This is a genomic window from Chthoniobacterales bacterium, from assembly GCA_018883245.1.
Lineage (GTDB): Bacteria > Verrucomicrobiota > Verrucomicrobiia > Chthoniobacterales > JACTMZ01 > JACTMZ01.
In genome coordinates, this window is the sequence record VEQL01000003.1 from 56,973 (window position 1) to 156,568 (window position 99,596).

90 protein-coding genes and 1 tRNA gene (1 of these 91 only partly in view) are annotated in these 99,596 nt (G+C 63.1%); 61 read left to right on the plus strand and 30 right to left on the minus strand.

Annotated elements, in window-relative coordinates:
- The 13 genes in view from FGM15_01715 to clpB are tightly spaced (at most 35 nt apart) and all read left to right on the plus strand, a layout consistent with a single transcriptional unit that may run on beyond the window.
- Positions 1 to 258, plus strand: partial view of a UDP-N-acetylmuramoyl-L-alanyl-D-glutamate--2,6-diaminopimelate ligase gene (locus tag FGM15_01715; GenBank protein MBU3664583.1) — the 3' portion only. The gene continues 1,242 nt to the left of window position 1, outside the view; 258 of the gene's 1,500 nt are visible here — the last part of the coding sequence; the start codon falls outside the window, past its left edge; it ends in the stop codon at positions 256 to 258.
- Complete coding sequence (gene murF, locus FGM15_01720; GenBank protein ID MBU3664584.1) at positions 258 to 1,613, plus strand: UDP-N-acetylmuramoyl-tripeptide--D-alanyl-D-alanine ligase; 1,356 nt, start codon at positions 258 to 260, stop codon at positions 1,611 to 1,613. The genes FGM15_01715 and murF overlap by 1 nt, the downstream gene beginning before the upstream one ends.
- The gene (locus FGM15_01725) at positions 1,613 to 2,761 is read left to right on the plus strand and encodes a phospho-N-acetylmuramoyl-pentapeptide-transferase (protein ID MBU3664585.1); all 1,149 of its coding nucleotides are present in this window, start codon (positions 1,613 to 1,615) and stop codon (positions 2,759 to 2,761) included. The genes murF and FGM15_01725 overlap by 1 nt, the downstream gene beginning before the upstream one ends.
- Positions 2,674 to 4,116, plus strand: a complete 1,443-nt coding sequence (gene murD / locus FGM15_01730; protein ID MBU3664586.1) for a UDP-N-acetylmuramoyl-L-alanine--D-glutamate ligase — start codon at positions 2,674 to 2,676, stop codon at positions 4,114 to 4,116. The genes FGM15_01725 and murD overlap by 88 nt, the downstream gene beginning before the upstream one ends.
- Positions 4,113 to 4,850 carry a LysM peptidoglycan-binding domain-containing protein gene (locus FGM15_01735; protein ID MBU3664587.1) on the plus strand — a complete coding sequence of 246 codons (738 nt, stop codon included), beginning with the start codon at positions 4,113 to 4,115 and terminating at the stop codon, positions 4,848 to 4,850. Before murD ends, FGM15_01735 begins: the two co-directional genes overlap by 4 nt.
- A 6-nt stretch (positions 4,851 to 4,856) precedes the next feature.
- Positions 4,857 to 5,999, plus strand: a complete 1,143-nt coding sequence (gene ftsW / locus FGM15_01740; protein ID MBU3664588.1) for a putative lipid II flippase FtsW — start codon at positions 4,857 to 4,859, stop codon at positions 5,997 to 5,999.
- A gap of 3 nt (positions 6,000 to 6,002) precedes the next feature.
- Positions 6,003 to 7,091, plus strand: coding sequence for an undecaprenyldiphospho-muramoylpentapeptide beta-N-acetylglucosaminyltransferase (gene murG / locus FGM15_01745; protein ID MBU3664589.1), 1,089 nt, complete (start codon positions 6,003 to 6,005; stop codon positions 7,089 to 7,091).
- Positions 7,088 to 9,370 (plus strand): UDP-N-acetylmuramate--L-alanine ligase, encoded by a 2,283-nt coding sequence (gene murC, locus FGM15_01750; protein MBU3664590.1) that lies wholly within the window; start codon positions 7,088 to 7,090, stop codon positions 9,368 to 9,370. Before murG ends, murC begins: the two co-directional genes overlap by 4 nt.
- A 35-nt stretch (positions 9,371 to 9,405) precedes the next feature.
- Entirely contained in the window at positions 9,406 to 10,281 is an 876-nt protein-coding gene (locus FGM15_01755) for a D-alanine--D-alanine ligase (protein MBU3664591.1), read from the plus strand.
- A complete protein-coding gene (locus tag FGM15_01760) occupies positions 10,278 to 11,222 on the plus strand; it encodes an FtsQ-type POTRA domain-containing protein (protein MBU3664592.1) in 945 nt (314 codons plus the stop codon). The genes FGM15_01755 and FGM15_01760 overlap by 4 nt, the downstream gene beginning before the upstream one ends.
- Positions 11,223 to 11,224: 2 nt before the next feature.
- Positions 11,225 to 12,439: a cell division protein FtsA gene (gene ftsA / locus FGM15_01765; GenBank protein ID MBU3664593.1), complete on the plus strand. Its 1,215-nt coding sequence runs from the start codon at positions 11,225 to 11,227 to the stop codon at positions 12,437 to 12,439.
- Entirely contained in the window at positions 12,436 to 13,674 is a 1,239-nt protein-coding gene (locus tag FGM15_01770) for a hypothetical protein (protein MBU3664594.1), read from the plus strand. Before ftsA ends, FGM15_01770 begins: the two co-directional genes overlap by 4 nt.
- Before the next feature lie 18 nt (positions 13,675 to 13,692).
- The gene (gene clpB / locus FGM15_01775) at positions 13,693 to 16,266 is read left to right on the plus strand and encodes an ATP-dependent chaperone ClpB (GenBank protein MBU3664595.1); all 2,574 of its coding nucleotides are present in this window, start codon (positions 13,693 to 13,695) and stop codon (positions 16,264 to 16,266) included.
- Between the two features lie 21 nt (positions 16,267 to 16,287).
- On the opposite strand, the gene FGM15_01780 is transcribed toward clpB, so the two are convergent.
- The 8 genes from FGM15_01780 to FGM15_01815 form a co-directional block, all read right to left on the minus strand.
- Positions 16,288 to 17,565: a competence/damage-inducible protein A gene (locus FGM15_01780; protein MBU3664596.1), complete on the minus strand. Its 1,278-nt coding sequence runs from the start codon at positions 17,563 to 17,565 to the stop codon at positions 16,288 to 16,290.
- Entirely contained in the window at positions 17,565 to 18,389 is an 825-nt protein-coding gene (locus FGM15_01785; protein ID MBU3664597.1) for a hypothetical protein, read from the minus strand. The genes FGM15_01780 and FGM15_01785 overlap by 1 nt, the downstream gene beginning before the upstream one ends.
- Before the next feature lie 80 nt (positions 18,390 to 18,469).
- Positions 18,470 to 19,315, minus strand: a complete 846-nt coding sequence (nadC, locus tag FGM15_01790) for a carboxylating nicotinate-nucleotide diphosphorylase (GenBank protein MBU3664598.1) — start codon at positions 19,313 to 19,315, stop codon at positions 18,470 to 18,472.
- A complete protein-coding gene (locus FGM15_01795; protein ID MBU3664599.1) occupies positions 19,296 to 20,567 on the minus strand; it encodes a ribonuclease D in 1,272 nt (423 codons plus the stop codon). Before FGM15_01795 ends, nadC begins: the two co-directional genes overlap by 20 nt.
- The gene (locus FGM15_01800; protein MBU3664600.1) at positions 20,354 to 20,962 is read right to left on the minus strand and encodes an NADH-quinone oxidoreductase subunit C; all 609 of its coding nucleotides are present in this window, start codon (positions 20,960 to 20,962) and stop codon (positions 20,354 to 20,356) included. Before FGM15_01800 ends, FGM15_01795 begins: the two co-directional genes overlap by 214 nt.
- Positions 20,963 to 20,964: 2 nt before the next feature.
- On the minus strand, positions 20,965 to 21,486 hold the full coding sequence (locus FGM15_01805) for an NADH-quinone oxidoreductase subunit B (protein ID MBU3664601.1): 522 nt from the start codon (positions 21,484 to 21,486) through the stop codon (positions 20,965 to 20,967).
- A gap of 44 nt (positions 21,487 to 21,530) precedes the next feature.
- Positions 21,531 to 22,580: a M23 family metallopeptidase gene (locus FGM15_01810; GenBank protein MBU3664602.1), complete on the minus strand. Its 1,050-nt coding sequence runs from the start codon at positions 22,578 to 22,580 to the stop codon at positions 21,531 to 21,533.
- Positions 22,577 to 23,050, minus strand: a complete 474-nt coding sequence (locus FGM15_01815; protein ID MBU3664603.1) for a hypothetical protein — start codon at positions 23,048 to 23,050, stop codon at positions 22,577 to 22,579. Before FGM15_01815 ends, FGM15_01810 begins: the two co-directional genes overlap by 4 nt.
- A 65-nt stretch (positions 23,051 to 23,115) precedes the next feature.
- Between FGM15_01815 and FGM15_01820 the strand changes: the two genes are divergently transcribed.
- Complete coding sequence (locus FGM15_01820; protein MBU3664604.1) at positions 23,116 to 23,574, plus strand: hypothetical protein; 459 nt, start codon at positions 23,116 to 23,118, stop codon at positions 23,572 to 23,574.
- 63 nt (positions 23,575 to 23,637) lie between these two features.
- The gene (locus FGM15_01825; protein ID MBU3664605.1) at positions 23,638 to 24,249 is read left to right on the plus strand and encodes a hypothetical protein; all 612 of its coding nucleotides are present in this window, start codon (positions 23,638 to 23,640) and stop codon (positions 24,247 to 24,249) included.
- Between the two features lies 1 nt (position 24,250).
- On the opposite strand, the gene FGM15_01830 is transcribed toward FGM15_01825, so the two are convergent.
- The 3 genes from FGM15_01830 to FGM15_01840 form a co-directional block, all read right to left on the minus strand.
- Positions 24,251 to 25,144 (minus strand): tyrosine recombinase XerC, encoded by an 894-nt coding sequence (locus FGM15_01830; GenBank protein ID MBU3664606.1) that lies wholly within the window; start codon positions 25,142 to 25,144, stop codon positions 24,251 to 24,253.
- A 42-nt stretch (positions 25,145 to 25,186) separates the two neighbouring features.
- A complete protein-coding gene (locus tag FGM15_01835; protein ID MBU3664607.1) occupies positions 25,187 to 26,488 on the minus strand; it encodes a DUF4912 domain-containing protein in 1,302 nt (433 codons plus the stop codon).
- 70 nt (positions 26,489 to 26,558) lie between these two features.
- Positions 26,559 to 27,242, minus strand: a complete 684-nt coding sequence (locus FGM15_01840) for a hypothetical protein (protein MBU3664608.1) — start codon at positions 27,240 to 27,242, stop codon at positions 26,559 to 26,561.
- 98 nt (positions 27,243 to 27,340) lie between these two features.
- On the opposite strand from FGM15_01840, the gene FGM15_01845 reads away from it, so the two are divergent.
- The 9 genes from FGM15_01845 to FGM15_01885 all read left to right on the plus strand — a co-directional run bounded on the left by FGM15_01845 (position 27,341) and on the right by FGM15_01885 (position 36,285).
- On the plus strand, positions 27,341 to 28,225 hold the full coding sequence (locus FGM15_01845) for a ParB/RepB/Spo0J family partition protein (GenBank protein ID MBU3664609.1): 885 nt from the start codon (positions 27,341 to 27,343) through the stop codon (positions 28,223 to 28,225).
- 4 nt (positions 28,226 to 28,229) lie between these two features.
- Entirely contained in the window at positions 28,230 to 29,192 is a 963-nt protein-coding gene (locus tag FGM15_01850; protein ID MBU3664610.1) for an acyl-CoA desaturase, read from the plus strand.
- A gap of 46 nt (positions 29,193 to 29,238) precedes the next feature.
- Entirely contained in the window at positions 29,239 to 30,513 is a 1,275-nt protein-coding gene (locus FGM15_01855; GenBank protein ID MBU3664611.1) for an FAD-dependent oxidoreductase, read from the plus strand.
- Complete coding sequence (locus tag FGM15_01860) at positions 30,510 to 31,310, plus strand: DUF1365 domain-containing protein (GenBank protein ID MBU3664612.1); 801 nt, start codon at positions 30,510 to 30,512, stop codon at positions 31,308 to 31,310. Before FGM15_01855 ends, FGM15_01860 begins: the two co-directional genes overlap by 4 nt.
- Before the next feature lie 102 nt (positions 31,311 to 31,412).
- Positions 31,413 to 32,591: a class I SAM-dependent methyltransferase gene (locus FGM15_01865; GenBank protein MBU3664613.1), complete on the plus strand. Its 1,179-nt coding sequence runs from the start codon at positions 31,413 to 31,415 to the stop codon at positions 32,589 to 32,591.
- A complete protein-coding gene (locus FGM15_01870; protein ID MBU3664614.1) occupies positions 32,591 to 33,394 on the plus strand; it encodes a DUF1295 domain-containing protein in 804 nt (267 codons plus the stop codon). The genes FGM15_01865 and FGM15_01870 overlap by 1 nt, the downstream gene beginning before the upstream one ends.
- Entirely contained in the window at positions 33,391 to 34,422 is a 1,032-nt protein-coding gene (locus tag FGM15_01875) for a class I SAM-dependent methyltransferase (GenBank protein MBU3664615.1), read from the plus strand. The genes FGM15_01870 and FGM15_01875 overlap by 4 nt, the downstream gene beginning before the upstream one ends.
- Positions 34,353 to 35,168, plus strand: coding sequence for a tetratricopeptide repeat protein (locus tag FGM15_01880; protein MBU3664616.1), 816 nt, complete (start codon positions 34,353 to 34,355; stop codon positions 35,166 to 35,168). Before FGM15_01875 ends, FGM15_01880 begins: the two co-directional genes overlap by 70 nt.
- Entirely contained in the window at positions 35,119 to 36,285 is a 1,167-nt protein-coding gene (locus FGM15_01885) for a hypothetical protein (protein ID MBU3664617.1), read from the plus strand. Before FGM15_01880 ends, FGM15_01885 begins: the two co-directional genes overlap by 50 nt.
- Here the strand turns inward: FGM15_01885 and FGM15_01890 are convergent.
- Both FGM15_01890 and FGM15_01895 read right to left on the minus strand, forming a co-directional pair.
- Positions 36,270 to 37,172, minus strand: a complete 903-nt coding sequence (locus FGM15_01890) for a D-alanyl-D-alanine carboxypeptidase (protein MBU3664618.1) — start codon at positions 37,170 to 37,172, stop codon at positions 36,270 to 36,272. The two genes, FGM15_01885 and FGM15_01890, sit on opposite strands and share 16 nt — an antisense overlap.
- Positions 37,169 to 37,969 carry a GTP cyclohydrolase I FolE2 gene (locus tag FGM15_01895; GenBank protein ID MBU3664619.1) on the minus strand — a complete coding sequence of 267 codons (801 nt, stop codon included), beginning with the start codon at positions 37,967 to 37,969 and terminating at the stop codon, positions 37,169 to 37,171. Before FGM15_01895 ends, FGM15_01890 begins: the two co-directional genes overlap by 4 nt.
- 87 nt (positions 37,970 to 38,056) lie before the next feature.
- On the opposite strand from FGM15_01895, the gene FGM15_01900 reads away from it, so the two are divergent.
- Both FGM15_01900 and queD read left to right on the plus strand, forming a co-directional pair.
- Positions 38,057 to 38,704 carry a radical SAM protein gene (locus FGM15_01900; GenBank protein ID MBU3664620.1) on the plus strand — a complete coding sequence of 216 codons (648 nt, stop codon included), beginning with the start codon at positions 38,057 to 38,059 and terminating at the stop codon, positions 38,702 to 38,704.
- Between the two features lie 41 nt (positions 38,705 to 38,745).
- On the plus strand, positions 38,746 to 39,105 hold the full coding sequence (gene queD, locus FGM15_01905) for a 6-carboxytetrahydropterin synthase QueD (protein ID MBU3664621.1): 360 nt from the start codon (positions 38,746 to 38,748) through the stop codon (positions 39,103 to 39,105).
- Here the strand turns inward: queD and FGM15_01910 are convergent.
- Positions 39,102 to 39,971, minus strand: a complete 870-nt coding sequence (locus tag FGM15_01910; protein ID MBU3664622.1) for a carbohydrate ABC transporter permease — start codon at positions 39,969 to 39,971, stop codon at positions 39,102 to 39,104. The two genes, queD and FGM15_01910, sit on opposite strands and share 4 nt — an antisense overlap.
- Here FGM15_01910 and FGM15_01915 point away from each other — a divergent pair.
- Together FGM15_01915 and FGM15_01920 are read left to right on the plus strand one after the other, a co-directional pair.
- Positions 39,847 to 42,609: a hypothetical protein gene (locus FGM15_01915; protein MBU3664623.1), complete on the plus strand. Its 2,763-nt coding sequence runs from the start codon at positions 39,847 to 39,849 to the stop codon at positions 42,607 to 42,609. The two genes, FGM15_01910 and FGM15_01915, sit on opposite strands and share 125 nt — an antisense overlap.
- A complete protein-coding gene (locus FGM15_01920) occupies positions 42,377 to 45,136 on the plus strand; it encodes a hypothetical protein (protein ID MBU3664624.1) in 2,760 nt (919 codons plus the stop codon). The genes FGM15_01915 and FGM15_01920 overlap by 233 nt, the downstream gene beginning before the upstream one ends.
- Positions 45,137 to 45,145: 9 nt before the next feature.
- Here the strand turns inward: FGM15_01920 and FGM15_01925 are convergent, their stop codons facing one another.
- Together FGM15_01925 and FGM15_01930 are read right to left on the minus strand one after the other, a co-directional pair.
- Entirely contained in the window at positions 45,146 to 45,496 is a 351-nt protein-coding gene (locus tag FGM15_01925) for a hypothetical protein (GenBank protein ID MBU3664625.1), read from the minus strand.
- Positions 45,497 to 45,499: 3 nt separating this feature from the next.
- Positions 45,500 to 46,309: a hypothetical protein gene (locus tag FGM15_01930; protein MBU3664626.1), complete on the minus strand. Its 810-nt coding sequence runs from the start codon at positions 46,307 to 46,309 to the stop codon at positions 45,500 to 45,502.
- Here FGM15_01930 and FGM15_01935 point away from each other — a divergent pair.
- Positions 46,308 to 46,670, plus strand: coding sequence for an STAS/SEC14 domain-containing protein (locus FGM15_01935; protein MBU3664627.1), 363 nt, complete (start codon positions 46,308 to 46,310; stop codon positions 46,668 to 46,670). The genes FGM15_01930 and FGM15_01935 overlap by 2 nt on opposite strands.
- Positions 46,671 to 46,771: 101 nt before the next feature.
- Here the strand turns inward: FGM15_01935 and FGM15_01940 are convergent, their stop codons facing one another.
- Positions 46,772 to 49,021 carry a hypothetical protein gene (locus FGM15_01940; protein MBU3664628.1) on the minus strand — a complete coding sequence of 750 codons (2,250 nt, stop codon included), beginning with the start codon at positions 49,019 to 49,021 and terminating at the stop codon, positions 46,772 to 46,774.
- A gap of 73 nt (positions 49,022 to 49,094) precedes the next feature.
- On the opposite strand from FGM15_01940, the gene FGM15_01945 reads away from it, so the two are divergent.
- The 11 genes from FGM15_01945 to FGM15_01995 all read left to right on the plus strand — a co-directional run bounded on the left by FGM15_01945 (position 49,095) and on the right by FGM15_01995 (position 65,675).
- Positions 49,095 to 51,029 carry a hypothetical protein gene (locus FGM15_01945; protein ID MBU3664629.1) on the plus strand — a complete coding sequence of 645 codons (1,935 nt, stop codon included), beginning with the start codon at positions 49,095 to 49,097 and terminating at the stop codon, positions 51,027 to 51,029.
- Complete coding sequence (locus tag FGM15_01950; GenBank protein MBU3664630.1) at positions 51,026 to 51,760, plus strand: response regulator transcription factor; 735 nt, start codon at positions 51,026 to 51,028, stop codon at positions 51,758 to 51,760. Before FGM15_01945 ends, FGM15_01950 begins: the two co-directional genes overlap by 4 nt.
- Before the next feature lie 86 nt (positions 51,761 to 51,846).
- A complete protein-coding gene (locus FGM15_01955; protein ID MBU3664631.1) occupies positions 51,847 to 52,554 on the plus strand; it encodes a PEP-CTERM sorting domain-containing protein in 708 nt (235 codons plus the stop codon).
- Between the two features lie 3 nt (positions 52,555 to 52,557).
- Positions 52,558 to 54,846, plus strand: a complete 2,289-nt coding sequence (locus FGM15_01960; GenBank protein MBU3664632.1) for a hypothetical protein — start codon at positions 52,558 to 52,560, stop codon at positions 54,844 to 54,846.
- Positions 54,847 to 54,951: 105 nt separating this feature from the next.
- Positions 54,952 to 56,763 carry a hypothetical protein gene (locus FGM15_01965; protein ID MBU3664633.1) on the plus strand — a complete coding sequence of 604 codons (1,812 nt, stop codon included), beginning with the start codon at positions 54,952 to 54,954 and terminating at the stop codon, positions 56,761 to 56,763.
- A 182-nt stretch (positions 56,764 to 56,945) separates the two neighbouring features.
- Positions 56,946 to 57,266 carry a hypothetical protein gene (locus tag FGM15_01970; protein MBU3664634.1) on the plus strand — a complete coding sequence of 107 codons (321 nt, stop codon included), beginning with the start codon at positions 56,946 to 56,948 and terminating at the stop codon, positions 57,264 to 57,266.
- 65 nt (positions 57,267 to 57,331) lie between these two features.
- The gene (locus tag FGM15_01975; protein ID MBU3664635.1) at positions 57,332 to 58,696 is read left to right on the plus strand and encodes a TolC family protein; all 1,365 of its coding nucleotides are present in this window, start codon (positions 57,332 to 57,334) and stop codon (positions 58,694 to 58,696) included.
- Complete coding sequence (locus FGM15_01980) at positions 58,693 to 61,101, plus strand: hypothetical protein (GenBank protein MBU3664636.1); 2,409 nt, start codon at positions 58,693 to 58,695, stop codon at positions 61,099 to 61,101. Before FGM15_01975 ends, FGM15_01980 begins: the two co-directional genes overlap by 4 nt.
- Positions 61,098 to 62,102, plus strand: a complete 1,005-nt coding sequence (locus FGM15_01985) for an HlyD family efflux transporter periplasmic adaptor subunit (protein MBU3664637.1) — start codon at positions 61,098 to 61,100, stop codon at positions 62,100 to 62,102. Before FGM15_01980 ends, FGM15_01985 begins: the two co-directional genes overlap by 4 nt.
- Positions 62,103 to 62,106: 4 nt before the next feature.
- Positions 62,107 to 65,253, plus strand: coding sequence for an efflux RND transporter permease subunit (locus FGM15_01990; GenBank protein MBU3664638.1), 3,147 nt, complete (start codon positions 62,107 to 62,109; stop codon positions 65,251 to 65,253).
- Positions 65,250 to 65,675, plus strand: a complete 426-nt coding sequence (locus FGM15_01995; protein MBU3664639.1) for a hypothetical protein — start codon at positions 65,250 to 65,252, stop codon at positions 65,673 to 65,675. The genes FGM15_01990 and FGM15_01995 overlap by 4 nt, the downstream gene beginning before the upstream one ends.
- 21 nt (positions 65,676 to 65,696) lie before the next feature.
- Here FGM15_01995 and FGM15_02000 read toward each other — a convergent pair whose 3' ends face one another.
- Genes FGM15_02000 through rpmE form a run of 6 tightly spaced genes read right to left on the minus strand, consistent with a single transcriptional unit; the run spans position 65,697 to position 71,583 of the window.
- The gene (locus FGM15_02000) at positions 65,697 to 66,866 is read right to left on the minus strand and encodes a class I SAM-dependent rRNA methyltransferase (protein ID MBU3664640.1); all 1,170 of its coding nucleotides are present in this window, start codon (positions 66,864 to 66,866) and stop codon (positions 65,697 to 65,699) included.
- A gap of 5 nt (positions 66,867 to 66,871) precedes the next feature.
- Entirely contained in the window at positions 66,872 to 68,047 is a 1,176-nt protein-coding gene (locus FGM15_02005) for a KamA family radical SAM protein (GenBank protein MBU3664641.1), read from the minus strand.
- Between the two features lie 19 nt (positions 68,048 to 68,066).
- Positions 68,067 to 69,326, minus strand: coding sequence for a UDP-N-acetylglucosamine 1-carboxyvinyltransferase (gene murA, locus FGM15_02010; protein ID MBU3664642.1), 1,260 nt, complete (start codon positions 69,324 to 69,326; stop codon positions 68,067 to 68,069).
- Complete coding sequence (gene prmC / locus FGM15_02015) at positions 69,319 to 70,170, minus strand: peptide chain release factor N(5)-glutamine methyltransferase (GenBank protein ID MBU3664643.1); 852 nt, start codon at positions 70,168 to 70,170, stop codon at positions 69,319 to 69,321. Before prmC ends, murA begins: the two co-directional genes overlap by 8 nt.
- 51 nt (positions 70,171 to 70,221) lie before the next feature.
- Positions 70,222 to 71,298 carry a peptide chain release factor 1 gene (gene prfA, locus FGM15_02020; GenBank protein MBU3664644.1) on the minus strand — a complete coding sequence of 359 codons (1,077 nt, stop codon included), beginning with the start codon at positions 71,296 to 71,298 and terminating at the stop codon, positions 70,222 to 70,224.
- Between the two features lie 60 nt (positions 71,299 to 71,358).
- Complete coding sequence (gene rpmE, locus FGM15_02025) at positions 71,359 to 71,583, minus strand: 50S ribosomal protein L31 (GenBank protein MBU3664645.1); 225 nt, start codon at positions 71,581 to 71,583, stop codon at positions 71,359 to 71,361.
- Positions 71,584 to 71,685: 102 nt separating this feature from the next.
- Between rpmE and FGM15_02030 the strand changes: the two genes are divergently transcribed.
- Positions 71,686 to 73,866, plus strand: a complete 2,181-nt coding sequence (locus FGM15_02030; protein MBU3664646.1) for an ATP-dependent RecD-like DNA helicase — start codon at positions 71,686 to 71,688, stop codon at positions 73,864 to 73,866.
- On the opposite strand, the gene FGM15_02035 is transcribed toward FGM15_02030, so the two are convergent.
- From FGM15_02035 to FGM15_02045, 3 genes are all read right to left on the minus strand, one after another.
- Positions 73,850 to 74,752, minus strand: a complete 903-nt coding sequence (locus tag FGM15_02035) for a mannose-6-phosphate isomerase (protein MBU3664647.1) — start codon at positions 74,750 to 74,752, stop codon at positions 73,850 to 73,852. The genes FGM15_02030 and FGM15_02035 overlap by 17 nt on opposite strands.
- A 26-nt stretch (positions 74,753 to 74,778) precedes the next feature.
- Positions 74,779 to 75,450, minus strand: a complete 672-nt coding sequence (locus FGM15_02040; protein ID MBU3664648.1) for a ubiquinone/menaquinone biosynthesis methyltransferase — start codon at positions 75,448 to 75,450, stop codon at positions 74,779 to 74,781.
- A 9-nt stretch (positions 75,451 to 75,459) separates the two neighbouring features.
- Positions 75,460 to 75,541 (minus strand) — tRNA-Leu (locus FGM15_02045).
- Positions 75,542 to 75,640: 99 nt separating this feature from the next.
- Here FGM15_02045 and sppA point away from each other — a divergent pair.
- From sppA to bioB, 5 genes are read left to right on the plus strand one after another with little or no spacing between them, the layout of a single operon-like run.
- Positions 75,641 to 76,642: a signal peptide peptidase SppA gene (gene sppA / locus FGM15_02050; GenBank protein MBU3664649.1), complete on the plus strand. Its 1,002-nt coding sequence runs from the start codon at positions 75,641 to 75,643 to the stop codon at positions 76,640 to 76,642.
- Positions 76,639 to 77,430, plus strand: coding sequence for a CPBP family intramembrane metalloprotease (locus tag FGM15_02055; protein ID MBU3664650.1), 792 nt, complete (start codon positions 76,639 to 76,641; stop codon positions 77,428 to 77,430). Before sppA ends, FGM15_02055 begins: the two co-directional genes overlap by 4 nt.
- Complete coding sequence (gene thiL / locus FGM15_02060) at positions 77,427 to 78,329, plus strand: thiamine-phosphate kinase (GenBank protein MBU3664651.1); 903 nt, start codon at positions 77,427 to 77,429, stop codon at positions 78,327 to 78,329. Before FGM15_02055 ends, thiL begins: the two co-directional genes overlap by 4 nt.
- Positions 78,326 to 78,928, plus strand: a complete 603-nt coding sequence (locus FGM15_02065) for an HAD family phosphatase (protein ID MBU3664652.1) — start codon at positions 78,326 to 78,328, stop codon at positions 78,926 to 78,928. The genes thiL and FGM15_02065 overlap by 4 nt, the downstream gene beginning before the upstream one ends.
- Positions 78,929 to 78,966: 38 nt before the next feature.
- Complete coding sequence (gene bioB / locus FGM15_02070) at positions 78,967 to 79,929, plus strand: biotin synthase BioB (GenBank protein MBU3664653.1); 963 nt, start codon at positions 78,967 to 78,969, stop codon at positions 79,927 to 79,929.
- 3 nt (positions 79,930 to 79,932) lie between these two features.
- Here bioB and FGM15_02075 read toward each other — a convergent pair whose 3' ends face one another.
- A complete protein-coding gene (locus FGM15_02075; GenBank protein ID MBU3664654.1) occupies positions 79,933 to 81,078 on the minus strand; it encodes a glycosyltransferase family 4 protein in 1,146 nt (381 codons plus the stop codon).
- Between the two features lie 3 nt (positions 81,079 to 81,081).
- Positions 81,082 to 82,470, minus strand: a complete 1,389-nt coding sequence (gene miaB / locus FGM15_02080; GenBank protein ID MBU3664655.1) for a tRNA (N6-isopentenyl adenosine(37)-C2)-methylthiotransferase MiaB — start codon at positions 82,468 to 82,470, stop codon at positions 81,082 to 81,084.
- A gap of 111 nt (positions 82,471 to 82,581) precedes the next feature.
- On the opposite strand from miaB, the gene FGM15_02085 reads away from it, so the two are divergent.
- The 5 genes from FGM15_02085 (at position 82,582) to FGM15_02105 (ending at position 89,110) form a co-directional block, all read left to right on the plus strand.
- A complete protein-coding gene (locus FGM15_02085; GenBank protein ID MBU3664656.1) occupies positions 82,582 to 83,592 on the plus strand; it encodes an agmatine deiminase family protein in 1,011 nt (336 codons plus the stop codon).
- A gap of 56 nt (positions 83,593 to 83,648) precedes the next feature.
- Positions 83,649 to 84,098, plus strand: a complete 450-nt coding sequence (gene accB, locus FGM15_02090; protein MBU3664657.1) for an acetyl-CoA carboxylase biotin carboxyl carrier protein — start codon at positions 83,649 to 83,651, stop codon at positions 84,096 to 84,098.
- A 28-nt stretch (positions 84,099 to 84,126) separates the two neighbouring features.
- Entirely contained in the window at positions 84,127 to 85,488 is a 1,362-nt protein-coding gene (gene accC, locus FGM15_02095; GenBank protein MBU3664658.1) for an acetyl-CoA carboxylase biotin carboxylase subunit, read from the plus strand.
- Positions 85,485 to 86,108, plus strand: coding sequence for a thiamine phosphate synthase (gene thiE / locus FGM15_02100; protein ID MBU3664659.1), 624 nt, complete (start codon positions 85,485 to 85,487; stop codon positions 86,106 to 86,108). Before accC ends, thiE begins: the two co-directional genes overlap by 4 nt.
- A gap of 68 nt (positions 86,109 to 86,176) precedes the next feature.
- The gene (locus FGM15_02105; protein ID MBU3664660.1) at positions 86,177 to 89,110 is read left to right on the plus strand and encodes a hypothetical protein; all 2,934 of its coding nucleotides are present in this window, start codon (positions 86,177 to 86,179) and stop codon (positions 89,108 to 89,110) included.
- Here FGM15_02105 and FGM15_02110 read toward each other — a convergent pair.
- Both FGM15_02110 and FGM15_02115 read right to left on the minus strand, forming a co-directional pair.
- Entirely contained in the window at positions 89,065 to 89,955 is an 891-nt protein-coding gene (locus tag FGM15_02110; protein ID MBU3664661.1) for an ABC transporter permease, read from the minus strand. The two genes, FGM15_02105 and FGM15_02110, sit on opposite strands and share 46 nt — an antisense overlap.
- Positions 89,948 to 90,868 (minus strand): ABC transporter permease, encoded by a 921-nt coding sequence (locus tag FGM15_02115; GenBank protein ID MBU3664662.1) that lies wholly within the window; start codon positions 90,866 to 90,868, stop codon positions 89,948 to 89,950. The genes FGM15_02110 and FGM15_02115 overlap by 8 nt, the downstream gene beginning before the upstream one ends.
- Before the next feature lie 111 nt (positions 90,869 to 90,979).
- Between FGM15_02115 and FGM15_02120 the strand changes: the two genes are divergently transcribed.
- From FGM15_02120 to atpC, 10 genes are all read left to right on the plus strand, one after another.
- On the plus strand, positions 90,980 to 92,206 hold the full coding sequence (locus tag FGM15_02120) for a DEAD/DEAH box helicase (protein MBU3664663.1): 1,227 nt from the start codon (positions 90,980 to 90,982) through the stop codon (positions 92,204 to 92,206).
- Positions 92,207 to 92,252: 46 nt separating this feature from the next.
- A complete protein-coding gene (locus FGM15_02125) occupies positions 92,253 to 93,350 on the plus strand; it encodes a glycoside hydrolase family 3 protein (GenBank protein MBU3664664.1) in 1,098 nt (365 codons plus the stop codon).
- 125 nt (positions 93,351 to 93,475) lie between these two features.
- Positions 93,476 to 94,378, plus strand: coding sequence for a F0F1 ATP synthase subunit A (atpB, locus tag FGM15_02130; protein ID MBU3664665.1), 903 nt, complete (start codon positions 93,476 to 93,478; stop codon positions 94,376 to 94,378).
- 69 nt (positions 94,379 to 94,447) lie between these two features.
- Positions 94,448 to 94,690: an ATP synthase F0 subunit C gene (locus FGM15_02135; GenBank protein ID MBU3664666.1), complete on the plus strand. Its 243-nt coding sequence runs from the start codon at positions 94,448 to 94,450 to the stop codon at positions 94,688 to 94,690.
- 52 nt (positions 94,691 to 94,742) lie between these two features.
- Positions 94,743 to 95,252, plus strand: a complete 510-nt coding sequence (atpF, locus tag FGM15_02140) for a F0F1 ATP synthase subunit B (protein ID MBU3664667.1) — start codon at positions 94,743 to 94,745, stop codon at positions 95,250 to 95,252.
- Complete coding sequence (locus tag FGM15_02145; protein MBU3664668.1) at positions 95,249 to 95,635, plus strand: F0F1 ATP synthase subunit delta; 387 nt, start codon at positions 95,249 to 95,251, stop codon at positions 95,633 to 95,635. Before atpF ends, FGM15_02145 begins: the two co-directional genes overlap by 4 nt.
- Before the next feature lie 22 nt (positions 95,636 to 95,657).
- Entirely contained in the window at positions 95,658 to 97,190 is a 1,533-nt protein-coding gene (locus FGM15_02150; GenBank protein MBU3664669.1) for a F0F1 ATP synthase subunit alpha, read from the plus strand.
- A gap of 3 nt (positions 97,191 to 97,193) precedes the next feature.
- The gene (gene atpG / locus FGM15_02155; GenBank protein MBU3664670.1) at positions 97,194 to 98,066 is read left to right on the plus strand and encodes an ATP synthase F1 subunit gamma; all 873 of its coding nucleotides are present in this window, start codon (positions 97,194 to 97,196) and stop codon (positions 98,064 to 98,066) included.
- A 13-nt stretch (positions 98,067 to 98,079) separates the two neighbouring features.
- Positions 98,080 to 99,486 (plus strand): F0F1 ATP synthase subunit beta, encoded by a 1,407-nt coding sequence (gene atpD, locus FGM15_02160; protein ID MBU3664671.1) that lies wholly within the window; start codon positions 98,080 to 98,082, stop codon positions 99,484 to 99,486.
- Positions 99,487 to 99,596 (plus strand): F0F1 ATP synthase subunit epsilon (gene atpC, locus FGM15_02165; GenBank protein ID MBU3664672.1); only part of this gene is annotated, 110 nt, incomplete at its 3' end.

Consider the following 99,596-nt stretch of genomic DNA (forward strand, 5'->3'; position numbering starts at 1 on the left):
GTCACCTCCGACAACCCGCGCAGCGAGGATCCCGAGGCCATTTGCCGCGAAATCACCGCGGCCCTGCGCGGAAACAACCACGAGGTGGTGACCGACCGCCGCGCAGCCATCCGCCGGGCTGTGGCCATGGCGGGCCCGGGTGACATTGTGCTCATCGCGGGCAAAGGGCACGAGGACTACCAGGAATTTGCCGACCGCAAGGTCCCGTTTGACGACGTTGCCGAATCAGCAGCGGCTATCAGGGGGAAGGCTGCGTGATGGATCCGACACCGATTCAACTCATTGCAGGGGCCTGCGGCGGCAAACTTTTGCGCGGGGATGGGAACCGTGCGGTGGACTGCATATCGAAAGATTCGCGCACCATCGCCCCCGGGAGCCTTTATTGGGCTTTGCAGGGCGAAAACCACGACGGCCACGACTTCGCGTCAGCCGCGGCGGCGGCCGGGGCGGCGGCTGCCGTGGTCGGGCGCGAGCCTGCCGGATGGCCGGCGCACCTGCCCCTCGTTCTTGTGGATGACACCCAGGATGCGCTGACCCGCCTTGCCGCGTGGCATCGCGACCGTCTGCACGCACGTGTCATCTGCATCACCGGAAGCAACGGAAAAACCAGCACGAAAGATTTCACGGCTTCCGTTGCTGCCACGCGTTTCGCCGTCAACAAGACCGAGGGCAACTTGAACAACCACCTCGGCCTGCCGCTGACGATCCTGACCGCCAAAACAACCGACGAGGTTGCGGTGTGGGAGATCGGCATGAATCACGAAGGGGAGATCGCCGCGCTGGCGCGGTTGGCGCGCCCGGACATCGGCATCATCACCAACGTGGGCGTGGCACACATCGAATTTCTCGGGTCGCGCGAAGCGATCGCGCGGGAAAAAGGCGCACTGGCCGAGGCCTTGGGTCCGGACGCCGTGCTCGCGATGCCTTGCGATGACGACTTCACGGCAACGATCTGCGCCCGGACGAAAGCGCGGGTCGTTCTCGCGGGGGCGGACGGGCGCCTGAGCGCGGAGAGTCTCCGTCCCGCGGCGAACGGCCTCGATTTCGAACTTGTTTCCGGAAAAGAGCGCGTCGCGGCGCATCTTCCGGTTTTCGGCGAGCACATGGTGCGCAACGCGTTGTTGGCCGTGGCGGCCGGACTCGAGCTGGGGCTGAGTCTCCGCGAATGTGCGTCCGGCCTTGCCTCGACCAAGCTGTCCGCGCGTCGTCTGGCTTGCCTCGATGTGCGGGGTGTCACCGTTCTCGACGACAGTTACAATGCCAACCCGGATTCGATGGAGGCCGCGTTGCACGCGCTGCGCGGTTTGCCCGGCGGAGGCAAACGCTTTGCCGTGCTTGGGCGGATGGGCGAACTCGGTTCCTACGCGGAGGAAGGTTACCGGCGCGTGGGCCGGACGGCCGCGGGCACGATCGACATTCTCATCGCCGTTGGGCCGGAAACGGGAGTCATGGCCGAGGAGGCCGAGTCGGCCGGGGCGCGCGAAGTGCGCCGCGCTTCCGACACTTCGGAGGCCGCGCGCTTGCTGCGCGATCTCGCGCGTCCGGGCGACGCGGTTGTCATCAAGGGTAGCCGCGCGGCGCGCATGGAACGGGTTTTGGAGGAGTTTTCCTGATGCTTTACTACCTCCATATCCTGCACGACTACGGCATCGGGCTCGACTCGGAGTTCCTGAAGGCCTTCAACGTTTTCCAATACATCACGTTCCGGGCGGTGGCGGCCGGGGTGACGGCGTTCCTGCTGAGTCTTTTCTTCGGGAACTGGGTGATCCGCCATCTGGTGTCGCTCAAGCTCGGTCAACCGATCCGCTCGCAGGACGAGGTTCACCGCCTGCACGAGCTGCACGGCGCCAAGGCCGGAACGCCCACCATGGGCGGCGTTCTGCTGCTCGGCGCGATCCTCATTTCGACGCTGCTCTGGGCGCGTCCGACCAACACGCTCGTCTGGCTCGCGCTGTTCTCGGTCATCTACCTCGGCACCGTCGGTTTCATCGATGACTACCTCAAGGTGACGAAAAAGTCTTCGGACGGCATCAGCAGCCGACTCAAGTTCGCGCTCCAGTGCGTGCTCGCCGTTTTCATCACCGGCTATTTCCTCTTCGCGCTTTGGCTCAACGACATGCCTTGGGATCTTTACGTCCCGTTCTCCAAGGAGCCTGTTGTCCATCTGCGCGTGGCTTTCCCTTTCATCTTCACCTTCATTGTGGCCCTCGTCTTTTACCTGCTTGTCATTGTCGGTTCGTCGAACGCGGTGAACCTCACCGACGGTCTCGACGGTCTCGCCGCCGGTTGCACGGCGACGGTGGCTTTCGGGTTTGCCGTCCTCACCTACGCCGCCGGACATCACAAGATCGCCCAGTATCTGCAGATTCCCTACGTGCCGTTTTCGGGGGAACTCGCGGTCGTTTGTCTCGCGCTGGTTGGTGCGGCGCTTGGTTTCCTTTGGTGGAATTGCCACCCGGCGCGCGTGTTCATGGGCGACACGGGATCACTCGCCATCGGGGGTTTGCTCGGTGTGGTGGCCATCGCGGCCAAGCAAGAGTTGCTCCTCGCGCTCATCGGCGGCGTGTTCGTGCTCGAGGCCGGCTCGGTGATTCTCCAAGTCGCGAGCTTCAAATTGACAGGCAAGCGCATCTTCAAGATGTCGCCCTTGCATCATCACTTCGAACTGAGCGGGTGGAAAGAGAGCACGGTGATCGTGCGGTTCTGGATCCTCTCGGTGATTTTCGCCCTTCTCGGGCTGGCAACTCTCAAACTCCGGTGAACGACGAGGACTACAACGGAAAACGCGCGCTGGTGCTCGGCTTGGGGCGCAGCGGGGAGGCGGCCGCCAGCCTTCTGCTCGAACGCGGTGCGACGGTGACCGTGCTCGACTCCGGAGACCCGGCCCCGCGCGGGGCGTCGGCCGGAAAACTTTCCTCGCGCGGCGCGCGTGTCGTTTTGGGGGACGACGCGTTGCGCTGCGCGATGGACTTTGACTTCGCGGTTCTCAGCCCGGGGATCGATCCCGCGGTGCCGCTCGCGCGGAGACCTGTCGAGGCCGGTGTTCCGTTGATCGGGGAGATCGAGTTGGCCTTCCGCAGCTGCCGCTGCCCCGTGGTGGCCATCACGGGGACCAACGGGAAGACCACGACAACCGGGCTCACCGCGGCTCTCCTCGCGGCGGCCGGGCTGCAGGTCGAGGCTTGCGGCAACATCGGCCTTCCTTTCAGCGAGGTGGCCGCGCGCAGCACCGCTCTCGACGCGGCGGTGGTGGAGATCAGCTCCTTCCAACTTGAAACCACGGACACTTTTCGTCCCCGGGTGGCGGTCTGGACAAACTTCAGCGCAAACCATCTGGACCGCTACCCGGATGTCGATTCCTACCGCGCGGCGAAACTGCGCATTTTCGAGCGCCAAACGGGGGATGATTTCGCGGTGACCAACGCACGCGAAGAGTTGCCCGCCCTGCGTGCGCGGCGTGTCACGTTCACCGCCGCGCCGGACGTCGGGGCCGACTTCACGTTGTCGGGAGGCGGGGAAATTTTGCACCGCGGCAAACCGGTCATCGCTTTGAGCGAGACAAAACTTCGCGGCCCGCACAATGCGGAGAATCTCATGGCGGCACTCGCCGCGGGCGCCTGCCTCGGGGTGGATCTCGGCGCCATGCTTCCGGGTGCTCGCGCTTACGATCCGCCGCCGCACCGCTGCGAATTCGTGCGCGACATTGACGGTGTCACATGGGTGAACGACTCCAAATCGACCAACCTCGATGCGCTCTCCCGCGCCCTGCAGGGGCAAACCGGTGGTGTCGTCCTCATCGCGGGGGGCAAAAACAAAGGTTTCGACTTCGCACCCTTGGCAACGGTGGTGAAACAGCGTGTTCACGATGCCGTTCTGATCGGCGAAATGCGCGAGTCCATCGCGCGCGACTGGGCTGCCGCCTGCGCCTGCCACTGCGAGCCGACCCTGGTAGCTGCTGTCGCCAAGGCTCGCAGCCTCGCCCGCGCCGGCGACACCGTCCTTTTTTCGCCCGGCACTTCATCGTTCGACATGTTCCGCAGCTACGAGGAACGCGGCGATCTTTTCAAACAATTCACCCGCCTGATCCAAACCAACACAACCACACCACAATCATGAGAATACCATTGTTCAGCAAACTGACGGCCAAGTCCCGCGGCCGCAAAGTGGTGCGCGCCACGGCGGCGCGTGCCATGCGCGGAGCGGACGAGGAATACTACGAAGCCGAACCCAACATGAAGCTGTCCCACGCCTTCATGGTCGTGCTGATTCTGCACGTCGTCGCGGTCGGGGGTATTTACGCCTTCAACAAGATCAAAGTGCAGAAGAGTGGCGACCTTCTGGTGAATATTACCGATAAGATCTCGAAAGTGTCCGGAGGCGCGGCATCCGCGAAATCCCAGCCTGCGACTGCACCGTCCGCATCCGCCGTTGCCGCCGCGCCCTCAGCGGAAATGGTGCCCAGCGCACGCCTCACGAGCGATGATGCGGACGAACCGCTGCCGGCCGTAGTTTCGAATGTGCCGACGGGCGGACCCGCCATCGCCGCCGCGTCCACCGTCGCGCCTGCCGCCGAACAAACAACGCCGGTCGTTTCCGCATCTGCCGTCGCGGCCCCGGCCAAGACAGCGGTGAAGTCCGCCGAAGCCTTGCAGTCCAAGACCGCGCCCAAGGTCGAGACCAAGGCGGCCGCGGCATCCGGGACTTACAAGGTGGCGAAGGGGGACAACCCTTACACCATCGCGAAGAAACTCGGCGTGCGCTACCAGGACTTGCTCAAGGCCAACGGTATCGACGACCCGACAAAATTGCAGATCGGCCAAGTGCTCAAAGCTCCGCCCAAAGCGAACTGACGACCCATGCCCCGGCGCACGGCCTACGTTCTGATCCTGTCGATGCTGAGCCTCACGGCGATCGGTATCGTCATGCTTTTCAGCACGGGGGCCTACGCGCAGGACAGCCGGGGCGACATGTATTACTTCGTCAAGCGACAAGCCATGTGGCTCGCGATCGGCGGCGTGGCCTTGGTGGGTGCCGCAGTGGTCGATTATCGCATGTGGGCGCGTGCCTGGCCGTGGCTCTATGGGATTGCCGCTGTCATGCTGGTGCTGTGCTTCGTCCCGGGTGTGGGGATGAAGATCAACGGCGCCCATCGGTGGGTGAATCTCGGTTTCGCCACCTTCCAGCCGAGCGAACTGGGCAAAGTCGCGGTGCTGCTTTTTCTCGCGTGGTGGTATCATCGCAACGAGGAGCGTTCGGCGGAGTTCTGGCGCGGGTTCGTCATCCCTCTGGCCGTGGCCGGGGCGATCATGGCTCTGATCGTCATCGAGGTGGATCTCGGCGCCACCGCGTTGATCGGCGCGACAACGCTCGCCGTGATGTTCGTTGCCGGCACCGGCCTGCGCTGGCTCCTGCCTTTGCTCGGGGCCGGCTTGTGCGGACTGGTTTATGCGGTGTTGAACATCGAGGAGCGCATGGGGCGCCTGCTGGCGTTTCTCGATCCAGAGAAATACCGACTCACCGAGGGCCTGCAGCAATGGCAGGCGATGCTCGCGTTCGGTGCGGGCGGGGTCGAGGGGCTCGGACTCGGGAACGGGAGGCAGAAAATGCTCTACCTTCCTTATGCCCACACGGATTTCATTTTTCCCATGATCGGCGAGGAACTGGGGCTGCGGTTCACGTTGCTCACCGTGTTTTGTTTCCTGCTCATGCTCCTGGCCGGGGCGCTCATCGCGATGAACGCGCGCGACCGTTTCGGCATGCTCCTGGGTTTCGGTATCACGATCATCATCAGTCTGCAGGCGGCGATAAACATCGGTGTGACCACGTCGCTTTTGCCGAACAAGGGCATGCCGCTGCCGTTCATCAGCTACGGCGGGAGCAACCTCGCCGTCTCCATGCTGCTCGTCGGCATGCTGCTGAATATCCACCGCCAAGGCCGGCGTGTGCCGAAAACCCGCGCGCGTGCCGTCCCGGCCACCAGCCTCGCGGTCCGTTTCTGATCCATGAAATTCGTCATCGCTTGCGGCGGAACGGGCGGTCATTTGTTTCCCGGGTTGGCGGTGGCGGAGGTCCTGCGCGCGGGCGGGCACGACGTCCTGCTGCTTGTCTCCGAAAAACAGGTCGATCAGCGCGCCCTGCGAAACCATCCCGATCTGCCGAGCGAAAAACTGCCGTCCATCGGGCTGCCTTCGTTGTTTTCGCCCGCGCTCGTCGCCTTCCTGAGCCGTCTGCGCGCGAGCTTCAAAAAGTGCGGGGCGATCTTTGGTGCGGATCCGCCGGACGCGGTTTTGGGGATGGGTGGATTCACCAGCATCGCGCCGCTCATTGCGGCGCGGCGGCGGGGCATACCGGCTTTCCTGCACGAGTCGAACGCGATTCCCGGCAAGGCCAACCGTCTTGCCGCGCGATTTTGCCGCGCGGTGCTGCTCGGATTCGATGATTGTGCGCGGCACTTTCCGGCCGGCAAAACACGCGTCACGGGGACGCCTATCCGCCGCGAGCTGGGCGAAAATGTCCCGACGCGCGAAGAGGCCAGACAGCGGCTGGGGTTGGACGCCGGAAAGCCGACGCTGCTTGTGATGGGCGGCAGCCAGGGAGCCTCCGGCATCAACGCGCTGGTGACACGCGCCGCCCCGAACATGACAGACAAAAAACTGCAGGTCATTCACCTCGCCGGGGAGCGCGAGGCGCCCGCCGTGGAGGACGCTTACCGCCAAGCCGGTATTCCCGCCGTCGTGTTGCCGTTTTGCGACCGTATGCAGGATGTTTATGCCGCGGCGGACCTTGTCATATCCCGCTCCGGCGCCGCGAGCCTCGGCGAATTGTCGTGGTTCGGATTGCCGTCGGTTCTCATTCCCTATCCGCATGCCGCCGAGGACCACCAGCGTTTGAACGCCGGGATCTTCGTGCGGGCCGGTGCGGCGCGCGTGACCGAGGAAACGGGCACAACGCCGGAGGAGTTTGCCGCGCTGATTCTGTCTTTGCTGGAGTCGCCCTCGATTTTGTCCAACATGGCAACGGCAGCCAAGGGTCTGGCCCCGCGCGATGCGGCGGCCCGGGTGGCCGGGGTGCTGACTGGAGTGCGGGAATGACAACGCAGGAACTGGCCGAGCAATTGCACGGGTCGCCGCGGCGCATCCACCTCATCGGCGTCGCCGGATCGGGGATGAGCGGGATCGCGGCGCTTTTGCTCGCCTTGGGACACAAAGTCAGCGGATCCGACAAGGTGGACTCGGTCGAGGTGAAGCGCTTGCAGACCCTCGGGTTGGATTTTCGGACGCCGCAGCGGGCAGAGGACGTCGCCGATGCGCAGTTGGTCATTTATTCCTCGGCGATCCGGCCCGGCAATCCGGCCTATGACGCGGCGTCGCGTCTGGGCAAACCGATGGTCCGTCGCGCGGAAGCACTGGCCGCTCTCATGCTCGGCAAAAAGGGAATTCTTGTCTGCGGCATGCACGGCAAGACGACCGTCTCGGCCATGGCCGCGCATGTTCTCCGGGCGGCCGGGGCGCACCCTTCGCATTATGTCGGTGCAGAGATCCCGATCCTCGGCACGAATGCGCGATGGGACGCGGGCGGCGAGTATTTCGTGGCCGAGGGAGACGAGAGCGACGGCACCATCACCGGCTACCATCCCGAGCACGCCATCGTCCTGAATATCGAACCGGAGCATCTCGACCATTACGCCGACATCGCGGCGATCGACGCGGCTTTCTCCAAGCTCCTCGACCAGACGACGGGAAAAATCTTCTTCTGCGCCGACGACGCCGGCGCCTCGCGGGTTTGTTCCGGTCGCCCGCGCACGGTGTCCTACGGCCGCACGGGCGCTTATGCCTATGCGGGCTTCGAGGGTGCCGTCTTCGGTTCGAAGTTCAGTTTCTGTCGCGAAGGAAAAGAGTTGGCGCGCGTCACTCTCAATGTCCCCGGCGAGCACAACGCGCTCAACGCCACGGCCGTGCTCGCCCTTGCGACCGAACTCGGTCTGGATCTCGGAAAATGCGTCGCGGCGCTGGAGGGGTTCCGCGGTGCGCGCCGGCGCTTCGAAGTGGTGTATTCTTCCGATGACTACCTGATCGTCGATGATTACGGTCATCATCCGACGGAGATCGCGGCGGTCATCCGGACCGCACGCGGGGCAGGGCGCAAGCGCGTCATTTTGCTCTTCCAGCCGCACCGCTACACGCGCACCCTGGCGCTCAAAGACGAGTTCGGTCGTGCGCTGGCCGAAGCCGATGCCGTGGTGGTGACCGAAATTTATCCTGCCAGCGAGCCCCCGATTCCCGGTGTCGACGGAGGGTTGGTGGCCGAGGCGGCGCGATCGGCGGGTTGCGCGCATACGTCGTATTTTGCCTCGCGCCAGCGGGCCGGCATCGAAGCCGGCCACTTGCTGCATGCGGGGGACCTGCTCGTCACGCTCGGAGCCGGCAACATCCACGAGCAGGCTGCGGCCCTTGCCAGAGACTTGGCGATGCTGGAAAAGTTGCGAGCGGCCATGGGGCCCGGCATTGCCCGGTTGTATGAACCGATGGCCAAGCACACGACCATGAGGGTCGGTGGTCCCGCGCAGTTCTGGCTTGAACCGGAGACGGAGGAGGGGTTCTGCGAATTGGCCCGCACCGCGCACGAACAAGGTCTGCCTTTCATGGTGATCGGACGCGGTTCGAATCTCGTCGTCCGGGACGGTGGCTTGCGCGGTGTGGTGGTGCGGCTGCGCCGCGGCGTGTTCGGGGAATTCTCGACCGAGGGTCACACAATCCGTGCAGGCGTGGGCGTGAGACTCAAAGCCCTGAGCGGCGCGGCTGTCGCCGCGGGTCTCGCCGGCTTCGAGTGGATGGAAGGGATCCCGGGGGACGTGGGTGGATGCCTGCGCATGAATGCCGGGGCGATGGGGGTCGAGGCGTTCGACCAGGTGACTCTGCTGCGCTATGCCGACCAGGAGGGGAATATTTTCGAGCGATCGCCGCGCGATTTCGAAGTTCATTACCGCAGCGTGCCGCTTCTGCGCACAAACTATGCGCTTTCCGCTGTTTTCCGCGGCACGCCTGCTCCTTCCCCCGAAGTCGAAGCCCGAACGCGCGATTACGCGGCCAAGCGCAAGTCGTCGCAGCCCGCCGGCGCGAGCGCGGGTTGCGTGTTCCGCAATCCCGAAGGCGGCAAAGCGGGGCAGCTTATCGATTCGGCGGGTCTCAAAAATCTCCGCGTCGGCGCGGCGCGCGTATCCGATGTCCACGCCAACTTCATCCTGAACGAGGGCGGCGCGACCGCTTCCGAAGTCCTTGCGCTTGTTGAGCAGGTGAGAGCCGAGGTGCTCAAACATCACGGCGTAAGACTTGAGACCGAGGTGCAGATCATCGGGGAGGAGCCTTCGTGAGAACGGAGCTCGCGGATCTTCATCTCGTCGTGCTCATGGGCGGACCGGGTTCGGAGCGCGAGGTTTCTTTGCGCTCGGGCAATGCCGTGTCGGATGCCCTGCGGCGGGGCGGCTACCGTGTCACGCCGCTGGAAATCGCCGGGACCGACTTTGTGTTGCCGCCGGACACCGGCCTTTGCGTGAACATGGTCCACGGCACGTTCGGCGAGGACGGGCAGTTGCAGTCCTTGCTCGATGCCAAAGGAATTCCCTACACGGGCGAGGGTGCCGCGGGCAGCCGCGTCGCTTTCGACAAAAAAGAAAGCAAGAAGATCTTCGAGCGAGCAGGCGTTCCGACCGCGCGCTGGGAAATAATCCCCGCAGGTGCGCGTCCGACGCTGCCCGTGCCGCTGGTGGTCAAAGCGCCGCGCGAGGGTTCAAGCGTCGGCGTGCATATCGTCCGTGACGAAGGCCAACTCGCCCCGGCGCTGGCGGATTGCGCCACGCTCGACAAAGAAATCCTCGTCGAGGAATTCGTCGAGGGCCGCGAACTCACGGTGGGCGTGGTGGGTGACCGGTCCATGGCGGTTGTCGAGATCCGGCCGCTTGAAGGCTTCTACGACTATGCCCACAAATACACCAAGGGCGCGTCCGAGTATTTTTGCCCGGCCCCGCTCGACGCCATGACGACGCGTAGGGTGCAGGAGGCGGCCCTTGCCGCGCACCGCGCGCTCGGCCTCGAGGTCTATTCGCGCGTGGATATCCTGCTTCGCGCCGATGGCTCGCCCTGCGTTCTCGAGGCCAATACAATTCCGGGCATGACCGAGACCAGTCTTCTGCCCAAAGCAGCCGCCGCTGCCGGTCTCGGCTTCCTCGAACTTTGCGAGGAGATTGCCTGCCTGTCGCTGAAACGTTTTCCGCTTCGTCCATGAGCATCCTCCGCCGTCGAACTGCCCGCTCGCGCCGCCCCGTCCGCAAGAAAAGACGGCAGCACCTGCTCGAAGTGACGGCCACGGCCGAGACCGAGCGCCGGCGCAGGAACCAGAAGATCGTCCTTTACGCTGGCGAGGCCGTGGTGGTCGCCGGTCTGCTTGCTTTTGCATGGCTCGGCGTGCGTGCGCTCATCCAGTGGCAATTTCACGGCAACGACCGCTACAACGTGCGGGTTGTCGAGGTTGACACCGATGGCGTTATGACACGCGAGGAGGCGCTGGCAATGACGGGTATACGCGAGGGCGTGAATGTCTTCTCGCTCGATCTCGAGGCCGCCCAGAGGACGCTGGCCGCGGTGCCGAAAATCAAGGACGCCCGTGTCGAGCGGATGCTGCCGGACAAGGTGGTCATCGATATCGACGCCCGCAAGCCGGTGGCGTGGATCGCGCCCAAGGACACGGGTGAAGATCCATCTGCCATGGAGACTTCGCGCCTGATCGACCGGGACGGCGTCATGATGAAACCGGAAGGTTTCGAGCCCGCGCAGGCGGGTCTTCCGGTGATCTACGGCATTCCGACGGAACAATGGAAACCGGGCGACCGTGTCGAGCTTCGCGAACTGCGCGCGGCCGTCGAGCTTTTCGACCGTGTGGCCGAGCGCGCCGATCCCCAGGTGAGCCTGCGCGCCGCCGACGTGGGCAAGGGATGGTGCATTCTTGCGTGGGACGATCCCCAGACGCGTTACACCTTCGGTCTGGACGACTTGTCCGCGCAGCTCGACCGGCTCCGGTTCATCCTCATGCACGTCGGCCAGTCATCCCGTAAGATCGCGACCGCCAACCTCATTCCGTCGCGCAACACGCCGGTGACATTCCGCGATGATCCGCCGCCCGCGCCGGAACCGGCTCCCGCCCCGGCGCCAAAGAAAAAGAAGTCCTGACCATGGCACGCACAAATCTCCATGTCGGATTGGAAATCGGAACGACGAAGGTCGCGGCGGTCATCGCCGAGACGCGCAGTGACGGTCTGCTTCGCATCATCGGCAGCGGTGAAGCGCCCTCCCGCGGGGTGCGCAAAGGCGAGATTGTCGATATCGGCAAGATCACTCTTTGCCTGAGCGATGCGGTGTCCGAGGCGGAGGAGAAGGCCGACCGTGAAATCACCAACGTGGTGGCGGCGGTGACCGGGTCCCACGTGGACAGCCTGAACAACCGCGGAGGGATCCAGATCCCCGAGGATCGCGACGAGATCGAGGAGGAGGACATCTACGAGGTGGAGCAGAGCGCGCGCGATGTGAACATCCCCGCGGGGAATGTCTTCCTGCACACGATCATCCAGCGCTACTACGTGGACGGGCAGGAGGGCGTGGCGAGTCCCCTCGGCATGATCGGCCGGCGGCTCGAGGCGGAATACCATATCGTCCACGGGACGAAGACGCGCATCCAAAACAACCTGCGCTGCATCCACGAGGCGAATCTGCGCGTGGTCAATGTCGTCACCAGCGCCGTGGCTTCGGCCCATGCTGTGCTCGACGAGTCCTCGCGCGAACTCGGGGCGCTGGTCATCGACATCGGCGGCGGCACGACCGACTACATCCTGTTCCGCGACGGTGCCGTGCGCCAGAGCGGCGTTCTCGCCGTGGGCGGCGACCACATCACCAACGACATCGCCATCGGCCTGCGTGTGCCGACCAAGTGGGCGGAAAAAATCAAGGTCGAGCACGCCGACGTCTCCCCGGGCGCGACGCAGGCGCGCGGCACGATCGAGATGGAGGACCCCACCTATTCCGGAGGAGAGATCGAGCGTCGGAATCTCAACGCCGTGGCCGAAGCACGGGTGCGCGAACTTTTCACGCTGCTGAAAAGGCGGCTCAGTTTCGACCGTCAGGCCCAGTTCCTCGGCGCTGGAATTTTTCTCACCGGCGGAACGGCCGAACTCAAGGGTCTTGCCGCGCTGGCGTCCGAGGTTTTCGGCGTGCCGGCGCGCGTGGCCACGCCCCGGCCTTTCCTGGGCCCCGGGATGTTGTTCGAGAGCCCGCGTTTCAGCACGGCCGTGGGGCTGGTGCTCTTCGCGCAGGCCGCGCAGGACGCGCTCGATGATATTTCCATCTTCGACCGCCTTCGCAGCAAGTTGGGCAAATTCATCCCCGGACTATGATCTCCCTCGGCAGCAGCGGCAGCGTGGCGGAACCGTTCGCGCCCGTGACTTCGTTCAAAGTGATCGGGGTCGGCGGAGCCGGGGTGGCCTTGCTGGAGAAACTTTCGCGCGAGGCTCCGGACTCCGATCTTGTCGCCATGCACACCGATGCGCAGGTGCTGCTGGCCTCCGCTGCGCCGCGCAAGGTGCAGCTCGGGCGCGAGGCCGCCAAGGGTCTCGGCACCGGCGGCGACCCTTCGCTGGGTGCAGCCGCCGCCCGCGAGAGCATCGAGGAAATACGCGGCGAGTGCAGCGGTGCGGAGGTGGTTCTTGTTGTCGCGGGTTTGGGCGGTGGCACGGGGTCCGGCGCCGCGGCCGTCGTGGCGGAGGAAGCCAAGAAGGCGGGAGCCCTCGTCTTCGGCCTTGCGACACTGCCGTTCACTTTGGAGGGTGCTCAGCGCACCGGGCAGGCCCGCGCGGCGCTCGGCCGATTGGGACTCCACTGTGCGGCGGTTCTTTGCTTCGAGAACGATCGCATGTCCGAATCTGCGCCGGACGACGCCACGGTCACGCAAGCGTTCGATGCCGCATCGCAAATCCTCGTCCAAACCGTGCGTGCCCTCGGCCGCATGCTCGGGCTTCCCGCAGTGCTGCGCGTCGGCCCCGATGAACTCCTGCAAATGTTCCGCGGTGCCGAGGTGCGATGCCATTTCGGTCATGGCGAGGCGTCGGGCTCCGATCGTGCGCGCGAAGCGGTCGAGCAAGCGCTGCGCAGTCCATTGCTGGGCAACGGCAGGACGCTGTCGGGTCCCGATCATGTGCTGGTGCATGTCACGGGAGACGCCGGTTTGCGCTTGGCGGAAGTCCAATCCGTTCTGCGTCATCTTTCCCGCCACGCCGATGACTCGGCGCAGATCTTTCTCGGTGTCGGCACCGATCCCCGTGCGGGCGACACGCTCGGTGTGACCATTCTTGCCGGGACAAAGTCTTCCGGAATGATGGGCGGCGAGGAAATCGGGGAGGCGTTGACGCAGGATGAGGAAAACGCGTTTCCGGACGATGCTGCCGGCAAAACTGGAAAACCCGCCCGGGGCAAAAGCAAGACAGGCAAGCGCACCGCGGCCGGCCAGACCCAGGAAGAGTTGCCTCTCGACCAAGCCATGCGCGGGCGCTTCAAAGACCTCGATCCGACCATGGTCGACGGGCAGGACCTCGACATCCCAGCATTTATTCGGATGCGTATCCGTTTGAAATAGTGCTAGCCTCCGGGCTGCATGAGACCCGACCGCTTCACCCAGAAAATGCAGGAGGCGCTCAACGCTTCCGCCGATCTGACCGGCAAACTTCACCAGCAGGAAATCGGCAACGAGCAGTTCCTTCTCGCCCTTCTCGAACAGTCGGAGGGTGTCGCTGTGCCCCTGCTGCAAAAGGTCGGGGTTTCGGTGGCGCGGTTGCGCGAACAACTGAACGCGGAACTGGCCCGCCGGCCCAAGATTTCCGGTGCGGTCGGGCAGCCCCATATCGGGAACGACTTGCGCAAAACCCTGGAGGCGGCCGAAGCCGTGATGGCGAAGCTCAAGGACGAATATCTCAGCGCCGAACATTACCTTCTCGCCCTCTCCCAAGCCTCGGACACGGCGGGCAAGTTGCTTCGTGAGGACGGCGCGACCCACGACAAGTTGATGCAGGCGTTGGTCGAGGTGCGCGGATCTCAGCGTGTGACCGACCAGAACCCCGAGGAAAAATACCAGGCGTTGCAAAAATACGGGCGCGATCTGACGGACCTCGCCAAAAGAGGGAAAATCGACCCTGTCATCGGACGCGACGAGGAAATCCGCCGGACCATGCAAGTGCTCTCGCGGCGGACGAAGAACAACCCGGTTCTCATCGGCGAGCCCGGCGTGGGCAAGACGGCGATTGTCGAGGGTCTGGCGCGGCGGATTGTGAGCGGGGATGTGCCGGATTCGCTGAAGAACAAAAAGATCATCGCCATGGACATCGGGGCGATGATTGCCGGCGCGAAATTCCGCGGAGAATTCGAAGAGCGGCTCAAGGCATTCCTCAAAGAGGTCACATCCTCGGAAGGGCAGATCATCCTCTTTATCGACGAGCTTCACACCATCGTGGGTGCGGGGGCGGCCGAGGGATCGGCCGACGCGTCAAACATGCTCAAGCCGCAGTTGGCTCGTGGAGAGCTGCGCACCATCGGGGCGACGACGCTCGATGAATACCGAAAATACATCGAAAAAGATGCCGCCCTCGAGCGCCGCTTTCAGCCGGTGATGGTGAACGAACCGAGCGTCGAGGATACCATCGCGATCCTGCGCGGATTGAAGGAGCGCTACGAGGTTCACCACGGGGTTCGCATCCAGGACAGCGCCCTGGTCGGTGCGGCCGTGCTCAGCGACCGCTACATCAGCGACCGCTTCCTGCCCGACAAGGCGGTCGACCTCATCGACGAGGCCGCTTCGCGCCTGAAGATCGAGTTGGACTCGATGCCCACGGAACTCGACAAGCTCGAGCGGGAGATCATGCAGGGCGAGATGGAACGCACCGCGCTGAAGAAGGAAAAGGATTCCGCCAGCAAGGAGCGCCTGGCGAAGTTGGAAAAAGAACTCGCCGACCTCAAGGAACAGGGCTCGAAGCTCAAAGCCCAGTGGCAGAACGAGAAGAAGCAAGTCACCGAGTCGCGCAAGCTCGCCGAGCAGGTCGAGGATCTCAAGAACCAGCTCGAAATGGCCCAGCGCCAAGGCGATTACGCCAAAGCGAGCGAGATTCAATACGGCAAAATTCCCGAACTCACGGCGAAGCTCGAGGCGCACAACAAAAAGCTCGCCAAGGAAGGCGGCGGTCAGCTCCTGCGCGAGGAAGTCACCGAGGACGATGTGGCGAAAGTCGTATCCACTTGGACCGGCATTCCCGTCTCCCGCCTGCAGGAAGGCGAAAGACAAAAACTCGTCAAAATGGAGGAGCGCCTCATGGAGCGTGTGGTCGGCCAGACGCAGGCGATCAAGTCGGTCTCAAACGCCGTGCGCCGCGCGCGAGCGGGCTTGCAGGACGAGAACCGCCCCATCGGGTCATTCATGTTCCTCGGACCCACCGGTGTCGGAAAAACCGAGCTTTGCAAAGCTCTGGCGGAATTCCTTTTCGACAACGAGAACTCCATCGTCCGTTTGGACATGAGCGAATACATGGAGAAGCACACCGTCGCGCGCCTTATCGGCGCCCCCCCGGGTTACGTCGGATACGACGAGGGTGGCCAGCTGACCGAGGCCGTCCGTCGCCATCCTTATTCCGTCGTCCTCTTCGACGAGGTGGAAAAAGCGCACGGCGATGTGTTCAACGTTCTACTGCAGGTTCTCGACGACGGTCGCATCACCGACGGCCAAGGGCGCACGGTGGATTTCAAGAACACCGTGATCATCATGACTTCCAACATCGGCAGCCAATACATCATGGAAGATCTGCCGGTCGATGAGCGCAACCGCCGCGTGATGGAAGCGCTGCGTGGTCACTTCCGTCCCGAGTTTCTCAACCGCATCGATGAAACGATCATTTTCGACCGCCTCACGGACAAAGAAATCGCGAGCATTGTCGATATCCAGCTCAAGCGGCTGCTCAAGCGTCTCGACCAGCAGAACATCCGGCTGACGCTCACGGACAAAGCCAGGAAATTCCTGGCCAAGGAAGGCTACGATCCGGCCTATGGAGCGCGTCCACTCAAGCGCGTGATCCAGCAGGAAATCCTGAACCCGCTCAGCTCGGCGATTTTGGACGGTGCCTTCGGCGAGGGCGATTCCATCGTTGCCGACCTCGACAAGGACCATCTCGAGTTCAGCAAGAAATAGAGTCCGGTCGATTCGTGCGTGTCAGCCCAGCCTCGGCGAGGAAGAGCCTCCGCCGAGATTGAGGGGAAGAGCGAGCACATGCCGTCGAAGGAGATCGAGTGCCGCGCTGGTGGCCATGTGCTTGAAGGTCGCGCGATCGAGCGGGAAGTAACAACGGCGCACGACAGTCTCATGTCCTTTGGCTGCGAGAGCGACAAACACTGTGCCGACAGGCTTGGTTTCGCTGCCGCCCCCCGGTCCGGCGATGCCGGTGGTGGATAGCGCCGCGTCGGCTCCGGAAATGCGCCGTGCGCCTTCGGCCATGGCAACCGCGACCGGTTCGCTCACCGCCCCGTGGGCTTCAATAAGATCATGCGGCACCCCGAGGGCGCGTTGCTTCTCTTTGTTGGAATAGGTCACATAACCGGCAAGAAACACTTCCGATGCGCCCGGCACGTTGGTGATGCGTCCGGCCAAGGTGCCGCCGGTGCACGACTCGGCGAGGGCGAGCGTGAGCTTCCTTTCACGCAGCAGACCGACAACCGCGTTTTCCAGCGGTTCGCCGTCCGAATAGATCCATTCTCCCATGGCCGTGCGCACCCGCGAATCGACCGACGCGATGATATCCGGCGGCCCGATGAGGCGGAAATCCACCTCCGACGGACGCGCGCAGTAGCCGACCTCCAAGTCGCCGCGCTCTTCGAGTTCTTTCCCGATGCGTTCCTCGACTTGGCTCTCGCCGATGCCCGTCAGGCGGTAGATCCTGCGCTCGCGCAAGGACGACGGCGGCAGAACGGATCGCAACTTTGGCAGCACGTGGTCGTTCACCATGGGTCGCAGTTCGCGTGGCGGTCCGGGAAGAAGGAGCAGGTGCCGCGCTTTGCGCCCGCCGAGGACGGACGGTGAAAAGTAAAGCCCCGGCGCCGTGCCGTGGGGATTCGGCAGGATTTCCGCGCCGACGGGAACCATGGCTTGGCGGGCGACACGGTCGGCCATGGGAAGTCCGCGCCGTGCGAAACGTTCGCGGATCCCCGATAAAATGTGTTCGTCGGGCAGTAGCGGCAAGCCGAGCAGTTCCGCTGCCGCCTCGCGCGTGATGTCGTCCGTCGTCGGTCCAAGCCCGCCGGTCGCGAAAACGAGGTCCGCGCGATCGAGGGCGGAGTCCAAGGCATCGCGAATGGGTGGTCCGTCGGGGACGCACACTTGGCGCGCGATTGTGATCCCGTATGGTTCCAGCTCGCCCGCCAAGTAACCAAGGTGCGTGTTCGTGACCAATCCCAGAAGGAGTTCGGAACCGGTGTTGATGACTTCGGCTTGCATCAGGTGTGGACGAGAAGACGGCTCCAATGTTTGAGCAGTGCGTATTTGGCGCCGTCACCCTTGTGGTGCGACACGTAAAGGAGATTGGCGAGGATGCGGGTGAGAATTTGCCTCGGTCCGGTCGCAGCCAGATGCCAATCCTCCAGGCGCTGACTCTGCCGGCGCAGGATTTCCTCGCAGTCGCCGCGCCCGAGAATGCGCCCGTGGTGGAACGGGTCAAACATGACTTCCCCGTGACGGGCGAGAAAGTGCCCCGGAAGGTTGATGCCTTCCACCGGCGCCCCGGCTTGCTGGCCGACGAGCATGTAAACCAGCGTGAGCGTGATCGGTATGCCCTTGCGCGAATCCAGGACGCAAGGCAGCAGCGAGTTGCATTCGTTGTAGTAGTCGTCCGTGTTCCCGCCGAAAAGAAGTTCGCCTCCAAGGAAGGCGGCCATCATTTCCACGCGTTGGCGGTCCGAATCGGCGCGCCGCAAGCGCCGGCGTAGTTCGGCCCCCCAAGCGCCGATGCGCTGACGGTAGGGCGCAAGCTCGACGCCGCGCATCATGGCGGCCGACAAGAGCCATGCCGCTTCTTCAAGGTCGGACTGGTCGGTGAAGTGCGCGCAGAGGTGTTCAAAGCGTGCGAGGGCCTCGTTCTGCACGACCTCGTGGAGGACGTCGCGGGCGTGCAGCGCGGCGGCCGGGTCATCACACGACGCCAGGTCGCGGAGGTCATCAAGATTCCCGGAGCCATCAAGGACAAGCTGCTCCTTGACCAGACGCACGGTCTGCTCGTCATCGTCGGAGAGGAGACGCACCAAAGCTTCTTTTTGCGGGTGCATGCGCTAAGAAGCCAATTAAGCAGGTCGGACGGCGAAGGCAAGGATGCGGCTCGCGTCGTCTCGGAAGTTCGCGTCCACGCCTACGGCCGGGATAGCTCCATCGAGAAATCGACGGCTCGCGCGGAGTGGGTGAGGGCGCCTACGGATATGCAGTCGATGCCGGTCTCCGCGATGGAGCGCACCGTCTGCAAGCCCACACCGCCGCTGGCTTCGAGCAGGATCCTGCGTGAGCCGCGGATCCGGACAGCCTCGCGCAATTGGTCGTTGGTCATGTTGTCGAGGAGAATGATGTCGATGCCGCGAAGTTCGCAGAGCATCGAGACCTGTGAGAGTGTGTCCGCTTCGATTTCGACCGTGATGCCGGGGCGTCGTTTCTTTGCCTCGTCGATGGCGTTTTGGAGCCCGGCCGCGTCGCCGGTGACGGCAAGGTGATTGTCCTTGGCGAGCACCCGGTCGAACAATCCGAAGCGGTGGTTGGTTCCCCCGCCGGAACGGACGGCGAGGCGCTCGAATTCGCGGAGTCCGGGTGTGGTTTTGCGCGTGTCGAGAATGACTGCTCCGGTTCCGGCTACCGCATCAACGAAGGCGCGTGTCAGCGTGGCGATCCCGCTGAGGCGTTGCAGGAAATTCAGTGCCGTGCGTTCGGCGGCCAGAAGAGCCCGGGTCGGGCCGCGGGCGGTGAGAACGATGTCGCCCGGCCCGATGCGTTGCCCATCGTGCTTCGCCTCTCCGATCTTTGTGTCGGGATCGACCAAGCGGAAGACTTCGGCCGCCACCACGTTGCCGGCGAGGATTGCGCTTTCTTTGGCGATGATGTTGGCGGTCGATGTGTGGTCGTGCGGAATGAAGCACTCGGACGTGATGTCGCCCGAGCCGAGGTCCTCGGCCAGAGCTCGACGTATATTTTCAACGGCCGACGGGCTCATCGATTTGCAGAAGCTCGCGCTGCCACGGCAGAAGGCGGGCGCCGTTCTGTTGGGCGACCGACATCAGAGTCATTCTCGAGGCGATAAGTGCGGGGTCGATCGCGAGTTGTCTGGCCACGGTGTCGCGCTTTTCCCGCAGTTGCTCGAAAAGACGGCAGGCGGCGTTGCTGGGGCGCGGCTTGCGCTCGCGCTCGAAGACGGGCCATTCGCTTTCGGGAAGATCGAGGGCGGAACGCAGGGTTTCCCTGAACCGGGCGTAGCGCGCCGGGGGCATGCGGTGGGCCTCCACTTTGTGTCCGGCAACCGCATTGCGGGCGGCATCGATCAGGCGGTCGTTGGAAATGACGTGGAACGTCGGGCGATCCCAGGCACTGGCCTCGGACTCGCGCCAATGCCAGAGGGCGCGAAGGACGGCGGATTCGCGCGGTGAAAGTTTGCTGCTGCCGTTGATGCGCCATGCGCTCTCGGGGTCGCGCTCGCGCGGTTCGCGTGCGCTTTGGACCATGGCGTCGCGCGATTGCAGATACCATTTCCAGCGTCCGAGTTCGCGGAGACGGTTTTCCAGGATTTCCGCCAGTGGCAGGAGATACCGCACGTCGTTCAGCGCGTATTCTTCCATGCGCGGGGGCAGCGGGCGGCGCCCCCAGTCCGCGCGTTGCGACGCCTTGCAGAGCGCCACGCCGAAATACTTCTGCACGAGCGCCGCGTAGCCGATCTGTTCGAGGCCGGCAAAACGTGCCGCGATCGAAGTGTCGAAAATGTCGCGCGCGTCGAACGATCCGTGGCGTCCGAGAAGGCGCAGATCATAGTCGGCGCCGTGGATGACGAGGGTGTGGCGCGCGAGAGAGGCATAGAAATCCGAGAGGTCTGTGCCGTCCGCCAGCGGATCCACGAGCCATACGCCGTCGGGCGACGAGACCTGCACGAGGCAGATTTTTTCCCGGTAGCTGTGCAGGCTGTCGGCCTCGGTATCGAGCCCGATGGTCTTGTGGCGCGCGAGTTGTCCGGTGAACTCGGCGAGTTTTTCCCGGGTGGAGATCAAGGTTCCGCTTGGAATGCCCGGTCGGGCGGAGCGTCCCCCGCCCGGCGCGCGCGCGGTTCGCGGACTTCGGTGGTGCCATCGACCGACGCCGTGACGAACGGTCCGCCGGCTAGCGGGGCGGGTTCGGTGAAGGCGACATCGGGCACGTCGCTGAATTTGCCCTCGAGCGGGAAGTCCTTGCGCAGCGGATGGAACGGGTAGCCCTCCCACATAAGGATGCGGCGCAGGTCGGGATGTCCGTCAAACTTGATGCCCATCATGTCCCACACCTCGCGTTCGTGCCAATTCGCGGTCGGCCAAAGGTCGCAGACCGTGCGAACGCAAGGCTCCTCGGCAACAGCGGTGGTTTTAAGCCGCAGGTGCGTCCGTCCGGCGAGAGAGTATAGCTCGTAAACCACTTCGTAGCGGGGTTCGTGCTCGAAATGGTCCACGCTGGAAATGTCGAGGAGCAGATCGAACCCGAGTTCGTCCTTGCAGAAAGCGCAGACGGCATGGATCGCGTCCGGCCTGAGCGTCAGCGTCAGCTCGCCGCGGAATTCGGTTTTTCCGGTGATCGACTCCGCGAAGCGCGAAGAAAGGACGTCGCTGAGTTCGGCGGGTGTCATTCTCAAACCGAGGCGAGAAATTCTTTTTTCTGCGCGAGGAAGGACTGCTCGCCCATGATTTTTTTCTGCAGGCGCATCAACCCGTCGAGGAGTGCCTCCGGGCGCGGGGGGCAGCCGGAAACGTAAACGTCCACCGGAATGAGGTGATCGATGCCTTGCAGGACGGCGTAGCTGCGATACATGCCTCCGCTCGAGGCGCACGCTCCCATGGCGATGACCCATTTCGGATCGGCCATTTGCTCGTAGATGCGCTTCACGGCGAGGGCCATTTTGTAGGTCACCGTGCCGGCCACGATCATGACATCCGACTGCCTCGGCGAGAAACGCATCACTTCGGCGCCGAAGCGCGCCATGTCGAAGCGCGCGGCGGCGGTGGCCATCATTTCGATGGCGCAACACGCGAGACCCATCGGCATGGGCCAGAGGGAATTGCTGCGCATCCAGTTGATGGCGGTATCGAGCTGGGTGAAGATGATATTCCCCTCGATTTTCGAGTCGTAAGCGTAATGGCTCCGGTCGCTCATTGTTGCCGGAGCTTACGGAGGCGGGACGGTGCTGACAAGCCGCGTTAAGGAGCGCGGTCCGCACCCGTGCCGAGGGATGGGTTCCATGCAAGAAGCTGCGCGAGCTTTTCGCCGGACTTTCCCAAACGCGGGGCGCCCGGCGGTCCGTCGAGCAGCGAACGCGTCGCCTTGTCGTATGGCAACGACGAAGGCTTGGCCCAGACAATGGCCGGCGCGGTGACAGTTTGCCCGGAGGGCTTGATTTCCGTGGGCAAGCCTTCCGCCGTGAAGGACACGATCCACGAGCGCGCACCTTCCTGGCGGCCGGAAACCAGCCACGGGTAGCGGCGCGGAAGCTGGAAGTCGGGCGAGTCGGGGAATTGAACTCGGAAAAACGCGTCCCGGCTGCGGATGAACTCCCCGAGCGTGAGGCCGGGAGTTTTGCGCTGGCTGCGGTAAAACGAGGCAGCGTCCAGGCCCATGAAGTTGATACCGTTGTAAAGCCCGTGCTTGTTCGGCTCCGGGAAATTGGCCTCGTGCCACGACTCGAAGCCGTCGTGCCAGAGCAGCGCGATTTCCAGATGCAAATGGGCGCGCCTGCGGTCGATCCCCGCCCCGGTGTAGCCGAGTCGCCCGAGGCGGTCGCCCTTGGCCACGCGCTGTCCGGGTGCGACGTCGGACGAGGCGAGATGTGCGTAGATGCTGTAAACAGGGGAGTCGTGCACGATGTGTTCGACAACAACGTATTTGCCGTAGTTCGAGTCCCGCGACTCGTTGCTGGCGTGGACCACCCGGCCGTCCTCGATCGACCGCACATCGTCGAGCGGTTCGCCCGCGACGTCGCGGCGCACCGGCGCGATATCGATTCCCTCGTGGAACTTCGTCCCGACGACTTTTCCGCCGATGCGCTCGGGCCCCCGGCTGAAGCCGTAGGTGCCCCCCTGCCAAGGGTGCGACTTGCGCCCCTCGAAGTCGCGGTCGGTGAACATGTAGAATTCCTCCGGCGTGCCGCGAAAAAGGGCGTCGTTTTCTGTCGGCAGCACGGGTTGGAATGCGCCCGCCGTCGAAGCGACGAGAACCGCGCCCGCGGCCGCTGAGAAGGCGCGCCGGATCATCGGCGCTTCTTGCCTTCCTCGCCGAGAACCGGGAGCGCCGTGGTAAGGATGGCGATCTCTTCCTCGCCGAGACCGTGCGGGATGCAAACGATGCCGTCGGTGACCGGTTTGTCCACGAGAAGGTTGCTGATCTGCTTGCCGTTGAGCAAAACAACGAGGATTCCGCCCTGTTTCACCATCGTGTGTTGCTGCAGAAGTCCGGTGCCGTGGCTGTCGAGCTTCAGATAAACGCCCTGGGATCCGTCCTTGGCCGCGAAGGGATACACGGAGCGGACCTCGCGTTGCGTGATGAGCGGCATGCGCGCAAGATAAACCTCCCGCCCATCCAGCAGATTGGCAGGGAAAGCGAAGGTCGGGGCCTCGGCCGCGATGCCTTCAGTGTGAATCCGCAGATCGAGGACCGGTTTTTTGGCGCCTCCCGTGCAGAAAAGCGCGGCAGCGGCGGCTGCAATGAGGATGATGCGTTGCATTCTTCCACCTAAACGAGGGTGCGAGGGAATTGCAACTGCGGTTCGCGCGCGTTTTAATCCCTGCCATGCTCGCGTTCCGGTTTGCCGTTGTCCTGGCGGTCGCCTTGGCGTGGGGTTGTGCCCCGCGCTCCGGTCGCGTTGCCGGCGCGGACATAGCCCGCGGCGAGCTGCAAACGCGCCTTGCCGTGCAGCCGGCCGATTTTTCCTTGGCCGAACGCAGGGAGATCGAAGCGGTGTATTCCGTTGTGAATACCGGCCGGCGGACTCTGCGTTTGGATTTTCCGACCGGACAACGGGTCGAGTTTGCGGTGCGTGCTCCGGACGGGCGGCAAATCTTTCTCTGGTCCGAGGACCAGCCCCTTTCCCCGGTTCCGAGCACTCTCATGGTGAATCCGGGCGAGAAAGTCGAATACGAGGCGTCGCTGCCGACGCGCGACATGGCGGCGGGGCGGAGTTACACCGCGATCGCGTTCGTTCCCGGGAGGCCCGACAGCGTGGCGGAGGCGATTTTGCTGCCCCGCTGAAGTTTACGGGGCGGATTTCGATTTGACCGCAACGCGTAGCACGGCTTTATTCACGCGTTTTTGATGAGTGTCATCCGGACAGCTTTGCTCTTGGCCGTGCTCGCGGGCGCGCTCGGCGGTTGCGCCTCTTACGACCGCCGGCTCACCAGTTCCAGCACCCAATACCTCACTTCCGGCGGGCAGGTTGTTTCCAAGCCGTCGAACGTCGGCATCGCAGACACGGTTTCCTACTGGGACGGTGACGGTGTGCCGGGCGCGCCGTCCATCACCATCGATCTCGGGGAACAAAAGGCCTTTTTTTACAAGGGCGGCAAGCTCGTGGGGATCTCGATGATTTCTTCCGGCCGCGAGGGCTTTTCCACGCCGTCGGGCAACTTCAAGATCGTCCAAAAAAACAAAGACCACGTTTCCAACCTTTACGGCGATTACGTGGACGGCTCCGGCACTGTTGTCGTTTCCAATGTCGGGGTGAAGAAGGACCCGAAGCCTCCGGGCACTTCTTTCCGCGGTGCGCCGATGCCTTATTTCATGAGATTCGCCGGCGGGGTGGGGATGCATGCCGGTTTCCTGCCGGGATTTCCCGCTTCGCACGGATGCATTCGCATGCCGGAGCGCATGGCGGAAATCTTTTTTGCCAACGTCTCGCACGGGACCCCGGTGACTGTGGTGAACTGATCTACGCCCGCGGGTGGGCGTCATCGTAGGCCTTCTTCAGCCGCTCCGTCGTCACGTGGGTGTAAATCTGCGTGGTCGAGAGACTCGCGTGGCCCAGCAGGCTTTGCACGCTGCGCAGATCGGCCCCCGCATCGAGCAGGTGCGTGGCGAAGCTGTGGCGCAACTTGTGCGGACTTGCAGGCACGGGGATCTGCGCGAGGCGAAGGTATTTTTTGACCATTTTCCAGATGGACGAGGTGCCGAGGCGCTTGCGCAGCTTGTTGATGAACAGCGGGCCGGAGTCCACCCGCGCGCGGTGCCTGTATTCTTGGATGGCTTGGAGCGCGGGTTCGCCGACCGGCACCACGCGCTCTTTGGACCCTTTGCCCAGCACGCGGATGGTCTCGTTGAACGGGTCGATGCTGCGCACATCCAAAGCCGCGAGTTCCGCCAGCCGCAAACCGCTCGAGTAAAAAAGCTCGAGGATGGCAGCGTCGCGCCACGGCATCCAGACGGGCGCCTGCTTTTCAGGTTCGGTCTGGTGCGGGGCGCGCAGGAGAGACTCGATCTGCGACGTGGTCAGAAAGACCGGCAGCCGCTTCTCCGCCTTGGGCAGCGCGACGTCGAGAAGCGGATTCTTCGCGAGGCCTTTGCGCTCGCACAGAAACCTGTAAAAGCTGCGCAGCGCGGCGAATTCGAGGCGGATGGTCGCTCGCGACCGGTTGCGCTTCATCATCTCGAACAGGTGCGCGCGGAAATCCTCGGGTCCCGCGTCGTGCCAGGACTTTGCGCCCAGAAACTCCGCCGCCCCGCGGAGGGCGCGGTCGTAATTGTCCAACGTCCGCGGCGAGGCGTTGCGCTCGTCGCGCAAATAATCGAGGTAGGCGCCGGTCAGCGCATCATCAGGGGCGGGCACGCCCGTCAATTTATCCGATCCGCTGCGCCCGGGAAAACAAACTTACGCCTGCCGCCCGACCGGTGCGCCGAGAGACGGTTGCGCGGTGGATCCCACATCACCTTCGCGACCCGTGGTGCGTTCGAAGCGCAAAACCGCACGCCGCGTTTCCACGCCATCGGGCGACGTTGCCTCGACGGGGATCTCGTATTTCCCGTCGGGAAAGACGAAATGGTAGCGGAAGCTTCCGTCCGGACGCAGGGCGACGGGCTTGCCGTCGATGGTGACTTTGGCATCGGGGTGCGTGCCCCCGTAAAAAATCACCTCGGCGTTCACATGCATGAAAAAGCCGCGTGGAGCGGTGCGCCAACTCGACAGCCAGCTGCTTTCCGCTCCCCAGCTTGCGCCGCTCCAGCTCGACATGGCGGAAAACGACCAGCTGGACAGGGCCGACGACCAGGCTCCGGCGCTGCTCCACGAGGCGCCGATCAAGCCGAACAATGCCAAAAAACCGCTGGAAACCCCGCCCGCTGCCTCCGTCCAGGAGCTTGGTGCCGGCCACGAAGTCGGTGCAAATCCGCCCGAGAACAGGCTCGCCCCGGGCGAACTGAGGAATCGCCCGAGGTCGCCGGAGGTGAGCGAGCCGAGTTCTGTCGAAAGCAGCGTGTCGAGCGAGATGCGCTGCGCCGCCGTGAGGTTCGAAACCGAGACATCGCCGCGCTTCTGCAGGCGAGCCAGCGCTTCGGCGAGGCTTTCGCCTTCGCGCATCTCGCCGCGCAACTTCTCCACGAGCTGCTGGAATGTTGCGTGGAAAGGCATGTTGGCGAAGACCGGATCACCGGGGCCGGCGAGCGAGTCTCTCGGGGTGAGGACCGCGCCGGAGCGGGTGAGGACTCGCCACTTTCCGTGGTCATAGACGCCCAATTCGACAACGTAGCCCGCATCGGCTTCACGCACTGCGAGATACCAGCTGTTGGATTCACCCGGCACTGCCACTTCACCCTCGGCTTCGTCCGAGTCTTCCCGGCGATGGCGGAGGAAGACCTGCCCGTCAAGCCCGTCGGTCAGCGTGTAATCCCAATAGCAAAAAAGGCGGTGCGGTTCCTGTGCGACGACGAAGATGCTGTCATCACCGTAGCTGCGCGGCAGTTCGCCGAGATTGTCGATGTCGGACTTCGGCCTCAGGACGCGCGCAGGCGCTTTGCGTCTTCCGGCCGGACGCGCGGCCTCGAACTTGTGCACGTCTTCGGGCGCCTTGGAGGCCTTCGTTTTCCTCCGCGCCGTTTTTTTCGCCGCGGCGGTCTTTGTCCTGCGGGGTGTTTTGGAAGCGGTCTTGGATGAGGTTTTGCTGGAAGATTTTTTCATGGACTCGTTGAAAAATTTCCCCGGTGGTGGTTCGGCAGGATTTTCGCGGGGTGACTACTTGTAAAGGATTTCATGGGAGCGAAGAAAGGTGGGTGAAGTCCTCCCGCGAATATTTCGCGCGGTGCAGGGCGCGCACCCTTTCCTCCAGCCCCGGTGGCGGAGTCCAAGCCTTCACTTCCTCCGCGAGCTGCGATGCGAGCGCCTCCGCCAAGCCGGACGGCAGGTCCGGGATCTGGATCGAGCCCTGATGGAGCAGGCCCGACCTCGTCCGCCGCTGCGCGCCGCCGGCGATTTTTTGTCCCCCGGTCATGAGGTCGTGCGCTACCGGGCTGGCGAAGCATTCTTCTCCCGCGCCGGCCGTTTTTCCGGCCAGCGCCGCTGACACACCGAGCGCCCCGAGCGCCCGCGCCACGGCTTCGTGCAAAACGCGATAACTTTCGGCGGGGCGCATGGAAGCCCAGGATTCGCCGCGCGGCACGGCCAGGGAAAAAGTAAAGTCGCCCTCGTGCACCACGACTCCGCCGCCGGTCCAACGACGGCACAGGGGCAGGTCGGGGCGCACGGCAGCGGCTCTTTGCAGCGGCACGAAATAGCCCGCGCTTACCCACGGTCCCGACCAACGGAAGATACGCAGCACCGGTCCGGTCGCCTCCGCCAGAATCGCCTCGTCACAGGCCATCTGCTCCGGCCCGTTGCGGGCGTGTCTGTCCTCCCACAAGCCCAGACAAGCGAACATGCGGCCCCCGTTTTGCATCGAGCGGGAATTTTAACGGGAAACGTCTTCCGTGTCACCGCGCGCTTCGGTTTCGCGCGCTTCCCATCGGGGCGTGCGTCCGGTTAAACTGCGTGTCCATGGCAAAACCGGCACTCGGACGCGGGCTCGGCGCCTTGATTGCGCCTTCCAAGACGTCTCCTGCAACCGCATCCGCGGCTGCCGGGGAAGATCGCGTGCTCTCGGTGTCTCTTGCCAAAGTCGTCCCCAGCCCTCTGCAGCCGCGGACCACGTTTCCGGCCGAACATCTCTCGGAACTTGTCGAATCCATCCGCGAGAACGGCATTATCCAGCCCCTCATCGTCCGTCGCGTCAACGGCCTCTACGAATTGATCGCCGGGGAGCGCCGCTGGCGCGCCTCGGGGCAGGCAGGCCTCAAGGAAGTGCCGGTCATCGTCCGCGAGGCGACCGATCTCGAGGTTCTTGAATTCGCCTTGGTCGAGAATTTGCAGCGAGAAGACCTCAATCCGATCGAGGAGGCGCAGGCTTACAAAAGGCTCGCCGAGGAGTTCCGGCTCAAGCAGGAAGACATCGCCAAAAAAGTCGGCAAAAGCCGCGCCGCCGTTGCCAACACCATGCGCCTTCTGGAGTTGGATGCCGGGTTGCAGGCGCATCTCGTGCAGGGGCGCTTGAGCGTCGGCCATGCCAAAGCCCTGCTGGCACTGCCCTCGCACGAGGACCAGCAGGCTCTGGCCGAGCAGGTGATGAAGAGAGGTCTCTCCGTGCGTGCGACCGAGGATTTTGTGTCCGCACATCTGCGCAAAGAACGTCGACCGAGGCGCGGAAGCCGGGGCGCGCGCGAAGTTCCCGCGGCCGTGCGGCACCTTGAGAACCGTCTCCAACAGCGTCTCTCCACGCGCGTCGAAATACGCCACGGCGAGCAAAAAGGCCACATTGTCATAGAATACTATGGCAACGACGACTTGCAGAGGCTGCTGCACGAGTTAGGTTTGCCGGAAGAATAGAGTCATGCCTGCCGCGTCTGTCCCGCCCCTCCGCCGCTTCATCAATTTTATCGACAGCGATTATTTCGAGGGTGATCCCGATGTCATCCGCAACCGGCCCGAGCGCATGGAATGGGGGCGTTTGGTGCCGTTCCTCTTCCTGCATCTCGGTTGCCTTGGCGTGATCTGGACCGGCTGGAGCTGGGTCGCGTTGGCCACGGCGGCGTTTCTTTATTTTGCGCGGATGTTCCTCATCACCGGATTTTACCACCGGTATTTCAGCCACAAGACGTTCGAGGTTTCGCGTCCCGTGCAATTTCTCGCCGCGTTCCTCGGCCTCACCTGCACGCAGCGCGGGGCGTTGTGGTGGGCGTGGGTGCACCGTCATCATCACAAACACTCGGACGAACTGGAGGATTTCCACTCGCCCGGCATGCAGGGCTTCATCTGGGCGCACATCGGGTGGCTGACCAGCAGCTGCAATTTTCCAACCGATTACTCGAAAATCAAAGACCTCGCGAAATATCCCGAGTTGGTTTTTCTGAACCGCTTCGACCTCATCGGTCCGATTTTCCTGGCTTCGGTGACGCTGTCGTGGGGATGGTTCCTGCAGTCGTTTTTCCCGTCGCTCGGCACGTCGCCTCTGCAGATGCTCGTGTGGGGATTTTTCATCAGCACAACGGTGCTTTTCCACGGGACGTGCTTCATCAATTCGCTGGCGCACGTGCTGGGCAACAAGCGTTATCAAACGAAGGACGACAGCCGCAACAGCATGATTCTCGCGTTCATCACGCTCGGCGAGGGCTGGCACAACAACCACCACCGCTACCAGGCGACGGCGCGGCAGGGCTTCTACTGGTGGGAGTTCGACCCCACTTTTTACACCCTCAAGTTGCTCTCCTGGCTGGGGATCGTGCGAAAGTTGAAACCCGTGCCCGCTTCCGCCTACCGCGAGGAAGAGCACATCGGCGGGCGGGCCACGGCGTGAGCGTGTTCATTGTCGCGGCGCCGTCCCCGGCGCTGCACCGGGCGGAATGAACCGCGAAAGATTGGCCGTCATCGGCGGTGGCATCGCCGGGCTTGGTGCTGCGTGGTTGCTTCGCAAGCGCTACGATGTGGCGCTTTTCGAGCGCGAGAAACACATCGGCGGCCATTCCAACACGGTCGAAGTCCAAGAGGACGGCCGCGCTCTGCCGGTCGATACCGGGTTCATGGTCTTCAACAAAGTGACGTATCCGCATCTCGTCCGCCTTTTCGACGAACTCCGCGTCCCGATCAAGCCGACCGAAATGAGCTTCAGCGTCCGTCACGAGGGGCTCGACCTCGAATACAACGGGATGGGCTTCAGCCGCGTCTTCGCCCAACGCGCCAACTTGGTCCGTCCACGCTTCCTCAAACTGCTCGCGCAAATCCTGCGCTTCTTCCGCGTGGCCAACGCGTCCTTGGACGACGACTCGCTGGAGTCGATGTCGCTCGACGAATTCGTCCGTCGCCACCGGCTCGGCGACGATTTCCTGCGGCTTTATCTTGTGCCCATGAGTGCTTCGATCTGGAGCATCACTCCCGGACGGACGTTGGACTTTCCCGCCGCCACGCTGGTCAGATTTTTTCACAATCACGGTTTTCTCGGTGTCACCACGCACCATCCTTGGTTCACCGTGGACGGCGGATCGCGCGAATATGTGAAGCGGATGCTGACCGGCCTGCCGCAAGCCCATGCATTGTCTCCCGTCGCTTCGGTGGAGGTCACGGCCGACCGGGTCAAAGTCCGCACCAAGGATGGCGCTTCGCATGACTTTGACCGCGTGATTCTGGCCGCCCATGCCGACGAGTCGCTCGCGCTGCTTGCGAGACCGACGGAACTGCAGCGCAAACTCCTTTCGGCTTTCCGCTACCAAGCCAACGAAACTCTGTTGCACACCGACACGACCGTCATGCCGCGGCGCAAGCTGGCTTGGGCTGCTTGGAACTACCGCATGGAGCCGGGTGAGGAAGGGGAGCGCCCGTCCACGCACTACTACATGAACCGGCTGCAGGGCGTGTCCGACCGGCGGGATTATTTTGTCAGTCTCAACTATGCCGACCGCATCGACCCGTCGGCGGTGCTTTGGCGGACGAGCTACACGCACCCGATCTTCGACTGCGGGGCGCTGGCGGCGCAGCGCCATCTGCCGTCGATCAACGCCGAGTCGCGAGACCAGCGCGTGTTTTTCTGCGGCAGCTACTTCCGCTACGGTTTTCACGAAGACGCGCTGGCCTCTGCCGTGCAGTGCGCACACGCGGTTTGCGGCGAGGATCCGTGGACATGAACTCGTGCTTCTACGAGTGCGACGTCTTTCACCGGCGCCTGCGCCCGAAGCAGCACGAGTTCCTCTACCGTGTTTTTTATTTCTATCTCGACCTGGGCGAATTGGATGAAGCGGCAAGGAAGCTGAAAATTTTCGGCACCAACCGGCCGGATATCTACAGCCTCTGGGACAAGGACCACTTCCAATACGGCGAGAGAGTCCGCCCGATCTCCGACAATGTCCGCGAGTTCCTCGAGCGCTCGGGGTGTCCGCTCGAGCCGGCCGGCTCGATCCGTATGCTCTGCTTCCCGCGCATGTTCGGATATGTGTTCAACCCGGTCACTCTCTACTTTTGCTTCAATGCCGACGGCACGCCGGAAACATGCGTCGTCGAGGTGGGCAACACCTTCCGCGAGCTGAAGCCCTATCTCGTTCCGCGTTCGGCCGAAGGCAAGTGCGACTTCGAGGTGCGTGTGCCCAAGGAGTATTACGTGTCGCCGTTCAGTCCGGTCGATCTCGAGTTTCACTTCCGGTTGCACCTTCCCGACGAGCGCTTGCGCATCTTCATCGACGACTATGACGCGGAAGGGAAAGTTCTCGTCAGCACGCTCACCGGAAAACGACGCGAACTGACCTTCGGCAATCTCGCGAAGTTCACGGCCAAATTCCCCTTCATCACGCTCAAAGTCATAACGCTTATCCACTGGCAGGCTTTCCGGCTCTGGCTCAAACGCGTTCCGTTTTTTTGGAAAGAAAGCCGCGCCGGGGACCAGCGCGACGTGTTCCGTCCGCACAAGTCATTGAGCAAGCGCCCCTAAAGCTCTTCCAGTGCCGACGGGCCTTGGCCTATGATTATTTGGATGAATTTTGCATCGGTCCTGTTCTCGGCTCTGGGATGCATGCAGCGGGGGCGGTTGAGGATGGTGTTGCCCGGCGGCAGCGAGAAAATTTTCGGCGGTTTGGGAGAGGAGCCGCGCGCGGAGATCCGGGTGAAAGACGACAAGTTTTTCCGTGCGTGCGTTCTGGGCGGTCCGGTGGGATTCGGGGAGGCCTACATGGACGGATTTTGGGAGACCGACGATCTGGTTGCTGTGATCGCCTGGTTCATTCGCAACGCGGATGAATCAACGGTCCTCGAGGGATCGGGCAGGACGGACCGGCGGATCGGGCTCATGAATCTGGCTCACCGCGCGGCACACCGGTTGCGTCCGAACAGCCTGCGCATCAGCCGTCGCAACATCCGCGAGCATTACGACCTCAGCAACGAATTCTTCGCGCTGTGGTTGGATGCGACGATGACGTATTCGTCGGCCTACTGGGACAGCCGGGAGATGACCCTCGAGCAGGCGCAGGTGCGCAAATATGACGTGCTCTGCCGCAAGCTGCGTTTGGTGCCATCCGATCACGTCCTTGAAATCGGCAGCGGCTGGGGCGGATTTTCCATGCATGCGGCGAAGTATTTCGGCTGTCGCGTGACGACAGTGACCATTTCGCAAGCGCAGTTCGACGAGGCGTCGCGGCGGATAGCCGCGGCGGGATTGACGGACCGCATCGATTTGCGTTTGCAGGATTACCGCAAGCTGGACGGTCAATTTGACAAGATCGCGTCGATCGAAATGCTCGAGGCGGTGGGGGACAAATATCTCGATGGTTATTTCGCCCAGTGCCACCGCTTGTTGGCGCGCAAAGGGTTGCTCGGCTTGCAATACATCACTTGTCCCGACTCGCAATACGACGTGTTGCGGCGCGGGACGGATTTCATCCAGCGGCATATTTTTCCCGGATCGCTGCTCAACAGCATCGGTCGCGTCAACACGGCGCTCAATCGCACGGGAGACCTGTTTCTCCACGATTTGGACGACATGGGTCCTTACTACGCACGGACGCTCCATGTTTGGCGGCAGAATTTTCTGCGCGTGCTTGACGCGGTGCGGGCGCAGGGATTCGACGACACCTTCATTCGCAAGTGGGACTACTATCTCGCATATTGCGAGGCGGCGTTTGCCACGCGTCATATCAGTGTGGTTCAGGCGATCTACACGCGGGCGGACAATGAGACGCTGGATCGCCCGAGCGGTTTGAGTAGGGGGTGCGCGTGATGCCGGATTGGACCGAGTTCTGGCGGCTGATGGTTTTCGCATTGGTCATTCCAATGGTCATGATGGCCGGCGTCTGGTTGCTGGCGCGCGTGTTGAACAACGCGGGCATTGTCGATGTTTTCTGGTCCTACGGATTCATTCCCGTGGTTGCGGTCTGTGCGGTGATTGGCGGCGGTGAGGTGACGCGAAGCTTTGCTCTGGTCCTGATGGTCACGATTTGGGCGGCGCGGTTGGGGACTTATTTGCTCATCCGTGTGGCCAGGCATCATCCTAAGGAGGACGGACGCTACGCGGCGCTGCGCGGACAGTTTCCGCGTCACACGTGGCTTATGTTTTTCGGATTTTTCGAAGCGCAGGCGGCGCTGATTGCGCTGCTGAGCGTGCCGTTCGTGCTGGTTGCTATCAATGGTTCCGGCGGCATCGGCTTGTTCGAATACGCCGGCATGTTTCTGTGGTTGACCGGCATGCTCGGCGAGTCGGTCGCCGATGCGCAGCTCAACCGCTTCCGCGCGAATCCCGCGAACAAAGCAAAGGCCTGCCGGATCGGGCTGTGGAACTACTCCCGTCACCCGAACTACTTTTGCGAGTGGCTGATCTGGTTGGCCTACTTTGTCTACGCGCTGGGCTCGCCGGGCGGGTGGATGGCGGTTTATGCTCCCGGCCTGATGTATTTCTTTCTCACGCGTGTCACCGGGATCAAGGCCACCGAGGAGCACGCCCTGAAGTCCCGCGGCGAGGACTACCGTGAATACCAGCGGACCACGAATGCGTTTTTCCCGTGGTGGCCGCGGCGGATGCCATGAGCTTTCTCGACCGCGTTCTCGAAAAAGGACTTCTCCCGGATTTTGTCATCCGCGCGGGAATCGACCATTTGCTCGCTCGCAAACTCAAGGACGAGGACCGCGGGGGCGTGGAGGGGCAGCAGCGCGCGCTTATGGATTTTGTGCGCGAGTTGAAGTCGATGCCCGTCGCGATCAAGACCAAGGAGGCCAACGAGCAGCATTACGAGGTGCCGACGGAATTTTTCAAATACGTGCTGGGCCCGCGCATGAAATACAGCGGTGGCCTTTGGCCCGGTCGCCACACGACGCTGGCGGAATCGGAGGAAGCGATGCTGGCTCTCAGCTGCGAACGTGCGCGGCTCCGGGACGGTCAGCGCGTGCTCGAGTTGGGGTGCGGATGGGGTTCGCTCACGCTTTGGATGGCGGAGAAGTATCCGGCATCGCGGATTCTCGGTGTTTCCAATTCAAGGACGCAGAAGGAATACATCATGGGCGAGGCCGCGCGCCGCGGACTGGGCAACGTGGAGATCCATACGGCGAATGTTGCGGAGCTGGACCTGCCGCGGGAGGAATTCGACCGCGTGGTGTCGGTCGAAATGTTCGAGCACATGAAGAATTACGAGCTGCTGCTGCGCAAGGTTGCCTCCTGGATGAAGCCCGGCGCCCTGCTTTTCGTGCACATTTTCACGCACAGGACGCTGGCGTATCATTTCGAGGGCAGGGATCCGAGTGATTGGATCACGCGGTATTTTTTCGAGGGCGGGACGATGCCTTCGGACGACCTGCTCGCCTATTTTCAAGATGATCTCAAATTGCGGGATCACTGGTGCGTGAACGGAACGCATTACGCGCGCACATCCGAGGCTTGGCTGGCCAACATGGACCGCCACGAGAAAGAAATCACTCCGATTCTCGCTGCGACATACGGCCCGGAGAACGTCACCAAGTGGAGGGTTTACTGGCGCGTCTTTTTCATGGCATGCGCCGGTCTTTGGGGATACCGCTGCGGGGAGGAATGGATCGTCTCGCATTATCTTTTCGCCAAGTGAAGCTGTCTGCCGCCTGCGCTGCTTTGCTAGTGTTCGCGGCATGGCCCCTGCATGCCGCCGGCGACTGGATCGAGCAGGGCGATCTTCTCGACAAGCAGTTCAAGTCCGCGGAGGCGCTCGCCGCCTACGAAAGAGCAGCCGCTGTGGACCCGAACGATGCGGAATTGCAGCGCAAAATCGCCAAGCAGTATGTCGAGTTGGTGCTCGACGCCTCGTCGCGCAAGGAGCAGTTGCGTTTGGCCCAACTCGGCTACGACCGCGCGCTGAAAGCGAAGACGCTTGATCCTTCGGACGCCGAGACGCGTCTGACCGTGGCGGTGGCCGCGGGCCGTCTCGCTTACTACAGCAGCGATCCGCGCGTTAAGATGGAGCTTTCCCGCGTGGTCAAAAACGAATCGGACGAAGCCCTGCGTTTGCGTCCGCGGTATGCGCTGGCTTGGCATTTCATCGGGCGCTGGCATTACGAGATGGCTACCTTGAATCCTTTGCTGCGCAGGGTGGCGGAGGCGATCTACGGCAAGCTGCCGCCCGCCTCGCAGGACGAGGCGATCCGCAATCTCGCCAGGGCCGTCGAACTCGAGCCCGATAACGCGCTCTTCCACGCCGAACTGGGGCGGGCTTATCTCGCCGCCGGACGCAAGGCCGAAGCGCGGCGCGAGCTGGAGAAATCGCTGTCGTTGCCCAACCGCAACCGCGATGATGCGGGGGCCCGGCAGCGAGCCAAGCAAGCCCTCTCGGAACTTTGAATTTATGGCGGACAAAAAAATCCTCATTTTCACCACGGGATTCGGCGACGGCCACAACAGCGCGGCGCGCAACCTGAAAGACGCGTTCTCGCAGATGCCGGGATTCGACCCCGAAGTCCACGACCCCTACGTCGAGGTCAATCCGCGCGCGTCCAAGACACTGCAGGTGGCCTACAATTTTTCCATCCAGCGCGTTCCGGTGACGTGGAAAGCGTTTTTCTGGCTTTATGACAAAACTCCGGTCTTTGACTGGACGCTGCCCACCCTGGGCAACTTGAAGAAGGCGATGGAGAAGCTGGTGCGCGAAAAGCAGCCGGCGGCCGTGATCACGACCTACCCCGTTTACAGCTACATCCTGAACGACCTGATGAAGAGCGGAGCGGTTCCCGCCTGCCCGCATTTTATGGTGGTCACGGACTCCATCGTGATCAACCGCGTCTGGAATCTCGCGCCGGCCGATTGGGTGTTGGTGGCCAATGAGCCGACGCTCGAGGCCATGGTGCGTGGCGGCACGCCGCGCGAGAAGATCGTGGTCATGGGTTTTCCGGTCAGTCCGCGCTTCGAGGAACTGGCCCGCCGTCCGTTGCCCCCGGGTCCGCCGTGGGAGTTGCTTTACCTGCCCTCGGCAAGCCGGCGGACGGTGGCTCGCGTGGTGCAGGGCCTCACCTCGCTGCCCGGGGTGAAGCTTTCCGTGGTGACCGGAAGGCACAAGCACCTGCATGCGTTTTTGAAGAAGCTCGACGTGCCGATGGCCTCGTTCACTTTGCACGGTTGGACCGACCGCATGCCCGAGTTGCTCGCGGACAGCCACCTTTTCATCGGCAAAGCAGGCGGTGCGATTGTTCAGGAGACGCTGGCCATCGCCCGACCGATGATCATCAGCCACGTAGTAGCCGGCCAGGAGGAGGGCAATGTGGAATTGCTCGCCGACCTCGGGGCGGGGGCGCTGGCCACGTCGCCGGATGCGATTGTGGGCACGGTGCGCCGCGCCATGCTGGAAAACGGCGGCGCGGAGTGGGCGCGCTGGCGGGAAAATCTCCTGCGTGTCAGCCATCCCGCCGCGGCGCGCCAAACGGCCGAGTTTGTCGCGGGCAAGCTGTCTCAGAACGTCGAGTAAGCGGCGGAGCCGGCGGCGTATGTGCTGCGGGGCGACCACCCCATCACGCGCTGTGCATCGTCGAAAATGTTGCGCGTTTTGCTGCCGAGCTGGACGAGGATGACTTCCCGACCGCCGAGGGTCCCGCTCGAGACGAGGCAGCGTCCGGCTGCGAAGGTGTATCCTGTTTTCATTCCGGTGAAGGCAGGCGAGCGTTCCAGGAGTTTGTTGGTCGCTTTGAGCACTGTGACGCGGCCGCTGTTGTGTCGGAAGTAGGCGCGTGGTTGGCGCATGAACGTGCGCAGCACCGGCACGCGATAGGCGGCAAAGGCGATACGGGCCATGTCACGCGCGGTGGAATACTGCGGGGCCGGCAGGCCGTGGCTGTTGAGGAAATACGAGTTGCGGGCGCCCAAGGCCCACGCCGTGCGGTTCATGTCCGCGGCGAATGCCGCATCGCTTCCGCTGTGGTCGCGGGCGAGGGCGGTGCAGGCATCGTTGCAGCTTTTGACCATGATGGCTTCGAGCAGCGAGCGTCGCGTGTAACGCTCGCCGGCTTTGATCCCGAGCTTGGTCGGTTCGACATGAGTGTCCTCCGCGGCGATGGCGACAGGGGCGCCGAGATTCCCGCGCCGCGCCACGAGCTGCGCGGTGAGAAGCTTCTGCGTGCTGGCGACTTGGCGGCGCTGGTCGGCATTCTTCTGGAAAAGAACTTCGCCGTTCCGCGCGTCGATGAGGATTGCGGATTCCGCGGTGAGTCCGGGCGCGTCGGAGGGCCAGACGGGCGCGTCGGAGGGTGCTGATGCGACGGGGGGAGCGGCGGGCTCGGCTCGGCGGACTTCAGGCGGCGGCGCGGTCGCGCATCCGGTGACAAAGACGAGGGCAAGAAGGGCGAAAAAGTGTTTCATCGGTGCTTTTCCACGAGGGCGTAGGCGTTGTGGTTGTGGATGCTTTCGAAATTCTCCGCCTCGACCTGCCACCACGTGATGCGCGGGTCGGCGATGACGTGTGCCGCGACATTGCGGACCACATCCTCGACAAATACGGGATTCGCGTAGGCACGCTCGGTCACCGCTTTTTCGTCCGGCCGTTTCAAGACGCTGTAAAGCTCGCTGCTGGCGGAGCGCTCGATGATGGAAACCATCTCGTCGAGGGGCAGCGGTTTTTCCGAGCGCAGCCTCAGGGTGACCTGTCCGCGCTGGTTGTGCGCGCCGGAGGCGCTGATGGCTTTCGAGCACGGGCAGAGCGTGGTGACGTTGGCCACGACCGTCGTGACCAAATCGTGGCCTTTTTCGTCCGCCGTGGCGCTGAAGCGGGCCGTGTAATCAACCAGCCCGGGGGCTCCAGTGACCGGCGCTTTTTTTTCGAGGAAGAAGGGAAACTCGAACTCCAGATGCGCGCGTTTGCTGTGCAGGCGTTTGATCAGCGAGCGCAGCAGGTGGCCGATATCTTCGGGGTGGAGGACCGGTCCGTGCGCCTGCAGCACTTCGAGGAACCGGCTCATGTGCGTGCCTTTGAATTCGTGCGGCAGTTCGACGGTGAGCTGCACGGTGGCGATCGTGCTCTGCGGTTCGCCGGGACCCGCCTTCACGCGGATGGGAAAACGCAGGTTCTTGACCCCGACGCGATCGATGACGATGCGGCGGTGGTCGAGTTCGCTCTGCGTGTCACGCAGTGGGGCGGCGTCGTCTTCCGGATGCTTCATCGGAGCTGGAATCTAACCGCGCCGGCGTGCCGGCAAAAGTGATTTGTCCGTTTGGCCGGCGGTCCGGGACCCGCTACAGTCGACGGGGTGGGAAAACTGACGGTCAATGAAATCTACCAATCGGTGCAAGGTGAAAGCACCTGGGCGGGACTCCCGTGCGTGTTTGTGCGGCTCACCTTTTGCGACCTGCGCTGCACCTACTGCGACACGGAATACGCTTTTTATGAGGGGCGCAAGATGCCGGTTGAAGAAATTCTCGCCAAAGTGCGCGCGTTCTCTTGTCCGCTGGTCGAAGTGACCGGCGGGGAGCCGCTGCTGCAGCCCGGCTGTGTGCCCCTCCTCGCCGCGCTCTGTGACGAGGGCCGCACCGTCTTGCTGGAAACAAGCGGTGCGCACGACATCTCTGCGGTGGACCCGAGGGTGCACCGGATCATGGATATGAAAACTCCGTCGAGCGGGGAATGCGGACGCAATCTCCACGCGAATATCGCGCATCTCGGCCCGCGCGATGAGGTGAAGTTCGTCATCGGTTCGCGCGAGGACTACGAATGGTCGCGCACGAAAATCCGCGAACACGAATTGGCCGCAAAGGTGCGCGCGGTGCTGCTCAGCCCTGTGTTCGGCAAAATCGCGCCGGCGGATATTGTTTCTTGGATGCTTGAGGACGGGTTGCCCGCGCGTTTCCAGTTGCAGATGCACAAGTTCATCTGGGAACCGAGGGCGAGGGGCGTTTGACCGTTTGCCGGGCGCGTGGCGGGACGCTACAAAGAGGGGCAATGACAGCGACTCTGACCAAAACTTTCCACTTCGAGGCGGCGCACACGCTGCCCCGCGTGGCGCCCGACCACCAATGTGCACGCATGCACGGTCACAGCTACAAAGTAGAGATTTCGGTGACCGGGCCGGTAGGCTCTGACACCGGTTGGGTGATGGACCATGCGGAGATTGGTGCGGCTGCCAAACCTCTCATCGCCCGCCTCGATCACCGCTATCTCAACGACATCCCCGGACTCGAGAACCCGACTTTCGAGAATATCGCGGCCTGGCTCTGGCGCGAACTCAAGCCGTCGATTCCTTTGCTCAGTGCGATCAGCGTCCATGAAACGCCGACCTCCTGTTGTGTTTATCGCGGCTAGTTGCGCAGGGTGATGTCCCGCAGCCGGGCCACGAGAAAACGGCTCAGCGCGAGGTAAAGCACAAGGACCGGCACGGTGACTACCAGTGCGCCGGCGGCAAAGATGCCGGGTTGTCCGTGCAGACTTTCGGTGTGGAGCATTCGCAAGCCGAGCGGAAGGGTGAAGAGAGAGGAGTCTTGGAGCAGGATTGCGGCGACGACATATTCGTTCCACGCGGCGGCGAAAGAGAACAGTGCCGTGACGGCCAGACCGGAGGCCGAAACGGGCAGGACCACGCGGAGGAATGTCTGCCCCGGGGTGCATCCGTCCATCGCCGCCGCTTCCTCGAGGCTCTCCGGAATGGTGTCATAGAAATTTTTCATCTGCCAGATGCAGAACGGCAGGATGGTCGCGAGGTAAACGAGGATGAGTCCGAAAAAAGTGTCGGTCAGGCGCAGTTTGACCAAGACGAGAAAAATCGGCAGAAGCAGCATCGTGGCCGGAAAAATCTGGGTGACGAGCAGGGCGCGCAGGACGGTGAGTCGGCCGAAGAAATGAAAGCGGGACAGCGCGTAGCCTGCGGTGGCCGAAAGAGCGACGCCAACCAGCGTCACGGCAAGCGATACCAGCAGGGAATTCGCCAACCACCGGACGAACCCGGTTTCGGTGGCGAGCTGCACGAAATTGTCCATGCTGGCGTGCGCCGGCCAATGCCACGAGGTGGCGCCTGCGGGCATTGTCGGTGCGAGTGCGGCGACGAGGATGTGCCAGAGGGGAACCAGTGCCACGAGCGATGCCGCAACGAGTGCGAAATACGAGAAAATGCGGGCCACAGCGCCGTGGGCAAGCAGGCTCTTCGGGGCAGGGGCGGAACTGTCGGTCGCCATGACGCGGATTGAGCGCACCAGAAAATCCGTCGTTTGTGCAAGGAAGAAGCGTGCCCCGCGTCCGCATATCTTGACAGCGCCGGACGCAGCGCTTGAAATTTTCGTTCCGATGCGCCGTGCCGTCCTGCTTTTTTGGCCCCTGCTTTTCGCCGCGAGCGTCTGCGCGGAAAAAAGCGTCTATGACGCGTCCGGGGCGGACGGCGTGCGCTACCGGATCAGCCGCGCGTCCGACGCATGGGAAATCCGCGTCACAGGTGCGGGGGTTGACGGGCCGGACCAGAGACTGTTTGCCGCCGCGGGAGCGCGGGGTAAGTCCGGCAGTCCGTTGCTTCCGCCGGATCTGTCCTCGGGTGCAGTGTGGCTGCCTTTTCCCGCGGATCTCGTGCTTGTTTCCGGTGCGTCGCAGCCGGGGGGCGGAACCGTCCTTTATCGCTGGAAGCAAACGCAATGGGGCGCGGCTGAAAAAGCGGACGGAGTTTCCGTGGCGCGCGAGCCGGCGCAACTCGTTATGCGCATCCCGTTTTCTCTCATTGGTGGCGACGCGAGCTTCGATCTGTCCGTTTTCCTCAAAGACATGGCGGCGGACGCGGGGCGCGGACGCTTTTACGGCTCGCTCGATCCGGCGGACGGCGCGGGTTCGGGCGAGCGCGTGGTCCGGCATCATCTCGCTGTGGAGTCCGCAAAGAGCGGCGTCCGTTTCCGCACGGGCGGGCGCACCGATCCCGCGTCCCCGAAGGTGCGCATTTACCAGCTCTTGCCGCGCTTGTTCGGCAACACCAACGAAACCCGCAAACCGAACGGGAAGCTTGAAGAAAACGGGACGGGAAAATTTGCCGACATCAACGCGGCGGCGCTCGACGGGCTGAAAGCCATGGGATTCACGCACCTCTGGCTCACGGGAGTGATGCAGCAGGCGACCGCCACGGACTACACCGCGATCGGTGAACCCGCCGACGACGCCGATCTGCTCAAGGGCTTGGCCGGAAGTCCCTATGCAGTCAAAGACTGGTTCGATGTCTGTCCCGATTACGCGGTCGATCCCGCGAAACGACTGGAGGAATTCAAGGCGTTGGTCGGGCGCGCGCATGACCGCGGTCTCAAGGTGCTGGTGGACTTTGTTCCCAACCATGTGGCGCGCAGCTACGCATCGACCGTCAAGCCGGAGCTTTCCTTCGGCGCGAAGGATGACCGCGGAAAATTTTTCAGTCCCGGGAACAATTTCTATTACCTCACTGCCGATTCGCATGCCGAGGGTCCGGGTGCGCCGTTGCGGCTGCCGACCGTCGATGGCGACGGGCGCGCAACCAGTCCGACCGTGCTTGCCGCGGGCGGTGGGGATGGTCTTTTCGATGGCGAGAAAGACCACGGCCGGGTCACCGGGAACAATGTGGTGAGTTGGTCGCCCGGTCCGGATACCTGGTATGAAACGGCGAAGCTCAATTACGGCTACAACTTCCGCGCGGCGGAAAAGGACGCACGGGCTTACCCCCACGGATCCCGTCCGGACATCGCGGTGCCGGACACATGGGAAAAAATGGATGCCGTCGTTGCCTATTGGCAAGGGCTCGGCGTGGACGGGTTCCGCGCGGACATGGCCCACATGGTTCCTCCGGAATTCTGGAGTTGGCTGATCTCTCGCGCGCGCGAACGCAATCCGCAGGTTTACTTCGTTGCCGAAGCCTACAACGACGACGAGGCGAAAGTTGCGTCGGGGGATTCGCAGGCCGCGAAAGCGACCGGGGGCAATGTCCTGTTGGAGTTGCTCAAGAGCGGATTCGACGCGGTTTATGACGATCCGTCCTATGACACCTTGAAGAATGTCTATCTCGGCAAAGCCACGGCCAACGACCTGGACAGTGCGGCGCGGCGCCCTTTCCTCTTCGACAATTCGCTCCGTTACGCGGAGAACCACGACGAAGTGCGCCTGGCGTCGCCGTCCCAATGGGGCGGTCTGGGGCCGCGCGTCGGCATGCCGGTGTCCGCGCTCCTGTTCGGAATGTCGCGGGGTCCGGTGATGGTTTACCACGGCCAAGAGGTCGGGGAACAGGCCGCGGACTCCGAGGGTTTCGGCAAGGATGATGCGCGCACCACGATTTACGATTACTGGTCCATGCCGGAATTCACCAAGTGGGTGAACGGCGGGAAATTCGATGGGGGCAAGCTGTCGGCAGAGCAGCATTCTTTGCGCGATTTTTACCGCCGGTTGCTTGCCGCTGTTGATGCCCCTGCCTTTCGCGACGGCGGCTTTTATCCGCTCAACCCGGACAACCTGGACAATCCCGGTTTCGGCCGCGTCGATGGAGGGAAGAGCGGCGAGTGGCTCTACGCCTATCTGCGCCATGACAGCGCAAGCGGCCAGCGGATGTTGGTGGTGGTGAACCTCAATCCCGGCAAAGCATTGCGCGATGTGCGCATCCGTTTTCCGAAAACGGCCATGCGTTTCCTCGGCTGGGATGCGCTTGCCGGATCGGAAAAAGCCGGCGTGGTTGCCCAAGATCGGCTCGGCGAAGTTCCCGGGGAAACAGCCGAGTTGGTTTCGACGCCCGCCGAGATGGAAAATCCAGGTCTTCTCATCAAAGAGCTTCAACCCCTCACCGCGGCGTATTACGAATTGTCGGCTCCTGCGGCCTCGCATTGACGGCCGTTTCCCGCCGCCCGATGACATGAAATTTCCACGAGCACTCCGAAGCTGCCCACTGGCCCGTTTCGCCTTCGTATTTCTCGTTTTGCCCGCGGTGCTCCGCGCGCAATCCGCGGCTCCGGCGCAAATCCCGAGTTTCCTCGGATGGATCCCCATGCAACCGGTCACCGCAGGACAAACGATCGAATTGGACATGCACCGGTTTTATTTTGCGGGGGGGAGCGACTTGGGGCTGGCCCTGCCGGGACCCGTCACGGGGCAATACAGTGCGGCTTTCGATGATCAGACCTTCGCCTTGCAAGTCGCTTTGGACAAAAAGGCGTCGGGGCTGATCGAGATCCCGCTCCGGTTTTTCAGTCACCCGCCCGAGGGGCCTGCGCTCGGGCGCAAGGAGACAGGCGTCGCGAGCATGGCTGCGGGTGGCGCGGCGGAGAAACCGGTGCTCGAGGGTGTGCTGCTCATCGGCGTGCGTCCCGCCGACGGCAATCACTTCGTTTACCGGCCCAAAGGGCGCAAAGTTGGCAAAGTCTGCGTGGCCGGCCAATTCAACGGCTGGAACACCACGTCGCATGAACTCAAGCCCGCGCCCGACGGATCATTCGAGCTTTTCGTTCCCATGTCCCCGGGTGCGCAGCAATACAAGTTCGTGGTCGATGGCGAATGGACGTTGGATCCCGAGAATCCCGAACAGGCCGACGACGGATCCGGCGGGCGCAACTCGGTGGCGCGCGTGGCTGCGACCGACCGCGGGAAACCCCCGGTTGTCTTTGCGCGCTCCGCGGAGAGCGGAAAAGTCGTCTTCCGTGCTGTGCGCGGCGGAAGCGGCATTGTGCAGGCTTCCACTGTCCTCCAGTTGCCGGATGGCAATAGCCGGCCGGTCCCGCACGAGATTTCCGGCGAGGATGTTGTCGTCGATGCCGCGGGCGCGCCCCCGGGTTCCTGGGTTCGTGCGGTGGTGAGTGATGCCAAAGGCAATGTGAGCAACGCTGCCCGCGCGCCGGTGCAAACGCCGGCGGAATTCCAATGGCAGGATGGCATCATCTACTACGCTTTCACCGACCGATTTGCCAACGGCGACCAGTCCAACGACCGACCGGTCAACGACGAACGCGTGCCCCCGCAGGCCAACTATCAGGGCGGCGACTTCCAAGGTATCCGGCGCAAGATCGACGAAGGCTATTTCTCCGATCTCGGCGTCAATGTGCTCTGGTTGGCCCCGCTCAACCGGAATCCGGACGGCGCGTGGCAGGAATATCTCCCGCCTTACCGCTTTTACACCGGCTACCACGGTTATTGGCCCGTTTCGCACACCGAGGCCGAGCCGCGCTTCGGGGGTGATGCGGCCCTCGAGGAAATGATCAGCGCGGCCCACGGCGGAGACATTTACGTCATCGCCGACCTTGTCCTTAAGCATGTCCATGCCGACCATCCTTTGCGCAAGGAGCGCCCGGAGCTTTTCGGGGCTCTCGAATTACCCGACGGCAGCAAGAATCTGCGGCGCTGGGACGACCACCAGTTCACCACATGGTTCGAGGAATGGCTGCCCGCGTTCGACTTCGACCGGCCCGAGGCGGTCAAATTCCTGATCGGCAACGCGGTCGATTTTGCCGTGCGCTACAAACTCGACGGCTACCGTCTTGATGCGGTCAAACACATCAAGCCTTCCTTCTGGTGGCGCTACCGCACCGCCATGCGCACGGCGGTCGATCCCGGACGCAAGGTTCCGCTCTACAGCGTGGGGGAGACCTTCATGGACCGCGAAGGCATAATGCGTTTCGTCGGTCCCAACATGCTCGACGGCCAGTTCGACTTTCCGCTCTATGACACCATCATCGACGTCTTCGCCAAACGGAAAAGCGGTTTCGAGGAGTTGGAGAAATCGCTTTCGTCGTCGGAGTCGGTTTACGGCAAGGAAACGCTGATGTCGCCGCTGCTCGGCAACCACGACAAGGCCCGGTTCATGGCCTATGCGGACGGCGATTTGCCCGATCCCTCGGAGTCCGACGAGGAGGAAGTCGGCTGGAAAAATCCGCCGAAGGTCGATGACCCGGCGGCCTACGAGCGCCTCAAGCTCGGCCTCACCTTCGTGCTGGGTATCGACGGCGTGCCGATGATCTACTACGGAGACGAAATCGGGATGAGCGGCGCGGGCGATCCCGACAACCGCCGGATGATGCGATGGGGCGACGGGGTGACCGCGGAGGAAAACAGCGTGCGCTCGCACTTTAGCAAGGTGGCCAAGGCGCGACGGGAGCACCCGTCCTTGCGCTACGGAAGCAGGCGGCCGCTGGTGGCCGACGGCGACCGCTACGCATTTGTCCGCGCACACCTCGGCGACAGCGCGCTGCTTGCCTGGAACCGCGGCGACAATGTGACCGAATACAAATTCGACGTTGCGCCCGAGATGGCCGACGGAACCTACGCGGATGTGCTTTCGGGCCGGGAGATCGAGGTCAAGAACGGCGAGACCGCATTCAAGCTCGAGCCGATGAAGTCGGCGCTGTTTGTCGCCAAGAAAGACTGACGCCGCGGGTCAGGCGGGCAGATTCTTCCAGACAAAAACGAGCACCGCGGCGAGAACCAGGCAAAGAAGCCAGAACTTCACCTGGGCCATCCGCACGTCCGGCTTCGCCCGGCGCCTCGAGCGCGCGTGCCGCATCGGTGTCGCGCCGCCGAGATAACGGTGATCCTTGGGACGCGGCAGGTCGATGGCCGCGACGTTGGCGGCCCGTAGCTTGACTTCCTGGACGGGCTTGGGTTTCGGCGCCTTCGGTTTGCGGCGCAGATTTTTTTCCATCTCGGCCATTTCGCGGACGAGCCGGTCATGCTCGTCCTGCAGACGCTGCACATGCTCGGATAGCGGATTGGTCGGCCGGCGGGGCATGGCTCAGGACGCGAGCTGCAGGAACCAGAGAACGAGACCCAAGAGGACGAGAGCGCAGAGCGGCAGGGTGAATGCGAATCCCGCCATGAGCCAGTAGCCGAAGCCTTGGCCGCCGCCCTCGGTGTCGAAGGGGCTCGCCTCGCCGCCGGTCTCGGTGTCCGCGCCGATTTGAGCCTGGGCTTTGACAAAAACAGAACGCGCATCCTCCACCGCGCCGAGCGCTTTCGAAAGTTCCTTGTTCAACTCCTCCGGGGCCCAGTCCTTGGGATTGATCGCTTCGAGCTCGTGCAGGTAATCGGTGAAACTCGTCTGCACGTTCTTGAGGATTTCCAGGCGCTTGAGTGTCTGGTCGGTCTCGCGTTGGATGGCGACGAGCGAGGAGGTGAACTTGTCCACCATCTCGTTGCGCCCGTTGTCGAACTGTTCCTGGCGACGGCTCAATTCTTCGAGCTTCGCTTTCTCCCGCTCCAGTTGCTCGGCTTGGCGCTTCAGCGCGATCAGGCGCTCTTGCGCCTGCGCGACTTGGTCGTCGATTTGTTCGATGCCGGGCGCTGCGGTGTCTTCATCGAGATTAAGGAAATCTTCGCGGGATGAGCGGTGTTCGGTCATAGGTCGGTCTCCGACCGGAAGGTAGGTTCCACGCCGCGTGTCAGGCGAGAAAAAATTCGACGCGTTGGCCCATCCCACAGGCCTCGCGGAGCACACGGGCTTCGCCCGGCATTCATGAATGAAAGAGTCGTCGAAGAGGGCAGCCGATGACCATGGCGGCGCAGGCTTGCGCCCTTCGGCAGCAAATCCGAGAGTATGCGTCATGGTCACGCTCTCACTCGATCAAGCCTCGGGCGTCCTTTTGCTGCACCCCGCGGGTCCTTTGACCGCGGAAGATTTCACGCAAATTGCCGCGACCGCCGACCCGTTCATCGAATCCAACGGCAGTCTCAAGGCCGTTGTCATCGAGGCCGCGCATTTTCCCGGATGGGAAAACTTCGGCGCGGCGGCGAGCCACTTCCGCTTCATCCGCGATCACCACCAAAAGATCCGCAAGGTTGCCATCGTCACCGATTCGCCGCTCGGCGCCGCGGCCGAACACCTGGGCTCTCACTTCGTGGCCGCCGAGATAAAGCATTTCCCGTCGTCCAGATCGTCCGAGGCGAAAGCCTGGGCTTCTGCATAACCACACGATCCCCAACGGCGTTGAATCACGCGGGCGTTCGCAGACCGTCCGGGCCAGCGCTCGGGTGTTGGTTGTCGACGCGGGATGCGCGTTGAAACTTCTCAGGCTTTCTTCGACCGGCGCCAGCGAACAAAGCCCGCGCCGCCGAGCAGCATCGCGGCGGCAGCCCACGTGCCGGGTTCGGGGATGATGCCGAACTTGAGGTCCAAGTTGTTGCCGTTCTGGACCAGATAGAAGCTGCCCTCGCCGAGCGGGTTGAGGAACCCGCCCGTTCCGTTGAAGGCTGCGACGTTCAGATTGAAGTTAGTGCTGTTGAAGCCATTGATGCCGCCGGCCGCGTTGAGGATGGTCCAAGTGTAGGTGGTCAACTTGTTCGTGGGTGCGGTGAAATTGACCGCGTTACCGTTGGTGTCGGGTGAAACGCCGGAGAGCGACCAGAGGTTGATGTTGAACTTGTTCGTATCCGAAAGGCCGGTCAGGTCGAGCGCGCCCGTGATATTGATCAAGTCCCAGCCGGTCGAACTGCCCGCCGCGCCGGTCGCGTCATGGATTTGCCAGTTGTAGTTGCCGCCGCCGTCCCACGTGGCGTTGCCGGCGATGGTTTGCGTGCCGGGTGAATTGCCCGGGCTGATCGTGCCGCCGGAGCCGACGATGAGGCCTCCGATCGATCCCGAACCACCGAGGGTGGCTCCGCTTTCCACGGTGAAAATGCTGCTATTGACCGCCCCGTTCACCACCATGGTCCCGCCGCTCACGGTCGTCGCGCCGGAATAAGTGCTGGTGCCGGAGAGGGTGAGTGTGCCCGCGCTGTTTTTCGCCAGGCTTCCCGCGCCCGAGATCGCGCCGGACGAATTGCCCGATTGGACGGTCACGACTGTCGCGTTGCTGATGTTGATGTTGCCGCCGGTGTAGGATTTCACGGCAGTGTTGGCTCCGGTGACATTGACCGTGCCACCCGAGACGTTGGTGATCGTGGTGTTGTTGCCCGCCACGTTGAGTGTCGCGGTGCTGGTGACGGAAGCCACCGTGCTGTTCGCCGAGGAGAGTGTCGTCGTGCCCGCGTTGAACTGCGCGCCGCTGACGGTGCCGGCATTGGTCAGCGTGCCGCCGTTGATGATCAGGGCATTGGCGATGCTGAAGTTGGCGAGGTCCAGCGTGGTGCCGCTGGCCAGCGTGACCGAACCGGACCCGAAGGCCGACGCGTGGCCCGCCGTCAGTGTCCCCCCGTTGAGCAACGTGCCGCCGCTGAAGGAATTGGAGGCCGCCAGCGACAATTCGCCGTCACCGGTTTTGGTCAGGCCGCCGGCGCCGCTCATGGCGCCGCTCACGGTCGTGTTGTTGCTGCCGCTGATGGTGAGCTGGTTGCCGTTGTTGTTGATGGCGCCCGCGAAAGTGAGTTCGCCCGCGGAGGCGTCGAAGGTTTGCGCCGCTCCCAACGTGACCTGGTTGGAGAAGGTCTGGCCGTTGGCACTGAGGTTGACGATGCCGTTCGAAACCGTCATGGCATTGCCTGAAATGGAGAAATTTCCGGCGGTGTTGGTGAAGATGATGCTTTTGAGCTGCAGCGACGAGGAGGAGTTGGTGGTGTTGGTCATCCACGCACCCGCAAAGACCAGCGTGTCGCCGTTCATCGGCGTGTTGTTGCCGTTCCAGTTGCCATAGGCATTGGTGCTTTCGTAATCATTCCAATTCCCGGTGAAGAGGTCGCCGATCCAAGTCAAAGTGGAGGCCGCGCGGAGGGTGGCGGTGCCGCTCAGACTGGGGTTCTGGTTGGTTCCGCCTGTCGCGCTGATGGCGGTAGCTCCCTGGTTCCAGCCGTCTCCCCAGGCGGCGGCACGAAACGTAGTCATCGTGGTGGCCGCGTTGGATGCGAAAGTGACGTTGAGCGGAGCACCGCCCGCATTCGTGCTGACCGAGTCGGTCGAGGCCAGTGCGGTGGCGTAATTGTCCCTGTTCCAATACCAACCGGCGCTGGTTCTGCCGTTTGTGGTCCGGTAGAAAATACTGTCGAGGGCCGAGAAACTGAGGGAGTAGTTGGCCGCCGGCGAGACGGTGAATTGGAAATAATCGCCATTGAGCAATGCCATGGAAGCGCTGCTCGCGCCGAAGCTGTTGGCGGCGAGCGTGTTCAGGACATTGACGGGAGAGATGCCGTAGCCCAGAGTCAGGGGCGTCGCCGCTACACCTGTGGCCGCGTAATTCGTGGCAGCGCTGGCTTGGCCGCCTGTGTCGTAAACGCCCCATCTCACGAGATTCGACTGCGCCCAGCCCGGAGAACTTGCGGTGGCAAGCAGCAGAGTGGCGAGGAGGAGACTGCGGTGGAGACCGCTCGGCTTGGGCTTCGTAGTCATGGTAGTAGTTCAGAAATTGCTGCGCTCATGATCGCAGCTTGAGAAAGATGCACGAGATTTTTGGGACGAATCGGTGGAAAAGCGGGACGAATCTGCGGAAGGTCACGGTGTGGTGCGCGATGACCTTTACGCGGTCTTGTCTTTTGCGTCCTCCGCGCGTTACGTGCGCGTGATGTCACGACCGGTCCGGATCACGCCTTGGTGTTTGTGCGTCGCGCTGTTTGTGTGGTTGCCGGCGATGGCGCGTGCGGCGGAACCGTCGCCGGTGGTCATCGACGGGCAGCCTTTTCTCGCCGAGCTCGGACCGCATCTCGCGTTGCTGCAGGACCCCTCGGGCGCGCTGACGATCGATGACGTGCTGACACCGGGGCAGGCTTCGCAGTTCGTGCCCGCATCCGTGCCGGTGCCGACGTTCGGCTTCACCAAGGCCGCGGTCTGGATGCGCTTCGAGATCGAATCGCGCAGCGCGCGTGACGAACCGCTAATGGTCGAGTTGGGTATGGCGCGGATGAGCCGGTTCGAATGGTATGTGGTGGCCGACGGCCGGCTCGAGCAGGGCAGGCAAACGAACCACCGACCGGGTTCATTGCGGAGCGGGGATGGCTGCCGATATCCGACGTTGTCGCTGGTTGTGCCGGCCGGCGGGAAACGGACGGTCTTGGCGCGTGCGCAGACGGATACCTCGATGTGGTTGCCCTTGACCGTGGGGTCGCCGCTGGAGTTCGACAATTTCACCGCGCGGCGCGACTTCCGCGATTTCGTGCAGGTGGGATTTTGTGCCGCGTTGTCTTTGCTCGGATTCGGGCTCTGGCTGGCGGGCGGGCGCAACCGGCAATTCCTCGGCGTGGGGGTGGCCATGGCCTTCGGGTTGCTGCATGCGATGATCTTCAACGGTCTCTATGTCTGGTTCGGTGGCCCGTGGCCTGAGTGGTTCTCGCGTCAGGGTGCGCTGCTCTGCTCCATGCTCTTCACCATCGTCTTCATCAAATTCAACGAAGACTTCCTCGGCTGGAACGCATTGTGCGCGGCGCAGAGGCGGGTGTTGGCGGCCAGCTATGTCGTGGGCGCTATCGCGTTGGCCATCGGACTTTTTCTGCCCTACGGCATCGCGGTGAAATTCCAGTTGCCGCTGCAGCTTCTCGCTCTCGGCGGTGCGGCCGGCGTGGCCGCGACGCAGTGGGTCCGTTGCCGGGGTGCACGCCTCGGCTTGTTCACCACCGCGTGGCTCATTTTTCTCGGATCGCTCGGTCTGCTCGTCATGCAGTTCAACGGCCTTCTTCCCGTGCTCCTGTCGCCGGCCGACGTGATGCGCATTATTGTGCCTTCGGTCTTCGTGGTTTTCCTGCTGGCCAGCGCCAATTCCTACCGCGCCGTCCTGCAGATGCAGACGCAGGTGGCGGAATTGCGCGAGGCCGAGACGTCGGCTCGTCTCGAGTCGCTGCGCTACCAGCTCAATCCGCATTTTCTGTTCAACACGCTCACCTCGATCCAGGAACTTGCGCACGAGGCACCGGCGCGCATCCCGCCTCTCGTCGCGCGTCTGGCCGACTTCCTGCGTCTACGACTCAAGCCGGAGCCGTTGCCCGTCATCACTCTGGCGAAGGAGTTGGAATCGGTGCGCTCCTACCTCGAGATCGAGCAGGTGCGCTTCGAGGAGCGGCTGAAGGTCGACTATGACATCTCTGCCGAGGCCGCCGCCTGTGCGTTGCCCGAGATGGTGCTCATGCCTCTCGTCGAGAATGCCGTGAAATACGGCTTCGAAGATTCCGACCGCGTCGGGATCCGCCTGATGGCGCGCGTGCAGGACGGCCGCTTGAACATTCGGGTGGAGAACAACGGTTCGTTGCACGAGGGGCGTCGCCGCGGCTCCGGCGCCGGGGTGGGGGTGGAAAACATCCGGCGGCGCCTCGAACTGCGCTACGGCAGCGCGGCCCGTTTCGATTTGCGGCAGGAGGGCGGACACGTGGTGGCGGAGGTGGAAATTCCGGCACAGACCCCGCAAGTATGAAGCCGGTGCGTTGCCTCGCTGTCGATGACGAGCGCCTTGCGCGCCGGCATGTCGTGCGTTTGCTTTCCACGCGCCCGGACATCGTGGTGGTGGGCGAAGCGGGCAGCAAAGCCTCCGCCCTGCGGGCCATTCGCGAGCACCAACCGGAATTGCTCCTGCTCGATGTGCAGATGCCGCGCGGTGGCGGTTTCGACGTGCTTGCCGCCTTGGACAACCCCCCGCATGTGATCTTCGTCACCGCATTCGACCGTCACGCCACCCACGCCTTCGAGGTCAACGCGATCGACTTCCTCCTCAAACCGATCAACGAGGAACGTTTCCACCGTTCCCTCGATCGCGCGGTGCGGCTCATCCGCAGCGGCGCACTCGATGTCGCGGCGGTCAGGCCGCAATTGCAACCGGACGATCTCGCGCTCGTGCCGCTCGGCGGATCGGGGCGCTTTGTCGGCGTGGACGACATTGTTCTTGTCGAAGCCCAGGGAAATTACTCGCGCATCACCACGCGCGACGGGAAACACCTCACCGCGCGGCAGACGCTCAAGCAGTGGTCTGCCTGCCTGCCGCCGGAAATGTTCGTGCAGCTCGATCGCGGGCTTATCGTCAATCGTCACTGCATCCGCACGGCCGAATTTTCCGTGCGCTCGGCGCTGGTCAGGCTCGGGGAGCACGGCCAGAAACTGCATTTGGGTGCGGCCGCGGCCTCGCGCTTGCGCGAATTGCTCGCGCCTTGAGACATTATCGCGCCGATTCGTCACGGTTTTACGCCGATTCGTCACATGTTTTTCGACGACACAAATAAATCGCGCTTCAGTGAAGCATGCGCAAGTTGCCCATTTTCCTCGCCGCTGTAGCCACACTGGCCTTCGTTCCCGTGCAAGCCGCGATCATTTTCACCGTCAACGGCACCGTGACGACAGCGGCCGCCGGATGGAACCTCAACGACCCGGTGACGTTCACTTGGACATTGGCCGGCAACACGCCCGAAGCATCAGCCGGCGCCACGACCATGACCTGGTCTGAGGAACTGTCCACGCAACCGGTCCTTTTCGCCAATGTGACCGGCACCGGACTGACGGGGACTTATACCCGGCCCGTCCAATTCCTCGGCAGTCCGTATTCTTTTCTCCAAGTGAATCTCGAGCCAGCGACCCTCATTTACGCAGGAACCGATGCGGAGTTTATCGGGCTCTACGCGCCGAACAGCTCTCAAGTGTTCAGGGTCTTTGCCAACGTAGGAGCCGCGTTCGGTTATGCCATGCAAAATCCCGCGCCGTCGCCCGATACCTACTTTCCGAGCTATTTGGGAACATACAGCTCGGTCACGACTTCATCCTATCCCATCCAAAGTTCCGTCAGCACCGCGAGCGGAACGATGGAGTTTAGCCCGACCTCATTCACCATTTCCCAAGTCACAGAACCCGTTCCCGAACCCGGCACCTGGGTCGCCGCGGCGCTGCTCGCCGGCGGTGCGGCTTTCGTGCGCTGGCGCAAACGCCGCGACGAAGGGCCGAAAGAAGCAGCCTGAACGATGCGCGCCCGCAACCTGAAAACCCCGCGCAAGTTCAGCGTTGTCATGGCGCCGCCTTCCGCGATCGCCGGTTTTTTCCTTGCGGCCTTTCTCTTTCTTGCTCCCGCCGCGCAAGCGGCGGACGGGACATGGAGCGGGGGTTCGGGCAGCTTGTGGAGCGACACTGGCAATTGGAGCGCGTCGCCGGTGCCGGGTTCGGGCAACACGGCGACGTTCAATAGTGCCGGCAACGGCAACACCACCATCGATTTGGGCGTGGGTGTGACGATCAGCAACCTTGCGTTTGATACCGCGAATGCCGCGGCTTACACGATCGGTTCGGGTGCGGTCGGTTCACAGACGAACACCCTCAATAACAGCAACGCTGTCATCGCGGTGGCCGGAACGGTCGCCAATAGCCAAGTCATCAACGCCAACATCGTGCTGGGCACCGCGATCACGGGCACGACGCGCATTGCCAATGACGCTTCTGGCGCCAGTGGTGTGGCTCTGAATTTGGCCGGCAACATCACCGGCGGCACGGGAGGAACGGCAGGGACAAAAACCGTGATTGTTTCCGGGACGGGTGCGGTGAACCTCCAAGGCGCCATAACCAGAGGCGGAGCGAGCAGCCTCAATTTGTTGAATCTCGGAACAGGAACTATGACGCTCAGCGGCAGTGCCACCAGCGTTCTCAGCACCCTGCGGGCCACGAACTCAAGTGGTCGCATCATCGTGGATGGTCAAACCGTCAACGTGAGCTCTAACTCACAATTCGGAAATAGCAGCGGCAACGGAGGAAGTTTTGAACTGAGATCGGGAAGCGCAACATTCTCCAATGGCCTCACAGGCACCGGTGCCTACGCTGCCCAGGAAGTTAAAATCACCGGCGGAACATTCACTGCCAGCACCGTCTCCGCGACCAACATCGTGGTCAACGGCGGAACTTTTTCCAGCGGCATCACGCGAGGTGCGTTCACGCTCGATGGTTCAGCGGCTGCCGCCTACATCGGCGCCAACATTGCGTCGAACACTCCCCTCGTAAATCTCGTGCAGGGCACGCTCGGCGCGAAGGTGGCATCCGTTGTCATCAATAACCCCAGTCTCACTTTGTCTGGCGCAGAAGTGACAATTAAGGCTGCCGATGCCGGCGATGTGGCACGCACCATAAGCATCTGGAGCCCCGTTTCCGGAGCCTATGGATTTACGAAGACGGGCGGTGGAGCGCTGAAGATCGAGACAGCTGCCACTAATGCGATCGATAGTCCGGCGACACTCAACACCTACAGCGGCACGACCACGCTGGAAGCCGGGCAGCTGATTCTAAACAAACCCACGGCTTTGGGCACTGGCGCCTTCGTCATTCTCGGGGGCTCTATTGACTGCACGACCTTCATGTATACGAACGTCACTCTCAGCAACAACAATGCGCAGAGCTGGAACGGTGACTTCGCCTACGTCGGTTCCGTCACAAATTTGAACCTCGGCGCAGGCGCGGTGACGATGAACGCCAGCCGCACGGTCACCGTGAGTAACAACGAACTCACCGTGGGCGGCGCGATCAGCGGATCCGGCTACGGTTTGACAAAGGCGGGCGCGGGCACGCTGAACCTTACCGGCGCGAGCACCTATTCGGGCGCCACGGCGGTGAACGCGGGCACGCTCAAGGTGAACGGATCGGTGGACAGCAGCGTGACCGTGAACAGCGGCGGCACGCTGGCCGGCAGCGGCTATGTCGGCGGGCTCATCGTCGGTTCGGGTGGCACGATCAGTCCGGGCAACTCTCCGGGCACGCTCACGGCCACCAACGCGGTGTGGAATGCCGGCGGCAACTACAACTGGCAGATCTATAACGCCACGGGCGCGGCCGGTTCGGGTTGGGACTTGCTGACCGTCACCGGAACACTCGACCTGTCCGCACTTTCCGTCGGCAGCGAATTCAACATCAACATATGGTCCTTGTCGCAGGTCACACCCGACGTGGACGGCGAGGCGATCAACTTCAACCCGGCGCAAAATTACTCTTGGACCATCGCCACCGCGTCGGGCGGTATTACCGGCTACAGCGGCACCAGCCAGTTTTTGATCAACACCAACGCCACCAAAGGCGCCGCCGGTTTTGCCAACCTGCTTGATGGCGGTAACTTCTCCGTCGTTAAGAGCGGAAGTAATCTCAACCTTGTCTTCACCTCGGCCAGCGCCGCGGTCCCCGAACCCGGCCCATGGGCGGCGGCAGCGCTGCTCGCCGGCGGCGCAGGCTTCGTGCGCTGGCGCAAACGCGCGAATGTTTCCCAAGGGCAGGGAACGTAGAGGGCCGTGGCCCGCGATCGGTTCCGCCTTTCGAATTCGCGGCCAAGCTGTCCACCATTTGCCATATGGTGACAGCGCGTTAAGGTGCGGGGGATTTTTTGTTCCATGGAAAACGAAGAGCCGAACATTTTTGTAAAGACGGGATCCGCGGTGGCCGACTTTTTCACCCGCTGGTGGCGCGAGGCGACGGGCCCGATCGAATGGCATCACGCGCAGACGCCATTCCATGCGGTTTTGCGTCGCGTTCTGCTGTGGGTTCCGGTGGCGGTTTTGGCGGCTGTGGTTTTCGGCTCGATCGGGTTGCACTTTTTTGTCGGCTGGCGGGCGCGCGATCTGGCACGCAAGGCGGTGGCCAGTGCGGAGGAGGGGCGGTGGCCGGCGGCGCAGGTGCAGATCGGTTCGGCCCGCAACCTCCGCCCTGAGGATCCGGCCGTGCAATGCGCGCTCGCGGTCATCGAGACGAAGATGGGGTTGCCTTCGGCCGCAAAGACGTGGAGTCAATTGCCCGAAGGTTTTCAACTGACCAAGGAGGAACTCGAAGCGCGGGCCTTGGCCATGATGCGCAACGGCGACGAACCGCAATATGCCGAGGCTCTGGCTGCGCTGGAGGAGGCCGGGTTCGGGGCCGAGGCTGCGGCCATCCGGGTGGAGAGGAATGTGTCCCGCGGCAATTTGCAGCAGGGTATCGCCGAAGCGCGTGCGGCTGTGCGGTCCTCTGACACCCCGGCCCACCGACTCACTTTGGCGCGTCTTCTGTTGGCCCGGCATGGTGTTTTCCTGCAAAGCTCGAACTCGCCCGGGCCCGAAGATCTCGCGGGTGCGAAGGAAATTTCGGACATCGCGGACTCTCTGCTGGGCGCACCCGAAGGCGAGCAACTCTTGGCTTTGATCTTCGCCAATTTGCGTCTTACGGGGAGCCAACGGCAGCGCTGGTCCGCCGCCGCATGGAAACGTCCCGCCCCGGACAACCCCGCTTTGCTCCCCGCCGCCACGGCTATGATCGCTGCCGGCGATGCCACAAGGGAGGAAATGACCAACCGGCTCAAAGCCGTGTATGCAGGGGCCGAGCCTTCACGGAAAACCGCCTTGGCCGCATGGCTGGTCATGCACGGCGGCGATCCCGAGGGTGCCCTGGTTTATCTGCCACCCGCGGAAGCAACGCGCCATGCCAACGCGTTCCTCGCGCGCTGCGCAGCGTTGTCCTCGTTGGGCCGATGGGAGGAGTTGCGTGCGCTGGCCGAAGGACCTGGCAGCGTGCCTCGCAGCTTGATGTCCGCCGTGGCGGCGCAGGCGAACGCCAAACTTGATCGCGGAGCGCAGGCCGAGAAATTTGCGCAGGACGCCGTGCGCACCGCCGCCCGCGAAGGCACCATCGTCATGACCCTGCGCCTGCTCGACGAATCGGGATTCCGCGAACTGGTCGACAGGGAGGTTGTTGCGCTGTGCGGCGAAACCGGGACATCGGAGCTTTTCTTCCGCTTGGCGCGCGAACGCTTCGGCCGCGGGGGGCAACCGGCAAGCCTGCAAGCCGCTTACGAACGTGCCGCCGGAGCTTCCCCGCACGCCACGGCCGTCCAGAGCCAACAACTTTATGACAGACTGCTCTCCGGGTCTCCTGTCGATCCACAGCAAACCGCCGCCGCGCTGGCCGCGTCGCCCACAGATGTGAATCTTCGCCTGACGCACGCCCTCGCTCTGCTCAAAACCGGCCGTGCGGCCGAAGCCCTGGCCGTCTTCGATGAATTCGACGTTTTCGTCGAACAGTTGCCGCCCGGCCAGCAAGCCATCGCCGCCGCCATTCTCGGTGCCAACGGCCAAGGAAAGGCGGCAGAGCAACTGGCTCGCTCGCTCGACCCCGACTATCTTGCCCCCGGTGAGTATGCCCTCATTGCGGAATGGCGGGCGGCCAAAGACTGAGCGCAGGACCGCACTGCGCGGCAAGATTGTCCCTGTGCTGGGTAATCGGGCTTTTTCGGTTTCTGCTGCTTCGCCGCAAGCGACTTCGATGACGCGCGGCTTTCCTGTGTCCGGAATTCCATGATCTCGGCGCTGCGGAAAGAGTTTGACCGCCGAATTACGGTGCTTAGTTTGTGCACCTCATGAGCCTTGGGCGCCGCTTCCGTATCCTTTGGATGGCCGGTCTGTCGCTGTTGGCGGTGACTCAACTCACCCATGCGTTCGAGCATTGGGAGATCGCCGCCAATGCGGATTGCGTGTCTCACGCCCATGCCGATGCAGACCATGGCGACGGCGGTTCGCGCCACGATCACGGCTGCACTTCGCATGACCACGCACCAGCGCTTCCGGGCGGCATCTTTCTGCTCACCGTCACCGAAACGGTCGCCGTCGTGTCGTCGGATCATCTCGGAGTGCCTGCGCCGCGATCGTCTTCGATCGATCACCCGCCTCAATTGTCCTGACCTGCGACAGGCGAAGTGTGCCTGTCGCCCCGGCGTGTCTGCCGGACCCGCGCATCTCTTGCCGGATGCGTTCATGCCGCCGACCGGCGCGGCTCGAGTATCTGCCGGTCATCAGGACCATGAAAACACAATCAACATTCGGGAAAATTGCGATCGCGCTCTGCGCGGTGGTCGCATCGGAAGGCGCCGCTGCGGAGTTGTCGCTGCAGGATGCGGTCAACACCGCGCTGATGAACAACCGCGAACTTGCCGCGGCACGCCATGTGGTGGGGCAGGGGCAGGGGCGCTTGCGCCAGGCGGGCCTGCTGCCCAATCCCGAGGTGGAGTTCAACGGCTACGGCGATTTTGTTTCCGGCTCCGAAGGCGAGGGGGCTTTCGTCATCGGGCTGCACCAGTGGTTCCCGCTGACGGCGCGGCTCGGCTTGGCGCGGCAGGTGGCCCGCGTCGATGTGGCCATGGCGCTCCGCGAAGTGCGCAACCGCGAACGTCTGCTGGTCGCCGAGGTGCAGAAAGTTTACGCGCGCGCCCAGGCGGCCCGCCGTCGTGAGCAATCCTCGGCCCAGGCACGCAACGATTCGTCCGACCTCGTGTCGCTCGCGGGAGAGCGGCTCGCCTCGGGTCAGGGTTCGCTCGCCGAGTCCGCACTCGCCCGTGTGGACGAGCAGCGCTGGGGAAATGCGGCTGATGTCGCGGCGGCCGAAGCGGAAAAATGCCTCCTCGAAATGAAAACGGCGCTCGGCCTGGGCGCCGACGCTCCGCTCTCTCTCACCCAGTCGCTGAAGTCGGTGGTCGATGAGTTGCGCGACAAAGCGCGGAGCGGGCGCATTTCCTGCCGTCCCGACATGGAACTGGCCATGCTGGCCGCGGACAAATCGTCCGCCGAAGTCGCGTTGGCCAAGGCGGGCGCGTGGGAGGGAATTCGTCTCGGCATCGAATACATGCAGGATCGAAGCGTGGACCAACCGGGCGGGATTTCCACCGGGGATTTTCTCGGCGTGAAAGTCACGCTTCCTTTGCCGGTGTGGGACCGCAAGGTGGGCGAAACACAGGAGCGTCAGGCTGCGGCGGAAGCCAAAGCTGCGCAGTTGCGCGCGCTCGAACTCGAGGTGGCCAACGACATCGCTGCCGCGCGCCAACAGGCGGCTTTGTTCGAGAAGCAGTGGTCGCGATACCGCGGGACAACAGAACCGCTGGTCGAGTCGGGAAGCCGCGAAATTTCGCAGGGATTCAGCGAGGGCCGCGTCGATGCGCGCGATCTCCTGATGGTCCGGGCGCAGAACGCGAGCCTGCGCGTCGAATCAACAGCCATGCTGGAAAACCTTGCCCTCGCGCTCATCGATCTTGAAGCGGCGGCGGGAAGTCATCCGGCCATGTCCGCGCCGTATTTGCAAGAGGCGCCGCTGCACCGCAGGAAGAAAACGAAATCATGAACCTCCCGGCTTCGCACTCACCGGCGACGATGGGGAAACCCGCTCCCGCATTCGTGTTCGATCCGCTTCCCGAATGGCCGAAAGACGCCGCCCCATCTGTTTATCCCTTCGTTCGACCGAATCTGCCGGGCGAGGCACCAACCCCCGACCCGCTGCGGAACACGAGCTTCGACGCCGACCTCGCGCATCGCGCGTGCACGGAGCTGGTCTCCTACGCGCTGAGGCCGGTCGCACACCATGCGTCCCCCGCAGGAAGTTTCGTTGTCCACGACGCCGGCCTCGAAATCGAAGTGCGCGGCCCCGGCGAGTTGCGCTTGGACTTCGGCGTCGTAAGTGCAGGCTGGCTGGAGTTCGAGTGCGATTCGCTCCCGGAAGGCGTGACGCTCAGCATCAGCGAATACCTGCGTCCCGCCTTGGTGAACGCCGGGGCGGTCAATCCGGTGAAGACCGCCCGGCCCATGCGGGTCGCGGGCTCGACCTGGCGCCTGACGCTCAACCCCGAGTTCTACGAAGGCGTGCGCTTTGGCTGGCTGCACGCCCCCGAAGTAGCCCCGTGGCGGCTGCGCAACCTCCGCCTTGTCTGCCAAGCCCGGCCCGCGAACTACCTCGGCTCCTTCTCGTGCGACGATCCCATCTTGGAACAGATCTGGGAGGTCGGAGCCACGACGGTGCGGCTCAATTTTCTCAAGGACTACATCGGCGCGATCCTCATGGAACGCAGCGACCGCCACTCGTGGACAGGAGACGCCCATGTTTCCCAGGCCGTGGCCATGCCGGTGTTTGGCAACTTCGGCTTTGTGCGCGCCAACCTCGACCGCACCGCGGGCGACACCAACGGGATCGAGGGCTTCTCGCTGTATTGGATTCTCTCGCTCCTCGACTACGTGTTGTGCTCCGGCGATCGCGAAGCGCTCCGCCACTACCTGCCGACCGTGCGCGCGAAGCTCGACCACGCCATGTCGGTCGTCTCCAAGCGGCTCCCGCTGGTCTTTTGCGGACACGACGACCGGACAGGTGGCGCCTTCGAAGAGCCCGACATCGAGGAGAACCGCCGCTTCTTTCACTATCTCGCTTGGAGAACCGTGCGGGCGGTGCGAGATGTGCTCGACTGGATCGACGGCGACGCCAAGACGGCGGAATGCTGCGACCGGTGCGAGTCCTTGCTCTCCGTCAATCGTCCCCCCGCGATTGAGGCGGGGCTGCACGAGGGAACCGAGGCGATCCTCGCCGGCCAGCCAGTGGATGCCGCGTTCCTGGAACGTGAATACCAAAACCCCGCGCGTTTCGTCTCCTACTCGCCATTCAACAATTTCTTCGTGCTTCAGGGCATGACCGCGGCGGGCTGCCACACCTCCGCGCTCGCTTTGCTCAAGCGATGCTGGGGTGAGATGCTCGCGCTCGGTGCCACGACGTTCTGGGAATCGTTCCGGCCGGAGTGGCGCGACTTTCTCCCCGCCTGCGAGCAGATCCCCAACGGCATGCATGGCTTCACCAGCCTCTGCCATCCGTGGAGCGCCGGCCCGACACGCTGGCTGACGGATCATGTGCTCGGCATCCGCCCGATCTCCCCGGGCTACGCCGACTTCGTGTTCGATCCGATTTCCGACAGGCCCCGCATCGTTTCAGGATCGGTGGCCACGCCGCATGGAGTCATTCGCGCGGGCATTGATGACGACGTCGCTTGGGTCGAGGTGCCCGCAGGCTGCCGCTGTCATGTGAACGGCCGCGCCTGCCCGGCCGGGCGGCACGAGGGCCTGTCCCTGCCTCGCTCGAAATCGTCGAACACGGCCGCGCCCGAGCCGCGATACGCCGGCCGCTGGGAACCGGACGGCACGCTGGCGGACGCGATGTCGGGAGGAGCCGAGTGGATCGCGTTCTCGGCCCAGGCGCCAGACGCGGACCTGAGCAAAATCCGCTCCGCCACCGAGGTCATCGTGCCCGACCAGCGCCCCCACGGTCGGGCCTGGAGACACCATTACGCCGATGTGCAAGGCCCCTTCTCCGGAGCGCTTCGCACCTGTTATCCCTCCGTGGTTCAACAAACCTTCACAGTGGATGTGCGGCGTCCGAAGAGCGTTGCCTACCGCCTTGGCATCTATTGCCGGGACCTGCACCGCGAAGGGATTCGCCAAACGGTGGAGGTCCTCGGGCTCGACAGCAAAACCCTGCTCGCCCCGACTCGCCTGCTTGAAAATTTCCAAGACGGGCTAGTCCTCTGGATCGGCTGCACCGGCGGCGTGCGTATCCGCATCTGCGACTTCCCGGGCATAAACGCTTCCCTCAACGGGCTCTTCTTCTCAACCCAGACCATGCCACATGGCCACCCACCCAACACCGGCAGAGTTTGCCAAGCCAACGAACCAGTTTCGTCCCTGGCTGTTTCTGGTCCTCAACGACGAGCATGAACGCGGTCCTGGCGAAAGCCGCTGCACCGCAGGAAGAAAACGAAATCATGAAACTCATCCTAACCATCGCCATCATTGCCGTCGCCGCGTCAGCGCTGAATGCCGGGCCCGGCCACGATCATCCCGAAGAACCGGGCGGAGCCGCAGTGCAGGGCGGGCCTGTGGAGTTGACGCAACAACAGGCCGACAATCTCGGCCTGCAGACTGTTGAAGCGGAAATCACCGAACTGGCGCCGACCTTGGAAGTGCCGGCCGTCTTCGTTCTGCCGCCCGAACGCCACGCGCGCATCACGGCGCCGTTTGCGGGTCGCGTCACCGCGCTCCTGGCCAAGCTCGGCGATCACGTGCAGCGCGAACAACCGCTTTTGCGTGTCACTCCGTTGGCCGTGGGAAGTCCGCCGCAGGAAATCAAAGCCCCGCTCGACGGGGTCATATTCGAACAGGATGCGGTCATCGGCCTCCCTTTCACTCCGGAAACCACGCTCATGCAGACAGGCGATTACCGCGAGTTGCTGGCACGCGGGAGTTTTTACCAATCGCCCGAACTGACGCGCGTCGAGCCCGGGCAAAAGACCGTGGTCTTGCTCGACGTTTTCCCGGGCGAACGCTTCGAGGGCAAGGTGCAGCGCGTTGATCCCGGGCACACGGATGGCAGCGCGTTCTTCCACATTTACGCGCTGGTGCCGAATCCCGAAGACAAGCTGCATCCGAACTATCGCGGACGCATGCTCATCGAAACCGGCGCGCCCCAGACCGTTGTGGCCGTGCCGCGACGTGCCGTCCTCGGCCGATTGGGAGCGAAGTTCGTCTATGTGCAGACCGCACCGCTGCATTTCGAGCGGCGCGAGGTGGTCGCCGGTCTGGTCTCGGGCGACCGCGTGGAAATTGTCGAGGGCGTGCTGCCCGGCGATGCGGTTGTGACCAACGGCCACTACCAACTGCAATACACCGGGGGCGGCGGGGCACCCGCCGAAGAAGCCGGTCACGATCACGCGCACTGATCCCATGTTCGACCGCCTCATCGCCTTTTCCGTGCGCAACCGCCTGCTGGTGGTAGTCGTGGCCGCCCTGCTCGCGGCTTACGGCGGCTATGTGCTGACGCGGATTCCGGTCGATGTGTTTCCGGATCTGAACCGTCCGACGGTCACCATTTTCACCGAAGCGCCCGGTCTTGCGCCGGACGAGGTGGAGCTTCTTGTCACCGTGCCGCTCGAGACGGCGGTGAACGGAGCTGCCGGCGTCGAGCGCGTGCGCTCCATGTCGGGCATCGGTTTGTCGCTCATTTTCGTCGAGTTCGGTTGGGAGACGGATATTTACCGCGCGCGCCAGATTGTCGGGGAAAAAGTGGCGGAAGTGACGCCCTCGTTGCCGCGAGAGGCGCGGCCGTTTCTCGGCCCGGTGTCGTCGATCATGGGGCAGATCATGGCCATCGGTCTGACCAGCGAGAACCCCGCGGTCTCGCCGATGGAATTGCGCACCTTGGCCGACTGGGATCTGCGGCGTCGGCTCATGAGCATCCCCGGCGTGTCTCAGGTCACGGTGATGGGTGGTGACGTCAGGCAATACCAGGTTCTGGTCGATCCGGTCAAACTGGCTGCCAACCACGTCTCGCTCCATGAGGTGCAGACGGCCATCGACGAATCCAACGTCAATTCCTCCGGCGGGTTCCTGCCCGACGCGCACTCGGAAATGCTCATCCGCAATCTTGCCCGGGTCGAGACGGCGGACGACTTGGCCTCGACAGTGGTCAAGGTTTTGCCCGATGGCTCGAAGATATTACTGGGGCAGCTGGCCGAAGTTCGCGAGGGGCCGGCTCTGCACAAGCGGGGCGATGCCGGGATCGACGGCAAACCCGGCGTCATCCTCACCGTGCAAAAGCAGCCCGGCGCCGACACCGTTTCATTGACCCGAAAAATCGAAGCCGAGCTGGAAGTCATTGCGGCCAGTTTGCCGGAGGGAGTGCGCGTGCATGCGGATATCTTCCGGCAGAGCAACTTCATCGAGCGCGCCGTGCACAATGTCGTGGAAGCCCTCCGCGACGGCAGCCTCATGGTGGCCATCGTTTTGTTCATTTTTCTCCTCAACTTCCGCACCACCGCCATCACCCTCACGGCCATTCCGCTTTCTTTGCTGGTCACCTTCATCGTGTTCAAGCTCTCGGGACTCGGCATCAATACCATGACTCTGGGCGGTCTGGCCGTGGCCATCGGCGAGCTGGTCGACGACGCCATCGTCGATGTGGAAAACGTCTTCCGCCGACTGCGCGAAAACCGCCATGCCGCGCAGCCGCGTCCCGTGCTCGACGTGGTCGTCTCGGCCTCGCGCGAAATCCGCAACTCCATCGTCTATGCCACCGTTCTCGTGGTCCTTGTGTTCCTGCCGCTCTTTGCCCTGCAGGGCATCGAAGGCCGCATCTTCACGCCTCTGGCCATCGCCTACATTGTCTCGATCCTGGCCTCTCTGATCGTCTCGTTGACCGTGACCCCCGCGCTGTGCGCGCTGCTCTTGCCGCGCATGAAACGCATGGAACACAGGAGCGACGGATGGCTGGTGCGGCGCATCAAGGCCGCCGAGGCGCGGTTGCTCGATCTCGGCTTTGCCGCACCCAAGCGCGTTTATCTCGCGGCTGGCGCGCTCTTCGCCGCGGCTCTGTTTACCTTGCCGAGTTTGGGTCGCGAATTTCTTCCGGAGTTCAACGAGGGCAGCATCACGGCCTTTGTCGTGTCCGCGCCCGGAACATCACTGGAAGAGAGCAACCGCATCAGCCGGATCGCCGAGCAGTTGCTTTCCGGAGTTCCCGAGGCCCGCACCATTGCGCGTCGCACCGGGCGTGCGGAGGGCGACGAACACGTGCTCGAGGTCAATACTACCGAGATCGAATTCGAGTTGGAGCCGTCCGATCGTTCGAAATCCGAAATACTTGCCGACATCCGCGAACGTTTGTCCGCCTTGCCCGGCGTGGGAGTGAGTGTCGGCCAGCCCATTTCGCACCGAATCGACCATTTGCTCTCCGGCGTGCAGGCGCAGATCGCGATCAAGATTTTCGGAGATGATCTCGAGGAGTTGCGTCGCTTGGCCGCCGATGTGCGCGATGCAGTGAGCGGGGTGCGCGGTCTGACCGATATCCAAATCGAACGCGTCACCCTTGTGCCGCAAGTCCACGTGCGTTTCGACCGGACCAAGTGCGCCGCCTACGGTTTGCGACCTGGCGAGGCCGCTCTTTACACCGGCATGGCCCTGAAGGGCGTGGAAGCAACCGAGGTGCTCGAGGGCCAGCGGTCCTTCGACGTTGTGCTGCGGCTCACGGATGAAGCCCGGCAGGATCTCGACGCCATCCGCAACATCCCGATCGACACACTCAGCGGTGAACTCGTTCCGCTGGGTTTGGTCGCCGAAGTCTCGGAGGCGATGGGGCCGAACATGATCAACCGCGAGAACGCGCAGCGGCGCATTTACGTCTCGGCCAACGCCGCGGGGCGCGATCTGGTTTCCACGGTGCAGGAAGCGCAAAGGGCCGTGGCGGCAAAAGTTGTGTTTCCCGAGGGATACTTCGTGACTTATGGCGGTCAGTTCGAAAGCGAGGCCGGTGCCTCGCGGCTCATCCTTTTGCTGGGGGCGTTCAGTCTGGCTGCCATGTTTTTCGTGCTCTACATGCAGTTCCGCAGCACCGCTTTCGCCGCACAAGTCATGCTGAACATCCCCCTTGCTTTTGTCGGTGCGGTCTTCGGCGTGAAGTTTTTCTCCGGCGGCGTGCTTTCCGTGGCATCGCTCGTCGGTTTCATCGCGCTCACCGGCATTGCCGCGCGCAACGGCATTATGATGATCACCCACTATCTGCACCTGATGCGGGAGGAGGGGATGAAGTTCGACCGCGCTATGATTGTGCGCGGGACTCAGGAGCGCGTCGTCCCGGTTCTGATGACCGCCCTCACTGCGGGTCTGGCCCTTTTCCCGCTGCTGCTCGGGGCGGACCAGCCGGGCAAAGAAATCCTGCATCCCGTGGCGGTGGTGATCTTTTGCGGACTTTTCAGCAGCACCCTGCTCGATCTGGTGGTGCGTCCGCTTGTTTTCTGGCAATACGGTCGCCGCGCAGCGGAGCGGTTGGTGTCGCAAGCTTTCACCGGAAAACCGACAAACACCCGAACATCATGAAAAACCTCGTATTTATCGTCACATCCATCTTCGCGCTCGCGCTGTGTCTGCGCGCCGGAGAAAACCACGACCACGGCCACAGCCACGAACACATTGCCATCCCGCCGACCTTGCCAGAGGTGCGCGTCGAGATTGCTGCGCAACAGAAAAAGCTGTCCGAGTCCCTGGCCGCACGTGATGCCAAAGCCGCCCACGAGGCGACAGATGTGATGGCCGCCTTGGTGCTGGCCATTCCGGGAAAAGCGGAGGGGTTGGATGAAACAACCCTGCAGCGACTCAAAGGTATGGCAAGCAACGCGGCCAGGGCCTGGGGGAATGTGGCGCACGACGCCGAGCATGGCGACTATGACAAAGCCGGACGCGAAGCGGTCAAAGCGGATGCCGCCTATCGGCTCATCGAGGCAAGACTGGCGAGGCAGTGATGCAAGGCGGGGGAAGGCGGGCTATCGCCCCGGGGCCATTTCGAGAAGGTGGCCTTTGAGGTAGGAGGATTCGGGGATGCCGAGGATGACGGGGTGGTCGGCGCGCTGGGTGTAGCTCGCGCGGAGGCGGGCGGTTTTCCTGGCATCGACCATGGCATCGCGGATGACGTCGAGGAAGATGGCGTCGCTGACGTGGTGGGAGCAGCAGAAGGTGGCAAGCAAGCCGCCGTTGCCGAGGAGCTGGGCGGCACGGAGATGGATTTCTTTGTAGCCGCGGAGGGCATCGTTCAACCGCGCGCGGTCGCGGGTGAAACTCGGCGGATCAAGGATGATGAGGTCGTAGGCTTCGCCGCGGCTCACCGCGGTTTTCAGCCAGTCGAAGACGTTGGCTTCGGTCACATTCAAGCGGACGTTATTGCGTTTCGCGTTGGCTTCGATGGTGGCGCAGGCGTCGGCGGAAATATCGAGGGCCGTGACTTCGCTTGCACCGGCCAGGGCGGAGGCAAGGGCGAAACCGCCTTGGTTGCTGAAGCAGTCGAGAACGCGTTTGCCTTTGGCGAGCTGTGCCACGAGGGCATAGTTGTCCGCTTGGTCGAGGTAGAGTCCGGTTTTTTGTCCGCCGGGGAGATCGATGCCGAAATTTATGCCGCCGAGAGGGACCTCGAAGGGCCCGGGGGCTTTGCCGCGAAGGATCGAGGTTGTCAGTTCGAGGCCCTCGGCTTTTCGCACCGGTGCGTCGTTGCGCTCGATGATGCAGGTCGGCTTGAGAATTGCTTCGAGGGCATCGGCGATGAGATCTTTGCGCCGATCCATCGCGAGGGTGAGCGTCTGCATCACGACGCAATCCCCGTAGCGGTCGAGGATGACTCCCGGGAGTCCGTCGCTTTCACTCCAAACTTCGCGGCGGGCTCGGGGATCGAGGCCGAGCTTGTCGCGGTATTCCGATGCCATTGCGATGCGGCGCGCGAAAAAATCGCCATCGAGGTCTTGGCGCTGACGCGAGAATCGGCGGGCGGGGATTTTGGAGCGGCTGTTGTAGATCGCGCTGCCGACAAAGCGGTCTCGCTGGTCTTTCAGTCCGACCACGGAGCCGTCCTCCGGATTTCCGGTGACTTTGAGAACCTCGTTGTCATGGACCCAGTCGTGTCCGTGAAAAACGCGCGCACGGGGGCGGACGATGACGTTCGCCATACTGTTCAGTATTCGAGGATGGCCTCGGGGCGGACCACAGCCGAGGTGTCGCCCGGTTTTTCCGGATATTCGAAGACGCGGCCCTCGTAGTTGCGCAGGACAATTTTTTCTTTGTCGTGATAGAGGACGTATCCGGGGCTGACCGGCACTTTTCCGCCGCCGCCGGGGGCGTCGATGACAAACTGGGGCACGGCGTAGCCGGTGGTGTGGCCGCGCAAAGCCTCCATGATCTCGAGTCCTTTGGCCACGCTGGTGCGCAGGTGCGCCGAGCCGTGGATGAGATCGCACTGGTAAAGGTAATACGGACGCACGCGGCAGCGCAGGAGTTTGTGGATGAGCGCGCGCATCGTGTCGGCGTCGTCGTTCACCCCGGCGAGCAGAACACTCTGGTTGCCGAGAGGGATGCCGGCGTCGGCGAGGCGTCCGAGCGCGTCGCGCACCTCGCTGGTCAGTTCGCGCGGGTGGTTGACGTGCACGCTCATCCACAGCGGGTGGAATTCCCGGAGCATCGCGCACAGTTCCGGCGTGATTCGCTGGGGGAGGAAGATCGGGACGCGCGAGCCGATGCGGAGGAATTCGATATGCGGGATGGCGCGCAGTCGTGAAAGAATTTTCCGGAGCTTGTCGTCCGAGAGCAAAAGCGCGTCGCCTCCGGAAAGGAGGACGTCGCGGACTTCGGTGTGTTTTCCCAGATAGTCGAAGGCCTGCTCGAAATCGGTGTCCAAATCCTGACCAGAGGCGCCGCTGACCACGCGGCTTCGCGTGCAATAGCGGCAATAGCTGGCACAGCGGCTGGTGACGAGGAACAGCACGCGGTCGGGATAGCGGTGCACCAAGCCCGGCACCGGCATGTGGGAGTCCTCCCCGCAGGGGTCGGCCATTTCGCCCGGCTTCACCGTGGCCTCGCCCGGCAGAGGGATGACCTGGCGGCGTATCGGGCAGTCCGGGTTGTCAGGCTCGATCAGGTTGAAGTAGTGAGGGGTGACGGCGAAAGCCAGCTTGTGCGAGGTGAGCAGCAATCCTTCGCGCTCGGCCGGGGTGAGGCGCAGGTGCTTGTCCGCCTGGTCGAGCGTCATTACGCGGTTGCGCAACTGCCAGCGCCAGTCGTTCCACTCGGCTGCGGGTGTGCCCGGCCAGAAGCCCGGCGCGTGGCTGGCGAATTCGCGTTCGGGTGCGCTCATGGATGCGACGTTCGACGATTCAGGCGACAACGCGTTCAATCCGTGCCCCGACATCGTTGAGTTTTTCGTCGATGTGCTCATAGCCGCGGTCGATGTGGTAAACGCGGTTGATTTCGGTGATGCCCTCCGCAGCCAGGCCGGCCAGCAGAAGGGCGGCCGACGCGCGCAGGTCGCTGGCCATCACGGGGGCGCCGCTGAGTTTCCCGTTGCCGGAGATGACAGCGGTCGGGTGCTGGAGTTTTATCTGCGCCCCCATGCGGGAAAGTTCGGCCACGTGCATGAAGCGCTGCGGAAAGACGTGGTCCGTCACCACGCTCACGCCGGGCGCGCGGACGAGGAGGGCGCACATTTGGGCCTGCATGTCGGTCGGGAAGCCGGGGTAGGGGCTGGTCTCGAGGTGCAGCGGCTTGACCGCGCCGTTCGGACGGATGGTGGCGGATCTTTGCGTAGTCTCGACGTGGAAACCGGCGCCGCGCAGGGGTTCGATCACCGCGTCGAGATGGTCCGGGCGGACATTGTTCACGGTGAGTTCCTCGGCCGCGATGGCCCCTGCCACCAACATGGTGCCGGCCTCGATGCGGTCGGGAATCACCGTGTAATCCGTGCCGTGCAGTTCCTTCACGCCTTCGATCGTGATGTGGCGCGTTCCGGCGCCGCTGATTTTCGCGCCCATGGAAACGAGGAAATTGGCCAGATCGACGACTTCGGGTTCCTCGGCGGCGTCGTGGATTTCCGTGACGCCGTCGGCTAGCACCGCGGCCATCATCACGTTGTCCGTGCCCAGCACCGTGGTGCCGTGGGTGCCGCGCATGTTGACTCCGTTGCCGCGCAGTGCGGGGGCAAAAAGTTTGACGTTGCCGCCCTGCACGCGCACGGCCGAGCCGAGCGCCTCGAATCCGCGCAAGTGAAGGTCGATGGGGCGGTCGCCTATGACACATCCTCCGGGCAGCGACACGCAGGCCTCGTGTTCGCGTCCGAGGAGCGGGCCGAGCACACAGACCGAGGCGCGCATTTTCCGGACCAGCTCGTAAGGCGCCTCGGTGCGGATTTTCTCCGCCTTGATGCTGACGGTCCCGCTGGCCCGTTCCACTTCACAGCCGAGGTGGCTGAGGATGGTGAGCATGTAGTGGATGTCGCTGAGGTCGGGCACGCCGCGGATGACGCAGCGTTCGCGGGTGAGGAGTGCCGCTGCAAGGATCGGGAGGGAGGAATTTTTCGATCCGCTCACGCGCACCGAGCCGCGGAGTTTGTGCCCGCCGTGAACGAGAATTTTATCCATGGAAGCCGAGCGCGAAGCGCGGGATGTTTTGATAATCCGTCTGCACGGAAATGTCGCGCAATTTGCGCTGGTTCATCAAGGCGCCCACTGCATCGGCTTGTCCCGCACCGATTTCCATCAGAATCGCCCCGCCCGGCGAAAGGCGCTGCCCGGCCGCATCGACCAGTCGCCGGATGATATCCAAGCCGTCGGCGCCACCGTCCAAGGCTGTTACCGGGTCATGGCGGACCTCACCCGGGAGAGCGGCGATTTCGGCTGACGGAATGTAGGGAAGGTTGGCGACAACAAGGTCGGGCGCGGTGTCTTCGTCCGGCAGCAGGTCGGCCGCGGAGAAAACCACGCGTGCGGAAACACCGTGCCTTGCGGCATTCTCCGCTGCGAGGGAGAGAGCCTCGGCGGAGATGTCGGTTGCGCGCACGTCGGCATCCGGAATCTCCAAAGCCATGGTGATCGCAATGACGCCGCTGCCGGTGCCGACATCGAGAACTTTGCGTGCACCGCGATCTTTGGCGATCCGCAGGGCGATCTCGACGAGCTGCTCGGTCTCGGGGCGGGGAACCAGGGCGCGTTTGTCGCACAAAAATGTCCGGCCGTGGAATTCCACCGTGCCGAGGATGTGTTGGAGCGGCTCGCGCGCGCCGCGGCGCTTGATCATCTCGCGGAGCGGCGCGCGTTCCGCCTCGCCAAGCGGCCGGTCGAATTGGAGGTAAAGCTCCATGCGCTTCAGGCCGAGCACATGGGCAAGCAAGTGCTCGGCGTTGAGGCGGGGGCTCTCGACGCCTCGACCCGCGAGATAGGACTCCGCGCCGCGGAGGACTTCCAAAAGTGGAAGGGTGTCAGGCATGGCGATTTGTCGCCGGAGAATGCTTCATTCCAAGAAGCACGGCTGCCGTTTTCATGCGAGCCCGGCCTCGGTCAGGCGGTCCTGCATGTCCTGCTGTTGCAAGGCGCCGACCATCTCGTCCAAGTCGCCTCCGACGAAACGGTCGAGGCTGTAAAGCGTGAGGCCGATGCGGTGGTCGGTGACGCGGTTCTGCGGGTAATTGTAGGTGCGGATCTTTTCTTCCCGTCCCGCGCGTCCGATGAGACTGCGGCGGTGGGCCGAATATTTCGCTTCCTCCTCGTTGCGTTTGTCCTCGAGCAGCCGGGTGCGCAGGATCTCCAGCGCTGCGGCCTTGTTTTTTTGCTGCGAACGCCCGTCCTGGCAGCGGACGATTTTTCCAGTCGGAATGTGTAGGATTTGCACCGCGGAGTCGGTGGTGTTGACCCCCTGTCCTCCGGGTCCCCCGGACCGGCAAACTTCGATGCGCAAATCTTGTGGGCGCAGCTCGATATCGACCTCCTGCGCCTCCGGAAGCACGGCGACCGTCGCGGTGGAGGTGTGGATGCGGCCCTGCGCCTCCGTGGCCGGAACGCGCTGGACGCGGTGCACCCCGCTTTCATAGCGCAGGCGGCGGAACACCGACTCGCCCGTCACTTTGAAGATGACTTCCTTGAACCCGCCGAGGCCGGACGGGCTGGAGTCGACCGGTTCGACGCGCAGGCCGTGCGACTCCGCGTAGCGCTGATACATGCGGTAAAGGTCCGCGGCGAAAAGCGCGGCTTCGTCACCGCCCGTGCCGGCGCGTATCTCGACGATGGCGTTGCGTTCCTCGCTTTCGTCTGGCGGCAGGAGGGCGAACTGGATCTCGCGCTCGAGCGAGGCGATGCGATCTTTCATCTGCGGGATTTCCACCGCGGCCATCTCCGCCATTTCGGCGTCGGTCCCTGCGGCGATTTCCGCGTTTTCCACCAGCTGAGTGCGCAGGCGTGCCGCTTCATCATCCGCCGCGGCCAGTTCCTTGAGCCGCGCGTGCTCGCGCATCACGTCGCGCGCCTTGGCGGGGTTGGTGTAGAAGTCGTCGGAATGGACCAATTTCTCCAACTCGGCCAGGCGCTCGCGTTTTTTGACGATGAGCGGGGCGAGATCCATGGAAAGAAAAACGGCGACCGGCCGCGGTGCGGCGCGATCACCGTGTCAGGCGGATACCAGCTAAGCCTTTTTGACGCGGGCGGCTTTCACCGAACCGTAGCGCCGCGAGAATTTTTCCACGCGGCCGGCGGTGTCGATGAATTTCTGCTCGCCGGTGAAGAACGGATGGCAAGCCGCGCAAATGCCGATCTTGATGTTCTTGCGGGTGGAGCGGGTGTGATAAACCGCCCCGCAGGTGCAGGTGATCGTGGTTTCGGCGTAATCAGGATGGAGACCGGCTTTCATGAAAATCGAGAAGACTGGCCAAAATACCGCCATCTTCCGGCCTCTGGCAAGGAAAAGCCGCCCCCATATTGCCGATGCGGCATGGCGCTGGCAGGATAAGGCGTGCCTACCCACTCGCGAGAACCCGCCGACGGGCTGTCCGGCCTGGTCGAGCGCGTGACTTTCCACAACGAGGATACCGGGTTTGCGGTGCTCAAGGTGAAAGTCAAGGGACGGCGCGGTCTGGTGCCGGTGGTCGGGGCGGTAGCCGCCGTTTCCCCGGGTGAATGGATCACCGCCGAGGGGCATTGGGAGCGGAATCGCGACCATGGCATGCAACTGCGCGCGGCGACCATCCGTTGCCAGCCTCCGAACTCGCTCGAAGGCATCGAGAAATACCTCGGCAGCGGGCTGATCCGCGGGATCGGTCCGGTTTACGCGAAAAAGATGGTGGCAAAATTCGGGACCGAAATTTTCAACATCATCGAGAACGCCTCGGCGCGGCTGCAGGATGTCGAAGGCATCGGCGCGGGGCGGCGGCAGCAGATCAAAGCGGCATGGGCCGAGCAGAAGGTAGTGCGCGACATCATGGTTTTTCTCCACGGCCACGGCATCAGCACGAGCCGTGCGTTGCGCGTTTACAAACTTTACGGCGAGGAGGCCATCGCGCGGGTGCGCGCCAATCCCTACCTGCTCGCGCGCGACATTCCGGGCATCGGTTTCAAGTCGGCTGACGCCGTGGGTGCGAAGCTCGGCTTCGGCCATGATTCCATCCTGCGCGCGCGCGGCGGTTTGCAGCATGTTTTGTCCGAGGCCACCGGCGAGGGGCATACGGCATTGCCGGAAAGGTTGCTCCTTTCCGCCGCCGCGGAACTTCTCGGGGTGGATGAAAGCGTGGTGGCCGGCGCTCTCGAACGCGAGATCGCTGACGAGCAACTGGTCGCTGAAAAGATCGCCGGGGAGTCCATGGTGTTCCTGCCGGCTTTGCACGCCGCGGAGGTCGTGGTGGCCGGAGCCATGCGAAGGCTCGGGGCAGCTCCGGCGAACTATCCGCAGATCGATTTCGACAAAGCGCTCGTCTGGGTGCAGGAAAAAACCGGGAAGACCCTTTCGCCCAGTCAGGTCGAAGCCCTCCGCCGTGCGCTCGGCTCCCGTGTGTGCGTGGTCACCGGAGGCCCGGGTGTCGGCAAAACAACACTGCTCGACAGCCTCCTGAAAATTCTCGCCGCCAAAAAAGTGAGGTTCCAGCTCTGCGCGCCGACTGGACGCGCGGCCAAGCGGATGGGCGAGTCCACCGGTTGCCAAGCGCAGACGATCCACCGCCTGCTCGAGGTTTTTCCGTCCGGCGGCTTCAAGCGTGGCACAAAACATCCTCTCGATACCGACCTTGTTGTGGTGGACGAGTTTTCGATGGTCGATGTGCAGCTCATGGCCTCGCTTTGCCGCGCTTTGCCCGCGCGGGCTTCGCTCATTCTCGTGGGCGATCCGGACCAGTTGCCGAGCGTCGGACCGGGATCGCTTTTGTCGGACATCCTCGCCAGCGGGGTGGTCCCCTCGGTGCGGCTGACGGAGATTTTCCGCCAAGCCGAGGCCAGCTCCATCGTCCGCGTCGCACACGACGTGCGTCACGGGCGCATGCCCGATGATCCCGAGGAAAAAGGCGGCGACTTCGCGTTCATGCACCGCGAAGAGCCGGAAGAAATCGCGGAGCTTGTGCTCCGGCTCGCGCGCACCGAGATCCCGCGCCGGCTCGGACTCGATCCCGTGCGCGACGTCCAAGTCCTTGCCCCCATGCACCGCGGCAGCCTCGGGATCCGCGAACTCAACACCGCCCTGCAGGCCGCGCTGAATCCGCCGCGCCAAGACCGCGCCGAAGTCGAGCGCTTTGGAACGAAATTCCGCACGGGCGACAAAGTTCTCCAGACGCGGAACAACTACGACAAAGAGGTCTTCAACGGCGACATCGGACGTATTTCCTCGATCGATCCGGAAGAGCGCCAAGTCGCCGTGGATTTCGACGGACGGCGTGCGGTTTACGAATTCGGCGAATTGGACGAGATCGAGCCGGCCTACGCGATCAGCATCCACAAAAGCCAGGGGTCGGAATTTCCGGCGGTGGTGATTCCGCTGGCCATGCAGCATTTTCTGCTCCTGCAGCGCAACCTGCTTTACACCGGGATCACGCGCGGGAAAAAGCTCGTCGTGGTGGCCGGTCAGCGCAAAGCGTTTGCCACGGCCGTGCGGCAGAATGACACGCGTCGCCGGCACGGGGGATTGCTGGCGCGGCTCAAGGAATCGTCGTGACCAGAACGGCGCAGCGACCTTCCGCGGGCGCGACGGGCGGCGCGCCGGAGGCCGGAAGCAGGAAAAAGTCGCCCGGCGCGAACGACCGTCCACCGCACTCCGCGCGTCCTCCGACCACCGTCACGATGGAAAAATCGCCCGGTTGCCGGAGCTCTTCCGGTCCCGACAGGATTTTTTTCGCAACGTGGAAATGGTCGCACTCCGCCACCGTGCCCGATTCGGCATGGGTGAGAGGCGGGGCGAAGTCGGCGAAGTCCGTGGAAACCATCGACTCCTCGAGGTGGAGTTCGCGTGGTTTGCCGTCGAGGCCCGCGCGGTTCCAGTCGAACACGCGGTAAGTCGTATCGCTGTTCTGCTGGATCTCGACGATGATGTTGCCTTCCCCGATGGCGTGGAGCCTTCCGCTCGGGATGAAAATGCTGTCCCCCTCGCGCGTCGGCAAGATGTGGAGGCATTGTTCGACGTCCCCGGCACGCAACTTTTTCTCGAACTCCGCGCGCGTGGTGCCCGGCGCAAGCCCGGCGTAGATGCGGCTTCCGGCATCGCAGGCCAGAAAATACCACATTTCCGTTTTTGGTTCGCCTCCGAGACCGGCTGCCACCGAGGCCGGCGGATGGACCTGCACGGAAAGCCGGTCGCGCGCATCGAGCAATTTGCAAAGCAGAGGAAAACGCGGGCCCGCCGAAGCGTGGCGTTCGCCGAAGATTTCCGCGCGACGCATCGTCCAAAGTTCGTGCAGCGTCTTCCCGCGCAGCGGACCGTCCGCCACCGCGCTTTGCGCCTCCGCCCGATCGACGATTTCCCAAGACTCGCCGATCGGGCTCTCCCCGGGGAGTGAGCGGCCGAGTCTGGATGACAGTTCGCGCCCGCCCCAGACGCGTTCCATGTAGAGCGGCACAAAAGAAACCGGGTTCATTTTTGCGCAGTGTAGATCGACACGACGCCCGCAGCGAGCGGGATGCAGCGGGGGTCGCGGAAACCGCAATCCGAGACGAGCGTTTGCATGGACTCGCCGGAGGGGAACGACTCGATCGACTCCCCGAGATATACGTAGCCGGCGCGGTTGCCGGTGATGATGCCCGCGGCCAGCGGCAGGATGCGGTGGAGGTAAAAGCGGTAAGGTGCGGCGAGCGGCGGACGCGGCATGGAAAAATCCAGGACCAGCAGATGCCCTCCGGGTCCGAGCACGCGCCGCATCTCGCGCAGGGCTCCGGGCCACGATTCCATGTTGCGCAGTCCGAACGCGACGGTGACGGCATCGAACGCATTGTCGGCAAACGGCAAGCGTGTGCCGTCGGCCGCCACGAGGGATTGCACGCCTTTGCGCGCCGCGATTTTCAGCATCGGCAGGCAGAAGTCGGCGCCGATGACATGCGCATCGGGCAGCGATTTCTTCAGCGCCAGCGCCAGATCGCCGCTTCCGGTCGCGAGATCGAGCACGCGGTGGGGGTGCCAGGAAGACACGATGCGGACCGCGCGTGCGCGCCAGAAAAAATCGAGGCCGCCGGACAGCAGGTGGTTGGCGAGGTCGTAGCGCGCGGCGATCGCACTGAAAATTCCGCGGACCTTGGCGGGGTTTTGCATCGTGAAAAATGCTCACGAGAGGACTCGAACCTCCACGGGTCACCCCATGCGCTTCTGAGACGCACGCGTCTGCCAGTTCCGCCACGTGAGCAGCAGGAAATTCCAAAATGCACGGCCGCATGATGCTTGTCCACCGGGAAGTGTCGCGCGGCGGCTTGTCACGGCCCGCGACCTCGGCAATCTTGGAGGCATGAAGAAATCCGGATGTGCGCTCCTGGCGGTTTTTCTCGCCCTTTGCGCGAGCATGTTTTTCAACCTCGTCCTCATCGGTCTCCTGGGTGCGGGCGGCGCGGAAAACATTGCCTCCAGCCACTCGTTTCCGCCGGAGTTGCGTGAAATGGTCGTGGAAGAAGGCGATCCTTCGCAGGGAAAAATCGCGGTCATTCCCGTTCAAGGGGTCATCCAGACGGCGGATGCGAGCGAGTGGGGAACCTCGATGGTGGACGACATCAAGAAGGCTCTGCGTGTGGCGGCCGCGGACGACAACGTGAAAGCGGTGGTTCTTTCCATCGACTCGCCCGGCGGGGAGGTCACAGCTTCCGACATCATCTACAACGAGGTCCTCAAGGTGCAGAAAGAGAAGCCCGTGGTGGTGGCGATGTCCTCGCTCGCCGCGTCCGGCGCCTACTACATCGCGTGCGCCGCCGACTGGATCGTGGCCAACGACACAACCTTCACCGGAAGCATCGGCGTCATCATCCAGTCGCTCAATTACGAGGGGCTCTTCGACAAGGTCGGGCTCGACGAGGTGGTTTTCAAAAGCGGCAAGTTCAAGGACATGCTCAGCGGGGCGCGGCCGATGACGCCGGAGGAGAAAGCTTACATCGAGGGCATGGTGAAGCAGGTTTACGAGCGGTTCCTCGGCATCGTTGCGCAGTCGCGGGATCTGGATGCGGGCAAATTGCGCGAAGGGATTGCGGACGGCCGCATTCTCACGGGCAAAGACGCGCAGCAGGCGGGGTTGGTCGATCAGCTCGGCTATATCGAGGATGCTTTCGACAAGGCCCGGAAACTTGCCAAGGTGCCGGAGGCCGAGGTGATCCGCTACGAACCTTCGCTCAATTTCTCGCGTCTGCTGCATCTGCTCGGGGCAAGCGCGCAGTCGCGCCTTCAGCTCAATGTCGGACCCGCCCCCGCCTTCCGTCTCCAGCCCGGGCGCGCCTATCTGCTGCCCGAGTTCTACGCGTGGTGAGCAACGCCGGCACCTGGGCGGCGGTTGCCGGGCTTGTGCTGCTCACCGCGGCCGGCCTGCGTTTTTACCTGCCGCTCGCACGCGAGGTTTTTGTCCTGCGGCGCGGGTTGGTCGGCACGGATTGGGTGCGTTGGAGCGATGCGGCGGTTGCGATTCTGCTCGGCGCATGGCTCGTGTCCCTCGGGCGTGATGCGTTGCTTTCGAGCGGGGAGCGGAGCATCGAATTCCGTTCTCTGGTCACCGGGGCGCTGGTTTACGGCGCCGTCGTTTTGTTTTTGCTCGGCGGTTTCATTTACCGCGACCTCTCCCCGATGCGTGTGTTCGGACTCGCAACCAGCCCCTTTTTCCGCGCCCTCGGGCAGGCCCTGCTCGCGCTTGTGGCCGCATACCCCGTCCTGATGCTCGTTCAGTCCATGGTTTACGGCGTTTCCGGAGGCGATCCGAGCATGCAGGATGTCGTGCGTTTCCTCCAGGAATCGCAGTCGCCGCGCGACCGGTGGGCCGTCCTTCTCATGGCCGTCGTCGTCGCCCCGGTCGCGGAGGAAATCATTTTCCGCGGTTTCCTTTATCCCGTCGGCAAAAAATTCGGCGGGGCCTTCGTGTCGGCCCTGCTCACGAGTCTTCTTTTTGCCGCGTTGCACGGGCATGCTCCCTCCGTCCCGGCGCTTTGCACCTTGGCCCTGTGTCTTGTCCTCGCCTACGAAAAATCCGGATCCCTGCTCGTCCCGATGATCATGCATGCCGTGTTCAACGCGATCTCGGTCTCGGCTATTTTGCTCCTGGCATGAAATCCGCCCGTCTTTCCGGTGAAGACGCACTCGTTGCGCGCATCGCACGATTTGTCGGCGTCAAAGATCCGCGCCTTGTGGCGGGAATCGGGGACGACTGCGCGGCGGTGCGCACGTCCGCGGGCGCAAGGTTGCTTCTGCTCAAGACCGACTGCGTGGTCGAGCGGCGGCATTTCCGTGCTTCGGATGATCCCCGCGCGGTCGGCTGGAAGGCCGCTTGCCGCGCGGTGAGCGACATCGCGTCCTGCGGCGGCGAACCGCGCTGGGCGGTGGTGACGTGCGTCCTTCGTCCCGCGCACGGCGGCCGCTGGGTGGACGACTTTTATCGCGGCATGCAGAAAGCCGCGAAGCGGTTCGGATTCTCCGTCGTGGGTGGTGAACTTGCCTCGACCGATGGTCCGGCTGTGCTGAGCGTGGCGATGGCGGGGGAGGTTGCGCCGCGCGATTTTGTCACCCGCGGCGGCGGAAAGCCCGGCGATGTTCTTTTTGTCAGCGGCGCGCTGGGTGGCTCGCTGGAATCGGGCTGGCACTTGCGTTTTGTCCCGCGGCTCGAGCAGGCCCGGTGGCTTGTGCGCCATTTCCGGGTGCGGGCCATGATGGATTTGAGCGACGGGCTGGCCGCTGATTTGCCGCGGTTGGCTTGCGCCAGCGGCACGGGATTCCGCGTCGATCCCGGCCTTGTTCCGCGCCGGCGCGGCGCTTCGCTGCGCCGAGCGCTCGGCGAAGGCGAGGACTTCGAACTGCTTTTCGCCGTTGCGCCCAATGTGGCGTCGCGCCTGGCCACAGCTTGGAGGCGGAAATTTCCGCGGCTGCGTCTGACCCGCATCGGAGAACTCGCTCCTCGCGGCGTTGCCGAGGGGCTCGGACATGCCCGGGGTTTCGATCATTTCAACCGTTGAAACCGGAAGCTTTCATTTTTGACATCGGCAATGTGCTCCTGCGCTTCGATTACGGGCGCGCCTGGGAGAGTCTCCGCGCGCGGGGGGCGATGATGCCGGACCCCGCCGCCGTCGAAGAGTTGGCGAAGCGATACGAACGTGGCGAGGTTGCACGGACCGAATTTCTCGGGCGGCTCGCGGGCTTGTTCTCGCACAGTGTTTCCGCGGCGGAGCTGACGGCGGCATGGCAGGACATTTTCGAGCCGAACGAGCCGATGTGGAAGACGGTCGCGCAACTGTCGGACGATTACCCGCTTTATCTTCTTTCGAACACCAACTGCCTGCAGCACGACTTCATCGTGGAGCGGTATCCGGTCTTCGGCCGCTTCCGCGACGGTGTTTTTTCCTATCGGGCCGGGATGCTCAAACCCGAGGCCGGGATATTCCGTGAGGCGATCCGGCAATTCGGCGTGCGGCCGGAGACAACCGTCTATCTCGACGACCTCGAACCGAATGTCGCCGCCGCCCGTGCCGAGGGACTGCGCGCCTTCCATTACCATCCGGACCGGCATGCGCAGTGTATCGGCTGGCTGCGCGGCGAGGGTGTGCAATGCGTTTGACTTGGGTCGGCACGGATTTACGCTCGCACCCGGTGAAAATGACGTTCGACCGTTTGCGGCAAATTTACGACCGTCCGTTTTTCGAGCTGATCGAGGAAGCGCGGCGGATCCACAAAAAGCATTGGCCCGGGCAGGAAGTGCAGCTCTGCACTTTGCTGAGCATCAAGACCGGCGCGTGCAGCGAGGACTGCGGCTACTGCTCGCAAAGCGCGCATCACGATACCGGGGTGAAACCGCAACCGCTGATGTCCACCGAGGAGATTCTGCCCCATGCGCGCGCGGCGAGGGAAAACGGCGCCACGCGGTTCTGCATGGGCGCGGCGTGGAAGGGTGTGCGCGAGGGTGACCGCCGGTTCGAGTCCGTGCTCGATACCATCCGCGAAGTCAGCAAGCTGGGCATGGAGGTCTGCGTGACGCTGGGACAACTCAACGACGCCGAGGCGAAAAAACTCAAGGAAGCCGGCGTCACGGCCTACAACCACAACATCGACACCTCGCCGGAGCATTACCGGAAAATCGTCTCCACCCACACATTCCAGGACCGCCTCAACACCATCTCCGCCGTGCAGCGCGCGGGGATGTCGGTCTGCTGCGGTGGCATTCTGGGCATGGGTGAAACGGTGGACGATCGCCTGCGCATGCTCGAGGTTCTGGCCAATTTCGATCCGCCGCCGGAAAGCGTCCCCATCAATTGCCTCGTGCCCGTGGAAGGCACGCCGCTCGAGGATGCGCAGCCGGTGAAAATTTTCGAACTTGTGCGGATCATCGCCACCGCGCGAATCGCTTTGCCTCACTCGAAAATCCGGCTTTCCGCCGGGCGCACTTCGATGAGCAAGGAAGGTCAAGCGCTCTGCTTCTTCGCCGGTGCGAATTCGTTTTTCTACGGGGACAAGCTGCTTACCACGCCCAACCCGGACGAAAACGAGGATCTCGACCTGCTCTCGACGCTCGATCTTGAACCTCTCCAACCGCACTCGCCGGCGTCGGTGCCGGTGGCCTGAGTTTCAGAGCGCCAGTTCCGCCACGCGCCGCGCGAGTTTTTCCGCGCTGAAATATTCCTCGGCCATCTGCCGCGCCGAGGCTGCGTGGTGCGCAGGGGCTTCGGCGATGCGTTCCAGCGCGCATGCCGCCCCGCGCGTGTCGGTGAAGCGCAAAAGGCCGTCGCCTGTGGGCAGTCCGACGGGACCGGTGTCCTGCACGACGCAGGGTCTTCCGCTCGCGAGGTAGCAGACGGTGCGGTCGCTGATCCACCCCGTGTCCATTTTGACGTAGCCGGGTTTGGCCACGCCGAACTCTCCCGCGCTCCCTTGGATGTAGCGGCGATAGTCGCCCGGAGTGGAAGAAACATCGTGGCTGTGGACGACGCGCCATCCCAGCGAGCGCAGACGTTCGGTCTCGGTCGCGTTGTCGCGTCCGAAGCACAGCGCCAGCTCGAGCGCAGCCGGGGTGTGCGACGGCAAATCCAGCAACGGTTCGAATCCCGCGCGCTTGGAGTTGTCATAGAACCCGCCGTCGCGCAGCGTGATGTATTCCGCGGCGTCCCAGTGGGAGATGGCGGTGAAGGCGGCATCCCGGGGAGCCGGAAGCACGGGCCACGAGGGAAGGTGCACAGCGGGACGCACCTGCTCCCATCGCAAACCGAGCTGCGGAACAAGGGGGTTGGACGGTTTGATGTTGCCGCCCACGGTGACGTAAACGTCGTGCGGCGCGACGGTGAAATAGCCGTTGTCCACCCAGTGATGCAGGAGCCCGGGGTCGATATCGACGAGAACGGAACGGCGGAAAGCGCCGACCGGCGCGGCCGGGAAACCGTAGCGGAAGTTGACGAAAAGGTCCGCGCGGTCCTTGCATTCGTGGAGGCTCAATGCCCCGAGTTCCGGAAGCCCGGCCAGCGGGCCGCCGTCCTCTTTGCAAAGTGCGATATGGAAGTGCGCTTCTTCGGTCGCCAGGCGGCGGCGCAGCGCGATCACCGCGCGATGCAGAGCGTCGGTCGCGCGGAATTTGTCGCCTACGGGTTCGAGCCAGATGACATGGAACCCGGCTGCGTCGAAGCCGAGTGCCCAGTTGTAGTAGCACCAGAAATGCCCTCCGCCCTCGGGATAGCCGAGCGTTTGCGCCAGGAGGCAGACAACCGGGCGGCGGCCTTCCATGGCTCAGGCGATCAGCGCGACGTGCCCGCGCTCCGCGGGTCGCGGGTTGGCCGCGTAAAGGGTGAAACCCGCGGTCTCGGTGATGTCGATATCGACCAACTCTCCTGCCAGGCGGTCCGGTCCTTCGAAAACGGCGATCTTGTTCCCCCGCGTGCGTCCGGTGAGGCGTGCATCGTTGTGGCGGCTGGAGCCGGTGCACAGCACCTCGACGGTGCGCCCGACCATGTCCTGCAACTTCTGCTGCGCGTGACGGTTCACTACGGAAAGCAGATCTTGGTTCCTCTCCTCCCTGACCTCCTCCGGCACCTGTGCATGCATTGTTGCGGCCGGCGTGTCTTTGCGCGGCGAGTAGCGGAAGACAAAAGCATTATCGAAGGAAATCTCGTCCGCGAGCGTGCGCGTGGCCGAGTAGTCCTCGTCGGTCTCGCCGGGAAAGCCCACGATGATGTCCGTGGTGATCGCGATATCCGGGCGGGCGGCGCGGAGTTTGCCCACGAGCGCACGGAACTTGTCCGCCGTGTAACCGCGGTGCATGGCTTTGAGGATCCTGTCCGAACCCGATTGCAACGGCAGATGCACGTGCTCCGCGAGCTTGGGCAGACGCGCGAAACACTCGATGAGGTCTTCGCGGAATCCGATTGGGTGGGGGGAGGTGAAGCGCAGACGCTCGAGCCCCTCCACCTCGTGCACCGCCTCCAGCAACTGGACGAACGGGCTGTGCCCGCCGACCTTCGGGAATTCGTGGCGTCCGTAAAGATTCACGATCTGTCCCAGCAGAGTGACTTCCTTGCATCCGCGCCCCGCGATTTCGCGCACTTCGCCGACGATGCTTCCAATCCGCCGGCTCCGCTCGGCCCCGCGGGTGTCGGGCACGATGCAGAATGTGCAGCGCATGTTGCAGCCCTGCATGATGGAAACAAAAGCGCTGGCCGGGACGGACGCATGATCCCGGATCGTTTCCTGCGAGCCTGCCTCCTCGTCCGTATCGACGATGGAAAAGCGCGGGTCGTCGATCGCGCTGTCATGCGCCATCTTGCGGCGCAGGATCGCGTCCACATGGTCGGCCACGCGGTGGAATTTCTGCGTGCCGACGACAAGGTCGAGGTGGGGGATTTCGGAAAGCAAAGACGAGCCGCGGCTCTGGGCCATGCAGCCGAGAAACCCGAAGACCGTGTGCGGGCGCTTTTTCTGCAGGCGGCGCAACGTTCCCATCTTGCCGAGCGCTTTCTGCTCGGCCATGTCGCGCACGCTGCAGGTGTTGAGCAGCACGACGTCGGCGTCGCTCGCATCATCGGTGACCTCGTATCCGCGCGCCACGAGCATCTGCGCGACCTGCTCCGAGTCGCGCTCGTTCATCTGGCATCCGTAAGTCTTGAGGAACACCTTGGGCATCGCGGCCGCAAACATACGGATGACGAGCGGTCATTTCCAGCGCGGCTTGCTTTTTGCCGCGCGGTCGGAAAAGTAGCGGCCATGCCGATGCCAGCCGAAGAGGGATTCCGCATGCCCGCGGAGTGGGAGCCGCAAGAAGCCGTGTGGTTTTCCTGGCCGCGCCCGGACGGAATCAGTTTTCCGGGCGCCTACGCACCGATCCCCGCGGCGATGGGCGCGCTGATCCGCGCCGCGGCGGAGTTCGAACCGGTGCGGGTCAATGTGCGCGATGACGGCGAGGAGGCCATCGCGCGCCGGAATGTCGGGCCGAACGACCGGGTGGAGTATTTCCGTATCCCGACCGACGAGCCGTGGTGCCGCGACCATGGTCCGATTTTTCTCGTCAACGATGCGACGGGCGAGGTCGCGGTGGCGGATTTCGATTTCAACGCCTGGGGCGGGAAATACGGCGGGACGGAGCGCGATCGCAAGGTGCCCTCTTCGGTCGCGCGCCTTCTAGGCCTGCGCTGTTTCACCAACCCGATGGTGCTGGAGGGCGGTTCGATCGAGGTCAATGGCTCGGGTTCGTTGCTGACCACGCGCAGTTGCCTGCTCAATCCGAACCGCAATCCTTCCATGACGCCGCAGCAGGTCGAAGACAACCTGCGCGGGTGGCTCGGCGTCCGCAACATCCTCTGGCTCGGAGACGGCATCGAGGGCGACGACACGGACGGACACATCGACGACCTCACGCGATTCGCCGGCAAGTCGCGCGTTGTCACCGTGGTCGAGGACAACCCCGCCGATGCCAATCATGAGATTCTCGGCGAAAACCTGCGCGCGCTGCGGCAGTTGCGCGACGAGGATGGCGATCCGCTGGAAATCGTCACGCTGCCGATGCCGGCCAACCGGCTCGACTACGAGGGGCAGCGCCTGCCGGCCAGCTACGCGAATTTCCTCGTGCTCAACGGCGGCGTGCTCATGCCGTCTTTCCGCGATCCGCGTGATGACGAGGCGGCCGCGATTCTTGCCCCGGTTTTTCCCGGACGCAAAGTCGTCCCCGTGGATTGCCGGGATATCATCGTCGGTCTCGGCACCGTGCATTGCCTGAGCCAGCAGCAACCCGCGGCGCCGAGGTCTTGACTCGAAAACGGCGCGGACCCATCCTCCCAAATCCCATGAAAAGGAAGGAGCCCATCGTGGATATCAAAGAAATCAAGACACTCATCGATCTGATGAACAAAAACGGCCTCACGGCCTTCGAGATGGAAAAGGACGGATTCCGTATCTCGCTGGCCAAGGAGTCCGGCTTCGCCCCTGGCGTTGCCTACGCGGCCGCTCCGGTCGCTGTCCCCGCAGCAGCCTCCGCGCCGGGTTCGTCCGCGCCTGCGGCGGAAACGAAATCCGCGCCGGCCGGCAAAGAGATTGTCTCGCCCATGGTCGGCACCTTCTACCTTGCGCCTTCGCCGGAGTCGCCCCCGTTCGTCACGGTCGGCCAGGAAGTCACTCCCGACACCGTGGTCTGCATCATCGAGGCCATGAAAGTGATGAACGAGATCAAGGCCGAGCAGGCCGGGGTCATTACCGAAGTCGCGGCCGAGAACGGACAACCGGTGCAGTTCGGCCAGGCGTTGTTCCGCCTCAAATAACCGGCCCCTTGCGCCGGTCCGTCCTGCAATGATCAAGCGTCTCCTCATCGCGAACCGCGGCGAAATCGCGCTTCGCATCATTCGTGCATGCAAAGAATTGGGCATCCGCAGCATTGCGGTTTATTCCGAGGCTGACGTCCAGTCGCTGCATGTGCAGCTCGCGGACGAGGCGGTCTGCATCGGTCCCGCGCCCAGCCATCAGAGCTACCTCAAAATCGACCGCATCATCAGCGCGGCCGAGATCGCCGACGCCGATGCCATCCACCCGGGCTACGGTTTCCTCGCGGAAAACGCGCATTTCGCCGAGGTTTGCGCCAGCTGCAATATCAAGTTTGTCGGGCCGTCGCCCGAGGCGATCCGGCTCATGGGCGACAAAAACATGGCGCGCCAGCAGGCGGTCAAAGCCGGCGTGCCGGTCACGCCCGGCAGCGATGGGATCATCGAAAGCGAGGGCGAGGCCCTGCGCGTGGCGCGAAAGATCGGTTTTCCGGTGATGATCAAGGCGGTGGCCGGCGGTGGCGGTCGCGGCATGCGCGTGGCCCACAACGAAGTCACGCTGGTCAAGGGCTACCACAGCGCGCGCACCGAGGCGGAGAAGGCCTTCGGCAACCCGGCGGTTTACATCGAGAAATTCGTCCAGAACCCGCACCACATCGAATTCCAAGTGGTCGCCGACGGCAAGGGCAATGCCGTGCATCTCGGCGAACGCGATTGCTCCGTGCAGCGCCGAAACCAGAAGATCATCGAGGAGTGCCCGTCGCCGCTCATGACCAAAGAGCTGCGCAAAAAGATGGGTGACGCCTCGTTGCGTCTCGTCGAGGCCGTCGGCTACGAAAACGCCGGGACGATCGAATACCTCGTAGATGACGAAGGGAACTTCTATTTCATGGAGATGAACACGCGCATCCAGGTCGAGCACCCGATCACCGAGGAGGTTTACGGCGTGGACTTGGTGAAGCAGCAACTGCAGATCGCGTCCGGCGATCCCCTATCGCATCACGTGCTGCATGCCACGCCGCGCCACCATTCCATCGAATGCCGCATCAACGCCGAAGACCCGGAGAATAATTTCATGCCTTCGCCCGGAACGATCGAACTCTACTACGCGCCGGGCGGACGGGGTGTGCGCATCGACTCGCACGCCTACGCGGGTTACCCCATACCGCCCAACTACGATTCCATGATCGCCAAGCTTATCGTCCATGCCTCGACCCGCGACCAGGCCATCTCGCGCATGGAGCGCGCCTTGGGCGAATACATGATCACCGGCATCAAGACCACGATTCCATTCCAGCAGGAGATCATGCGGCACAAGGATTTCATCGCCGGAAAATACGACACGGGCTTCGTTGAAAAAATGCTGGCCCAGCGGTCCAAGCGCAAAAAGTGAAACCGCTGGCCGCGGCCCGTCTCTACGGGATCGTCGATCTGGGATATGTTGCCGCAGACCAAGCTGCCGTAGTCGCGGAGAAGCTCATCGTCGGCGGTGTCGATGTCCTTCAGTTGCGAGCGAAAGAACTCGCGGTAGGCGAGGTGGCGCGCCTGGCGGTCGCCATTCATCGCATCACGGCCGCGGCAGGCGTTCCGCTAATCATCAACGACTATCCGGAGTTGCTGCGCGAAGTGCCGGCCGAGGGTGTGCATGTCGGACAGGATGACATGGCGGTGGAGGACGCCCGTGCAGCCGCAGGTCGACCGGTGATTGTGGGAAAATCGACCCACAGCATCACCCAAGCTTGTGCCGCTGCGGGCGAGGGTGCCGACTACATCGGGTTCGGCCCGCTTTTCGCAACGCCGACCAAACCCGGACGTCCGGCCATCGGTCTTGGCGAAATTGCCGCGACGCACGAAAAAGTCTCGATTCCCGTCTTCTGTATCGGGGGCATCAAGTTGTCGAACTTGGGGGACGTAGCCGCCGCCGGCGCGCAACGCGTGGTCATTGTTTCGGGTTGGTTGCAGGCGGACGACATTGCCGCTGCCGTGCGCGAATCGCGCGCCCTGTTGGGATAGACGTCTTGCGCCGGGTGCTGCGGGACGCTCCCTTGACCGGCGGACTTTCTGCATCTTTATTTGGGCGCATGTTCCATGCGCCCCGACGTTGGCTTGCGGCGCTTCTTATTACGGTTGTTCCCGTTGCGCCCGGTCGCTCGCAGCCGGCGACTAATGCCTTCTATGCCGCGCCGATCGTCGGTGGCCAAGCGGAGTGGGTTGTTTTCGCCAACGATGTGGTCGGTTGGCGTCCATTCGCGAACGCCGGATTTTTCGGGTCGAGCACCGTAATCGCCAACATCGAGGCCGGTTTGATCTGGCCCGGGCACGAGGTCTTCATCCGCCCGCCCGGTTCGACCAACGGCTTTGCCGCATTCCAAAACACGAATGCGCTCAACGAATACGACTTCCACGCGACCATGGTCGGGCACGTTCTTGCGGGAAGCGGCTACAATGGCAGCGGCTACACCTTTACCGGCCTCGGCATGGCTCCGCAGGCGTCGGTTGTCTCGGCGGGCATTGCCACGGATTTTTCCACGAACAATGTGGGATCATTCGAAACCAGCTACGGGTCGGTAGTCACCGCTTACAAAGCTCTTTTCACCGGAACCGGTGGTTCCGTGCGGGCAGACGTCATCAACAGCAGTTGGGGCGGATATGATCCCTCGGCGGAATCCCTCGAAGCCCTCGCATTGGACGGCCTTGCGGCGCAAAACCCGAACACGAGCTTTGTTGTCTCCGCGGGGAATTCGGACGTGTCACCCGTCGGTTGGCCGGCATCCGGGTTCAACAACATCGGCGTTGGCTCGGTTGGCAGCCCGAATTTTCTCGTGCCTTCGGCATTCAGTTCGCGCGGGCTTGACGATTTCTACAATCCGGTCACGGGCCTGACGGTCGTGGACGCGCGCGTCGGAGTGGATGTCTCCGCCCCGGGCGAAGTTCTTTACCTTGCCGCGTATCTCGGAGACTCGGGCGGAATCGGAGCGGGGGCGCCGTCTCTGGTGCAGCAACCGCCGCCGACGAATCTTTATTTTTACAACATGGACGGCACGAGCTTTGCCGCACCGGTGGTCGCAGGCGGTATCGCGGTTCTCAAAGACGTGGCGAATCGCGATGCGATGGTGAACCTCGTTGGCATCACCAACGCGCAGGATTCGCGGGTGGTGAAATCCGTGGTCATGGCCGGGGCGATCGAGACCGTCGGCTGGAACAACGCGCAGTCGCGCGGGACAAACGGCGCCATGTCAACCGCCATGGGTCTCGATCCGGCGACGGGTGCGGGGAGCCTCGATCTCGGGCGTTCGTCCGATGCCTATTTCTTCGGCACGCGGGATATCGGCGGATCGGGTGGCGGAGTGATTGCCGACGCTGGATGGGATTTCGGCTCGGTCGGCCTTCATGGAACGAACGACTACCAGTTTGGTGCGGCTTTTTCGCAGGATGTCGAGTTGACCGTCTCGCTTAATTGGTTTGCCGGTCGTGCGTTCGATATGGACACAAACCTCGGCGGCAATCTCAGCTTTGCCGACCTCAATCTTGAAGTCTGGGAGGTGTCCGGGGGTTCTTTGAGCGCGCTGGTCGGGAGATCGGCGACCCTCTACAACAATTCGGAGTATCTGCGCCTCGATCTGTCGGGCGGCAAAACCTACGGATTGCGTGTCACGTTTGACGGAATGGTTTTCGACCAGACCCCGGGTGTCACATCCGAGTCTTACGGGCTGTCTTGGATTGCTGCGCCGTATGACACACTTTACTGGAATGCGGGATCGACCAATGCAGGTCTGTGGAACGGGCTCGCAGCCAATTGGAATACCTCGCCTCCGGGCATCAGTGGCACGGCGGAATCCATAACCAAGGGACTCGATCAGCTGGTAATTTCCTCGGGAACCAACAATTCGGCAACCGTGACTGTCTCGGGCTCGCAGTTGGCGCGCGGCCTGGTCCTGCAGGACGGTATGGTGAGTTTGGCCGGCACGAACAGCGGCTCCATTTATCTGCAAACCGGCGGGATTACGGCGGCTGCCGGGATCAGTGGCAATTCGGCATTGCAATCATCGGTATCGCTTGTGTTGTCGGGCGATCAAAGCTGGCAAAATTCATCAGCCTATAATCTTCAAGTGGGCAGCGCGGTGTCGGGAACGGGTGACGTTTCTATCAAAGCAGAATCCGGCGGATCGATCGTCATATCGGGGCCGCTCAATCAGCTCGGGAGTATCGTGAACAACGGATCCGGCACCGCGACCAATACGGTCTCCGGGCTCATCGGCGCGAATGTCACCGGTGTGACGCAGGATAGCGCCACGAGCAAATTGGTGATCGGCGCGGGCATCCACAGCTACACGGGCATCACAACCGTGGCCGAAGGCAACCTGGTGGTCTCGGGGGACATTTCCTCGAGCACCCTGACATCCGTCCAAGCCGGTGGCGTGCTGTCGGGTTCGGGAACGGTCGGAAATACGGTCATCCTCGCCGGCGGGACCGGAAGTCCGGGAAACTCGCCGGGGACAATGACCATCGATGGAAATTTTGCGTGGCTCGGCGGGGGCAATTACAACTGGCAGATCCACGACGTTCTTGGCGCCGCGGGGCAGCCTGTCGGATGGGATCTTTACAACGTCAGCGGCGTCCTTGACTTGAGTGCGCTGACCCTCGGCAGCCGTTTTAACATCAATCTTTGGTCGCTCTCGGATACCGGGCCGGACGTCAGTGGTGATGCCGACAATTTCGATTATTCGCGCAACTACGCGTGGACCATCGTTGCAACAACCATGGGTGTCACCGGCTTCGATGCCTCTTACTTCAACATCAACACCGGCGCCGCGAACGGCACCGCGGGATTTTCCAACGGTCTGCTCGGCGGCGGCTTCAGCTTGCGGGTTGATGGCAACAACCTGCAGCTCGTGTTCAACACCGCCGTGCCCGAGCCGGGAACTTGGGCCGCGGCTGCCGTCCTTCTCGCCTCGGCGTTGGTCGTGCGTTACCGGCGCGGGTCGAGCGTGTCGCGGAGGCGGTCGCCAAGATAGTTGAGCGCAAGCAAGGTGGCGGACATCGTCGCCGCGGGGAAAAAGATCAGCCACCAATAGACTTTGAGCGGATTGATCGCCTGCGCGCCCTCGCTGAGCAGCGATCCCCAGCTCGCCTGCGGCGGCTGGATCCCCAAGCCGAGGAAGCTGAGGAACGATTCGTCCAAGATTACCGCGGGGACGGTGAGCGTGAGATAAACGATGATGATCGGCAGGATGTTCGGGAGCAGATGGCGCAGAATGATCATCGCGTGGGACTGACCGAGCACGCGCGCGGCGTGGACGAACGGCCGCTCTTTGAGCGATAGCACCTGCCCGCGCACGATGCGCGCCATGGTGAGCCATTCGATGAGCCCGAGCGTGGCCACGAGGATGACGATGCGCGAGTAGCTCACCAGCCACGGCCAATCCATGCGCGAGGCGAAGTTGCGAAGGTGGCCGTCGAAGGCATTGATGAAAATGAGGATGAAGATGAGCCGCGGCACCGAATACATGATGTCCACAAGGCGCATCATCACGCTGTCCGTTTTGCCTCCCGCATACCCCGCGATCAAACCGTAGGCCGTGCCGAGGAACAGGCTCACCGCCGCGCCGGCCAGACCGACGACCAGCGAGATGCGCGCCCCGAGCAAAACGCGGTAGAACAAATCGCGTCCGTTGAGATCCGTGCCGAACGGATGCGCCCACGAGGGCGGTGCGTATTGCAACGGCCCCGGCTCCCGGTAGCTGTCCGGGAAAAGCTCCGGCCCGACCGCTGCCGCCATTGCAACGACAACGAGGATCCCAAGGGAAATCCGCGCGGCAGGGCGACGCAGGATTTTGGTCGCGGCGCCCGGCTCAAGCATCGACGCGGATGCGCCGGTCGAGCAGCGCGTAGCTGGCATCGACCAGCAGATTGAAGACGATGAGCAGGGAGCAATAAACGATCACCACGCCGCCGAGGAGGAATCCGTCGCGGTTGAGGATCGAATGCACGAAAAAGCCGCCCGCCCCGGGAATGTTGAACACGGTCTCCACCACGATCGAGCCGGTGAGCAGATGCGCGGCGAGGGGGCCGAGATACGTGACCACCGGCAGAATGGCCACACGCAGGGCGTGTTTGTAGATGACCGTGCGGTCCGGCAGACCTTTGGCCCGCGCCGTGCGGACAAAGTCCTGGTTGAGCACTTCGAGCAGGCTCGTGCGCATGAGCCGTGCGACGACCGCGGCGAAAGGCAGGGCGAGCGTGATGGCGGGAAGAACGATTTGCGCCGGCTCGCCCCATCCGCCGACAGGCAGCCAGCGCAGCCACAGGCCGAAGATCAGGACAAGCACCGGTCCGGCCACGAACATCGGAAGCGAAAGCCCGAGCAGGGCCGCAGCCATCGCCAACCGGTCGGCCGGCGTATCGCGGCGCACGGCGGCGAATGTGCCGAGCCAAATGCCGAACGTCGTCGCCAGCACGAAGGCGATGCCGCCCAGGGCAAAAGTGACCGGAAGCGTCTGCCCGAGGATTTCGTTCACGCTGCGGTTGCGGTATTTGGTGGAAAGCCTCAGGTCGCCGCGCGCCACGTCCGCGATGTATTCCGTGAACTGCGTCCAGAGCGGGCCGTCGAGTTTGTATTTGGCCAGCAATTGCGCCTCGATCGCCGGCGGAATCTTGCGCTCGCGATCGAACGGTCCTCCCGGCGCCAGACGAATGAGGAAAAAAGTGAGCGTCACGACGCAAAACAGGACAAAAAGCAGCGCAGGCAGCCGCCGGACGATGAGCTTCAGCACGCGGGCAGGGTAGGAAAGCGGACGCGCGTGGAAAAGCACAACCGCAGTCCGTGCCCCGCGCGGGACGCGGATTGACAAAACCGTCGTGCGGCCCGACTGTCCGCGCTTCTCATGCCTTTTACCAAGCTTGGATTGTCCAAGCCACTTCTCGAAGGCGTCCGGGCGATGGGCTACGGGGAACCGACCCCCATCCAGCTTCGGGCGATCCCTCCGGCCCTCGAAGGCCGGGATGTCATAGCATCCGCCCAGACCGGCACGGGTAAAACTGCCGCGTTCGCTCTTCCCGCACTGCAAAAGCTGAAATCACACGGCAGCCTGCGTTGCCTTGTGCTCGAGCCGACCCGCGAGCTTGCCATGCAGGTCGAAACCTCGATGCGCGATCTGGCGCGGTTCACAAATTTGAAAGTCGGCTCGGTCTTCGGCGGCGTGGGTTACGGCGCGCAGCGCACCGCCTTGCGCCAAGGTCTCGACGTGCTGGTGGCCACCCCGGGAAGGCTGGAGGACCATCTGCAGCAGGGGACAGTGCGGCTCGATGACATCGAGGTGCTCGTTCTCGACGAGGTGGACCGCATGCTCGACGTCGGATTCCTCCCGCCGATGAAGCGCATCATCGGCAAGTGTCCGGAGAGCCGACAGACGCTTTTTTTCTCGGCCACTTTGCCTCCCGAAATCGTGCAACTGGCCGCGTGGGCCTTGCGCGACCCGGTGCGCATCGAAATCGGCGCGTCACGCTCGGTCGCCTCCATGGTGAAGCACGGCGTCTATGTCACCGACCACGGCGGCAAGTTCGGACTGCTTCTCGCGCTTCTCGCGGCGACAGACTGCACCAGCGTCCTTGTTTTTTCGCGCACCAAGCACGGTGCGGACCGCATCGCGAAGCGTCTGCGGGCAAACAACTATTCGGTAGCCGTGCTTCATGCCAACCGTTCGCAGAACCAGCGCATCGAGGCGCTCGAGGGATTCAAGTCCGGCCGATACGGGGTTATGGTGGCGACGGACATCGCGGCGCGCGGCATCGACGTGGCCGGCGTGAGCCATGTCATCAATTACGACATCCCGCAGCACCCGGAGGATTACGTGCACCGCATCGGGCGCACGGGTCGGGCCCGGCAGACGGGCGACGCGTTCACCCTTGTGGCGCATGACGAGATAAAGAAACTCGCCGCGATCGAGAGGTTCATCGGACAGAAGATCGAGCGGCTCAAGCTCGAGGGGCAAAACATTCCAAAACACGGGGAGGAAGCTTTGCAAACCCGGCGCCCGAAGCCCGAGCCTCGCCTGGACGGGCGTCCGGCATTCCGCCGCCGCCGTCGAAGGTTCGGCCGCCGCCAGGCGTAGTTTTTTCCCATCGACTTGGCGGGCGCATTCTGGTTTTCACCTGCGCATGTCGAACGACGTCGGACAACTTTTGCTGGTCGGGGTGCCGGGTGCGGAATTGGATTCGGAAACCGCGGCTATGCTGCGGCGCGTGCAGCCCGGAGGTTTCATCCTTTTCGGGCGCAACATCAAATCGCCCGAGCAGTTGCGCAAACTGATCGACGACCTGCGGGATTTGTCCGAGGTCGAACCGGTGATCACGATCGACCAGGAAGGGGGCCGCGTGTCGCGGTTGCGGTTGATCGGCGAGGAGCCCCCCAACGCGCGGCAACTTCGGGACAAGGGCGACCCGGCGCTCGTGAGGCGGCACGGGGAGCTGACGGCGAAACTCCTGCGCTTGTTCGGTTTCAACCTCGATCTTTGCCCGGTGCTCGACATCTCGTTCGATGACGAAGCGGACAACTCCCTGCGCGGCCGTTGCTACGGGAAGACCGCAGGGCAGGTGATCGCACTGGCGGGGGAATTCAACAACGCACTGCGCGGCGGCGGCGTCCTAAGCTGCGGCAAACATTTCCCCGGCTACACCATGGCGGTGGAGGATCCGCACCATTCGTTCCCGATGATCGATCGCGAGCGCGCGGCGATGGAAGCCAATGAGCTGGCGGTGTTCCGTCATTTCGCGCCTCTCGTGGACAGCATGATGATCGGTCATATCCACTACGGGTGCCTGGACGGCGAGCTGCGGCCCGCGTCGATGTCGCCGGCGGTGATCGAGGGTCTGCTGCGCGGCGAGATGGGATTCCGCGGATTGGTGATGACCGACGACCTCGACATGGGCGCGATTTTGAACACGACGACATTCGACGACATGCTCGCGCTGGGATTGGCCGCGGGGAACGACCTGCTCATGATCTGCCACCGCGTGGACATGCTCGCCCAAGCCCGCGCGGTCTTGGAAAGGCAACCGGCCCCGGCGCTCGCACCCGCACTGCGGCGCGTGTCGGAGTTCAAATCGAAGATGGCCCCGCCGACAGCCTTTTCCCGGGCGGAGTTCGACGCAATCAACCGCGATATTTGGGATCTGCGGGTCGCCACGCTCGGGGAGGAGAGGGCACACCAGAGAAGTGTCGAGGATGGAAAGCGTTCGCCGGTCGAGCTTTATTGAGAACGCCGGGGTTGGCCGCCTGCAGTCATCAATCACAAAATTTTTTCCGGCTTGAGTTCACGGATAAGCCTGGCTTATAAGACGCGTTCTGCCGCGAGTTCGCGCTTGCGGCTTTTTTAACGCCCATGACTTTGTCCTTTCTGCCCGTCGCATCAGCCGCCTTGGCTGCGGAGAGCTTGCCGCTCGAAATTCTCGGCGGGCTCGACTGGCTGACAAACTCGATCTTGGTCGCTCTCATTGTCGTTGGCATCGTCCTGTGGTTTGCGCGCCGTGCAACGAAAGAGGTCAAACTGATCCCGGACGGCCCGCAGAATGCCTTCGAGGCGATTGTGGAGACGCTTTATGACACTCTGGAGGAAATTGTCGGCCCCAAGATGGTCTCCAAAGTTTTCTCCCTCCTGGCCACGCTCTTCATCTTCATCCTTACGGCCAATTGGTTTGGGCTGCTCCCCGGAGTGGGTTCGATCGGCTTCGGCACCAAGACGGGTTTCCTGACTTTGTCCGAGGTCAAGGAGCCTTTGCTGCGCCCGGCCACGGCCGACCTGAACATGACCCTCGCGATGGCCCTCATTTTCATGGTGCTCTGGCTTTACTGGTCCATCCAGGAAATGGGTGTCGGCGGGTTTCTCAAGCACATGTTCGGCGTGAAAGGCGGCCTCAAAGGCGTCATGGCCGTTGCGCTGGCGCCGATTTTTTTCATGGTCGGCGTCATTGAGGTCGTGTCGATCGCGTTCCGCCCCGTTTCCCTCTCGCTGCGTCTTTTTGGCAACGTTTTCGCCGGCGAAACCCTTCTGGCCACCATGCTCACGCTGGGCAAGACGTTGGGCATGCCGCCGATCGTCGCTTATGTCATGAGCGTGATCATCCCGATCCCCTTTTATTTCCTCGAGCTGCTCGTCGGCTTGCTGCAGGCCATGGTCTTCACCCTCCTTTGCGCGGTTTACGTGCAGCTGTCCACCTCGCACGACGAGGATGAGCACGGCGAGGAGCACCATGGCGAAGCCCACGGGGCGCCGCATGCCGCATGAAAATTTCCCGCCGGGACCATGCCATGAGCGTGGACGGCTCGGAACAAACAAAACACAAAAGACAAAACCATGATCATCCCACTCATCGCAGAAGCCGCCGCCACCGCGGGCGGCATCACGGGTAGTTTCACCCTCGGCATAGCCGGGGCCGGCGCCGCCGTTGGCATCGGTCTGATCGGAGCCAAGGCTGTCGAGGCCGTCGGACGCAACCCCGGCGCCTTCGGCAAAGTGATGACCCTCGGCATCATCGGCATGGCGTTGGCGGAAGCTATCGCCATTTACGCCCTGATCCGCGCCTTCGCGGGCCAGTAAGTCTCAACGGTTGCGGTCGCTGCGGCGGCCGCAACCCCTTTTTCCAAAAACAATGAATGTTATCACCGACCTGTTGAGCAACTTCGGCGTCACGTGGCCGAAGTTCATCGCCCAGTGCATTCTGTTCGTCTTTGTTTACTGGGTGCTCAACAAATACGCGTTCGGACCGATCGTGAACGTCCTGGCCGAGCGTCGCCGCCGCATCGCCGAGGCGCAGGACAACGCGGAAAAGGTCAAGCAGCAGCTGGCCGACGCGCAGAAGCGCTACAACGAAGTTCTGGCCAAGGCCGACGCGGAAGCGAAAGCACTCATCGACGAGGCCCGCGCAAGTGCCGAGGCCGTTCGCGAAAAACGCGTGCAGGAAGCGATCGCCGAAGCCGAGGGTGTCATCCGGAAAGCCCACGAATCCATCGAACAGGACCGCCGCAAGATGGAAGCCGAAGTCAAAACTGCCATGGTCGGCCTCGTCGCCGCCACGACCTCGAAAGTCACCGGCAAAATTCTCACGTCCGACGACCAGAAACGTCTCAACGACGAGACAATCAAGGAGATCGCGGCATGACATCACCCCGCGAGGCCCGCAAAAACGCCCGTTCGCTTTTCCGCAGCTGCCTGGTCAACGGCAAGCTCGACGCTTCGCGCGTCCGCGCCGTGACCGACGCGCTCGCGGCGGACAAGCCGCGCGGCTACCTCGCGATCCTGCAATCTTTCGTGCGCCTTGTGCGCCTTGAACTCGATCGCCGCCATGCGGTGATCGAGAGCGCGGCGCCGCTCGCCGAATCCGAAATGAACCGACTCCGCGTCGATCTCTCGCGCACACACGGCGACGACCTCACCTTCGACACCGTCGTGCGCCCCGAGCTGATCGGCGGACTGCGCGTTCGTGTCGGCAGCGACGTGTGGGACGGCAGCGTCCGCGCGCGCCTCGAAGCCCTGCCTGTTTGAACCAATTCAAAAAACCAAGCCCATGAGCACACTTGTCAAAGAAATCGAAGCAAAGATAGCCGGACTCCAATCCGGCGCCGCCCGCACCAACACCGGCACGGTCCGCGAAGTCGGCGACGGCATCGCCCGTGTCGAGGGTTTGAGCAACGTCATGCTCAACGAAATGGTGGAATTTCCCGGTGGTGTCTTCGGCCTCGCCCTCAACCTCGAGGAAAACGAAGTCGGCGTCATCCTCCTCGGCGACTACGGCCACATCAAAGAGGGTGACGAGGTCAAAACGACCGGAAGGCTTCTCTCCATTCCCGTGGGCAAAGGCCTGCTCGGACGTGTGGTCAACACGCTCGGAGAACCGATCGACGGCAAAGGGCCGATCACCGCGACGGCGTATTATCCGCTGGAAAAAATCGCCCCCGGCATCATCAAGCGCCGCCCCGTGACCCAGCCGGTGCAGACCGGCATCATGGCGATCGATGCAATGATCCCGATCGGTCGCGGTCAGCGCGAGCTGATCATCGGCGACCGCGCCACCGGCAAGACAACCGTGGCGATCGACACTATCATCAGTCAGGCTCGCCTCAACAAACAGGGCGAAGCCTCCGGTGACAAAGATTTCCGCCCCCTTTACTCGATCTACGTCGCGGTGGGGCAGAAAAACGCCAACATCGCGCGCGTCATTTCCACCCTCGAGAAGGAAGGCGCCATGCCTTACACGATTGTCGTTGTGGCTTCGGCCTCGGACGATGCGGCCAGCCAATATCTCGCGCCGTTTGCCGGCGCGTCCATCGGCGAATGGTTCATGGACAACGGCATGGATGCGTTGATCGTTTATGACGATCTTTCCAAGCAGGCCGTGGCTTACCGCCAGATTTCGTTGCTGCTGAAGCGTCCGTCCGGACGCGAAGCCTATCCCGGCGACGTGTTCTACCTCCACTCGCGCCTGCTCGAGCGCGCGGCGCGCCTCAGCGAACAGGCGGGCGGGGGATCGCTCACTGCGTTGCCGATCATCGAAACGCAGGCCGGCGACGTTTCGGCCTACATTCCGACCAACGTCATTTCGATCACCGACGGGCAGATCTACCTTGAAGGCGACCTTTTCTACCAGGGCATCCGTCCCGCCATCAACGTGGGTCTCTCGGTCAGCCGCGTCGGTTCCGCCGCGCAGATCAAGGCGATGAAGCAAGTCGCGGGCAAGATCAAGGGCGAGCTGGCGCAGTTCCGCGAAATGGCCGCCTTCGCGCAGTTCGGTTCCGACCTCGACGACAAAACCAAAGCGTTGCTCGAGCGCGGACGCCGCATCGTCGAACTCTTCAAGCAGCAGCAATACCAGCCGCTGCCGGTCGAGATGCAGGCGGCCGTGCTCTACGCCATGCAGCAGGGCTACATGGACAAAGCCGAAGTGGAGAAGATCAAGGACTTCCAAGCGAAGCTTCAGGAATTCCTCGAGACCCGCAAAGGCGCGCTCCTCGACAAGATCCGCGAGAAGAAGGCGATCGACGAATCCTTGGGCGCGGAACTCAAGGCGGCGCTCGACGAGTTTTCCCAATTTTACAAGTAAGCCATGGGCAACAACACACGGGAAATCCGCCGCCGGATCAAATCGGTCCGAAACACGGCGCAGATCACCAAGGCGATGCAAATGATCGCCGCGGCGAAGATGCGCAAGGCGCAGCAGCGCGCCTTGGATGCCCGTCCCTACGCCCAGATGCTCAACCGCGTGCTTGTTTCGCTGAGCAAGCACACCGAGGACGAACTTCATCCGCTGCTGCAGGCGCGTCCGGTCAAGCACACGCTGGTCTATGTCGTTGCCACGGACAAGGGTCTTTGCGGCGGTCTCAACACGAACCTGTTCCGCGAATTGCAGCAGTTCGACCCCGCCACGACGAGTTTCATCGCCACGGGCAAAAAAGCGGCCGACTTCCTTGCCCGCAGCAAGCGCCAGCTCCTGGCGGATTTTCCCATGCGCGACACGCCCGAATACGCCGAGGTCAAGCCGGTGGCGCGGTTTGTCATCGAGAAATTCCTCGCCGGCGAGTGCGACAAAGTCGTCGTCCTTTACACCGATTTCATCAACACGCTCACGCAGATCCCTTCCGCGCACGAGATCCTTCCCATCACGTCTTTCCACATGGGCGGCAAGCCGGTGGAGGAAGCCTCGTCCGAGGAGGACGCCATGTCGTCCTTCAAGTTCGAGCCTTCACCGCAGGAAGTGCTCGACGCGCTGTTGCCGTTCTACGTCGGCAACGAACTCTACGCCATGATCCTCAACGCCCGCGCTTCCGAGCAGAGCGCGCGCATGGTGGCCATGAAGAACGCCACCGACAACGCCAAGTCCCTCATCAAAGACCTCACCCTCGAATACAACAAAATCCGCCAGGCCGCGATCACCACGGAGATCCTCGAGATTTCCACGGCACAGATCGCCATGGGCTAAACCAATCCAAGTTATGAGCAATACCGGTAAAATCGTGCAAGTCATCGGCCCCGTCGTGGACGTCGATTTCAGCGCAGGCAAACTCCCGAAAATCTACGACGCTCTGGAAACCACCGCCGACGTCAACGGCGACAAATCCAAGGTAGTCCTCGAAGTGCAACAGGATCTTGGCGAAGGCTGGGTCCGCACCGTGGCCATGTCCAGCACCGAGGGGCTCCGCCGCGGCGGCGAGGTGCGCGACACCGGCGCCCCGATTTCCGTCCCGGTGGGCGACGCCGTCCTCGGTCGCATCTTCAACGTCTCCGGCGACCCGGTGGACGAATCCGGTCCGGTCGTGACCGAGAAAAAATATCCCATCCACCGCAACGCCCCGGCCCTGGTCGAGCAGGACACGCAGGCGCAGATCCTCGAGACCGGCATCAAGGTCATCGACCTCATTTGCCCGTTCACCAAGGGCGGCAAGAGCGGCGCGTTCGGCGGCGCCGGCGTCGGCAAGACGGTCGTCATCATGGAGCTCATCAACAACATCGCCAAAGGCCACGGCGGTTACTCGGTGTTCGCCGGGGTGGGTGAGCGCACGCGCGAGGGCAATGACCTTTTCAATGAAATGTGCGAGGCCGGCATCATCGACAAGAAGGACATGTCCAAGTCGAAGGTTGCCCTTGTTTACGGCCAGATGAACGAGCCCCCGGGCGCGCGTCTCCGCGTCGCGCTCACCGCCTTGGCCATGGCCGAATATTTCCGCGACGAGAAGAACCAGGACGTTCTGCTGTTCATCGACAACATTTTCCGCTTCTCGCAGGCCGGTTCGGAAGTGTCCGCCTTGCTCGGACGCACGCCGTCCGCCGTGGGTTACCAGCCGACGCTCGCCGCCGAGATGGGCAACCTGCAGGAACGCATCACCTCGACCAAGAAGGGTTCGATCACGTCGCTGCAGGCCGTTTATGTTCCGGCGGACGACTTGACCGACCCCGCGCCGGCCACGACCTTTGCGCACCTCGACTCGACCATCGTGCTCGAGCGTTCCATCGCCGAGTTGGGCATTTATCCCGCGGTCGATCCTCTCGCCTCGACATCCAAGGCGCTTGCGCCCGAGATCGTCGGCAAGGAGCACTACGAAGTGGCCCGCGGCGTCCAGCGCGTGCTGCAGCGCTACAAGGACCTGCAGGACATCATCGCCATTCTCGGCATGGACGAACTCAGTCCCGAGGACAAGCAGACTGTGTATCGCGCCCGCAAGATCCAGCGCTTCCTCAGCCAGCCGTTCCATGTGGCCGAGGTCTTCACCGGAACGAAGGGCGAATACGTCAAGACGGAGGAGACCGTCCGCGGCTTCAAAGAAATCCTCGAGGGTAAACTCGACGACGTGCCCGAGCAGAACTTCTACATGAAGGGCGGCATCGAGACCGTGCGCAAATAAGTGGCGGCCAAAATCCATTTCGAGATTGTTTCGCCCGCGGGGGTCTCCCGTTCGGGCGAGGTGGACATGGTCGTGTTGCCCACCACGACCGGAGAAATCGGCGTGCTGCC

Coding starts and splice junctions, on each gene's coding strand:
- murF (MBU3664584.1), top strand. CDS start 258: ATGGATCCGACACCGATTCAACTCATTGCAGGGGCCTGCGGCGGCAAA.
- FGM15_01725 (MBU3664585.1), top strand. CDS start 1,613: ATGCTTTACTACCTCCATATCCTGCACGACTACGGCATCGGGCTCGAC.
- FGM15_01735 (MBU3664587.1), top strand. CDS start 4,113: ATGAGAATACCATTGTTCAGCAAACTGACGGCCAAGTCCCGCGGCCGC.
- ftsW (MBU3664588.1), top strand. CDS start 4,857: ATGCCCCGGCGCACGGCCTACGTTCTGATCCTGTCGATGCTGAGCCTC.
- murG (MBU3664589.1), top strand. CDS start 6,003: ATGAAATTCGTCATCGCTTGCGGCGGAACGGGCGGTCATTTGTTTCCC.
- murC (MBU3664590.1), top strand. CDS start 7,088: ATGACAACGCAGGAACTGGCCGAGCAATTGCACGGGTCGCCGCGGCGC.
- FGM15_01755 (MBU3664591.1), top strand. CDS start 9,406: ATGGGCGGACCGGGTTCGGAGCGCGAGGTTTCTTTGCGCTCGGGCAAT.
- FGM15_01760 (MBU3664592.1), top strand. CDS start 10,278: ATGAGCATCCTCCGCCGTCGAACTGCCCGCTCGCGCCGCCCCGTCCGC.
- ftsA (MBU3664593.1), top strand. CDS start 11,225: ATGGCACGCACAAATCTCCATGTCGGATTGGAAATCGGAACGACGAAG.
- FGM15_01770 (MBU3664594.1), top strand. CDS start 12,436: ATGATCTCCCTCGGCAGCAGCGGCAGCGTGGCGGAACCGTTCGCGCCC.
- clpB (MBU3664595.1), top strand. CDS start 13,693: ATGAGACCCGACCGCTTCACCCAGAAAATGCAGGAGGCGCTCAACGCT.
- FGM15_01780 (MBU3664596.1), bottom strand. CDS start 17,565: ATGCAAGCCGAAGTCATCAACACCGGTTCCGAACTCCTTCTGGGATTG.
- FGM15_01785 (MBU3664597.1), bottom strand. CDS start 18,389: ATGCACCCGCAAAAAGAAGCTTTGGTGCGTCTCCTCTCCGACGATGAC.
- nadC (MBU3664598.1), bottom strand. CDS start 19,315: ATGAGCCCGTCGGCCGTTGAAAATATACGTCGAGCTCTGGCCGAGGAC.
- FGM15_01800 (MBU3664600.1), bottom strand. CDS start 20,962: ATGACACCCGCCGAACTCAGCGACGTCCTTTCTTCGCGCTTCGCGGAG.
- FGM15_01805 (MBU3664601.1), bottom strand. CDS start 21,486: ATGAGCGACCGGAGCCATTACGCTTACGACTCGAAAATCGAGGGGAAT.
- FGM15_01810 (MBU3664602.1), bottom strand. CDS start 22,580: ATGATCCGGCGCGCCTTCTCAGCGGCCGCGGGCGCGGTTCTCGTCGCT.
- FGM15_01815 (MBU3664603.1), bottom strand. CDS start 23,050: ATGCAACGCATCATCCTCATTGCAGCCGCCGCTGCCGCGCTTTTCTGC.
- FGM15_01820 (MBU3664604.1), top strand. CDS start 23,116: ATGCTCGCGTTCCGGTTTGCCGTTGTCCTGGCGGTCGCCTTGGCGTGG.
- FGM15_01825 (MBU3664605.1), top strand. CDS start 23,638: ATGAGTGTCATCCGGACAGCTTTGCTCTTGGCCGTGCTCGCGGGCGCG.
- FGM15_01835 (MBU3664607.1), bottom strand. CDS start 26,488: ATGAAAAAATCTTCCAGCAAAACCTCATCCAAGACCGCTTCCAAAACA.
- FGM15_01840 (MBU3664608.1), bottom strand. CDS start 27,242: ATGCAAAACGGGGGCCGCATGTTCGCTTGTCTGGGCTTGTGGGAGGAC.
- FGM15_01845 (MBU3664609.1), top strand. CDS start 27,341: ATGGCAAAACCGGCACTCGGACGCGGGCTCGGCGCCTTGATTGCGCCT.
- FGM15_01850 (MBU3664610.1), top strand. CDS start 28,230: ATGCCTGCCGCGTCTGTCCCGCCCCTCCGCCGCTTCATCAATTTTATC.
- FGM15_01855 (MBU3664611.1), top strand. CDS start 29,239: ATGAACCGCGAAAGATTGGCCGTCATCGGCGGTGGCATCGCCGGGCTT.
- FGM15_01860 (MBU3664612.1), top strand. CDS start 30,510: ATGAACTCGTGCTTCTACGAGTGCGACGTCTTTCACCGGCGCCTGCGC.
- FGM15_01865 (MBU3664613.1), top strand. CDS start 31,413: ATGGTGTTGCCCGGCGGCAGCGAGAAAATTTTCGGCGGTTTGGGAGAG.
- FGM15_01870 (MBU3664614.1), top strand. CDS start 32,591: ATGCCGGATTGGACCGAGTTCTGGCGGCTGATGGTTTTCGCATTGGTC.
- FGM15_01875 (MBU3664615.1), top strand. CDS start 33,391: ATGAGCTTTCTCGACCGCGTTCTCGAAAAAGGACTTCTCCCGGATTTT.
- FGM15_01880 (MBU3664616.1), top strand. CDS start 34,353: ATGCGCCGGTCTTTGGGGATACCGCTGCGGGGAGGAATGGATCGTCTC.
- FGM15_01885 (MBU3664617.1), top strand. CDS start 35,119: ATGATGCGGGGGCCCGGCAGCGAGCCAAGCAAGCCCTCTCGGAACTTT.
- FGM15_01890 (MBU3664618.1), bottom strand. CDS start 37,172: ATGAAACACTTTTTCGCCCTTCTTGCCCTCGTCTTTGTCACCGGATGC.
- FGM15_01895 (MBU3664619.1), bottom strand. CDS start 37,969: ATGAAGCATCCGGAAGACGACGCCGCCCCACTGCGTGACACGCAGAGC.
- queD (MBU3664621.1), top strand. CDS start 38,746: ATGACAGCGACTCTGACCAAAACTTTCCACTTCGAGGCGGCGCACACG.
- FGM15_01915 (MBU3664623.1), top strand. CDS start 39,847: ATGTGCCAGAGGGGAACCAGTGCCACGAGCGATGCCGCAACGAGTGCG.
- FGM15_01910 (MBU3664622.1), bottom strand. CDS start 39,971: ATGGCGACCGACAGTTCCGCCCCTGCCCCGAAGAGCCTGCTTGCCCAC.
- FGM15_01920 (MBU3664624.1), top strand. CDS start 42,377: ATGTGCGCATCCGTTTTCCGAAAACGGCCATGCGTTTCCTCGGCTGGG.
- FGM15_01925 (MBU3664625.1), bottom strand. CDS start 45,496: ATGCCCCGCCGGCCGACCAATCCGCTATCCGAGCATGTGCAGCGTCTG.
- FGM15_01935 (MBU3664627.1), top strand. CDS start 46,308: ATGGTCACGCTCTCACTCGATCAAGCCTCGGGCGTCCTTTTGCTGCAC.
- FGM15_01930 (MBU3664626.1), bottom strand. CDS start 46,309: ATGACGCATACTCTCGGATTTGCTGCCGAAGGGCGCAAGCCTGCGCCG.
- FGM15_01940 (MBU3664628.1), bottom strand. CDS start 49,021: ATGACTACGAAGCCCAAGCCGAGCGGTCTCCACCGCAGTCTCCTCCTC.
- FGM15_01950 (MBU3664630.1), top strand. CDS start 51,026: ATGAAGCCGGTGCGTTGCCTCGCTGTCGATGACGAGCGCCTTGCGCGC.
- FGM15_01955 (MBU3664631.1), top strand. CDS start 51,847: ATGCGCAAGTTGCCCATTTTCCTCGCCGCTGTAGCCACACTGGCCTTC.
- FGM15_01960 (MBU3664632.1), top strand. CDS start 52,558: ATGCGCGCCCGCAACCTGAAAACCCCGCGCAAGTTCAGCGTTGTCATG.
- FGM15_01965 (MBU3664633.1), top strand. CDS start 54,952: ATGGAAAACGAAGAGCCGAACATTTTTGTAAAGACGGGATCCGCGGTG.
- FGM15_01970 (MBU3664634.1), top strand. CDS start 56,946: ATGAGCCTTGGGCGCCGCTTCCGTATCCTTTGGATGGCCGGTCTGTCG.
- FGM15_01975 (MBU3664635.1), top strand. CDS start 57,332: ATGCGTTCATGCCGCCGACCGGCGCGGCTCGAGTATCTGCCGGTCATC.
- FGM15_01980 (MBU3664636.1), top strand. CDS start 58,693: ATGAACCTCCCGGCTTCGCACTCACCGGCGACGATGGGGAAACCCGCT.
- FGM15_01985 (MBU3664637.1), top strand. CDS start 61,098: ATGAACGCGGTCCTGGCGAAAGCCGCTGCACCGCAGGAAGAAAACGAA.
- FGM15_01990 (MBU3664638.1), top strand. CDS start 62,107: ATGTTCGACCGCCTCATCGCCTTTTCCGTGCGCAACCGCCTGCTGGTG.
- FGM15_01995 (MBU3664639.1), top strand. CDS start 65,250: ATGAAAAACCTCGTATTTATCGTCACATCCATCTTCGCGCTCGCGCTG.
- FGM15_02000 (MBU3664640.1), bottom strand. CDS start 66,866: ATGGCGAACGTCATCGTCCGCCCCCGTGCGCGCGTTTTTCACGGACAC.
- FGM15_02005 (MBU3664641.1), bottom strand. CDS start 68,047: ATGAGCGCACCCGAACGCGAATTCGCCAGCCACGCGCCGGGCTTCTGG.
- murA (MBU3664642.1), bottom strand. CDS start 69,326: ATGGATAAAATTCTCGTTCACGGCGGGCACAAACTCCGCGGCTCGGTG.
- prmC (MBU3664643.1), bottom strand. CDS start 70,170: ATGCCTGACACCCTTCCACTTTTGGAAGTCCTCCGCGGCGCGGAGTCC.
- prfA (MBU3664644.1), bottom strand. CDS start 71,298: ATGGATCTCGCCCCGCTCATCGTCAAAAAACGCGAGCGCCTGGCCGAG.
- rpmE (MBU3664645.1), bottom strand. CDS start 71,583: ATGAAAGCCGGTCTCCATCCTGATTACGCCGAAACCACGATCACCTGC.
- FGM15_02035 (MBU3664647.1), bottom strand. CDS start 74,752: ATGGAACGCGTCTGGGGCGGGCGCGAACTGTCATCCAGACTCGGCCGC.
- FGM15_02040 (MBU3664648.1), bottom strand. CDS start 75,450: ATGCAAAACCCCGCCAAGGTCCGCGGAATTTTCAGTGCGATCGCCGCG.
- sppA (MBU3664649.1), top strand. CDS start 75,641: ATGAAGAAATCCGGATGTGCGCTCCTGGCGGTTTTTCTCGCCCTTTGC.
- thiL (MBU3664651.1), top strand. CDS start 77,427: ATGAAATCCGCCCGTCTTTCCGGTGAAGACGCACTCGTTGCGCGCATC.
- bioB (MBU3664653.1), top strand. CDS start 78,967: ATGACGTTCGACCGTTTGCGGCAAATTTACGACCGTCCGTTTTTCGAG.
- FGM15_02075 (MBU3664654.1), bottom strand. CDS start 81,078: ATGGAAGGCCGCCGCCCGGTTGTCTGCCTCCTGGCGCAAACGCTCGGC.
- miaB (MBU3664655.1), bottom strand. CDS start 82,470: ATGCCCAAGGTGTTCCTCAAGACTTACGGATGCCAGATGAACGAGCGC.
- FGM15_02085 (MBU3664656.1), top strand. CDS start 82,582: ATGCCCGCGGAGTGGGAGCCGCAAGAAGCCGTGTGGTTTTCCTGGCCG.
- accC (MBU3664658.1), top strand. CDS start 84,127: ATGATCAAGCGTCTCCTCATCGCGAACCGCGGCGAAATCGCGCTTCGC.
- FGM15_02105 (MBU3664660.1), top strand. CDS start 86,177: ATGTTCCATGCGCCCCGACGTTGGCTTGCGGCGCTTCTTATTACGGTT.
- FGM15_02110 (MBU3664661.1), bottom strand. CDS start 89,955: ATGCTTGAGCCGGGCGCCGCGACCAAAATCCTGCGTCGCCCTGCCGCG.
- FGM15_02120 (MBU3664663.1), top strand. CDS start 90,980: ATGCCTTTTACCAAGCTTGGATTGTCCAAGCCACTTCTCGAAGGCGTC.
- FGM15_02125 (MBU3664664.1), top strand. CDS start 92,253: ATGTCGAACGACGTCGGACAACTTTTGCTGGTCGGGGTGCCGGGTGCG.
- atpB (MBU3664665.1), top strand. CDS start 93,476: ATGACTTTGTCCTTTCTGCCCGTCGCATCAGCCGCCTTGGCTGCGGAG.
- FGM15_02135 (MBU3664666.1), top strand. CDS start 94,448: ATGATCATCCCACTCATCGCAGAAGCCGCCGCCACCGCGGGCGGCATC.
- atpF (MBU3664667.1), top strand. CDS start 94,743: ATGAATGTTATCACCGACCTGTTGAGCAACTTCGGCGTCACGTGGCCG.
- FGM15_02145 (MBU3664668.1), top strand. CDS start 95,249: ATGACATCACCCCGCGAGGCCCGCAAAAACGCCCGTTCGCTTTTCCGC.
- FGM15_02150 (MBU3664669.1), top strand. CDS start 95,658: ATGAGCACACTTGTCAAAGAAATCGAAGCAAAGATAGCCGGACTCCAA.
- atpG (MBU3664670.1), top strand. CDS start 97,194: ATGGGCAACAACACACGGGAAATCCGCCGCCGGATCAAATCGGTCCGA.
- atpD (MBU3664671.1), top strand. CDS start 98,080: ATGAGCAATACCGGTAAAATCGTGCAAGTCATCGGCCCCGTCGTGGAC.